Raw genomic sequence first — 115,343 nt, 5'->3', positions numbered from 1 at the left:
TATCTACACCAATCACCGTACCATTGTCCTCAACACCAATGTAAAGAGTGCCGCCTTTGGTGTTAGCAAAGGCAATCACCTCTTTACAAAGATCTGCAACAACCGAAGACTTGAGTTCGATAGTTTCGCTCTCACTAAATGCCATAAGGCACCTCCTGTAGTTTTCTTAATCACCATTATAGTTATAATAGTCATTCTAGTCGCTTTGTATTCGTGTAGTGATTAGAAAAAACAAAAAAGGGTACGAACCCATATTGAGTGGAAGCGTACCCGCGATGATATAACGATGAAATTAGGGTTAATACCTAAAAAATGTGTACAAAATCGATGTTTTTCTTGGTCTGACTAGGGGTTTTAGGGGTTTGCACATGCTTTCACGAACTTTGACCCCGAGGTGCGGGGGCTAGGTTTTATCCGAGCAGGTGCGGTGGGCATAAGAATTCGGAAAACGTCGCTACGTTTTCCGAATTCTTGGGCGGGAGGAAAAACCTAGCCCCCGCACCGACCACTACCGCGCCAGCCCTCACGGGTTCGAATCCCTCAGCTTATAGTTTCAGGGGCCCGGCAAAAGCCGAGCCCCTGAAACTAGTGGAGCTAGCGGGACTCGAACCCGCGACCCTCTGCTTGCAAAGCAGATGCGCTACCAGCTGCGCTATAGCCCCTTTAGAGCAGGAAACCCCCTACAGGTACTTCCATACTCCCGGATCATTGCGAAGGTCATTTGCCGCATTCACCAGCCAGGCGAAAAACACCCCGATAAACAACAGTTTGAAAGTCTTTTTCAAATCTACCTACCTGGCCGATTGCTGGAACAAACTTCCCTTGCAGTGGGCCTAGCTGGGCTCGAACCAGCGACCTCAGTCTTATCAGGACTGCGCTCTAACCAACTGAGCTATAGGCCCATCGTGTCCATCGCGAACACCATTGCAGATTACAACATTCCTAACCTGGCTTTCAAACCCGTCCTAGGTGCGTTCCGTCACGCCGCCCTCGAGATCCCACAGCCAGCGAAGAATACGGTGCTGCTACTCGTCGGTCAGCGCCAGCCTGATCCCACCAACCAATGATGTCACCAAGTTATAGATAAGCGCCCCCACCGTTGAAAACGCGGTCATTAAGATCACGTTCGAGACTGCGATAATAGTGCTCATCGCCATTACCCGCGGCAAGCGCAAATAATCAATAATCGACGCAATCGAACCAGTGGGATCAATATCGTTAATAAAGTTTTCCACCGAACTAAACACGCTCATCGAATTTAGCAGCAGCCAGACCAACAATCCTGCCAGCACCATCGCGATCCCCAGCGCCACCGATAACAGGAAGGACACCTTCATCACCGACCAGGGATCAATCCGGGATACCACCAACGAGATTTGACGCGGCTGATATTCGCCAATCTTCTTTGCCGAGGACGCAGCCGCGGCCTCGGTCTGTCCCGCCTTGTCTGCAGAAGAAGACACTTCCGGAACCTGTGGGATTGCAGAACTGCTACCGCCCTTAGAAGCAGACTTACCAGCGGTCTTTTTGCCCGCTGCCTGAGGCGATTTTCCGGCCTTTTTCACCTGGCTGTCCCCACTATTAGTTTGCGGGTCAGCAGCTTGCGGTATTTCATTCTGCGAAGACTGGTCGGCGCTATTATCTTCGCTAATAGTAGAGGCTTCGCTCTCCCGCGAAACATCATCAACGCTTTGCTCTGAGCGAGCCTTATCTTGATCTTTGCCATCAGTTGTCATTGGTCAGCCTCTCACTAAAGCTCAGTTGTTTCGGTTTCTAACGCGGCCACTTCTTGATCGAGATCCTCATCCGTAGCCTCTGACGATTCATCATCTTCTGATTTCTCATTATTTAACGCCACAGCCAAAACCGCATCCCCCGGGGCCGGACGAGTGAAAATTACTCCCTGGGTGTTACGTCCCGTGCGAGGAACCTCATCCACGCGAGAGCGCTGCACCTTACCAGAATGCATAATCACCATGACTTCATCATCGTCATTAACAATCAAGGCGCCCACTAGGCCGCCCCGCTCAGCCACCAGGTTCGCTACCTTGATCCCGAGGCCGCCGCGACCTTGTACCCGGTATTCCTCTACCGAAGTACGTTTCGCGTATCCACCCTCGGTCACCACCAAAAGGTCACTATCGGGGCGAATAACTGTCATCGCCAACAGGTGATCCCCTTCGCGGAACTTCATTCCCCGCACCCCGGAGGTGGCGCGCCCAGTAGGACGCAAAGCTTCATCACTAGCTAGGAACCGCAGGGATTGTCCCCGGTGCGAAACCAGCAATAGCTCATCGTCACCGTTAACCAGTTCGGCAGAAACTACCTCGTCAGGGGCACCATCTTCCATTTCCCGCAGGTTAATCGCAATCAAACCCCCGGTACGATTGGAATCATATTCGGTAAAACGAGTCTTTTTCACCAGCCCCGACCGGGTAGCCAGCGCCAAATATTCGGCATCATCATAGGAACTGAATGCCAAAACCTGCGCGATTTTTTCTTCCGGCTGGAACGCCAAGAGGTTAGCTACGTGCTGCCCCTTAGAGTCGCGTCCTCCCTCGGGAAGTTCGTAAGCTTTCGCCCGATAAACCCGGCCCTTATTGGTAAAGAACGCCAACCAGTGATGAGTAGTGGTGGTAAAGAAGTGATCCACCACGTCATCTTCGCGCAGCTGCGCACCCTTAATGCCCTTGCCGCCTCGCTTTTGGCTGCGGTATTGATCCAGGCGGGTGCGTTTGACATACCCCGAACGGGTAATAGTGACCACCACGTCCTGTTCCTCAATCAGATCTTCCATCGACATTTCCCCGGCGAACGGCATTATCTTAGTACGCCGCTCATCGCCGTATTTATCGACAATCTCGCCCAGCTCGGTGGAAATAATGCCCCGCTGCCGTTCCGGACGAGCCAAGATATCTTGTAGATCCTTTGCCCGTGCCTCCAACTCGGTGTGTTCATCGAGAATCTTTTGCCGTTCGAGGGCGGCCAGGCGGCGCAGCTGCAAAGCCAAGATGGCATCCGCTTGGACTTCGTCCACCCCCAATAGTTCCATAAGGGCGGTGCGTGCCTCATCAACTGTTGGTGATTGGCGAATAGTAGCAATCACCGCATCCAGCGCGTCCAGCGCCATCAGGTAGCCTTGCAAAATATGGAGGCGATCCTGCGCGCGCTTGAGGCGGAAATTGGTGCGGCGCACGATTACTTCTAGCTGGTGATTAATCCAGTTAGAGATAAACCCATCGATAGACAGCGTCCGCGGAACCCCATCTACCAGCGCCAACATATTGGCGGGGAAGGAATCTTGTAACTGGGTGCGTTTATAGAGGTTATTTAGAACCACTTTAGGAACCGCGTCCCGCTTGAGCACAATCACCAGGCGCTGTCCGGAGCGATCCGAGGATTCATCCCGGATATCTGCGATGCCCTCGATCTGCCCGTCTTTCACCAGTCCGGCGATTTTAGCAGCCAGATTGTCCGGATTGACCTGGTAGGGAAGTTCGGTAACTACCAGGCAAACCCGGGAATTGATTTCCTCTACGTTTACGATTGCCCGCTGTACAATGGAGCCGCGACCGGTACGGTATGCCTGTTCAATCCCTTTCCGTCCCAAAATAGTGGCGCCCGTGGGGAAATCCGGGCCTTTAATCCGCTCGATCAGGGCTTCCATTAGTTCTTCACGCGAAGCCTCCGGGTGCGCTAGCGCCCATTGCACCCCGTCAGCAACTTCCCGCATATTGTGGGGCGGAATCCGGGTAGCCATCCCCACTGCGATCCCCTCTGACCCGTTAAGCAGCAGGTAGGGCAGGCGGGAAGGCAAAACCGTGGGTTCTTGGGTGCGCCCATCATAGTTGTCCATAAAGTCGACAGTGTCTTCATCGATATCGCGCACCATTTCCATCGACAAAGGCGCCATTTTACATTCCGTATAACGCGGAGCTGCTGGCCCCAGGTTACCGGGAGACCCAAAGTTACCTTGACCAGCCACCATCGGGTAACGCATCGACCAAGGCTGCACTAGACGCGCCAAAGCATCATAAACTGCGGCGTCACCGTGAGGGTGGAAATGTCCCATCACGTCACCGACTACGCGCATACATTTCGAAAACCCAGCGTTGGGACGGTATCCACCGTCATACATGGCATACAGAATCCGCCGGTGTACCGGCTTCAAACCATCCCGCACCTCGGGCAGGGCGCGCCCTACGATCACGCTCATTGCATAATCCAGGTAGGAGCGCTGCATCTCGGTTTCTAGGTCAACCTGGTTAATATGACCTTTAGCCTGGAAGAGACCGGAATTATTATTTTCGAGGGCGTCTGAGGAAATGCTGTCCCCACCCCCGAAAGCTGCGCCGGTGTGCTGAGCCTTTTCGGGGGAGTCTGCTTGCTGGTTTTGATCCTGGTTGTCTATATCGCTCATGTTTTGCCCGTTCCTTAAATATCCAAGAATCGTACGTCAGTGGCATTGCGTTGAATGAAAGCTCGCCGCGACTCGACGTCCTCACCCATCAGCATCGAGAAAACTTCATCGGCGCTGGCCGCCTCGGATAAGGTCACCTGTTTAAGCATCCGGTCTTCGGGGTTCATAGTGGTTTCCCACAGTTCCTGGGGATTCATTTCTCCGAGCCCCTTATAACGCTGCACCCCGCCCTCTTTCGGAAGGCGTTTACCATCAGCTTTGCCGTCCTCTAAATATTCGTCGCGTTGGCGATCGGAGAACACAAACTGGTGGGGAGCATTTGACCATTTCAAGCGGTAAAGCGGAGGGCAAGCGATAAACACGTGCCCTTTTTCAATCAGGGGACGCATATAGCGGAACAGCAAAGTCAGCAGCAAAGTAGCGATATGCTGACCGTCCACGTCCGCGTCTGCCATAATCACGATGGCGTTATAGCGCAGCTTGGAGATATCGAAGTCTTCCCCAATGCCGGTACCGAAAGCAGTAATCAAAGACTGAATTTCTTGACTGGAGAGGGCGCGATCTAGCCGCGCTTTTTCTACGTTGAGGATTTTGCCGCGGATCGGCAAAATGGCCTGGTGAGCCGGGTCGCGCCCCTGCACGGCCGAACCACCTGCCGAGTCGCCCTCTACAATGTAGATTTCGCATTGGGAGGCATCGCGGGAAGAACAATCCCGCAGCTTACCGGGCATTGAGACGGATTCGAGGGCGGATTTGCGCCGGGTTGCTTCCCGGGCTTTACGCGCTGCTACCCGCGCGGTGGCCGCCTGCTGTGCTTTAACCAGAATCGCTTTCGCGTCCATGGGATGGGCGTCTAACCAGTCACCCAGTTTGGAATAAACCTGCTGCTGGACGAAAGTACGTGCCTCGGTGTTTCCCAGTTTGGTTTTCGTCTGCCCCTCGAACTGGGGCTCGGTTAGTTTCACCGAGATTACAGCGGTTAAACCTTCGCGAATATCATCACCGGTTAGGTTTTGATCTTTGTCTTTGAGGATGCCTTTATCGCGGGCATATTTATTCATCAAGCTGGTGAGGGCGGAGCGGAAACCTTCCTCGTGGGTGCCGCCCTCGGTGGTGTTAATAGTGTTCGCGTAAGTATGCACGGACTCGGAATAAGCGGTGGTCCATTGCAAGGCGATTTCTAGACTGATCGAGGCGTCTTCATTAACCGACTCAAAATCAATGATGTCAGGGTTGATAACCTCAGATTTCTTGGAGTGGTTGATGAACTCTACATAGTCGCGCAGACCATTCTCGTACATAAACGAAACTTGGCGGAAACCGGGAACCGGATCATCCGCGGTGCCTTGCACATCGCCAGTAACCAGATCGCCAGCATCGGTAGCCTCGGGGCGTTCATCGGTTAGGGTGATGCGTAGCCCCTTGTTCAGGAAGGCCATCTGCTGGAAGCGTTGCCGCAAAATCTCGAAACTAAAAGTAGTGGTCTCAAAGATTTCCGGGTCTGGGTAGAAAGTTTGTTGCGTGCCGGTTTCTTCGGTTTCTTCGCCGCGTTGTAATTCGGTGAGGGGATGCCCCCCGTTACCGAAAGACTGCCGCCAGGCGTAGCCTTGCCGTTTCACCACGGTATCCATCCGGGTTGAAAGCGCGTTTACTACTGATACGCCAACCCCGTGCAGACCGCCGGAGACTGCGTAACCGCCCGAACCGAACTTGCCGCCCGCATGCAGAATAGTCATTACCACTTCGACCGTGGGGCGTTTTTCGGTGGGATGCATATCTACCGGGATTCCGCGGCCGTTATCACTAACCCGCACCCCGCCATCGGCCTGAAGGGCGACCTCAATATGGTCACAATAGCCGGCCAAGGCTTCATCAACCGAGTTATCGACTACCTCGTACACCAAGTGGTGCAGACCGCGCTCCCCGGTTGAACCGATATACATGCCGGGACGCTTACGTACTGCCTCTAGCCCCTCTAAAACTGTGATGTCGTCCGCGCCGTATTCGTGCTGGACTTGTTGGTCACCCAGATCAGCCACCTGCTGGATCTCCTTGATCTAGTTCGCTGGCCCCGAGCCGGATATTTCCAGCCGTTGGGCACCGTCTGCCCCAGGGCATTCACGCCGAAAATCCGGCGCTCACTAGCTCTATTGTACCGTGAAAGCCTCAAGAACCCACATTTTACGGCCTCACCCCACTTTTCGGGGGAAAGTCACTTTTTTACTTTCGGTGCGTCAGGCGCAAATTTTTTCCGAGGGCGTGCAAGGGAGACGGACAGGGATGGGCATTAGTCCGGCATTGTAGAAAAATACCGGGGTACCGCTTGGGGAAAACGCGGATAACGATTGGAAAAAGCGGGTGAAACTCGCAGAACAAATCCGCAAAGTTCCAAAACTAAATAGGTACTATTTCGGATCCATGATCCGGTAGCCGAGCCCGCGCACCGTCACGATAATCTTCGGTGAGTGCGGGTCGTCCTCAATCTTAGAACGCAGTCGTTTAACATGTACGTCTAGGGTCTTGGGGTCACCGAACCAGTTTTCGCCCCACACCCGATCCATAACCTGTCCGCGAGTAAGTACCCTTTCGGGGTTGCGTAAGAAATATTCCAGCAGTTCAAATTCGCGTAGCGGTAGCTCTTTAAGTTCGCCATGTACCCGCACTTCGTGGCGGTCAACATCCATGGTTACCGGGCCGACCTCTAAAACGTTGCCTAGTTCCGGTAGCTCTTGGGTACGGCGCAGTACCGCAGTAATTCGAGCCAAAAGTTCGCGGAATCGATAGGGCTTAGTTACATAGTCGTCCGCGCCCAGCTCCAAACCGATAACCACATCGACCACATCATCTTTCGCGGTAACCATAATGATGGGGGTGTCGTAGTTCTCGCGTACCTGGCGGCAAACTTCCGTACCGGGGATTCCCGGGAGCATCAAATCTAGCAAAATTAGATCTATACTGTTGCCTTTCACCGCTGAAAGCGCCTGATCACCGTCTTCTACCCCAATAACTTCGTAACCTTCCCGTTTGAGGGAATACTCGAGAGGTTTGCGGTAGGCTTCCTCGTCCTCCACTACTAATATGGTGGTCATTTCTATTCCTTTGTCAGAGCTATTTGATCAGTTTGTGTAGTCTGCGGGAAGTGGCGTGGCAAAGTGATGGTGAAAGTAGCGCCCTCGCCTGGTTTAGAGTTCACGTGGATGGAGCCATTAAGATCCGAAACCACGTGTTTGACAATCGAGAGCCCCAACCCGGTTCCGCCAGTAGAACGAGAACGAGCGGGATCTACCCGGTAAAAGCGTTCAAAAATTCGTTTTTGGTCTTCCTCAGAAATCCCGATCCCATTATCAGCAACTTCGATAACCACATTGTCGTTTTCTCGTAAGGTGATATCTACCTGACCTCCGGAATCGGAATATCGAATCGCGTTTTCCAACAGGTTTTGCAGGGCGGAAGTCAGCAGTTCCAAATCGGCATAGACCAAAATATCTTCTCCCTGCGGGAAATGGGTATTCACTGTAATATTTGCGTCTTCCGCGGCGGTAGTCACCTGGTCGAGAGCATCGTTAATAGCTTCGATTGCCAACATGGAACGCGGTTTAGAGGGCAAACGCCCATCTTGCAAGCGCGCTAAGGAAATAATTTCGTACACCAGTTTGGTGAGTCGACGCGATTCTTTAACTAGCTGAGTTGAAAAAGTTTCCACTGCCTGCACATCATCGGCATTGTCGTGGATCGTTTCCGCCAGCAAGGAAATCGCTCCCACCGGGGTTTTTAGTTCATGGGAAGCGTTAACTACGAATTCACGCCGGGTAGCATCAGCTTGGAGGACGCGGGTGCGATCCTCTAGTAACACCAGGGTGTGCCGCAAAGATATGGGAGCCACCCGCACTCTAACTGACCAGGGAACGGCGGCATCTGGATGCACCAGATCGTATTCTTTTTCTACGATTCGTCCTGTAGCACGAGCCTTATCAATCTGCTCTAGCAGCTGCTCATATTCGATTTTCCCATTGTGGAAAAGAGGAATTAGACGCGCCAATTGCGAGCTATAGGCAAACGAATTATCGGGATTAAGTACCACCGAGGCTTCCGGGAGGGCGTCAAGGATCGTAGAGAGATCTTCAACTCTCCAGCCAGAGCCATCCCAATGCTGCTGCTCACTTTGGCTTTCCATAATTCATATATTAAGGGGGCAATATCTGAGAGACTAATTGTGCAGACTGCGTTAACCAAACGTTTACCGTGGGTAACAAGTATTCTACTTCCAGCAGGTAAAAGACATCTTCCTGTTCTATGCCGTTACCCGCGCCCTTGTTTGCAGCCGTCTGCTGGCGCCCGCTAAAACCCACTACTATTCCCTAACCAAAACGCCCCGCAATATAGTTTTCGGTCACCTTTTCATGGGGGGTGAGGAAAACGGATTCGGTCGGTCCGATTTCGACCAGTTTTCCAGGTTTGCGCGGCCCGGCGATATTAAAGAACGCGGTCTGATCCGAGATCCGGGCTGCCTGCTGCATATTGTGAGTAACAATCACAATCGTGTAGGTCTCTTTCAACTGAGCAATCAAATCCTCAATCGCCAAGGTGGAGATGGGATCCAGCGCCGAGCAAGGCTCATCCATCAAGAGCACCTCTGGTTTAACCGCAATCGCCCGCGCGATACACAGCCGTTGCTGCTGGCCACCTGAGAGGGAAGCGCCCGGTTTATCTAGCCGATCCTTAACTTCCTCCCACAGGTTTGCACCCTTAAGGGATTCTTCTACGATCGCCTCGCCCTCGGATTTGCTGATTTTGACCCGATTCAGATGCAAGCCCGCGAGCACATTGTTCTTAATCGACATGGTGGGGAAGGGGTTCGGACGCTGGAACACCATCCCGATCATCCGCCGTACCTCCACCGGGTCGACATCTTTGCCGTAAAGGTTGTCCCCGTTCAGCAGCACTTCCCCTTCGATGCGTCCTCCGGGAGTAACTTCATGCATCCGGTTCAAAGTGCGCAGCACCGTGGATTTACCACACCCAGACGGCCCAATCAGGGAAGTTACCGTTTGGGTTTCAATCGTCATATTTACGTCCTCTACGGCTTTGAAATCTCCGTAGTAAACGTCTAAATGTTTAGTCTCTAAACAGATTGCCATTTTCTTTTCCTATCTGCTTTTGCTTCTTGCAGCCCTGCCCCAGGCGAGGGCGAGTTAACTATTTACCGATCGAGAGTTTTTTGGCTACGAACCTGGCTCCCAGATTCAAAACCAATACCGCGAATACCAGCACCAAGGCCGCACCCCAGGCGCGATCCACATTGATAGTGGGGTTACAGTTCACCGCGTGGGCAGCACACGAAACCGTGGAGGTGTACTGCTGATAGATATAGACCGGCAGAGTTTCCATGCGACCGGAAAACACATTGCTATTGATGGCGTCAAACATGCCCGCAGTAATCAGCAAAGGAGCCGTCTCCCCCACAATACGGGCGATCGCTACCACCACTGAGGTCACCAAACCTGCCGCCGAGGTACGTAGCACAATCGAGACTACGGTGCGCCATTTAGGAACCCCCAAGGCGTAGGATGCTTCCCGCAAATCATTAGGTACCAGTCGTAACATTTCGGCAGATGAGCGCACTACCAGGGGAATCATTAATACCGAGAGGGCAACTGCCCCCATGAGACCGGAGCGGTAGGCTGGGCCAATCACTATGGTGAATAGCGCCGCCGCGAACAGGCCGGCAACAATCGACGGAATACCGGTCATCACATCTACCAGGGTGGTAGTGAGCTTGGCGAACTTGGTGTTACCCGCATATTCGGTCAGGTAGATGGCTACCAGCAACCCCAGGGGAACAGAAATAACCGCTGCTACCAGGGTGATCAGTAAGGTGCCGACCATCGCGTGATAAATCCCGCCAGCCTGCATCCCCCCGTACACGCCTTTCATCGACACGCTCAGGAAGTAGGGGGAAATAATCCCAATGCCCCGGCTGATCAGTTCATATCCGATCGAAACCAAAATCGCGAGCACTAGCAGGCCGCACAGCCACATAGAAGCCCCGATCGCGGTATTGGTGAACCGGCGGCGAAAACTTAGCGCTTTATCACCGCCCAGCCGGGCAGGCTGTACCTTCGTTTTTGACTCTGGGTTTTCTGGTTTTTCCTGATACTTCAGCTTTCGCTCTAGGATTACTGCCTGCAGGGCAGAGGTATTATCCGAGGAAGATAAAGCCGCAAGCTTTTCGTTTTTACCTCGGCTAACTGCTCCGGTGCTGGCGGCATCTTTGCCGATGCCTATAGATTCTTGCTTTAGCTTCAGGTCGCCCTGATTCTGATTTTCTTCCCTCATTTATTTCCCCGCACTTTCTTTACGGGCCACCAACCAACGTGCACCCGAATTGACCAGTAATGTCAGTACGAACAGCACTAGACCGGTGAAGATTAGCGCTGCCGCCATATTGGAATCGGCCTCCGGGAACTGCAGGGCGATATTGGAGGCAATCGTAGAGTGCGCTCCCGCCCGAAACAGCGACCATACGTAGGAGGCACCGGGAGAAAGTACCATCGCCACTGCCATAGTTTCTCCTAGAGCCCGGCCGAGTCCGATCATCGCCGCTGAGACTGTACCGGAACGTCCGAATGGTAAGACCACGGTTTTTATCATTTCCCACTTGGTAGCGCCCAACGCTAGCGCCGCCTCCATTTCCAAACTGGGGGCGCGAGCATAAACCTCTCGGCACAGCGCGGTGATAATCGGAATCACCATAATCGCCAACACTACTGAGGCGGAAAAAACTACTCGTCCAATCGGAGAAACCGGTCCAGAAAACAACGGGAACCAGCCGAAATAGGTGGCGAGAAACTCCATAATCGGCTGCAAGATTGGTAGTAACACCAGTCCGCCCCACAGGCCGTAAACGACTGAAGGGATCGCTACCATTACGTCAACCAATCCGGCGATTATTGCCGAGATTTTCTTAGGAGCATAGAAGTTAATAAATACTGCCAGAGCCATAGAAAGCGGCATCGCAATCGCTAGGGCAACTGCCGCTGCCAGCACGGTTCCAAATAGCTGCGGCGCTACGTACTCCCAGATGCTAACCATTTCGGTACGTCCGCGCATCCGCAGACGCAGATCCGGATTAGAGATTGCTGGCCAGGCTTGCAGCGTTAGGAACATCGCTACCAGGGCTAGGACGGCGGCAATGACTACCGCTGAACCTTTAGTAGCTAGATAAAACAGTCCATCCCAGTTGAAAATTCCCTTTCGGGAGGGAGCTGGTTTCGATTCTTGTGTTTCGGGGAGGGTTTTTGTACTCACGTTTCCTCCAGGTGGTTAAGGCCAGGGGTACCGATATTTCTCCGGTACCCCTGGCCACCATTGCCCAGACTTGGGGGTTTACTTGATTGCGTCGAGAGCGGTAGTGATCTTCTTGGTGATTTCTTCGCCTAGCGGAGCAGACCCAGCTGCCTCGGCAGCTTTTTGCTGTCCCTCAGCGGATACCACATAGTTAACCCAGGCTTTCACCATTTTGGCGGTGTTAGCATCTTTGTACTGCGGGCAAACCGCGTAGTAGGAAACCAGTACCAGCGGGTAGGCTTCGGGATCATCTGGGGTCCGGTTGAGGTTCAAAGCCAGGTCGTTCTTTTCCCGCCCTTCCTCAACCTCGGCACTTTCAACGATCTTGGCAGCTGCTTCGGCAGAGTATTCCACGAAACCGTCTCCGGCCTGGAGCGCGGCAGTTCCAAAGTCACCGGCTTGCGAGGCATCAATATAACCGATCGCGCCTTCAGTTTTCTTCAGGTTATCAACTACTCCAGCAGTTTTATCTCCAGATTCGCCCCCTGCTACCGGCCAATCCTTGGAAGGATCATCCGGCCAAGCGCTAGGAGCTGCCGCGTGCAGGTAATCGGTAAAGTTCTCGGTGGTACCTGATTGGTCAGCGCGGTGAATCGCCACGATCTTGGAGTCAGGAAGTTTCGCATCCGCATTATCTGCGGCGATGGCCGGATCATTCCACTTGGTGATTTCTCCCCGGAAAATCTTGGCGATAGTTTCCGGTTTCATGTTCAGCGTCTTGATTCCCTCCAGGTTGAAAGCAACAACCACTGGAGATACATAAACCGGCAGGTTAATCGCCTTGGAGTCTTTACAAACCGCAGCGGATTTATCGACCTCTTCGCTGGAAAGCGCCTCGTCAGTGCCCGCGAAGGCTACGCCTCCCTGTAGGAAGGTAGTAACCCCCGCTCCGGAACCAGTCGGGTCATAGGTCACTTCCACATTTTTAGCTAGATCCGCAAACCCGGCTTTCCAGGCTTCAACTGCACTTTTTTGGGAGGACGCGCCCGCACCTGCCAGCTTGCCAGAAATATCGGTGCTCTCTACTTTCTGGGTGTTTTCAGCTGTCCCCGTGGCGTTATCAGAGCCACAGGCGGCCAAGCTGGTTGCTGAAAGGGCTAGACCAGCGATAACAGCTAAAGATTTAATGCTCTTACGCATATCTTTCCTTCAATTCTTCTTGATCTTTCATTGACACTTGCAACGTAAAGCAAGAAGTTAACGTCTCTCTGAAGTCAGCGTTAATTTTTGGTGAACATTGTTTCAGGTCCTCGAAACTAAGCAGCTAAAACGGCTCTACCTGTAACAAAGCAGATATCTAGTTGGCCACAGAGGCAACCCACACCAGGGTGTAATAAGGCAAAGTTACGGTTTGCGAAGGGGTTAATGCCAAGTCATCAAATAAATAAGAACGCAGATTAGCCTGCAGATGCCGCTTTCCGTTTATGCTGGCTCGCAGATAGGATGACCGGGTTTTCGCCAAGGTGAACAGGGCAGCTACCGGCAGCGACATCCCCCATTGGAACAGCTGTAACTGCGGTTTTTCGAACCCCTTCCCCAATGGAGGTATCCGGTCAGGATGATGCACATCCCCCGAACGCATCACCCTAGAAAGTCGCTTTACCCAGGGAAAAGACACATTCATTTGGTTATAGATAATAACTAGCCGCCCGCCGGGTTTAAGTACTTTAGCTGCGGCCGTGCAGGCTGCCTCCTTCTCAACCCAGTGCCAACATTGTGCAAAGCACAACGCATCGAAGGTTTCGGGGGCAAATAATTCGGCCACGTCCTCGGCTTTGCCCGCATATAGCGGGATTTGGGGGAGGGATTCGCGGAACATTTCCCGCATAGCTGCCGCGGGCTCTAGAGCGCTAACCGTTACTCCCCGCGCAGCTAACGCCCGCGTAAATTTGCCGCTACCAGCCCCAACGTCAAGTATTGTCGGGTTTTTTAACCCAGAAAGCACCGTGTCTACCGCGAGCGGCGGATAGGTGGGACGGTAGCGTTCGTAATCAGTTCCGGCCAAGGTGTAGGGGTTTCCCCCGCTCGCTGCGGATCCTACCTGCCACCTGTCGGTAACACTTCCGGGAGGCGGACCTAAATCAACCATAGGTATCGCGCGGACCGCGCCCTTTTACCGAACGCGGCCCATATTTCCACGAGGGCGCCTTCGGACCTAGCACAATCAACCGTTTGATCACTACTGCCCCCGCATGATCTTCGATCAGCCCCATTAATTGGGGAGTCAGATTGCGTAGCTCGCTGGCCCAACGGGTAGAGTCGCAACGCAAAATCACGTCTCCATCTTTAATAGATTCAATCTGGGCGTGTTGGGCTACCTGAGGGCCAACGATTTGTTCCCAATCGGCTTTTAGTTTGCCTTCATCAAGTAGCTTCCCGAGCCCAAAATTTCGCACATAAGTTTTCCAAACCGTACCTAAGCTGCGTGGTTCTCGGCGTGACCATCTGCCACCATTTCCTGCTCCCGCAAGTCCGGGAGAGGGCTGCAATTGCGCTAATCCCGGAACCTGCTGGCGGGCGTAGCTGTCATTGATAGCTTTAACTCTTCCTAAAGAAATCTCCCCAAACTCGGTGGCGGATGCGTCCTCGGCCATAGGGGAGGTAGCGAGCCCATCCCAGTTTCTTCTTCCCCGAAAGCGCCGCAGCTCGCTGGCAGACATGCGGATCAAACCCTGCGAAAAGGCATGCTCTTGGGCAGCCCGCAGCATGCGTTGGGTGTAGGTGGGGGTTTCTTGAGGCTGCTCACTCACGAAGCATCCCCCCGGTCGTTTTCCGAGGCCGCATTAGCGCCCTCCTGCTCAGGCCGGCTGGCAGGTTGAATCTGGGTTCCCTGCGCTCCGCGTAAGACATCAAAGAACTGTCCTGCGATTTCGGCAGGCAAGTCCTTGCGGTTGGTAGCGGTAATTAGTACCTGATCAGCGCGATCCATAAAATCTAGGAGGGCGGCTCGTCGGGAAGGGTCTAGCTCCGCGAATACGTCATCCAGAATCAAAATCGGAGTTTCCCCCACCTGCCGTAACAGCTCAAACTGTCCCAGACGTAAAGCCAGGGCAGCGCTCCAGGTTTCCCCGTGGGAAGCAAACCCTTTTACCGGGAGGGCATCCAGCATCACCGCCATATCGTCACGGTGCGCACCTGCCAAATTCACTCCGCGAGTAAGTTCTTCTTCGCGTCGCGCGGCGAAAGTCTCCTGCAAAGCACCAGCTACCGCCTGGGGATCTGCCAGATCAGCGGGCGGATTAAAAGATGGCAGGTAAGAAAGTCCCAAAGTTTGCGAGGAGTTCGCCAAGTGTTCTTCCCCGAGCACCAGCAAATAGGCCTGCGCCGCATAGGGGGCAAGTGCCCGCAAAGCCCTCACTCTCCCCGCGATCAGGCGCGCTCCCACCTGGGATAACTGATTATTCCAAACATCAAGGGTAGACAGCTCTAGCGACAAATCTGCCCCGCGGCGCTTCTTTTTCGCCGCCTGTTTTAACAGGGCGCCGCGCTGGCGCAGAATCTTTTGATGCTGAGTGATCGTACCGGCCTCTACCGGCCATAGTTGCACTAGCAAATCATCCAGGAAACGGCGCCTAGCTGCGGGGTCGCCCTGCAAAATCTCCAAATCTTCCGGAGCGAACATGGTAGTAGGTACCAGACCGCGCACTTGTTTTAAAGGAACCGGGCTGCGGGCTAGGCGCGCCCGATTCGCCCTCCCAGATCCGATCTCCAGGTCAAGCAATACTTCTCGCTCTTGCAAATGAGCTTTCACTCGAATAACTGCCACGGCAGCAGTGCCAGTATCAACGGTATTACCCACCGCGGTATCGAGAAGTTCTAAATCTTCCTCTTTACCGGCCGCAGATTCTGGGCTTTCGCGCTGCGCCAACGCCGCCGACTGGGGGGCAAACCGAACCAGGGCACTATCAGCGCTAGCGCGATGGGAATGGAAGTTAGTTAAATATCCAATCGCCTCTACAAAATTGGTTTTACCTTGCCCATTCGGACCAACCAGGATATTTACCCCCGGCGATAACTCCACCACACACTGATGAAAACTACGGTAATCATCAATAGCAATACGAGAAATATACATAGCCGGGGGTGCGCTCTGCCCTGTCCTTTAGGATGAATAGCGAATCGGCATCAACAGGTAGCGGAAATCTTGGGAGTCATCCCCATCTAGTTCTTCCTGCCCGGTGATTACCGCCGGTTTGGTGGGATGGGTAAAGGACATGCGCACATAGTCGGAATCCAAGGCTCCTAAACCATCCAATAAATACTGGGAGTCAAAGACGATCATCATCGCTTCATCAGCAATAAAGGTGCAGGTCATTTCTTCATGAGCCTGTGCGTCATTACCCTGGCCAGCCTCTAAAGTGAGATTACCGTCCGCAAAATTCATGCGGATCTGGGCGCTGCGATCGGTAACCAAAGAAACGCGCTTGATGGCCTGTTCTAATTCCTCGCGGCGAATAACCGCTTTAATTGGCGCTTCTTTAGGGAAGAGACTGGTCACCGGGGGATAATCACCTTCCGTTAGCTGAGAGGTAATCTTGCGTCCTCCGGCCTCGAGAGCAATAATCGCGCCCCCTTCGGAAGAATTCTCCAGACCTAGGTGAATCTCGCCGGAACCAGACAGCGCTTTGGCCATTTCGGAAAGGATCCGCGACTTCACCAGGGCATCGGCAGAAAAATCGGTTTGTTTCGGTTGCCAATCCATTTGCCGTACTGCCAGGCGGTACCGGTCAGTAGCCATCAAGTTCAGGTGGGAATCTGATAGCTCCATCCGAACAGTTGCCAATAGGGGTAAAGCCTCATCAGACGAGGCCGCGCGGGATACTTGCGCAACCGCCCGGGCAAACTCGCCCGAGTCTACCTCTCCGACCGCTTCGGGGACTTGGGGCAGTGCCGGATAGTCATCGAGGGGCATTACTGCCAGCTGGAAACTGGAAGCGCCGCAAGAAATAATCACTTTACCCCCCTCCATCTCGACAGTTACTGGTTTCTTGGGGAGTTGCTTACAAATGTTCGCCACCATCTTTCCAGAAACCAGAACCTCGCCCTCCGATTCGATGTCGGCCTCAAACTGGTTCCGGGAAGAAACTTCATAGTCGAAGCTGGAGAGAGTTACGATACCGGCCTTGGCGCTCATCCACACCCCACCTAGTACTGCCACTGCTGGACGTGCCGGCAAAGTGCGGGCGGTCCAACTGATCGCGTCCTCGAAAACGTCGCGCTCGACTACGAACTTCATGCGCTGCCCCTTTATCTTCTTGACCATGGTTTATGGCGCGGAATCTGCAAAATTCAGCCAGTAATTGCCGGGCTGAATCATTTGTTCAGTCTCCCATTATATGGTTTCACATCCCGAATAGCACCAAAGTGATCAAAACTGGGGATAACGCGCCGATTCTGGCGCTAGATCAGGATTTTAGCTATAGATTTTCAGCGCTGCCCAGGGGGCGCTTTAAGGGTAAGCGGGGGGCAGCCGCGATCAGTTCGCGAGTGTAATCTTGTTGCGGATCCGAAAATACCCGCTCAACGGAGCCGGCTTCCACGATTTTTCCTGCGCGCATGACCACTACCCGCTGACATAGGTGGCGCACCACCGCCAGATCGTGACTGACAAACAACAAAGTCAAGTTATCCCGCTGGGCGATCTGCATGATCAGGTTCAGTACCTGTGCTCTTACCGAAACGTCTAGTGCCGAGACCGCTTCATCAGCTATTAGCACCTCAGGGCGGGCCACAAGGGCGCGCGCCAAAGCAATCCTTTGACGCTGTCCTCCTGAAAACTGGTGAGGATATTTGAGGGCGTCCTCGCTGTTTAAACCGACTTCGGTCAGCACTTCTTCTAAACGCGCCGAGGTATCGGTAGGCACCCCTTCCCGTCCGCGCACCCAAGGAGAACGCAAGGGTTCGGTAATAATTGTTCCTACCCGCATCCGGGGATCTAGGGAACTGAGCGGGTCTTGAAACACGATCTGTACTCGCGAACGCAGATTTCCTAATTGCTTTTCTTTTAATCCCGTAATCTTTTGCCCCGCGAACCAGATTTGCCCGCTGGTAGGGCGGGAAAGAGCGCATAGCATCCGCACGAGGGTAGATTTTCCGGATCCAGATTCCCCCACGATTCCCAGCCGTTCTCCGGCATGAATTTCCAGGTTCACTCCTGCTACCGCGTTTACCTGGCCATTAGAGCGCGGATAGATTTTCACTAAATCTTGGGCAAGGAAAATCGGTTGCTCACTCATCGCTCCCCCTAAAGAAATCGCTCAGGATCGGCAGACGCTCCCCCGGTTTTACTGCCGCGATATCGGCGGTTGCCAGTAGGCCGCGAGTATAGGGATGTTTAGGTTGTTCAAGCAGTTGCCGCAGGGGGCCGCGTTCTACGATTTGCCCCTGATACATCACCAGCAGATAGTCACAAATCTGGTTAACCACCGCTAAATCATGGCTAATAAACAGACAGGCCGCAGCGCTACCAGATAGTTCTTTATCTAAAAGCCGTAGCACTTTCGCCTGCACAGTCACGTCCAAAGCAGTGGTGGGTTCATCGCAAATCAACAGCTGGGGGGCATTTATCAGCGCCATCGCCATCATGACTCGTTGTCGCTGCCCTCCAGACAGCTGATGAGGGAAAGCATTAGCGCTTTGCTCCGGATCGGGCAGACCCACCCTCTTCAGCATTTTTATTACTTCCTTGCGTTTTCCCTGTTTGCCGCGTTGATGTAGCGCTAAAACCTCAGCCACCTGTTTACCAACCCGCATCGTGGGATCGAGGGCGGTCATGGGTTCTTGAAAAATCATCCCGATTTTCTCGCCCCGCAACTGTGCCAACTGTCTATCAGTCTGCGATAAGAGTTCTTCGCCATCAAGACAAATCGAACCGGAAACTCGCGCTCCCTCATCAAGCAGACCCATAAGAGATAGGGCGGTCACCGATTTACCGGAACCAGATTCTCCAATCAGCCCCACTCGTGCCCCGGGCGGGATTTCAAAACTGATTCCATTTACTGCCTGGCGGTCGCGAAACGACACCTGCAGGTTATTTACTTTTAGTCCCTTCATTGCCGCTCCCGAAGTCGCGGATCCAGTACTTCACGCAGCCCATCCCCTAATAGGTTGAACCCCAGGACAGTCAGGGCGATCCCCAGCGCCGGCCACAGCGCCAACTGCGGGGTAACCAACAGTGATTTTTGGGCTTCAAATAACATTAACCCCCAGGTGGGAGTATCCGGGCGAGTCCCTAACCCCAGATAGGATAGGGCGGCCTCCGCCAAAATCGCGAGGGCGAAACTCACCGAGGCCTGCACGATTATCGTCGGCATAATATTGGGTAAAACATGGGTGATAGTTGAGCGATACCGGGGGGTACCTGCTGCCCTGGCCGCCACCATATAGTCCTGCGACATTACCCCCAAGGTAGCTGCCCGCACGTTACGGGCAAAAGCGGGAATCGAGGCGATCCCGATCGCCACCATGGCGGTCCAAGTAGACCCGGATCCGCGCGCCGCTGCCAACAGAATCGCCAGGAGCAAGGCGGGGAAAGCGTAAAGAATATCGAGGCCGCGTTCAATAATCTTAGCTGGCCAGCCTCCGCGCTGCGCCGCATAAACACCCAGCGGAACCCCGATCAAGGCTCCAATACTGACCGACACTATCCCCACTAATAGACAGATTCCGGCTCCCGAGAGCATCCTGGAAAATACGTCGCGGCCAAAATCATCAGTACCGAAAATATGGGTTGCGGAGGGCGCGCTTAAGCGCTGTTCACTCACTTCCGTAGGATCGAAAGGCAAATAAAGGAAGGACACGATTCCCATCAGCACTATCAGGCTCACGAGGGCGATTCCCATCCACAGGCTGGGGTGGCGGCGCAGCGATATTTTCTGATCGGTCTTCACCGTTCCACCCCCTGCCGGATTCGAGGATCCAGTAACTGGTAAACCATATCTACCAGGGCATTAATTACCAATACTGCCGCTACTAGCAGCATTACCACCGCTTGCACCACGGTTAAATCTCGCTGCCCGACTGCCGCGATCAGATAGGTGCCCAAGCCGGGGATTGCAAACACCTGCTCGACTACAATCGCCCCTACCAGCAGGGTGGATAGTTGCAATCCCAGAACCGTGATTACCTGTAACGATGCGTTCCTCACCCCGTGACGCAGTAATGCTCCCGGAAAACGCCAGCCAATCGCCCTCGCCGTACGGAAATAATCCTGCTTGATTACTTCGATAAAAGCCGAGCGAGTGTAACGGGTTAGTACCGCTCCTTGCACTATCGCTATCGAAAGCGCCGGTAAGCATAAATAGCGTGCCCATTCCAAGGGAGATTCTCGAAACGAAACATAACCGTTAGCTGGTAAAACTTGCAGTTTCACTGCAAAAACTATGGTTAGTAGCATGCCCGCCAAGAAAGCCGGAACCGCCATTCCCAGCTGGCTGAGGGCGGAAACCACGATCCCGCTCTTGCGGTTTCGCCACAGCTCCCCCACCATTCCCAGGGGAATGGCCAGCAGCAATGCCAACAGCATCCCGGCAAAGACCAATGAAAATGTGGCCTCGAGGCGGTGAGGAAGCTGCTCGGAGATTGCCTGCCCCGTGAAAATCGAAGTACCGGGATCTAGGCGAATCATTCCTGATAGCCAGCTAAAATAGCGCAGAATCAGGGGCTGATCTAGTCCCATTGCTGCCCGCAGTTGCGCCACCGACTCCGGGTCGGCATTCGCCCCCAAAATGACACCGGTAACGTCCCCGGGCAGCAGATTTATCAGCAAAAACACCACCACAGAGGCCACTATTAGGCTAACTAATAGGGTCACAATCCGTTTAAGGATGGCTTTTGCTGGCGCTTTCATTTCAGCTTTGGTAGCTAATGGAAGACAAATCGAAGGACAGTCCGGTTACATTCGCGGCCAAACCGGAAATATCTGCCTTGGTAACAATCAGGTTAGGCAATAGCCACAAGAACCCCGCAGCGGCATCGTCAGATAGTACCTTTGCAGCCTGCTTCATGTATTTGACCTGTTCTTCCGGGGAACCTTGATCTGCTTTTTGATACAAATCCCGGAACTGCTCGGAATCGTAATGCCAATAATAGTCAGTGTTGGTGAAGCGGGAAATATCGCGCGGCTCCATATGGGCAACAATAGTCAGGTCGTAGTTAGATTTGACCATCACTTCATCAATCCAACGCGCCGGGAACTCTAGCTGCTCAATCTCCAAGGTAATCCCCACTTTGGAGAGCTGACTCTTGATATGAGTGGCAGCACCCGAAGCATAGGGCAAAGTCGGAATCCGCATTTTTAAGGTGAGCCCGTCTCCATATCCCGCCTCTACCAGTAATTTCTTAGCTTTTTCCCGATCTACCGGGTAGGCAGTCGCCAGATCTTCATACCAGGGATCCGTGGGGGGTACCATCGATCCGATCATCAGACCTTTGCCTGCCCACACGGCGTCCCGCACCGCTTTACGGTCAAGGGCATAGTTTATAGCTTGGCGCACTCGCTTATCTTTGAGGGCTTCGCTCTGCTGGTTCATGCCCATCACTACTTCACCGTTAGTATGTCCCTCTAGCACCTTAAACCGGGAATCACCAGTGAATTTATCGAGAGCCTGGGGGGCAGCCAAGTTAGAAATAATATCGAGCGAGCCAGACAGCATCGCGGTATTCATAGCATTAGGGTCAGAGAAATAACGGAAAGTAGCTCCCTTGACCTTGGGTTTATCTCCCCAATACTTTTGGTTAGTGGCTAACTGGATTTCTTCCCCCTGCCGCCACTCTTTCAAGGTGTAAGGGCCAGAACCAGCTGGTTTAGTAGCTAAGTCTCCCTTATCAAGCGCCTGCGGATCGTAAATAATCCCAGCGGTAGAACTCATGTAATACAGCCACGCATTCGAGGGGTGGGAAAGCTCAAACTGGACTTTGTTTCCCCCGAGATCCTTAACCGCCTTCAGGGCTTCCATCTCTTGTTTGCGCGTGGGGCTAACGGTCTTATCGTTGAGGAGGTAGTTAAAGCTTTTCGCGACTGCTGCCCCATTGACGGGAGCGCCGGAAGCGAACTTCGCGTCCTTCAAAGTAAACGTGTAGGTCTTTCTGTCCGGTGAGACCTCGTAGCTTTTCGCTAACAGCGGCACCAGCTCGCCCTTACCATCTACTCGGAGCAGCGTTTCATACACGTTATAGAGCAGCGCATAGGTAATCGCTGCCGCATCGTTATGCGAGGGATCTAAAGTCGAGGGCGTGGCATGCACCCCGATCGTGAGCACTCGCTCCGATTTATTACTGGAAGAATTAGTGCTGGAACAGCCAGCTAATACCAAACCGGCAACCGCCAGCACGGCCAAAAGACGCTTACGCAAGGATCTCCCCTTTGTCGACAATGGGTCATGATCGCTTCAATCATAGTCGCTAACTCGCTTCACCCGAATTTACCGCCCACTGCCGTGACAAAGGTTAACCCAGTAACTACAGACGAGGTTGCGGGGGAGAAGTTTTTCCTCCGAACAACATCAAAGAAACTGGATTGTTGAGCACATGGGGGCTAGGTTTTTCCTCCCGCCCAAGAATTCGGAAAACGTAGCGACGTTTTCCGAATTCTTATGCCCCCCGCACCCACTCGGATAAAACCTAGCCCCCATGCAACATCAAGTAGTTAGCTTCAAAATCTCAGGTATCCGCAAGGGTCGCGGCCGGTAAAAGATACGAGAGGGACAAGCAAGCCACCAGTATCTTCTTTAGTCGGAAACATAGCTATTAACCGCCTAAGATAACTCCCTATCCTCGCTTTAGCGAGGAAATCGGGGTACCCGGAGTGCTTTTACCGAGCCAGACCCGCAGCGCATGTTAAAACATAATGCGGGTAACTGTGGGGATTATGTTAGTGCCAGTAATCCCTGACGGACTCCTCGTTGTGTTAGTAATCCCTGGCGGGATTACACACAACTTCCTCCTCTTCACTGGTGAAGAAACGAGTTTCTTCACCGTTCATCGTCGTCGTTGTACGCCCGCAGGGGATCGAACCCTGGACCCACGGATTAAAAGTCCGTTGCTCTACCAACTGAGCTACAGGCGCCTGCCTTAAAGGCACGTTTTATTGTACAAGGGCAAAGGGAATTTCCCCAAGTTACATTTTGGTTGCTTCCGTCACTAAAGAACCCGTAAAGTAGTACTCAAATCCCTATATACCAGGCGGAATTGATTATTAGGAAAGGGTTTTTATGTTAACGCCAACTACCTTCGGAACTCCCCTATCAAAATCCTCACTCCGGGTTCTCCTGCTCGGTTCCGGAGAATTAGGTAAAGAATTGGCGATCGCATTTATGCGCCTGGGGGTAGAAGTCCACGCCGCTGACCGCTACCAAAACGCACCGGCGCAGCAGGTGGCGCACTATTCCTACGTCCTCGATATGACCGATGGTAAACAGGTCGATTTCTTGGTGAAAAAGGTGCGTCCTCATTTCATTATTCCGGAAATTGAAGCTATCGCTACCGACACTTTGGAAGAAATAGCCGCTTCTCGCCAGGTCACGGTAATCCCGACTGCTCACGCTACCCGCCTGACTATGGATCGGGAAGGTATCCGCCGCCTCGCTGCGGAAGAACTAGATATCCCTACTTCCCGCTACCTGTTTGCTTCTGGGGAAGAACAGATGCGCCAAGCGGTAGAAAAAATTGACCTGCCCTGCATAGTCAAACCGGTGATGTCATCTTCAGGTAAGGGGCAGAGCCTGCTGAAAACCCCAGAAGATATCATTCCTGCCTGGCATTACGCCCTTGAGGGCGGACGGGGCGCTAGTCAGGGTCGCGTAATCGTAGAAGCGCTAGTAGATTTCGACTATGAAATCACCCTCTTGACGGTGCGTTCGCGTGACGGAAAAACGGGAGAAACCATTACCAGTTTTTGTGAACCGATTGGCCACCTGCAGGTAAATGGGGACTACCACGAGTCTTGGCAGCCAGCTCCCATGGATAGCGCGGTGCTAGAAAAGGCACAAGCTATCGCCGCCAAAGTTACTTCCGCCCTGGGAGGTCGCGGCCTGTTCGGGGTGGAACTGTTTATTTGCGGGGACGAGGTTCTCTTTTCCGAGGTGTCGCCGCGGCCTCACGACACCGGGATGGTGACTATGGCTTCTGGTTACCTGTCAGAATTTGAGCTCCATGCCCGCGCTGTTTTAGGTTTGCCGGTTGATACCCGCCTGCGCACCCCCGCGGCCTCGGCAGTTATTTGTGCGAACCTGCAAACTGAAGGCCCGGTATATCGAGGTTTGGATCAGGCGTTATCAGTGCCAGAAGTGGATTTGCGGCTTTTTGGTAAACCTGAATCCCGGATAGGGCGGAGAATGGGAGTGGCTTTAGCCCGCGGAAATGACATTGCCAAAGCCAGGGAGCGGGCACAGAAAGCCGCCGGATTAATTACGGTAGCTGACGCCTAAAATGGTTGCAAAAACCAATCTCTTAGAAAGGCGTAAGTTTCTATATTTTTAAAAACCTGATTACTACTACTCTTAGCTAGTTGCGGTATTTGCGTGCTGAAAAAACTAATATTTTTACCACTATTACTGCCTGCGAATATTTGCCTAGTAGGCGTTTAACTATCTATAGAAAAGTTTGTTTAATAGCGTTAACATAAAAAGAAATATTCATTTTTCAAAAACGGAAAGGCAAAATCTTGGCCAGGAAAACTAGAATTGTTCTGATTGACGATATCAATGGGGAACTCGGGGATGAAACCATTAAGTTTGGCCTTGACGGTATTGATTACGAGATTGATTTATCTACTGAAAATGCCGCCAGGTTGCGCGAAGTTATGGATCCGTGGATTCAGGCAGGCCGACGGGTAGGAGGACGCCGGATTGCCGGTACTGATACCCGCCGGGTTTCCGATGCCTCCAAGATTCGGGCTTGGGCGCGGGAACAGAATATGGAGGTATCAGAAAAGGGACGCATTTCTGCGAAAGTACGCTCCGCCTACTACCGCACGCACTTAAAATAAAAAAGGGACTTACACCCCGGGCATTTTCACCTAAAGAATGAGACACTGAGGATATGACTTACAAACTTATATTGCTCCGTCATGGGCAAAGCGAATGGAATGCTAAAAATCTTTTCACCGGTTGGGTAGATGTTCCGCTCTCCGATCAAGGTCGTCAGGAGGCCGTCCACGGTGGCGAACTAATGAAGCAAGAAAACATCTTGCCAGATGTTGTTTTCACTTCTTTGCTACGCCGGGCGATTATGACCGCTAACCTGTCGCTAGATGCGGCCGATCGTCACTGGATTCCGGTTAAGCGCAGTTGGCGTTTGAATGAACGCCACTATGGCGCTTTGCAGGGCAAAGACAAGAAAGCTATCCGGGACGAATACGGCGATGAACAGTTCATGTTGTGGCGTCGGTCTTACTCCACTCCGCCTCCGGAAATCGAGCTGGGTTCTGAGTTCTCGCAAGATCAAGATCCGCGCTACTCCGGGGAACCTATTCCGCGTACCGAATGCTTAGAGCAGGTACTGGAACGTTTGCTGCCCTATTGGGAGGAAGCGATTGTCCCTGAACTTAAGAGCGGTAAGACGGTTATGGTGGCAGCACACGGTAACTCTCTGCGTGCCATCGTTAAACATCTTGATCAAATCAGTGACGATGACATTTCTGGTTTGAATATTCCTACCGGGGTTCCCTTGTACTACGAGCTAGACGAGAACCTGCAGCCGGTAAAGAAAGGCGGAACCTACCTGGATCCTGATGCTGAAGCCAAGATTGCGGCAGTAGCCAACCAGGGTAAGTAGTTTTCTTTCCTTGACAGTCCCCGGGGGCGACCTCGGGGACTTTGTCATATTTAGCCCCGGTTGCTCTCGCCTTTGGGAGTGGCCTGGCTGCGTCCTCGGCAAAGGAAAATAGCAGATTCGGCGCTCAGGAGGCGGGCGGGGGTAAAAAGCTAGGAATTGGCGCAACTTTGGCGTATCTCACTACCGTAATAGCGATAAATATGGCAGACTGAGTGCAGGCGCAATCAGCGCTTGTGTCGCAGGTGACACGTGGGGAAGATATTCCCCGCAGTTACAATAGGCACTCCACTCGGATCGTCGGGCACGTACCTGCCCGTGGAGGAGAGATATTAATATGGCAAAAATTGTTTTTGATTCCGTTACTCGGGTTTACCCCGGTTCAGATCATCCGGCTGTAGACAGGTTGAATCTGGAAATAGCTGATGGTGAGTTTCTAGTTTTGGTTGGTCCTTCTGGTTGCGGAAAGTCCACTTCTTTGCGGATGCTTGCTGGCCTAGAGGATGTTAATTCCGGCAAGATTTATATCGGCGATAACGATGTCACCGATATGGCTCCCAAGGATCGCGATATCGCCATGGTTTTCCAGAACTATGCGCTTTACCCGCACATGACCGTGCGTCAAAACATGGGTTTCGCCCTCAAGATCGCGAAGGTTCCGCAAGAGGAAATCGATAAGCGGGTAGAACAGGCTGCCGCGACTCTTGATTTGACCGAATATTTGGATCGTAAACCGAAGGCTCTTTCTGGTGGTCAGCGTCAGCGGGTAGCGATGGGACGCGCGATTGTGCGTAAGCCACAAGTGTTCTTGATGGATGAGCCGCTGTCGAACTTGGATGCGAAGCTGCGTGTGCAGACCCGCACCCAGATTGCTCAGTTGCAGCGCACTTTGGGAGTCACTACCTTGTACGTGACTCACGACCAGACTGAGGCTCTGACTATGGGTGACCGGATCGCGGTTATCGCTGGTGGCGTTTTGCAGCAGGTTGGTACCCCTGAGGAGCTTTACGATCGCCCAGGTAATGCTTTCGTGGCGGCGTTCATTGGTTCACCGGCTATGAATATTGGTACTTTCCGGGTCGAAAACGGGGTGGCAGTTCTTGGTGATGCTCGTATTCCGCTCAGCCAAGCTACGCTAGATGCGCTGACTCCTGAGGATAATGGGGAAATCATTATTGGTTTCCGCCCTGAGGCTTTGGATGTTCAAGCTGACGGTCAAGATTTGGCTCATTGCATTCCGATTAAAGTGACCCATGTGGAAGAACTAGGTTCTGATGCTTACGTTTACGGTACGCTGGCTGGCCATGATTCCAGTCTGCGCACTGATGACAAGCCGCGCCTGGCTCAGGTGACGGTTCGCGTTCCTCCGCGTACCGCTCCTCCGGCAGGTTCGATTATGCCGGTCAGGATTCGCCCTGGTGGTCAGCATAACTTCTCTGCTGCTACTCAGAATCGGTTGCCTGAATAGAGCGATATAGGATTTAGATTCTTCTCATAGCAATGGGGGGCAGGCATTGCGCCTGCCCCCCATTGCTATGTCTCCACTGCTAAGCCTGGTATGTACCTTTGTTTTGGTGATCAGGGGTTAAACCTGTTAACCCGTATTAGCTACCGATTTAGAACTTATGGCTGAATTTATGGGGTCAATGCCCTTTTCGGGCATTGACCCCACCATAGGTTATTTCTGTCAGATTAAGACACGTTTTCTAGCGCGCGTGCTTCGGTTGGCGCCGCCGGGCAACCAGGTAGGCCCCGGCACCCGCGCTGATTGCCGATAGCCCCAAAATGGTGGACAAATCGGCGGCGCCGGTTTGACCCAAGCCGGAACTAGATGCGTTACCCGGTTCCCCTGTGTGCTTGCCGGTAGAAGCGGACCCGGGAGCAATGCAGTCTTGGTAGAGCTTCTCGTAGGTGGCTTTTGTCTGGTCTAGCTGAGTGTTAGCCTGCTGCAAGGCTGCTTCGAATGGCACTAGCGCGGCTTTAGCTTCTTTATAGGCGGCCTCTAACTGCTGTACTTTCTCGGCGGCAGTCTCTGCTGCCTGCGCGGCTTCCCGGTAAGCTTGATATTTTGCGAGGACGTCATCGATTGCCTGCTGGGTTTCGGCACTAACACTGGTAGCTGCCGGTGCACGCAACGCCATTATGCTCAGCGGGGCAGCAGGGGCAGGTGCGCTGCCAGGTTGTTGTCCTACCCAGGTGTCGAGGTCGGGTACTTTCTGTGCGGCTTCGTTGTCTACCGCAGCCTGATCTTTAGCTTTTTGGGCATTATCTTTGGCCGTGTTGGCATTTACTGCTTCTTGATCGGCGGTGTCTTTAGCTTTCTGCGCATCCTCGACTGCTTTCGCTGCGTCATCTGCTTTAGCTTGCGCCTCATCGGCAGCTTTTTGGGCGGCTGCTTTGTCTGCGTAATTTTTAGCTGCCGCGTCGTTTGCCGTCTTGGCGTCCGCTACTTCTTGATCAGCGGTGTCTTTAGTTGCCTTTGCCTCCGTTGCCTTGGTGGTAGCGTCCTCAGCTTTCTGCTGGGCTGCGGTCAGGTTGTTACCTGCTTCGGTTACTGCCGCATCAGCTTTAGCTTTTTCGTCTTTAGCCGCATTCAGAGCGTCTTCTGCCTGCTTTACTGCTTTTTCTGCGTCAGCCAACTGCTTCGTAGCGTCAGCCTTGGTGGCGACTACTGCGTCATAGTTCTCTTTGGCAGCATCCAAAGCTTTTTGCTTTTCGTCCACTGTTTTTTGCGCGTCATCGGCAGCCTTTTGTTTGGCGTTAACGTCCTCTTGTGCCTGGGTGACTGCCTGGTCAGCTGCGTTTTGAGCTTCCTTGGCGTCTTGCAGCGCCTTTTCTTTGTCTGCAACTACATTTTCTTGAGCAGCAGTATCTTCCTTGGCAGTTGTCAAAGCTTCTTCGGCAGTGGGAACCGCAGCATTAGCTTTCTCAAGTGCTGCTTCCGCTTCCTCCAATGCTTTCTGGCAGTCCGCACACTTCTTCGCTTGCTCAGTGGCGTTATCCTTCGCTTTCTGCAAGTTAGTCTCCGCCGTTTTTTGCGCCGCTTGCTTTTCTGCAAGCGTAGCTTGAGCTGTAGCTAATGCTTTTTGTGCGTCTATCGAACCATTGGTTACTGCTTCTTTTAAGGGAAGATAATATGCGTTAAAGCGTGCCTCGTATTCATCAACAGTGAACGATTCTTGACTGGTGCTGTAATCAAAAGTTTGTCCAGCTTCCTCTGTTCCCTGCCATATTTCATCGTCAACAGTGAATGAAATACCGCTAGAGACGTAGGCAAAGCCTGTGTATTTGTATTCAGAATCCATCAAATTGGTGTAGTGTCCAACTTGACCAGCACCGCCGGTTTTATCTTTGTCGTAGTACCCTTTTTCTTTCTTGTACCACTGATTGTAGGGATTCCAGTTAGAACCACCAGCAGTCCACGCAAGGTTTTCGCCCACATTCCCATTTCCGGAATGTCCCCTATCGGCGTTACGTGAGTAATTGGCATTAATTTGCGCAATAGCCATTAACTCATCCGTAATCTTTAACTCGCCCATAGAAGCAAAATTGTTATCACCGGTAGTGCGATATTTATTCCCGTCTCTAATCCACGCAAAAGTCTTGGCTATATTATCCAAGGAAGTTGCATCTCCAGCTTTACCCATTTCCGTATAACTGGTAATTGGCTTACCGCCTATCAGTACATTTGTATGTAGCTGTGCCAAGGCAGCATCAGATCCCATCTTTTCGAAGAAGCCTTGTGAGCCTTGAGCTATCTGCGCTTTAGCCTCGGCTTTGGAGGCCTCTACGGCTTTTTGGGCTTCCTTTACTGCTTTTTGCGCCTCTGCAACTGCGGCATCAGCTTCTTGCTTAGCCTTCTCCGCATCCTTTACCGCGTTATCTGCTTCCGTGCACTTGGGAGTCTGCTCGTCCAGAGCTTTTTGCGCGTTATCTTTATTGGTTTCAGCCTCTTTTTGTGCCTGGACGGCATCGTCATAAGTCTTTTGCGCTACCTGCTGCGCGGATTTCAAATCATCTAGCTTAGTGTTTGCAGCATCAAGGGCATCTTGAGCGTCCGTAACCGCCTTAGCCTTGTCTGCCGCCTCGCCCTTCGCGGCCTCTAGTTTCGTTTTAGCCTCGGACAAAGCGTCATTCACTGGTTTCTGGTCATTGACGGCATTATCGTAATCCTGCTGCGCCTGATCTACCTTTGCTTGTGCGTCTTGCACCGCAGTGTCATTATTCAGAACATCTTTAACGTCTTGCAGTTTCTGCTGCGCGTCAGCTAAAGCCTCTTCTTTATTTTTTACCTCATTCGCAGCGTCTTGAGCTTTTTGCTCTGCGGCTTGCTTGGCGGTTTCCGCTGTCTTAGCATCCTGTTCTGCCTGCTCCGCAGCCTTGGTTGCGGCGTCTAGGTTAGATTTAGCTTCCTCGGCTTCTGCTTGCGCCGCATCCAGAGCCTTTGCGGCCTCATCGGCGGCTTTCTTAGCTTCAGCTACCGCCTCAGCTCCGGGAGCAGCATCCTGAGCCTGCTCATTTTCACGATCTGCTGCCTCTTTATTCGTCTTGGCTTTATTGAGGTTGTCTTCGGCCTGCTTTTGCTTCTGCTTAGCCTGCTCTAAGCCCTTTTGAGCTTTATCCAGATTAGCAACTGCCGCCGCCAGCGCCTGCGCTGCCTCTTCCTGCATCTGCTGATGCGCAACGGTGGCATCATCTCGTTTATGCTGCTGGCCGGCTTGCGCCTTCCGCAACGAATCCTGGGCACCCGCATAAGCCGCGAGAGGCTCCGCGATCTCGGGTTTGGACTGTTCAGCATCCAAATTTGTGGCCGCATCCGCGGCTTGCTGCTGGGCACGCTGATAATCCTTATAGGCTTTATTAACGGCAGCCACGTCAACTCCGACGCGGCACTGCGAAACAGATCCCGGAATATTCAACTTGCCCTGTGGTTCTGCTTGATTAATCCCGAAAGCCGAAGCCGCCGGAGCCACCAGTGCAATCCCAGTGCCTGCTGCAATTGCTACTTTCGCAACTTGTTTGCGTGCCATATGAATCCCCTCTGATTGGTTTAGTATTTCGCTCGAAATAGGTAAAGATTATAGATTCCCTATAATCTTGCCCCCCCCCCGCATAAAAGTCCAGTCCAGAGGGCTTTGAAGTGAAACTATTCCAAATAATGGACGAGTTTTAGGATGCCGCTTTAATCGTTATAGACGTCGCCAGCTGCTGTTTCTCAACCCAAAAAATAATCTGGCTCCTAGACTGGGAACGTCCTAGGAGCCAGATTTTTTCTTTTCAGTTATTGAAGCCAATCAACCAGGTAACGACTGGATTCTTTTTTGAGGAGCCGCGTCCTCGTCCCTAAGGACGCGACCCTCTTTGGGACCGTTAGGTTTAGAAAACGCAAGTTACCCAACGGAGTATGCGGGCAGCTTCAACTCGTAGAGGGAAGCTGACATGAACGAGGTAAGCCAGAACTGCACGGTGGGGCGAATCTGCTTGCCCTTCATATCGGGGGTCAAAGTCAAAGTGTCACCGGTTCCGACCTGCTTACCGTTTTGGTCTTTCCAGATCACGTCACTGAAACGCTCCACCGAATCGGAGTTACCCTGCAAGCTAACCTTCGCGATTAGCTTGTCGCCCTGGCGGATAACCTGATCCTGATCGAATCCGTAGTACTCCAGTTTCAGCGGTTCAGAGATCGAGGTACCTACCGGGTTGGTGACCTTCAAACGGAAGCGTAAGGACTCGGCCTCGGCACGATTAGCAATCGGAGCCGACCGCAGCAGTCCCCACTTGTCTTCGGTGCGAGCACCAGGGGCATAGTCCAGATCGTTGGCAGTTCCATAGAAGCTATGATCAGCAGGAACCCGGAACTTATCTTTCACGTCCTCCCAAGTCTTACCGGCATCTTTGGAGCGCTGCCACTGGTATTTCATACCGGTAGAACCCTGCACGGTGATCTTAGCCGGTTCGGCGTATCCACCCTGGGCTACCCGGGGAGCAGCATTTACCTTGATCTGGGGAGCCATCTCGGAGGAGGAGATCATCGGATCGAACAGTTTCACGGTGTAGGTGTAGGAGGAACGAGTCGCACCCTTTACCCCGGAAACGCTCACTTTGTAGTCGCGCGAACCATCGGTGCCCACCGGAAGATCGGTAATCTTCGGCATCTTGATTAACAAGGTGCTGTAGTAGTTCCAGGTTCCCGGGCCTTTGCCATTGAGCTTGTTGTTCAAAATAGTGGTAGGAACTTCCGCGCCATTCGGACCGGTCACTCGTACCCGGGCACCCGAAAGGTCGGGACGTTGCGACTTGCTTTCGCCGCGGAAGGAGATGCTCCAACGCTCTACATCGTCGCGGTCATCGCGATTAGTGGTCAGCAACTGGTAGGGGAAGTATCCCGCCGAAGGCCAGGTCATAACTTCCGGCTTGTAGGCTGCTTCATTAGTGATTTGCTTGTTATTGAAGTCAGGAGTGCTTACCAGCTGATCTCCGGTGACTACAATTGCGTTGTAACCATTTACGTTTCCGTAAGAAGTAGTGGACAAGGTGGGATCCATCAAAGCAATGCGGTGTCCCAAGCGGTCGTTAGCCCCCACCTTGGTCATCGTAGAACCACCCAGGCTGGAAGGATCAATGAAGTACCACAGAATCTGTTCGGCCGGAGTTTGTCCCGCACTATCGGACAGGTTAGAAATGGCTGCACCCTGTTGACCTTTAAAGCTGAAGCATTTGGAGTCATTTTGTACGGTGTGCGAAAGACGGCCATTGGCAGCCATATTGAGGGCGGCCTGCTGAGTGTAATCTTGCAGCGGAGAAGTAGTATCCATCTTGACCGCTTCAGCTCCGTTGAGGCCGCGGAAGTAGTTAAGGGCGCGAGCTACCGAGTTAGCGGTGGTGGGGTTAACCACGCCGGCGCGGCAGTTTTTGTGATCCGCACCGTTGTTAGGGCTTTCGGGGTAGTCAGTATCGGCAATATCGCTTAGGTAACGGGTACGAACCTCTTCACGGTTGTTGGTGTTGATCGCGTTAGCAGTCACTGCGCTTGAGGCAGCGGAAGAAGTACCGGTAAAGAAAGTAGCCGCATCGGCCAGATTTACGCCGGCAGCGACAACCCCAGCTACTAGAACACCTGCAACTAGAGTCTTGGCGTGTTCTTTCCACGTTTTCATCGTAGATCCCGTTCCTTGCGTTTTCCTCTTATGGAAACCAAATCCTTCGGTTTCCGTGAACGTCCCGATCCTTCGCTCCGTTCATTAACTATTATCCACGAAAACGAACACGAAGAAAGCTGGTAATGTTTGAAAATGAAAGTTTTACACCTGGTAGGTTGCTTTCACGAATACTTACCAACCATAAAGTAGGTTTGACCTGGACTATTAGAATGTTTTCAGGATTTTTTAACGATAGTAGCACCTTGGGTATAAATTGTGAGTTCCCTCACCCCTAATTTTGACCATTTGAATGAGTTAATGCTCAGTTTTATTTAAAACTAGCTTTTGCCTGCATATATAAACTATATATTGCACTTTTCTAATAAAAAAACTATAAAAACCACAAATTTCTTTTCGCACCATTTTTGGAGCTGATTCTTCACTCACCAACCACTGAGTTTTTACTCATCTAGCAAATCCAACAAGCAACACTAGTAATATTTGAGTCTACTCATGTTTGAACAATGTTTATACAACACTTCTCCCGGGTTGTATTGGTTTTCCCTAACGTACGGCCTCATTAACCAGTCAGTCCTCGCGAGCGGCTCCAACAACCAGGCAGAGAAACCTTATTTGTTAGTCTTTCAAGTTTGCGAGATATATATAAGGTATAAAGGTAGATCGTTAACCCAAGGGAAGAGGAAGTCTTGAGCGCTAAGAAACTGGTAATCGTCGAATCTCCAGCTAAGGCTCGCACTATCAGCGGGTACCTGGGCGCTGACTACCAGGTAGAAGCCTCGGTGGGGCATATCCGGGACTTGCCGCAGCCATCTGCCCTACCGGAAAAGCTCAAACAGTCCGGATATAAAAAGTTTGCGGTAGACGTGGACAACAACTTCCAGCCCTACTATGTGGTTAACCCCGACAAGAAAAAAACCGTAGCGGGACTTCGGAAGGAGCTGGCAAAAGCCGAAGAGCTCTACCTCGCCACTGATGAAGACCGCGAGGGCGAGGCTATTGCTTGGCATCTGCTGGAAGTATTAAAACCCAAGGTTCCGGTAAAACGGATGGTATTCCATGAGATTACCCGAGAAGCCATTGATCGCGCCCTGGAAAATACCCGGGATATCGACACTGACCTGGTAGAAGCCCAAGAAACCCGCCGGATTCTAGATCGCCTCTATGGATATGAGGTTTCCCCGATTCTCTGGCGTAAAGTTGCCCGGCACCTGTCAGCTGGACGGGTACAGTCAGTGGCCACTCGCCTGGTAGTGCAGCGCGAACGCGAACGCATCGCCTTCATACCCGCCAACTATTTTGATCTAAACGCCACCTTTAAAGCTGATGGCGGGGACTTTAATGCCCGCGCCTTGGAAATGGATGGAGTGCGTTTTGCCGTTGGACGGGACTTCGATGACCGCGGCCAATTAAAACGCGAAGCCACCGTGATGGATGAAAAGCTGTGGGAAAAACTGGCACAAGCCTTAGGGGAAAAAGCTCACTGCCAGGTGACATCAGTAGAGTCAAAACCCTATACTCGCCGTCCCGCCCCACCTTTTACTACCTCTACCCTGCAGCAAGAGGCAGGAAGAAAACTACGCATGTCTTCGCGGCAAACCATGGCGCTCGCGCAATACCTATACGAAAACGGCTACATCACCTATATGCGTACCGACTCGACCGCGCTTTCTAGCCAAGCCATCTCGGCGGCGCGGCGCCAGGCTACGGATTTATATGGGGCAGACGCTGTCCCCGAAAAACCCCGTTTTTACGCGAAGAAAGCCAAAGGGGCACAAGAAGCGCACGAAGCAATCCGCCCCGCCGGTGATAACTTCCGCACCCCCGATCAGGTGCGCTCCTTGCTCACCGCGCAGCAGGCCGCGCTGTATGAACTAATTTGGAAACGCACCCTGGCCTCGCAAATGAATGATGCCCGCGGAACTACCGATACCGTACGCCTTGGTGCCCAGATCCAACTAGAGGGCGCCCCTCACGAACTGGTGTTCACCGCCTCGGGAACCGTGATTACCTTCCGTGGTTTTCTGGCCGCCTATGAAGAGGGTAAAGATAAATCCCGCTACTCCAGCAGCGACACTTCCACGGCCTTACCCAAGCTCACAGAAGGGCAAGAAGTAGCGTTTAGCGAGGCAGACAAGGAAAAAGCAGCGCACGTAACCAGCCCGCCTCCGCGCTATACCGAAGCCTCACTGGTGAAAACCTTAGAAGAAAACGGAGTAGGGCGCCCCTCTACCTACGCCTCCACAATCGGGGTAATTATTGAGCGCGGGTATGTGCGCCGCGCCGGGCAGGCTCTCATTCCCTCTTGGCAGGCCTTTTCCGTGGTTCGCCTGCTAGAAGAAAACCTCGCATCCCTGGTGGATTATGATTTCACCGCCACCATGGAAGGCGATTTGGATCAGATTGCCGCCGGGGAACGGGACGGCAAAGAACTTTTAGCGCACTTTTATTTTGGAGGCGGCTCGGGAGGAGAGTTCTGGGCTCGCGGCCTCAAAGATACAGTGGAGGGTCTGGGGGATATTGATGCCCGCGCCCTGAACTCGATCGAAGTGCTACCCGGAGTAAACGTGCGGGTAGGACGGTATGGCCCTTATCTAGAGGACGCAGAGGGCAAGCGCGCCTCGGTACCCGAGGAACTAGCGCCTGATGAACTCGACGCCGAAAAGGTAAGAGAACTGTTCACGATTTCAGCCGATACTGGTCGCGAACTAGGTAAAGACCCCGAGAATGGGAACGTTGTTTTAGTAAAGAACGGACGCTACGGCCCCTACTTTACCGAGGTGCTACCCGAGGACGCCCCTAAGGGTACCAAACCCCGCACCGCCTCCCTATTTAAGACTATGTCGATCGAAACTGTTGACCTGGGTGATGCCTTGAAACTGCTTTCGCTGCCGCGAGTAGTGGGGCAGGATCCCGAAAGCGGAGTCGATATTACCGCACAAAACGGCAGGTACGGCCCGTATTTGAAGAAAGGGACGGATTCGCGCTCCCTAGAGACGGAAGACCAGATTTTCTCCATCACTTTGGAGCAGGCTTTAGAGATTTACGCCCAACCCAAAACCCGCAGAGGTCGCACCGCGAAACCACCCCTGAAAGAACTGGGAACTGATCCTAACTCGGGTAAACCGGTAATAATTAAGGACGGGCGTTTTGGCCCCTATATTACGGACGGCACTACCAATGTGACCGTGCCCCGCGCCAGCACTATCGAAGATATTGATGCTGATCAAGCCTATACTTTACTGGCAGAAAAGCGGGCGAAAGGTCCGGCGAAAAAACGGGGAACCCGTAAAACTACTAAGAAGTCCGCCGCGAAAAAAACTGCTACCAAGAAAACCACTACCAAGCGGACAACCGCCAAGAAAGCCACTGCGAAAACTACCAAGAAGTCGGCCGCGAAAAAGTAGGTAGCAGCCCTACCGGTAGCAGCTTAGCGTTCTAGTAGGCGGTAGTTTCACTTCCTAGTAGGAGCTGTGGTCGGCCTGGCGCATAGTGAAACCGCGGCCAGTCTTAGAGTTCCAGCAGTTAACGCCGGTGTATTTACCCACTTCACAGGCATAGTCACCGTTATAGTAGACGGTGCCATAGGTGGCTTGGGTCTGGGGGTCAGCGCCGGAGTCGTAATGGCACTCTTGCGTTACTCCCTCTCCGTCAAGCGCGACTCCCCATAAGCCGTCACAACCCTGTTCCCACTGCCGCTGATCAATCTGGCAAATCACTTGACCTGAGGACATCAAGCAAGCAATATTACCGGTGGGGGTATAAAAACCGCGCTCTAGATAGACCGCTCCGGCGGGGATCGGTTTCCCAGTTTCTATAGGAGTTTCAGTAGTGGTAACCGTGGTTTCCATTACCGTAGCGGTCCGGGTGGTATCACTTTGGGACTCACTGGCGCTCGCTTGCCCTTTATTGTCTCCGCGCGAGGAAACAATCCAGGTACCCACAATCGCCAGCCCGATTAACGCCAACACTAGCAGTACCGTCAATATAATGATCCCCCAGCTGCGGCGGGATTTTTCCGGTTGCGAACTCTCCCCTGCCGGATTTTGGTAGGCCGGGAAAGGAGAATAGGCAGCTGACGGCGGACTCATCACTGGTTGCCGAGGCGGCTCCGGATAGGCGGGATCCGCATATACCGGAGAAGCGTAAGCGGGAGGCATGGCCGCGGGAGCAGCCATTACCGTCGGATAATCCTCAGTCGTTTGCGCAGAAGAGACGGGATTATCTACCGGCAGGCTTCCCAGGCGAGTAACATCATCATTTTCTTCGTCGCTGCCTGGGATTTGGGACGACTGTGCGCTTTCGCTGGGGGTTTCGGGGCTATCTCCCGCTGCCTTGCCGTCCGCGCTGGCCACCGGACTTTCTGCTAGCTCCTCGGTTTTGGCTGCGCCCTCTGCAGCCGCGGCTGCTTCCTCTGCCTGCTCAGTTTCTGCTGCTTGATCAGTGGTTTCTATTTGCTCGGTAGCTTCAGTTTCACTTTCCGGATCAGTAGGGGGAGCAAAGGCTGGGGTTGCAGAGCCTGCGGAGCCGGGTTCCGTCTCTGCCTGGTGACCGTTCGGATCGCTATCTTTTTCTTCGGAAGTAGCCTCCGCAGCCTCCTGACTGCCTTTTGCTAATGCTTCGGTGCCAGAAAGACCGTCTCTGCGCGCGGCTACCACCGCTTTTACCCGGTCATCGCCTACGTTTTCCAACCAATCGAGCAGATCCGGATAGGCATTCGGGTTCGCCGCGACCTCCGCATAAACCTCGGGATGTTGCGCAGATATCGCGAACAGTTCATTGGCGTTAGTATCCGGAGCTAACGCGCGCTCGCGCAATTCTTTTAAATCATCACTATCAGTCATGGCTTACCTTTGAGGTTGGGACAACACTGCTCTTATTCTAACTGGCATTGAACAGCGACGTACAGCGCTTACCTAATAAATCAGTAAACCCTGAAGGCAGTGAAAATCTGGTATACCAGCGATTAGAAGAAAATTACCGCCTCCAAGACGCGGGGAGGACGCTTGGCTGGCCGCGCCGAACGCTAAAAGCTTGAGCACCGGGCGCATTAGGGCAAAAATCAGGCAAAGTCTGCCCGCAGGCAGCAAGCTCAGCTCTAGTAGGTAGAGTGATTAGCTCGGCGCATCGTAAAGCCGTGGCCGGTCTTGGAGTCCCAACAGTTCACCCCGGTATGTTCCCCCACTTCACAGGCGGTATCCGTGGCTCAAATCTGTAAAAACCAGCCTGGCGGGAAACCCTGACCCTCCAGAGTCTATTGATAAAAGTGAAACGAAAGCGCACCTAAGTTATCAGCGTCCTCAAGCAGGACGGAAAGAAAACTCTTCAAATCCCAAAGAATCGATTTCCTTAGCCCAGGTTTTCACTTGGTTATCCCAGCCGCGAGCCTGCGCCTGAAAATCTGGAGAGGCTCCCAACTCGCGTGCCTGCTGTAAGGCAAAGTTTTTTACCCCTCGCGTCGCCAAATCCCGCGCCAACTCCACCACTTTTCCCGGGTGTCCCGGGTACACAGTTAACCGCACCTCGTAGTCAACACTACTGGCCAACACGGCATCTAGGCAGGCGAAAGCCTTATCTGCACCGGATACCCCAGTCACCTGCCGGTAGTCGGCGGGCAAGGCTTTAATATCTAGCCCCACCCAATCGAGCAAACCAGCTGCCAACATTTCTTGCAGACGCGTCGGATAAGCGCCCGCCGCGTGCAACCCCACCTGGAAACCTTGCGATTTCACCCAACGAGCCGCCGGGATTAATGCCGCCTGCGCCAGCGCTTCCCCGCCCGAGAACACCACTCCGTCAAGCAGTCCTTTTCGGCGTCCTAGTAACTCTTCTAGCTCCGCAAACGGCACCGCGCCGGGCACTTTGAAATCTAAGATTTCATAGTTTTGGCAATAGGCGCAGCGCCAAGGACACCCCTGGCAAAACACACTCGCCACGATCTTCCCTGGCCAGTCCACGGTGGAAAACGGGACTAGACCCGCGATGTTAAGCTGCCTGGACTGCCCTAGCAGGCTGGGCTCCCCGTTAACTGCGGAAAAATCAGACACCGGCTAACTCTTGCGAGAAAGTAGTGCGCTCAGCGTACTCGCTCTGCTTACCGGTATTGAAGGAGGTAACGGGACGGAAGTAGCCCATGACCCGCGTCCACACCTCGCAGGGCTGCTCGTGGTTGCCTTCTTGGGCACACTTCGGACAGTCAAAATGTTCACCCGATAAATACCCGTGAACTGGGCAAATCGAGAAGGTGGGGGTAATCGTAATATATGGCAGCTTGAAGTTCGAGAGCGCTCGGTGTACCAGGGTCTTGCAGGATTCCGCGGAGTTCATCGCCTCGCCCATATAAAGGTGCAATACGGTACCACCAGTGTATTTACCTTGCAGTTCCACCTGTTCCTCTAAGGCTTGGAACGCGTCTTGGGTGTAGCCTACCGGCAGCTGCGAAGAGTTTGTGTAGTAGGGTGCATCCTTAGTTCCTGCCTGAATAATCCCGGGGAAGCGTTTAGCGTCCTCTTTGGCAAAACGGTAAGTGGTGCCTTCGGCCGGGGTTGCCTCCAGGTTATAGAGGTGCCCGGTTTCTTCCTGTAGCTGCACCATCCGCTCCCGGATATGATCTAGCAGGTCAGCACACATTTTATGCCCCACTTCACCGGTAATATCTTCCGCGTCATCGGTAAAGTTACGCACCATCTCGTTCATTCCGTTTACCCCAATAGTGGAGAAATGGTTATCGAGAGTGCCCAGGTAACGGCGGGTATAGGGGAACAGACCGGAATCCATATGCCAGGAAATCACTTCCCGTTTTTTCTCGAGGGACTGGCTGGCCAGGTCAATTAGGTGATCCAGCTGGCGGGTGAGCCCTTCTAGATCACCCTTGTAAAGGTAGCCGAGGCGAGCCATATTAATGGTCACTACCCCCAGGGAGCCGGTTTGTTCTGCCGAACCGAACAGCCCGTTGCCTCGTTTTAAGAGTTCCCGTAGGTCTAGCTGCAAACGGCAGCACATGGAGCGAATCATATGGGGATCCAGATCCGAATTTAGGAAGTTCTGGAAATAGGGCAGACCGTATTTAGCGGTCATCGCAAATAGCCGATCGGTGTTGGGGGAGTCCCAATCAAAATCGGGGGTGATGTTATAGGTGGGGATGGGGAAGGTAAATACCCGTCCATCGGCATCCCCGGCGGTCATCACTTCAATGAACGCCCGGTTGATCATCTCCATTTCTGCGGCTAGATCCCCGTAGGTGAAGTCCATTAGTTCATCCCCAATCAAGGGGTTTTCATCTACCAGGTCATCCGGGCAAGTCCAGTCGAACGTGAGGTTAGTGAAGGGGCACTGGCTGCCCCAGCGGCTGGGCACGTTCAGGTTGTAAATCAGTTCCTGCATACACTGGTGAACCTGCTCGTAATCCAGGTTATCTTTGCGAATAAACGGCGCCATATAGGTGTCGAAACTAGAGAAAGCCTGAGCGCCAGCCCACTCGTTTTGCAAAGTTCCCAGGAAGTTTACGATTTGCCCGCAGGCGGAAGAAAAATGGCGAGGCGGATTCGAGGCAATCGCACCCGGAACCCCATTAAAACCTTCCTGCAGCAGCTGCTTTAGAGACCAGCCGGCGCAGTAACCGGCAAACATATCCAGATCGTGAATGTGGTAGTCGCCCTCACGGTGCGCCTGTCCAATTTCGGGAGTGTAGACCTCGTTGAGCCAATAGTTGGCAATCAGTTTGCCCGAAGAGTTAAGGATTAATCCCCCCAATGAATAGCCCTGGTTCGCATTAGCATTTACCCGCCAATCAGCCTTGGATAGATACTCATTTACGGTCTGAGCGGGATCAACCAGGTGTTTCGTTTTCGTTTGGGGTACCATTTTCATCCTCTTCTGGTTCCTTCAAATTCTTCTTGTTTGTCTACGGCTTCGTAGCCACCGCTATCGACTATAGGCACAAGCGGGCGGAAACAGGTAAAGACACACGAGATATAGTAGGTTTCCTAAATACTAACCACTAGATATTGTGTTTGCCCTGATTCTTCTCATATTTGCTGGCGGGGGCGGAAATAACCTCCAGCGCAAACTAATGGGAGCACTCTAAGTCCTAAAACCCTTTGGGGCAAAAGACCTAGGCGGATGCAGAGGGCGATTTTAGGGTGCGCATTCCGGCTCGCGCGACTTCGAAAATAAAAACCCAGCAGGCTCCGGCGAGAGTGAGCACGGTTCCTCCTGCCAGCAAGAGGGCGAGCTGGTGACGCGTGGCCGCGAGTTGGCGCAGGTCACTGCTGGCGCTGCCGGCAGAAAAATAAGGGGCACCGGCCCTTAGTTGAAAATAACAGTAGATGACCATCACTGTCCCTACTACAAAGATAGTCACCGCGAAGAAAGTAACGATCCGTCCTCGCCGCAGAGCCCGTTGCCCCCGCTCTCCCCCCAGCTCCAGAGGCGAAAGCAGCAGAGAAAACACGGCGACTACGCAAATGGCAGCGAAGACGTCAGAGGGGCGATGCCAACGCGCTACGATTACCGCTAAAGCCACTAACCAGAGCACCAGCGCCGATAGATAGGTAGCTACTTCCCGCCAGCGATCAGCCGCTACCATCACCAGCGCTACTGCGGCTGCTCCGGCGGTCGTAGTGTGACCAGAGGGGAAGGAATTCGTCATATAGTAGGTGATTCCTAGCGCAGGCCGGGAAAGCACCAGATGCTTTAGGATCTGGGTGGTGACGGTGGCGGCTCCCACCATCATCAGCATCCGTGCCCCCAGGGCAAAACGTCTTCTTACCAGGGCAACTATCACGGCTGCGGCGATTAGTGGAACTAAAACAAATAAATACCATTCCCGCAGTAACGCTTGATCCCAAGGGGTAAAAGAACTATTGAGGTTCGATAAAGCGAACATGGCGAGCGTATCAGTAGCCTGCCCCGCTCGGGTGCACACAAAAATCAGGTAGCAGGCAACAAATAACACGGCCGCAAATAGCGCTACCGAAAAACGACGCACGTAACCGGCAGTCAGTCCTCTTCTCAGCGCGCTAGTCATGCTTTAACCTTAATTTGTCACCCCTGTGGTTTCCACAACCACCGGGATTTGAAAGCAGGTTCTAATCAGTAGTATTTCCGCGTCAACAAGGGAGATTCCGGTGAGTATCGCTAACCTGGCGGACGGATTGCGTTCCTTTAGCAGCGACCAGTTGCTTTACGAAACCGTATTACCTGCGAGGCGCCCCAGTTTTGCGCCTTGGCCGAGTTGGGTAGGAGAAGATTTACAGGCAGGGCTGAAAGCTGATGGAATTGACCGTCTCTGGGAACATCAAGTTAGCTGCGCAAATGCTTTATATAGCGGCCGGGACGTGATTCTGACTTCCGGAACCGGGTCCGGTAAATCTTTGGCTGCGTGGCTCGCGTTTTTGGCGCGCCGCCATAAGTCCCTGGTGGGCATCCGTCCCACCGCCCTCTACTTAGCTCCTACCAAGGCCTTAGCTCGTGACCAGGCGACAGCTTTGACCCACTGGGCAAACCTGGCCGCACTGGATCTCCAGGTAGCCCCGGTAGATGGCGATAGTCCTGCGGAAGTTAAAAAGTGGGCGCGCGCAGGTGCCGAGGTGGTGCTGACCAACCCCGATTTCCTGCATTACGCATTGCTACCCCATAACGAGCTTTGGCGCCCCTTTTTGCGGGGATTATCGCTGGTGATTGTGGATGAGGCGCACTATTACCGGGGGGTACTGGGGGCAAATGTGGCCTTGATTTTACGCCGCCTGTGTCGCCTGGCTCGTAAATACCAAGCTGAACCGGTCTTTGCTTTACTGTCGGCTACTACCGCTAATCCGGCAGCTCATGGGGCTAACCTGTTGGGACGAGGGCGTCAGCTAGAGGTTATTGACCGCGACACTTCCGCCGGTGGTGCCCGCACGGTTTTCGTCTGGCGCCCGCCGCTAATCGAGGATAGTGACCCCGCTTCCTGGGAAGACGAAAACCCGTGGGAAACCAGTGAGGGGGGCGGCTCGTTTAGCAGCGTCTCGGCAGGACAGCCAAGAGTAACTGGAGAAGCCGCCGACCAGAGTACAGCTGAAGGGGCTGAGGCGGCAGAGGGGCCGCGCTACCCCGCCATTTGGGAAGGCGGACGCCTGCTGGCTCAGCTAGTAAATAGCGGAGGGCGAGTGTTGACCTTTGCGCCCTCGCGGCAGGGAGTAGAAACTATTGCCCAGATCGCCCGGGATCAGCTAAGTACCCGTAACCCGGGGTTAATGTCGCGAGTGGCCGCCTATCGCGGCGGTTACCTGCCCGAAGAGCGCCGAAAGTTAGAAAAAGAGTTACGTACCGGTACGCTACAAGGCCTGTCAGCAACCTCTGCCTTAGAACTGGGAATCGATATTTCCGGACTGGATGCCACCATCACCTGTTCTTGGCCGGGAACCCGCGCCAGTTTCTTTCAGCAACTTGGTCGTTCTGGTCGCTCCGGGCAAGAAGGCTTAGGCATCTTGGTGGTTTCCGATAATCCTTTAGATGATTTTCTAGCTCACCACCCGGAAGAGATTTTTCGCTCCGCCGAGCAAATAGTTTTCGACACCGAAAATCCGTTTGTGCTGGCGCCGCAACTGCTGTGTGCCGCAGCAGAACTTCCTTTAACCAGTGAGGATACTGCTTTATTTGGGGAAGCTAGCACCGAAATCATGTCTCAGTTTCTCCGGCAAGGATTGCTGGTAGATCGACCGGGGGGACTTTGTTTCGATATCACCAAGCGATTTTCGCCCTGGCAGGCAGTAAAGCTTCGCGGAGATAGTGGCCAAGTACAAATTATTGAATCAGAAAGCGCCCAGGTAATTGGCACGGTTGATAGTTCCCGGGCGGACAGCGTGCTGCACCCGGATGCGATTTATGTGCATCAAGGCCGCGTCTGGCAGGTTTCTCGCCGAGATGACGATATCGCGGAGGTGGTTCCCGGTCCGAAGAAGCTACGTACCCGCCCCAACACGGATACCAGTATTTCGATTACCTCAGAAGAAGCCGCCCCGCTGACTCCTTCGCCGGCAGTTAGCTGGCATTACGGGCGGATCGAAGTGCAAACCACGGTTACTTCTTTTGACCTATTGCGCCTGCCGGGTCATGTTTATCAAGCCACTTTCCAATTGGATTGTCCCACCCGAACCTTGCAAACTACCGGCACCTGGTTCACGCTAACAGAAAAGCTGGTTAAACAGCTGCAGCTAAACGAAGAACAGCTATTGGGCGGGGGGTTGCACGCAGCCGAACACGCCCTGATTGCTTTACTTCCCTTGGTGGCTACCTGTGACCGTTGGGATCTGGGGGGATTATCTTTAACCCAGCATCCCCAAACTGGACTGCCCACGGTGTTTATTTACGATGGCATCCCCGGAGGTGCCGGTTTTTCCCGACAAGGTTTTCGCCAGCTAGAAACCTGGCTAGATTTAACCTATCGGCAAGTCACCGCTTGTCCCTGCAAACAGGGGTGTCCGCGCTGTATCCACTCCCCCAAGTGCGGGAATGGAAACGAAATGCTTTCTAAACCTGCCGGCCGGGATCTTTTAGAGTTCTTACTTAGCAGCTTTGGTTCGGCCGGAACTGCCACCTAAACCAGTGTTTTAAGGAGGATTAATGGCGGGACCGGCTCGGGAATGAACTTTAAGCTGCCAGTTGAAAACGGTTTTTATCCGCACCGAAACTTGCACGTCCCTAACGCGCAAAATACAGGAATCTAAGGACACCTCATTTTCTCGGGCAACCTGAGTAGCCACGGCACAAGGAGAGTTCGCGGTGCCATAAAAGTGAGCCTGGGCGGCGGCTAGAGCCGCAAAGTCAGCCCCCGTTTGTGCCTGTGCCTTCGCACTTAAAGCTCCCCCTAATAATCCAATCCCCACCGTCAACGCCACTAACAAACTAATAAAACCCACCGCCCAAATGGTGGCCGACCCCGCCTCCGCCGCTGTGGGGGATAGCTTTGCGCGACTATTCCCAGTTTTCACGGGCCTATTCCCATCGCTAACTCTGGTTCCTTTAGCGTGCTAGCTTTGCAGGTCACCGCGGGTAAAAGTTTTGCTTTCCCCACCAGGTTTTTGCTGGCCGCGGCGCGCACCCATTGTCCACTACTGTCTACGCTGACCTTGATGGTGCCGCCACCTGGCCACGTTTTTCCGATGCTCGCCGCGCGTGCTGCCGTCCGCGCCGCGTCACAAGTTTGCACCTTGGCGGCGCCAGCTGCCCCAGCGCCTAAACCCATCACCGCTACCGCCACCAAGGCAGGCAGGGTCAAAGCAGTTTCGACAGTGGCGTAACCGCCCTGACAATCCCGACGCATTTGCCACAGTCGGCGCAGCCATCTAATAAACTGCGCCGACTGCGGATGTTTCCCAAATATTGTTGTCACTTTAAATCGAAAGTGCTTGTTTAATAATTGCAGTTAACGCGCTTTTTATCCCTCCTCCCTTAATGACCGCCATCAACAGACCAGCGAAGGCGGCTGCCGCTAAAGTACCGATGGCGTATTCGGCGGTGGTCATCCCGTCCTCTTCAGTTCTTAGCCGCGCAATTGCCTGCCGGGTTTGCGCCCAAACCAAGGCGCGCAACGCGAAATCTTTCATCCCTTCCCCTTTCCTGTTCCCCCAGCCGGTTCAGCCCTAGGTAGTATCAGCTTCGCGCAGGCAGAAAATAATGAAAAAAACTAAATAATGTTCTGTGTAAAGGCCGCAATTATCGCCTCTTGGGGACTTGTGGGCGATAATGGGCGCATGAGTGAGCAAGAATCCCGATCCGCTGAAGAACTATTCGCCCAAGCCAAAAAAGCGATCCCCGGGGGAGTTAACTCTCCGGTTCGCGCCTATGGAAGCGTGGGCGGCACTCCGCACTTTATTAAAGAGGCGTTCGGAGCATATATACGAGACGAGGAAGACAACACTTTTGTGGATCTAGTGGGGTCTTGGGGGCCGGCACTACTGGGACATTCTTGCCCCCCAGTAGTACACGCAGTGCAAGAAACTGCCGCTAAAGGCCTTTCCTTTGGTGCCCCCACGGTAGGCGAAACCAAGTTAGCGCAGGCCATCACTGCTCGGATGCCTTCGTGCGAACAGGTACGCATGGTTTCTACTGGCACCGAAGCCACCATGACCGCCATCCGCTTGGCGCGCGGAGTAACCGGACGTGACCTGATCGTAAAATTTGCGGGTTGCTACCACGGTCACTCCGATGGCCTGCTCGCCGCGGCTGGTTCTGGAGTCGCCACTCAAGGCTTACCTGGCTCTGCGGGGGTAACTGCCGCCGTAGCTGCCGAAACTCTGGTGCTTCCCTATAACGATTTTGAGGCTCTTACCGAAACCTTCGAGCGCAAAGGCGAACAGATCGCGGCAGTTATTTGTGAATCCTGCCCCGCCAATATGGGAGTCGTACCGCCACTGCCCGGTTTTAACCAACATATTCGCGCACTTACCAGCAAGTATGGGGCGTTGATGATTACCGATGAGGTGCTAACTGGTTTCCGGGTCGGTCCTTCTGGATACTGGGGATTGCAAAACGATTATTGGGTAGACCTTCCCGCTAAACTTCCCGATTTTTCCGGCGAGGACGAGCTGGCTCGCTGGCAGGCAGGTGAGCTCGAAAAAGCAGAGTTCGTACCGGATCTGTTTACTTTTGGCAAGGTGATTGGCGGGGGTATGCCACTAGCGGCTCTGGGAGGCTCCCGCGAAATCATGGGGCAGCTTTCACCGCTCGGCCCGGTTTACCAGGCAGGCACCCTTTCGGGTAATCCTTTGGCTACTGCTGCCGGACTAAAAACTTTAGAACTTGCAGATCATACAGTCTATGCCCGCACTAGTGCAGTTGCCGATGCCCTCATCGGGGCGATTGAGCAGGAGGCCGAAGAAGCAGGAGTTGCCCTGAAAATCAACCGGGCGGGCAGTTTGTTCTCCGTTTTCTTTGGAGAACTTCCCGCACAAGACGGAGTAACCAATTTCGAACAGGCCAATACGCAAGAAACTTTCCGTTACCGCGCCTTCTTCCACGCAATGGAAGAGGAAAACATTGCCCTGCCACCTTCGGGATTTGAAGCCTGGTTTGTATCTTCGGCTCACGATGATCGGGCAGTAGGACGGATTTTAGAGGCCTTACCTTCCGCGATGCAAGCTGCGGCCGAAGCTGAAAGCAATGATAGTTAAGTTAAAATTGTTTACATTGTTATTCTAATCGAAACCTCATCACCCCAGGACTTTAGTCGCTTTTGATTGAATTCGATTAAAAATCTATCGCTATGCTTTAATGTTGTGATACACTATTAAATGTATTAATAGGTTGGGTAGGAAAGTTCCGATTACTATGAGCATTCTGCGCAAGATCAGCAGTTTTGCCGCCACTATCCTAGTGGCAGCAGCGCCGCTGTGCATTGGCTTCTGCTCTGCTCCCTTCGCGCTTGCCACCCCTTCCGACACGCCGGCCACCAGCACTTCCACTACCAACCCAGCTGGCCGGATCCAGGATCTTAACGACTGGACACAAAAGAATTGCCCTGGTGGGGCCGAGTTTGTTAATGATGTACACGAAAACACCCCGATTTATTTGGGATATGCGGGCGAGAAAACCTACCTGGGATATACCAATACGACCTGGAAGTCTCTGGTCGATCCCAGTAATCAGTTCATTGATGCCGGAACCTTTAAAACTGTAAATGAACAGGGTGAAGAAGTCTCCACTTACAAGCCTAAATTTGGTACCTGCGTGCGGGTTGCTTCCGATACAAACGGGCAGGCTATCGCCCCGGTCTATTATGGAACGCTTTTTACCTCAGATGAGTCCGCCCTGACCTCCTCTGGTTTTAGTGCTAAAACTCAGACCGTTTTCCAGGTAACCAAAGTGGATACTTGGGAACCGGGAACAAGGATAGAATCACGGGCTAGCGAGTCTAGTCACAACTACCAAGAAATGCCCCACTCCGTGGCTAAAAACAGTTCCGACAGCGGCTTTAATAACCGCCTAATAGGCACAGAAGACTGGATTAATCTGCGCTTTAGCCAGTCCGGTTTTTATACCATTCACCTAAAAGCCATCACTACTGACCCGCATAATCCCGATAAGTCTTACCAGACTGAAATGGCCTATACCTTTATCGTTGGGAAGGAAGCCTCGGTTCCTAAAAAGTTACAGGATATTGTTGATGGAAAGGACGGGGAAGGATCTGAAAATCCCCCCACTCCTGATCCGGGAAAAACCACCCCTGGTACTTCCACACCCGGTCACGGAGATCAGGACGGAACCTCAAATCCGGGAACTAGTCCCACCTCGAAACCTACGAACGGGCATAACGGTACGGCACGTAACCCGAACCTGTCTTCTTCTTCGCGACTACAAGCAAGTTCGCAGCTAGTAGGCACTAACTTGTCGCGCACCGGTGGCTCGCTAAGTCGCGCCCAGCTACCGCAACCTCCGGCAAACGCCTTCCCCACCCTGCCCGATCCGGCAACTGGTTCTTCCCAGACAGAAAATGCTGCGGGAACTGATCCGGACTCTAATACTAATCCTGGCTCGGCCGCTGCTAACGGCTCCAATTCTGGCAGCCAGACTGCTAATGACAATCCCTTGAAATTCCAGGCAGATAGTACTTCTACTGATCTGGCTACCAAGCAGTGGATTCGCTCTTCCTCGCTAGCCGTATTTGCCCTAGGTCTGGGAGCTGCCGGGCTAACCGGTATCGGATTACTTATTTTTTCCCGCCTACACCCCTAAATGAAAACATCCTTCCGTAGCCGGGTGCGCGATTACCGGTTGAAAAGAGAAAAAGATCAGCCGCTGGATCAAGCCGTCTACATGACGATAGCTACCGGCAGGTTGGAACCGTTGCTGCGCGCCCTCGCGATCTACCCCGTCTACAGTAGCGGCGAACTCCGCTCGCAAGCAGACTCCCAATTTTTAGTTGCCTACGCTACCCGCCTGCGCTCCCCCGCATCCCCCACAGTTAACGCCGCCCTCTTAACTGAACATCTTGATTCGATCCGCGAGGGCACCGAAGAATCTCAGCCAATAGGTGCCCTCCTTAACCCGGGGGGACAATTTGAGATCACTTTAGAAGCCCATGATCTCCCCCGTTTAGCATCCCTAGTAGCGGGGATTCCTACCGAGGACGCCCTCACCCCGATAGCTTCGGAATCCTTAGATATCACCCCGGCAAATAGCGCACATACCGGGCAACTGGTTGCTTTAACGCCCAACCTCCCGGTACCAACCGGACTCACGCTGCAGGCATTAACCGCCAGCTTTCAGGGATTTAACCCTGGCAGGTGGCCCGTGGTTTTTCTGGTAGACAGCGGGGGAGTTCCCCAAGCGATACCGGCTACCCTGAAAGAACAGCTCACCCGCAAGCTTCCCCAAGCCATCTTGGTAGATCCCGCCGTACCTGATTGGCGGCGCGACCTATTTTGGGGCTACCGGGAATTACTTACCTAATAACTGCCGGCTCAATACCGGCAACGCTTGACCAAATAACGATTTACCTGGGTTTTATGCTGCTCATAGCCGCCAGGAACTGATCATTTTCTGCCCGGCTACCAATAGTTACCCGCACGCCCTCGGGGAAGCCCCGCGTTTGTATCCCCTGGGAAAGCGCTGCCGCCTGAATCTGCTCCCCTACCGACCCGGCAAACCAGATAAAGTTGCCGCCTGCCTGCGGAATTGTCCAACCAAGATTGCGCAATTCACTAAGAAGTCGCTCGCGCTCCTTACAGATCTGCAACACCTGGGAGCGCATAGCCTGATCATCTGCCAGTGCCGCCAGGGCGCACGCTTCCGCCACCGCCGAGAGCCCAAAAGGAGTAGCCACTTTGCGGAGCGCTTCCGCGAGCATAGGGCTAGTTAAACCGTAGCCACAACGCAAGCCAGCCAAACCGTAGGCCTTCGAAAAAGTGCGCAGCACCAGCAGATTAGGAAAGTCCGCGAGTAAAGTCACCCCGTCAACGTGACCGGGGGAAATATCAAACTCGAAATAGGCTTCATCCAAAACCGCCAATACCTGGGCAGGCAACGCCGCCAAAAACTCGCGAACCTGAGTCCCGGTCAAAGAAGGCCCGGTAGGATTATTCGGGCTACACAGGATAACCGCAGCCGTGTTTTCGTCTACGGCACCTAAAATCGCGTCCAGGTCATGGCTACCGTCACTATTAAGCGGGATCTGGCGCAAAGAGGCGCCGGTGATTCCCACTAGAATCGGGTAGGCCTCAAATGAACGCCAGGCATAGACCACGTTATTTCCCGCCTGTGCTACGGCACTTAACGCATTCGCTAGCACCTGAATAGATCCAGGGCCTACCACCACCTGCTCCCGGTTTAACCGGTAATGCGCCGCCAATTTTGCTACCAGATTGCCCCCAATGGCATCCGGGTAGCGGTTAGTGCTGGCCAGAGCCTGCACCCCGGCCTCGACAATCGGCTTTGACGGCGGAAAAGGCAGCTCGTTACTGGATAGTTTTACTACTTTTCCGGCATCGCCTTTGCCGGCAACATAGGCGGGCAGGTCGGAAAGTACCTGCCGTAATCGAACCTGACTCATAACCTAAGTGTGCCTTTTTTCTGCTCGCTGCGCTTTCGGGTTTCAAAATTGTCCGCGGATCGCTATTCTCGCCCTGTCCGAAGGTTTCAAATTTCGCCCGGTCATTCGCTGGAACTTTGCCTCGCCACCTCGTGCCATAATAGAGTTATGCAAACCCTTTTTGATGACTGCTTTAATTTCGCCAAAACCGATATTGCTTTAGGTCCCTTAGATGGGCGCTACCGCGGTCAGGTTAGTGCGCTCACCAACTACCTGTCCGAACCGGCTTTAAACCGCTCCCGATTATTAGTTGAGGTAGAGTGGCTAATTTTCTTGGCAGAAAACCAGGTATTGCAGGGGGTAAGCCCCTTTAACGAGGACGAAAAACGCTATTTGCGCTCGCTGATCACTACTTTCGGCGAAGCTGAAGTGGCGGAGCTTAAACAAATCGAAGCTGAAACTAAACATGATGTGAAAGCTGTGGAATATTTCCTGCAAGCCCGCCTGCGCGGAGCCTCGGAAGTTCTGGGCGACACTTCCCTGCCTAACTACCTGGCGGCGGTACATATTTTTTGTACTTCTGAGGATATTAATAACTTGGCCTATGGAATTGGGATTAAAGCGGCGGTGGAACAGGTGTGGCTACCGCAAGCGCGCCAGCTGGTGGAGCAGCTTTCGCAGTTAGCTCACCAGGCGGCCACGGTTCCCATGCTGGCACATACTCATGGGCAACCGGCCACTCCGGTAACTTTAGGTAAAGAGATGGCAGTGTTTGCCCACCGGTTGCGCCGCCAGCTTTCCCGGATTGAAAAAACTGAATACTTGGGCAAGATTAATGGTGCTACCGGTACTTGGGCGGCACATAAAGTAGCGGTGCCCAGCGCTAACTGGCCACAGTTATCTAAGTCGTTTGTGGAACATCTGGGTCTTTGTTGGAATCCGCTTACTACCCAGATTGAATCGCACGACTGGCAAAGTGAGCTTTATAGCGACTTGGCACGCACTAACCGGATCCTGCATAACCTGGCAACCGATTGCTGGAGTTATATTTCGATGGGTTACTTCCACCAGAACTTGGCGGCTCAAGGCTCCACGGGGTCTTCTACGATGCCGCATAAGGTGAATCCGATTCGCTTTGAAAACGCGGAAGCCAATCTGGAGATCTCTTGTGCGCTGCTAGAAACTTTGGCGCAGACTTTAGTTACTTCGCGCCTGCAGCGTGATTTAACGGATTCTTCTACCCAACGCAATATTGGGGTTGCTATCGGTCACTCCCTGCTCGCCCTATCCAATCTGCAGGGAGGTTTGCGGGGATTAGATGTGGCGAGCCAGGTAATGGCGCGCGACCTTGATCAGAACTGGGAAGTACTGGGCGAGGCCGTACAACAGGTGATGCGGGTTGAAGGACTAGCCGGGACTCCCGGGATGGATAAGCCCTATGAGCGGCTGAAAGAACTGACTCGTGATAGCAAAGTTGATGAGGCAGCGATGAAAGAGTTTCTAACTTCATTAGGACTTTCTGAGGACGCCGAGTCTCGGTTGCTGGCACTCAGCCCCAAAACCTACTTCGGATACGCTAGCGAACTCGCCACCGGGGAAGCATTAAAAAACTAATACTTACCAGGCGGTAAGTATTGAAAAGAAGCTTTTTCGGGGCGAATTCCCAATATTTGAGGTGTCATAATCAGAGCGTTTAACCTGCTACCAGCCATTTATGATGTATATCACCTAAATGAGACAATTATCAGCTGGCAATTTATTAACCAAGCGGTAAGATTAGAACTGGTACCAGATAAATGGAGCGTTCCCAATAGCGGCTCCGCAATAGATGAGGGATTTAATCATGAGGCTTAAGAACTTCGCCAAGACCCTAGTTTCCGGGGTTTGCGCAACGGCATTAATACCTGCCGGTCTCTTAGCGGTCGCGGCGGCCGGTAACCTGGCAGAGGAATCTCCAGCCGGTAACCTTACGGTATCTACCTCGGTGGCCAACACTCCCAAATTCTTAACCGGATGCATTGGCTCAGATCAATTGGGCTATGAAAATGTGCGAATTAATAAACTCCCTGCTGGTAAAGATTGGTTTTTAACTGTTTCCGACTCTGACCAAAACCCGTTTGCCAGTCGCGACAGCTACACAAACCCCAATGCTGGCGGATACATGTATACCTTTGATCCGGCCGCTAACGATAGCTCGCGAGCATTACAAGGCTCGGTAGGGAGCTCGGGTCTCGGTCTGGCCGGCACCTACCACTTTAAGGACTCGGTAAAGGATCTACACCCCTGGGTATTCGTTCAACTTGAGGACGAGATCTACGGAGCTTTGAAAGTCAGCACTGGCTGCGAATACGATTTCAGCACCATTTTAGAAAATAATACTTTTGATAAGTACCTGGAAATCAAAAAGTTCCTAGTGAATCCGCAGGCAGTCAAGCAGGATTGGAATCCGCTATTAACCTTGCACCAGTTCCGCGCCCCGGAAGCAGCCGACTTCAAGGTGCTGGATACTCGCCCGACTCCGCCACCGTCAACTGACCCGGATACGGAACCCAGTCATCCTGATGTCCCCGAAGTTCCTGACACTCCCGAGACTCCTAAACCTACTGAAACTCCCGATAGTTCTGGAGCACCGACAGTAGATCGCCAGGCACCTACGCTTGACGCTGCGTCAAAGAACAAAGGCTCTAAAGAAATTAAGCAAACCACTCCGGCTGCCCCGCCGGCTACTGCGCCTAGTTCATCAGTGCGGCAGGCAGCTCCTCAGGGACAGGCTACAAATCCGGCTCCTGCACAGGCCACTCGGGTACGCACCGTTATCCAAAATCGCGATAATACTCGCACCGTAACCGTTCCCGGTCCGATTCGTTACCGGGAGGCTCCCACAACTTCCTCTAATAACGCAAGTAATAACAACTCTTCTACCACCGCGAACAATTCCGCAAAACCGGCTCAGGAAGGGTCCGGGAATGGGCAGGAAGCAACTGGCAATGGGACCGCCAGTCAAGTTCAGGGAGTAGAAGAACCCAAGGCGGCGCCCTCTGCGCCCGCCGCGGCTAGAGATGCCAATGTGAACCCCAGCGTGGTTGACCGCATGGGCGGACTGGGCACCATTGCCGCGATCGCAGTTCTTGGGTTAATCGGCGCAGGTGGCGCCATAGCCCTGACCAGATCGTTGATGAACGGTTAAGTCCACTGGGAACTGGACTTAACGGTTTCTAGACTGGTCAGGTACGGGGCAGGAGATTCCCTCAATCTCCTGCCCCGTATTGTTATCTCTTGGCGTTGCTAACACTCAGCATTGCAAAGCTGGTACAAGAGATTAAACTTTAGCCTAAGTAGGATTAATAGAGAAGAGGATGCAATATGCGGTTTTTTCCAACAAAACGACCCGAACAAAAAGCCAACGATCGCACTATCGATATTGCGGTCACCGGCATGACCTGCAATAAATGCGTAGAGCATGTCACGGAAGCTTTGGAGAGTTTAGATAACGTCAAACGGGTGTCAGTGTTGCTACGCACGGAGGAACCCAGTCAGGTAACTATCCTTACCGACTACGAGATAGAAGATCAGGTTATCCGGGACACCATCAAAGATGCCGGATACGAAGTGGTGGCTATCGAACGCGATCAGTAAACACCGCAAAAGCTATCTAACTTTTAAGCGCCCAATAGGGCAAACGTTAGCTATTTCCTAGCCCGGTTATCCTATTTGTCGGCAGATTTCTTCTGGGAACGTGCCTTAAAGTAGCTGAACACCATCGGCAGTACCGAGATAGCTACAATCGCAATTGCGATTACCTCAACGTTATTGGCTACCACCGGGATATCTCCCAATAGCACGCCGGCCAGCATAAAAGCTCCGATCCAGAGAGCGGCACCCACCATATTCCAGATTAGGAATAAGCGGTAATTCTGTTTGCCAATCCCGGCAATGATGGGGACAAAGGTACGAACAAATGGTACAAACCGCGCTAATACTAGCGCCACCCCGCCATAGCGACGAAAGAAATCCTCAGATTTGTGCATGTTTTCGGTTGATAAATAGCGGGCATCATCTTTGAAGAGCCGTCGCCCATATTTACGTCCTAACCAGTACCCCACCATATTTCCGCAGATAGCAGCGATAAAAAGTATTAGGAAGGTTAACCATTCCGGCACCCCAGGTATCCGGTTATGCAAAATGCCGAGGGCAAAAATCATCGAGTCACCCGGAAGCACCGGGAATAAGACCCCAGACTCAATGAAAACTATCAGCGCCACCGCAGCCACCATCCAGCCACCAAGTTCCGCTAGCAGGGTGTTGAGCAGAAGATTCGGGTCGGTCAGATAATCCAAAGCTCCCGCGGCTACTACAGACGCAAACATTCGTCCTCCTGAGAATAATTCATACTCCTTTCTCATCCTAGACGAGCGCGCCAAAAAGCGAACATGCTAAAAAGCAGGCTGGGCGCAAGCTCACATCTAGGTATGTACCTTGATTACACATAGAATCAAGACATGAATATTTCGGGAGAGACGGCGAGTCCACTGCTTGATCGACACCTCACCGAAATTGTCGATACTAAGAACTCCCGTTTGCGACGCATCGATGACCTGGCGCGTGCCGGGGTGTACCTAGTGGTGATCGTGTTGGTGGTGCTAATGGCTATCTACGCCCATGCCACTACCCAAGCAGTTGCCCAGGATTTGACCAAAGTATTCGTAAACACCACTTTGGCGCAGATTCTGCTCCTTCCGCTTTCCATGTTGCAAAACCTATTTATCTTGGCAGCCCCGATCGCTTTAATAGCTATGTTGGCGCTGCGTCGCCAATGGGTACGCACTTTTCAAGCAGCTTTTACTGCGGTAATCGGGGGAATGATAGCTTTAGGCGCCTCCGCATTGATTTCCGCTCTTCCCTACGTTTTTTCAAATGCTTTGAAAGTGTGGTCAGTTGAGGGATCAATAGTCGCAATCTCTATTCCCTTTACTTCGGTTGTGGCCATGATGACGGTGGCAGGTGAACGCCGACGTGACCAGTTATTACGAGTGCTGTGGGTAATAACCTGGTTCATTTTAGTCTTAGCGGTCTTACAGGGACGTATGACCTTACCTTCCGCGCTAATCACCGTATTTTTAGGCACTCTAACCGGTTGTCTGGGACGTTACCTCTGGGGGGTACGTAACTACCGCCCGACGGGACGAGCCTTAATTACTGCCCTTATCCAAGTGGGAATAACTCCCCGGATGATTTTACGTCTCGATCCCCCCACGGAAGGTGACCGGCTATGCGTCGAAGAGGTTACTTTCACTACCGAAAGTGGTTCCCTGGTGCTAGTGGGCGAAATGAAAAGGAAACTGCTAGAGGTTGATCCAGTTTTAGAACTATCTACCTTTGCCGGTAGCGATCTTAAATCCTTTACGGAAACGGTAAGACCCGGTGAAAGGGTTTATAGCGTAATTGCTGACAATAACCGTCGATACCGCATGGTAGCAACTGACGGAGACTCCCGTCTTTCTACCTGGATCACTGGAATCTGGACTAATCTGCGTCTACGTTCTTTTTCCAAATCAACCGCTGCCACAGTGCGACAAAACGGGGAATATGCGGCGCTTATGGGAGCGATGACCACCCGAGCACAACTTAATACTCGCCCCTACCACGGCCTGGCTCACTATGGAAGCACCATGCTCAATATTTTCGAGGACGATGTTTCCTTACGCCCCTTTGCTAGCCTCTCTCCCTCTGATATTTCGGAGGAACAGCTACATTCTGCCTGGTCGCAACTGTTAAAAGCTCATCAAAATGGCCTGGCTCACCGTAATATTAATGCGGAAAACTTATGTTTAGGCTCTGATGGATCTTTATACTTTCTAAACTGGTCTGACGGAGAAGTCGCAGCCTCTAAAATGTCGATTCTAATTGACCAGGTACAGTTGCTAGTTCTAACTAGTCTTTACCTCGGAAAGGATCGGGCTGTCGCCGCGATGCGAGCAGTGCTTCCATCTTCCCAAATCGAAGCGATGGTGCCAGTACTACAAACTTTGGCTTTGCCTTCCGCAACTAGACAAAAACTTCGCAAGAACCCGCTACTTTCAACCCTGCGCCAGGAGCTGCTTTCCAAAGCCCAGACGGATCCCGCAACCGTTCCTAGAGCTCAGCTCCGCCGCTTTTCCTACTCCTCTTTGCTATTTACTGCCTTGGGAGTTATGGCAGTACTGATTGTTTTAGGTTCTTTAAACTTCAAAGAAATCTATACCACGATTTCTACCGCCAACGCCTGGTGGATTCTCATTGGCGCTTTCTTTTCTCTGGCTATGAGTAGCGGGCAAGCACTTTCCTTGCAAGCAGTAACCCCGAATCGCTTAGGCTACGGCGAGCTATTCCTACTGCAGTTGGCGGGTTCGGTAACCTCGCTAGTAGTACCCGCGGGGGTAGGAGTAGGCGCCCTTAACCTGCGGTATCTAACCAAGAAAAATATGACCGGCGCCCTCGCCCTCGCTACCGTTTCCTTAATGCAACTGTTCCAGTTCGTAATTACGGTAGCGCTGCTAGCAGTCATGGTGATGTTTACCGGTACCTCTATGAACGTGCGTCTTCCTTCATCGACAGTATTGGCAACTGTCTTGTCAATAGTGGCACTGCTAGTGGCCGGATTTACCCTTCCAAAGGTGCGTAAATGGATCTGGGCCAAAATCCAACCCACCTTTCACCAGGTTTGGCCGCGCCTAATCTGGATTACTTCTAGTCCGCGCAGAATGACTCTAACCACCCTGGGATGTTTAATGCAGACTGGCCTGCAGGTAGCAGCATTTTATTGTGCGCTGGCCGCATTTGGCTACCATTTGCCGATAGCTACCATTACCGTTACATTCCTAGTATCAAACACTTTGGGTTCTATGATTCCCACCCCTGGCGGCCTCGGCCCGGTGGAAGCAGCCCTGACTGGTGGTTTGCAAGTGGCAGGCGTACCGGGTGCAATCGCCCTATCTGGAGCCTTGCTTTATAGGTTACTGACTTTTTGGATGCGTGCCCCGATTGGTTGGCTCGCGATGCGGTACCTGCAGCGACGTGACGTGCTATAACTAACTAGCTCGCTTCGCCTAATCTGCCTTAGGCTAGAGGTGAAGAAAGGTATTAAGTTTATGAGTGACTCCCAAAGCCCGGCGCCTAATAAAAAGAAACCAGTCGTCGTAATGATACTTACGCTGCTGGCTATCTCGTTGCTGGTTTTAGTTTTTTTCATTGCCTACTATCTTGGTTCTAACAATGATAGTGCTGCTAGCCCGAGTCAGACTCCCGTATCTACTCAAAGTGGACAAAGCGCCCAATCGACCGAGCGCCAAAGCGAGCAACTTCCTGAAGGAGTTACTGCCGTCAGCGACGAACAGGCAAAAAAGGTAATTAAATCTTTTTATCGTAACGATGAGGCGGATCCGCGGGCAATCGGTGATCCTAAAGCTCCAGTTACTATGATTCAGTTCTCTGATTTTTCCTGTCCCATGTGTTACCAGTATGAATCAGCTGTTTTTCCGCAGCTGAAACCGTATGTAGACAACGGTACCTTGCGTATCGAGTTCAATAACTTTTCAATTTTCGCCTCGCAATACCATTCTGACCTCGCAGCTGCCGGATCAATCGCAGCAGCTAAGCAAGGGAAGTTTTGGGAGTATGTAGAAGCTGCTACCAAGCTAGCGGCTCAAGATGGTAATGGTCATATCAGCTGGAATAAACAACTGGTTACCCAGGTCGCCCAAGCTAGCGGGGTGAGCAACTTGTCTCGTTTTAACCAAGATCTAGAGGCCGATGACGCCGCGAACACGGTCAAAAAGGAAACTTCGGCCGCCCAAGCAGTAGGACTGGGTGGCACTCCTGCATTTTTCATAAACGACTATGTAATCACCGGTGCTCTGCCCGCCGACAGCTTTATTCAAACTATTGAAATTGCAGCGAAAACGGCTAAAACACGCTAATGTCAATTAACTTTACTATTGCCTACCTAGGGGGGTTAGTTACTTTCCTAGCTCCCTGTGGGGCATTTTTACTTCCCGCCTTTTTTGCCTGTGCTTTCGAGGATCGTTCGCGACTTCTGCAACGAATTTTAGTATTCCTATCTGGTCTAATTATCGCCTTAGTACCTTTAGGGTTTGCTGCTGGAGGACTTGGTGGCTGGTTGCTTTCTAACTCGCATCTGCTCACCCTGATAGTTGGGGTAATAATTACTCTTTTAGGTATCGCTCAAGTATTAGCGCTGCCCTTACCTAAACTGCCTCTTCCCAAGGCTTTAGGAGGCGCAACCCGCCCTAGCGTCATTGGTATTTTTCTTTTTGGTATTTCTTATGGGTTAGCTGGCTCCGGTTGTACCGGCCCTATCTTGGGGGCAGTGCTTTCAGCCGCCACCTTAACCGGTTCTAGTTTGCGCGGCGGCGCGCTGATGTTTTGGTATGCCCTGGGAATGTTCACTCCGGTTGCATTACTTTCCTTAATCTGGGGTTCCTTAACTGCCCGGCAACAGCGTTTATTCCACCCTCGTCCCCTAAAGTTTTTAGGTCGGCAAACCACTTGGGGTTCTTTAATCTCGGGATTGGTGTTTACCCTAGTGGGCGTGCTGCTATTAATCACTGGGGGTACCAATATTAGCTCCCTACTTACTTCCGGCCAGCAGGTAACTTTGGAAACCAAGATTAGTAAGCTAGCGGGGATGCTTCCTGACTTTCTCTTGCCTTTACTTATAGTTTTATTAGTATTATTTTTTGGAATCTTGGTCTGGTATTTACGCAGTCAAAAGCGGGAAAATCCCGAGGATAACGATTCGAAATCCTCTGTCCAGTGAAGGAGTTTTACTCGATTTTTGCGCTTTTTCTGGCTTTAGCTTTGGTCACCTGGCTTCTTCGTGCGAAAATAGCAATTAATCTAGTAAAGGAGACGTAAATGAGCGCGCAAAATCATGGAACCCATCTCGACCTTTGGCAGGATTCCTACGCAGCGCGAGCTCATAACCTCCGCGAATCTGAAATTCGGGCATTGTTTTCCGTGGTTTCCCGTCCCGAGGTGGTGTCTCTAGCGGGAGGGATGCCCAATATTCATGATCTTCCGCTAGCAGAACTAGCTAATAGTGCCCAGCAGTTGGTGCTCGAGCATGGCGAACAGGCGATGCAATATGGTGGCGGTCAAGGGTGGGCGCCTTTGCGTGAATCTATTACCGAAGTTATGGCCGCTGAAGGCATCCATGCCAACCCGGATAACGTGGTGATTACCACCGGATCCCAACAGGCGTTAGACCTGGTCACGCAGCTTTTCATTGAACCAGGAGACGTGATTTTAGCCGAATCGCCTTCTTATGTAGGAGCCTTAGGTGTCTTTAAAGCCTACCAAGCAGATGTTCGCCATATTCCCTTAGATGAAGAAGGTTTGATTCCTGAAGAGTTTGCCCGCACCGTAGAGCAGGTTCGCGCGGAAGGTAAACGGATTAAGTACCTCTATACCATCCCCAATTTCCATAATCCTGCTGGTGTGTCCATGTCCCCTTCCCGGCGGGAACAGCTAATGGAGCTGTGCCGCAAATATGGTGTCTTGGTTTTGGAAGATAACCCCTACGGCCTGCTAGGTTTCGAGGGACAAACCATGACTCCCTTAGTTGAGCTCGCCCCTGACCTTGTAGTTTACTTAGGTTCTTTTTCTAAAATATTTGCTCCCGGTTTTAGGATCGGTTGGGCTTACGCGCCGCCAGCGGTAAGAGACAAACTAGTGGTTGCTTCAGAATCTGCGATTTTATCGCCCTCGATGGTAGGCCAGATGGCTATTCATGCCTACCTGCGTGATTATGATTGGCGCAGACAGATCGATACCTACCGGCAGATGTACCGCGGTCGTCGTGACGCCATGCTTGCAGCCTTACATGATTACCTGCCTGAATGTGCCTGGACAATCCCCGAAGGTGGTTTCTATACCTGGCTCACCCTCCCGGAAGGACTAGATTCCAAAGCTATGCTAAATCGGGCTGTTAGTGAACTGGTTGCCTACACTCCGGGAACTGCTTTTTATGCCTCAGACCAGGGACATCATAATATTCGACTCTCATTTTGTTATCCCACTCCGGAAGAGATTCGCGAGGGCGTGCGCCGGCTAGCGAAGGTGGTTCATCGGGAAATGGAACTGGTTACGCTATTTGCTTCCCAGCAGAAAGGTAAGAGCAATGACTAATGACGCTACCTTAAAAATTGCGATTATTACCGGTGGTCAACTGCATGAACGGGAGGTTTCCCTGCGCTCGGCGAATCGAGTAGCGACCCAATTACGCCGTTTTGGACACGAACTAAAAAGTTTAGAACTTGACCGGGATTTACTTAATTCTTTAAGAGACTTTGATCCCGACGTAGTGTGGCCAATTATTCACGGTCGCGAAGGTGAAGATGGTTCCCTCCAGGACTTATTAGAGTTAAGCGGACTAGCATATGTGGGATCCGGTCCTAAGGGATGCCGGATTTCTCTTTCCAAACCGGTTGCCAAATCGGTAGTCGAAAAAAACGCCCTGCGTACACCAAAATCAGTAGCGCTGCCTCAGATTCTATTTCGCCAGGTAGGCGCAGATACTTTGCTCAAGGAAGTTTCTCAGCGTTTGGGATATCCGCTGATGGTGAAACCTTCTCGAGGTGGCTCCGCTATGGGAATTACCTATGTGGAAGATGAGGGCGGATTGCGGACGGCTATGGTCAATGCGTTTGCCTATGATGATGAGGTACTGATTGAGCGTTTTATTAAGGGACGTGAAATTTCAGTATCGATCGTGGAAGAACAAGGCACTGCCCGGGCGCTTCCGCCGGTGGAAATCCGCACCGATGTGGGTCGCTATGATTTCGATGCCCGATATTTAACTGGCAGGACTGAATTTTTTGCACCGGCTCCTTTAGAAGACGATTTAGATCACTCAGTTAGAGCTTTGGCTTTGGAGTGCCACCGGGTGTTGGAGTTAGAAGATTTTTCGCGGATTGACTTAATTGTTGATGCTGACGGAAATCCTTGGTTCATCGATGCAAATGTGGTTCCGGGGATGACCGATACTTCTTTATGGCCACTAGCAGCCGATGCAGATGGGGGATTTGGGGAATTGGTTAATGCCATTACGCTCCAGGCCACTAACCGGGGGCAACGCAGCTAGCAAAGAAGGAACGCCTGGCTATGGATGCCGGGTGATAGCGATGAAATCTACTTACTGAGTTGTTCGAGTAGGTGGGTCAGGCGTTCCAAATCAGCCTCGTCAGCATATTCAATAACCAGTTTGCTAACTTTCTTTCCGGGTTTAAGGGATACTCGGGTATCTAGAATCTCTGTCCAACGTTCCTGAGTAGCTGCTTGGCTAGGGGAGAGCACCAGCTCGCGACGTTTTCCACTTTTCCGGGTATGTACCGGGGCTCCGCGTACATTTCCCAGAGCCACAATTTCTTCTGTAGAACGTACCGATAGTCCTTCAGCTATGATGCGTTCTGCCAAGTATTCTTGGTCGCCGGGATCAGTGACTGCAAGCAATGCTCGAGCATGACCTGCGGAAAGAACGCCCGCTGCCACCTTAGGTTGCAAGCTGGCTGGCAGTCGCAGCAAGCGTAAAGCATTAGTAATCGCGGGACGCGACTTCGCAACTCGCTTAGATAGCTCTTGTTGGGTGCAGCCAAAATCTTCCATCAATTGCTGATAGGCAGCCGCTTCTTCTAGCGGATTAAGCTGTACTCGATGCAGGTTTTCAATCAGCGCATCCAACAACATTTTATTATCGTTGGTCTCGCGAACAATGGCTGGAATCCGCGTTATCTTGGCTAACTGACACGCACGTAGACGCCGTTCCCCCATTATGAGTTCGTATGCGTTTTTATCGGTAGAATCCGTGCGCACGACAATTGGCTGTAATAAACCCACTTCTTTTATAGAAGCCGCGAGTTCCGCAATTTCGTCCTCATCAAATGTTTGCCGAGGCTGAGAGCGGTTAGGATTGATCTTACTAACCTCAATCAGCTCCAGTTTCGCGCCCGGCACTGGCACTAGCGATGTTTCACGTGAAACATCGCTATTTGCGCGGGGTTGCTTAGACTCAGACCGGTAAACCTTTTTTGTAGATACCGATTTACGGTTTTTCGAATTTTCCTTATTACGAGAGGCCTTTGAGGTTTCACGTGAAACAATTTTTCTGGGTTCCAATAACTCCTTGGCAGACCCGCCCTTAGGAGAATTTCCATGTCCTCCAAAGAAAATATCTGCCGGGCGGGTATTTGCATCTTGGCCTGTTTCTACTCTATTCTCCGTGACCGGATCGGTAGGAATCAGTGCCGACAGTCCTCTCCCCAAATGAGCTCTTTTCGCCATTACGACTTCACCTCACGACTAACTAATTCGTACGCAGCATCTAAATAACATTTTGCACCTTTAGAAGTCGGTTGGTAAGTCAAGATTGATTCTTCGTGAGAAGGCGCTTCTGCTAAGGCAATATTACGAGGAATAATTGTCTGCATAACAATGTCACCATAGTAATCTTTGACTTCTTCTAATACGCCCTTACTCAGTAAGGTATTGGTCGTTACCATCGTGGGTAATATAGCGGTGAAACGTAGGCTGGGATTAAGGCGAATCACCAGCATATCAATAGTTTTCGTCAATTGGGTCAGCCCTTCCAGCGCCAAGTATTCGGCCTGTAGGGGTACCAAAACTTCTTTCGCAGCCACCAGGGCGTTCACAGTCATAATTCCCAAAGATGGGGGAGAATCAATGAAGATGTAATCAAAAGGTTCGCCGCTACTTAGTAGCTCCTCTAGGGCAGCGGCTAAGATCTGTTGAAAATTGGTTCTCTCATTCAGTTCGAGCTCAATTCCGGCCATATTCATAGAAGCCGGCACTACCCAAAGATTAGGGATTTCCGCATTCTGTAACAGGGCTTGGCGCAGGGGTACTCCCTGGGTCATAACCTCGTATAAAGAATTTTGGTCATCTTCGAGGTGGCGAAATCCCAGGGAGGAAGAAGCGTTTCCCTGCTGGTCGGCATCAATTACTAGTACTTTAAGTCCCCCTAAAGCCAAAGCCGCAGCAATATTAACTACCGTGGTGGTTTTACCAACCCCACCCTTTTGGTTCGCAACTGCGATTACTCTGGTACTTTTCGGATGGGGCAAAGGCTCTAGATTAGGTTTAGAGTCAAGGCGTCCTTTTAGGGAAGGCTCTTCATGGGTATCTGCCTGTTCAACCATAGCGGCATCAGCTAAACGATGCTTGCTCATTATGCCTCCAAAATACAAAAATAGGTACCCACTAGAGGTGTTTGGTTGCCATAATAATCCGGGTAATCGACTCATCCATAAGCGACGGCACTTCCTCTATATGGGCACTATCAAATTTAGCTGCTCTCAACTCTGCCGCCGCCGCGGACAACTCTAAGGGAGCACGCTCACCTTTAATCGCTAGCATTCGTCCCCTGGGTGCCACCAGTTTTCCGGAGATACGAATCAGCTTTTTTAAGTTAGCCACCGCTCTCGAGGTAACCGCTGTGAATCTCTGTCCACCGGGGAGATCTTGACTGCGAGAGCGCAGAACCTCCACATTATCCAATCCCAACTCTTTCTTTACTTCCTCCAGCCAAACTACCCGCCTGGCCAAAGGTTCAATCAAGAAAAATTGAAGATCTGGTCGCATTATAGCCAATACTATTCCTGGAAGTCCTGCTCCCGACCCCACATCGGCAACTGTAACGTTACGCCCTAGTGGTAAGAACCTCTCTGCCGCCGCACAATTCAATATATGTCGCGGCCAGATCCGAGGTAACTCCCGCGGTCCAATCAGCCCCCGCAGCTCCCCTTGTTCGGCCAGCATATGAGCATAAGCCTGCATCTTCTCATAGGAAGATGCAAAAAATGCTTCAACCTCAGCTCCGGGTTGAGCTACCTGAAGGTGCAGTTCCGGTTGCATTTCCAAATTCTTAGACACCAATCAGACAATATCTCTTCAGATACCGTCGATATTCAATAAATTATTCTTCTTCTGCTTCCGGACCGGAGTCATCAGGGTAAATAACTACTGCCCGGTTAGGAGCTTGACCTTGCGAACCGGAATACACGCCCTCTTCGGCGGCCACATCGTGACAAACTTTACGCTCGAAAGGATTCATGGGCTCCAGGCGTACCGGCTCACCCGTAGTTTTAGCCTTGGTTATGGCTTCTTGGGCAATAGAACGCAGCTCCGCTTTACGTTCTTGGCGGTACCCAGCGATATCCAGCATTAAGCGGGAATGTTCCCCAGTTTTTTGTGAAACCGCCAGGCGGGTTAAGTCCTGCAGAGACTCTAAAACTTCGCCCTCTTTGCCGACTAAGCGCTTAAGATCATTTAGATCTTGCGCATCAGCCACGATATCCACGCTGGCGCGATCGTGCTCTACATCGATCTCGAGATCTCCACCCAGATCGGCAATATCAAGCAGTTCTTCTAAATAATCAGCGGCAATATCGCCCTCTTCTTCCAATGCGGCAACCCGCTCGGGAGATGCTTCTTCACTCATGGCACCTATTCCTCTCTTAGCTATCTGCAATGATCCTATCGGTTCTTACGCCGATTTGTATTCGCATTATTCTTCCTGCGCGCCTGCCGGCGTTTCGCTTTTTCTTGCTCACTTAAACCCTGGGCTTGCCGCCGCCGTTTAGCCTGGGCATCACGCTGCGCGCGAGTTAATCTTTTTGGTTGCGCCTGGGCATTACGGGTACTTGGTTTAATGGCAGCCTGCTGTTCTTCCGCTTTTTTCTGTAGCGCCGCCATCATCCGAGATTGTTTAACCGGCTTCCTTGGTTTTTCTTCTAACTCAAGATCTTGAGCTTTCTTATGCAGCCGATCTTGAGTTTCCTTGTGTAGCTCCACCCCTTGACGCAATTGCTCCCCATTATCTAATCCTGAGAAGGGATCATCCTTGCCTTTGCGATTAGCTTTAACCTCTAGACGCATACCTTTAGCTACGTCATCACCACTTAAGCCCAACTCCGAAAGCTTCTGGTTATATTCCGTTAGGGTTTCTTCTTTAAACTTGTCATATTTTTCCTGGTGACGCCGCATTTGTGCATCGTGAGCCGGAGAACCAGGGGTGGGTAGATAATGCATAACAAACAGCTGTTGAATAAAGCTGACTACCATGGTTACTACCAGGTAAACCAGTACGCCGATCTGCACAATGAAACCGAACCAGGCGGTCATCAAAGGCATTACGTAGACCATCATCTTCATCATCCGCATTTGTTGCTGATTGGAAGCATTCATATTCCGCCGCATATTGATGAACTGTTGGAAGAACATCAAACCGGCATAAAGCAGTACTGCCACAATGATCAGGATTTTTGTGGTCGTAGGGTTAGAGGCAGTGTTGTTGAAGGTATCAGATAGATAAACCCCAAAAACGGTAGATTTATCCATTTGAGAAGCTAACTTAGAATCAAAACCACCAATATGCGCCCCCGGATTTTTGGCGATCAACGGCATTTGCCAAAGCACCCGATAAAGCGCAGCCAAAATCGGCAATTGAATCAGCAACGGGAAACACGAAGCCATCGGATTAACGCCGTACTCTTTATATAAAGCCATGGTTTCTTGACTCATCTGTTGCTTAGAAACCTGGTCATTGCGACCCTTATATTTTTCTTGGATCGCTTTGATCTGCGGTTGGATCGCACTCATACCCCGCGTAGACTTTATCTGCTTAATAAACAGCGGAATAATCAGTAGCCGCACAAAAATGGTCAGCACCACGATGGAAAGAACCCAAGTAACCCCCGGGCCTTCCGGTAATCCCAGAACGGTTAATCCTTTATGAATCCCAACCAGTACCCAGGCGGTCACCCATTTAAACGGGTATAAAACCGTGTCATACCATCCGCCCGACGTGGGTTGATTGGCTGCCGCTAACAGCTGCGCACTTAGCACCATTTAGTATGCTCCTTTACTTATTATCCCCGAGTAGGCAAGGTGGCGTTATCTATCTTTGCCCAATGTTCTTGAAGTTCCCTTAAAGTCATCTGGTGATAGGGCGCGCTCTTCCAATTACCTTTTTCTGGTGGATAATCCACTCCCCCATTGGAAAAAGGATTACAGCGTACCAGCCTAAATACCGAAAGTAGGCTGCCTTTTATGGCACCGTGCGTTTTTAAAGCCGTGAGCGCGTAGGTGCTGCAAGTGGGATAGTACTTACAACGTGCAGGAAACAGGGGAGAGATATAGCGCCGATAAAGGCGAACTAAAAAAACTAAACCCGCTTGCCCCAGATTTCTGCTCACTTTTTCCCTTTCGCTTGCGCCCTCGCCAAAGCTTGATCCAAAGCCACCCCAAGTTGCGCGTAGGAAGCAGTTTTAGCTTTCCCGAGGGCACGCACCACCGTTTTGCTCCCGCTACCAAAGTTCTGTATCCGGCCGGCACTAAGTGCTCGCAATTGCCGCTTGATGCGGTTCCTATCTACTGCCCGCGGTAGATTTCTTTTTGGTACAACGAAACCGACCAGCGGCTTTGCTGTGCCTAACTGGTCGGATAGGTGGTGCACCACCATTAGTTGATTTCCAGCGCTATTGCCACGCCGAAAAACTTGGGAAAAATCGGCTGATTTTTTCAGGCGATTGGCCTGGGGCAACATGCTTTAGGCCGAAAGATCCTTGCGCCCTTTACGCCGGCGATTAGCGATAATAGCGCGGCCTGCGCGGGTACGCATTCTTGCCCGGAATCCGTGCTTCTTGGCTCGGCGACGGTTATTCGGCTGAAAAGTCCGCTTTGTCACTATAGTTCTCCTGAATGTTATTCACTAACCGGATAAAACTCCGGCATCTTAGTTTCATTTAGCCTGGAATAGACAACATATGCAAGCCTACGCATAGCGCTTTGCCAGGTCAAATAGTTATTGAGTGGTTATGAACACTATTTTGTTCTCAACATATTTAAAGCTGTGGAACTTATAAAAACTACAAAGTTGTAAGATGTGAATTTTTTATTTTTAAAAATTCCGATTTCTCCTAGTTTTTGCACGCCGGACGGGATTCAGAGTTAAAACTACAACTACGTAAGTTATCCACAGTCTTTTCCCCAGATTGGGGATAACCTGTTTTTATCCTAGAATCATTACTATCCCCATCGTTGGGGTGGCCTGTCACATTGCTGTATAGAAATTTTGGAGAAACTGATGTCAAGTTCGCTACAGTCAGTCTGGCAAGACGCGATCCGACAGTTAAAACAAAATCCCCAGGTAGGTCAAGCCGATCTGGCTTTCGTAAGAATGTCAAAACCCTTAACCACCTACGAAAACACCATTATCATTGCCACTCCCAATAACTATTCAAAATCAATTATTGAAACTCGCCTAGCTCCTTTTTTGCGACAATCACTTTCGGCAGCTACCTCTCGCGACGTCATTTTAGCGGTTTCGGTAGATCCCTCTTTGGATACTGGACAGACCGTTAATCCTTCCGAACACCAAACGGTTGCGCCTCTTCCTCAAAAAAGTGAAAGTATTGCTACTAAAACTCCTACCCCTTCTCGGGAAAAAAAGCCTTTTGAAAGCCGTTTGAACTCAAAATATACTTTTGAATCCTTCGTAATTGGCGCTTCCAACCGTTTCGCTCACGCTGCTGCTATCGCAGTCGCCGAAGCTCCTGCCAAAGCCTATAACCCCCTCTTTGTGTACGGTGGTTCCGGTCTGGGTAAAACTCACCTGCTCCACGCCATTGGCAACTATGCGCTGAATCTTTATCCCCATATCAAAGTGCGTTATGTAAACTCTGAGGAGTTCACCAACGACTTCATCAATTCGGTACAAGAAGGCAGTGCCCACGAATTCCAAAGGCGCTACCGTAATATCGATATTTTGATGATTGACGATATTCAGTTCCTACAGGGGAAAGAACAAACTATCGAGGAATTCTTTCATACTTTTAACTCCTTACATAATGACAACAAACAGGTAGTTATTACTTCCGATGTACCTCCTAAGAAACTAGAAGGATTCGAGGAACGACTACGATCTCGTTTTGAGTGGGGACTATTAACTGATGTGCAGCCTCCTGATCTAGAAACTCGCATCGCTATTTTGCGTAACAAAATACGTCAGGAAAAAGTAGAGGCGCCCTCGGAAGTCTTGGCCTATATCGCTTCGCGTTTTACTATCAATATTCGCGAACTGGAAGGTGCCCTGCTTAGGGTTACTGCTTTCGCTTCCCTAACTAAGCAACCCTTGACGCTACAGCTAGCAGAGATGGTGCTTAAAGATATTGTTTCTGACCCTAATGATCAGGAAATCACCCCCGCTCTGATTAAGGCGCAAACAGCTGGATATTTTGAAACCACCGTTAATGACTTATGCTCGCCTTCGCGTTCACGTTCTCTAACCGAGGCACGCCAGATAGCCATGTACTTATGCCGGGAACTTACCGAGCTATCATTACCGCAGATTGGCAAGGAATTCGGAGGGCGTGACCACACTACGGTAATGCACGCGAATAAGAAAATCACCCAACTTATGAAGTCAAAGCCGCAAATTTTTGATCATGTCAATGAATTAACCAACCAAATTCGACAGGCCGCTCGCCACGCAAAGTGACCTAATCAATAAAACCACTGCAACACCCGCTTGTCTAAGGAAATTTTTGACCTATTTTTTACTTTTATTTTTGAATACGCCTACCAGCAAAACTACAAAAATGTAGTTCTCATGACTACAGGTTAAAGCTGGTTTCTCCACACCTGTGCATAAACCTGTGTATATCTGGGGATGGTGGCTAAAATACTGTTTATAAACCGGTCATCATTTGCTCGATATTTTTCTGTCCCCAAAAGCATCCCCAGAAAAATAGCCAGCAATTCACAGGCTTAAAACCCTTATAAACTGCATGTTTAACTGATAATCCCGATAATTCTAGGCAGTGATGACTACTAGAGAGATAAAATAAATTTTAAACAAAGCACCATCACAGCGGCAGAACACCAAATGAGAATTGCCATTACCTTTGAAATCTCAACAGTTCAATCCTTTTCCTAAGCTAACCTGTATTTATGACCGAACAGCACTCATCGCGTGGCAATAACGCTGGAGAACATAAGTTTTCCTCTCGGGCTGAACGCCGCAAACATGAAAAAGAGCAATTTCAGGCACGGGCACAAGCGGGGGATCAACGTATTTTTGCCCCGATTAACCCGAATCAATACCGTAGTTCTTCTAAGCCGGGTGCTAGTACTCCCCGCAAAACACAACATACTCCCTCCAGTGCTAGTAAGTCCCGGAAGGAGCCAAATAAAAAATCCACCGCGCCCTCTTCCCAAACTAAAAACAGAGTTAAAACGCAAGCAGCTGGTAAAGGTACCAACAATAAAAAGCCTAAGGCAGCTGTCGGTAGCAAAACTTTAAAACAAAAGCACCCGAAGGTTAAGAATACATCGGGCCGCAGTAGAGTCGGACTTTGGGTAAAAAGAATCTTGGGATTGCTAACTGGCCTAGTTTTGGTGGCAATTATTGCCGGATGTCTCACTTTTTTAATTGCCTACTATCGCCTGGAAGTACCTGAGGCGCAAAAATTCGCGAATGCCCAGGTAACTACCGTTTACTGGGGCGATACTAACAAGATGATGGGAAAATTTGCCGAACGTAACCGTACCATCGTAGACACTAAGTCTTTTGAAAATTCCTACATTCGTGATGCGGTAGTAGCCAGCGAAGACCGCACTTTTTATGAAAACAGCGGGATTGATATTAAAGGTATTGCCCGCGCCTTGTGGAATAATGTGCGGGGGCGTCCCACCCAGGGCGCTTCTACGCTCACCCAACAATATGTAGAAAACTATTACACCGGGAAAAACACTGGATATACCGGAAAATTTAAAGAAACCATTTTGGCGTTAAAGATAAATCGACAGGTACCTAAAGAGAAAATTCTTAATGACTACTTGAATACCATCTATTTTGGTAGGGGTGCCTATGGGATTGAAGCAGCAGCTAACGCCTACTTTGGTAAGAGTGCTAAAGATTTGAATTTGTCAGAATCAGCGTTACTTGCCGGAATTATTCCCGCCCCTAATGCTTGGGACCCGCTAGTTAGCCCCGAAAAAGCCCAGCAACGTTGGCAGCGGGTATTAAACCTCATGGCTTCCGACAATATGATCAAAAAGAATGAAAAGAATGCCGCAAAATTTCCTCAAGTGCAAAAGAAAAAGCAGGAAGGAACCTATTTTAAGGGCACCACAGGATATCTCCTACAGCATGTACGCCAAGAATTGGTAACGCAAATCGGCTATACCGAAGATGAGATCGATCGAGCGGGGATTCGGATTTATACGACTATTGATCCGGAAAAACAGAAGCTGTTGGAAGAGGCAGTCGCTACCCTCCCGGAGAATAAACCTGAAGGATTAAGGGTGGCAGCCACCTCGATCGATACAGCTACCGGAGCGGTAATCGCTGAATATGGGGGAGCGGATTATCAAAAAGTTCAACGCAACGCGGTGACTCAAGACGTAGCCCAAGCCGGGTCAACCTTTAAACCCTTTGCGCTCCTAGCAGCCCTCGAGCATGGTCATAAACTATCGGAGCAAATTAATGGTTCCGGACCGATGAAAATAGGGGACGATTGGGTAGGTAACTATGGAGGTGCCTCCTACGGTCAAGTAGATCTGATCAGAGCTACAAAATATTCGATTAACACTGCCTATGTCCGGCTTAATAGCGAAATCGGGATGGATGCCACCCGGCAGGTGGCGATTGCGGCTGGATACTCTAAGAACACGGTGGGGTTGGATAAAAATTCAATCGTGGGGGTATTAGGGACTAGTTCTCCCCATAACTTAGAGATCGCGGAAGCTTATACCACTTTCGCTACCGGTGGTATCCGGCGAACAGCCCACATCATTGATAAGGTTACGGATTCGTCTGGCAATATTCTCTACGAAGCTGATACTGCTGGTATCCGCCAGTTTGAAGAAGAAAATATTTCGGAGTTGACCAAAGCATTAGCGGCGGTAACTGAGACGGGAGGCACTGGTGATACTGCCGGAAAACTCGGTCGACCGGTAGCGGCGAAAACGGGATCTTCAAACGATAACCGCTCTGCACAGTTTGTTGGGTATGTACCGCAAATGGTGACCGCAATTTCCATGTATCAGGTAGGAAAAGATGGAGCAGAAGAATCCATTACCCCCTTTGGCGGGGTAAGGGAAGTAACCGGTAGTACTTGGCCTGCTAAATTGTGGTTGGCATATATGAGACCGGCGGTTAAAGGTCTGGAGCCGCAGCCCTTGTTTTCTTCTGAAACCAGCAAATATCGGGTGAGGCCGAAAGAAAAGAATACACCGTATCAGACTGCGGAGGTGCCTTCAGCTCCTCCCCCAGAAACGGTAGGTAATCCGCTCACCGTTCCTAGCAGCTCTTCTCCTGTCAGTTCACCGCCTGAGCAATCCCCGGAGCCTGCGGAATCCTCTTCTCCAGCTGCTCCTCCTAATCCCTAGGTAGGGCGAAGTATCCAGGACTGCTTTAAGTCGCCCTGCTACCCGCTAGGTGAAGATGGGTTTTCTCTGCGACGGTTAAAAAGAGCGTTTCCTAACAATGTTTGATAACGGCTAGAAATAACGCTGGGAACTAAGTTATTCTGTAGTGCGACCTTCGGGTCGTATGCATAAGCCCTCCTGCCGCGGAAGGACCGTGGCCGTTAGACCAAAGGAGGTGGGTTGAGATGCGTAAATATGAGATGATGGTGATCCTGAATCCCGAAATCGACGAACGCACCGTAGCCCCGGCATTGGAGAAACTGCTAAATGTGGTTTCTGCTAATGGGGGAAGCGTAGACGCGACCGATATTTGGGGCAAACGTCGCCTGGCATATCCGATTGAAAAATACTCTGAAGGGATCTATGCGGTCATCGAGATGACCACTGACCCGCAGATTGCTGAGGAGCTAACCCGGCAACTGTCGCTAAACGAATCCGTTTTGCGCACTAAGTTGTTGCGGCGCGATTAAGATCGCGGAGAGGAATAAAAATGGCTGGAGAAACCCAGATAACGGTTATTGGGAATCTGACTGCAGATCCCGAGCTGCGCTATACCGCGCAATCGGTGCCAGTGGCTTCGTTTACCGTGGCCTCCACTCCCAGAACCTATAATCGCGCATCCGGACAGTGGGAAGATGGTACTGCCATGTTTCTGCGTTGTTCAGCGTGGCGGGAAATGGCCGAAAATATCGCTGAATCTTTAACTAAAGGTATGCGAGTGATTGTTCACGGTCGCTTGCAGCAACGTAATTGGGAACGGGATGGACAGAATCGTTCCTCAATAGAGATTCAAGTCGACGAAATCGGTCCGTCCTTGCGTTACGCGCAAGCCCAAGTTACCCGGATTCCGCGCTCAGGTGGAGGCGGATTCAATCAGGGAGGACAGGGCGGATTTGGTGCAGGTGCTTCAGCCGGCAATTTCAATCAAGGTGGGGGATTTAACGGGGGCGCTGCCGCGAACTTGGGAACAGGTTCCATGGCGGCCGCGCAGCCGGCTGGGGATGACAATCCCTGGGCTGCTCCTGCCACCAGCGATAACGGCGAGGACAACGAACCGCCGTTCTAAAGTTTCAGGATAAGACCTTAGGGTCACACCATTAAGGAGTTAATATGGCGAAGAAAGTTCTTCGCGCGAAGCCGATTAAGAAAAAGGCTAACCCGCTACGTAATTTGCCGGTTGAAAAAATCGACTATAAAGATACCCCGTTCTTGCGGAAGTTTATTTCCGATCGCGGAAAGATTCGTTCGCGCCGGGTTACCGGAGTTAGCGTTCAGCAGCAACGCGCCATCGCAAAGGCAGTTAAGAATGCTCGCGAAATGGCGTTGCTTCCCTACACTAGTTCTGGTCGCTGATAGGAGGGTCTAGTCATGGCAACAGCCAAAATTATTTTGAATATGGATGTACCGGGGCTAGGTTCCTCCGGGGACGTAGTAACCGTAGCTCGTGGTTATGCCCGCAACTACCTGGTACCGCGGAAAATGGCGCACCCTTGGACTAAGGGCGCCCAAAAGCAGATCGATGAAATGATTCGGGCACGCCGGCGCCGGGAAATCTCTAACGTAGAGGACGCCCGGGCAGTACGCGATGCTATCGAAGCCCACAATACCGTGGTAGTTTCCAAGCGAGCTGGCCATTCCGGTCGCCTCTTTGGAGCAGTTTCCACCCAAGATGTGGTGGCAGCGGTTAAAGAACAGATCGGGCAGACTGTAGATCGACGCAAAGTTATTATTGAAAAGCCGATCAAAGCGGTTGGAAAATATCAGATTCAAATCAATTTGCATGAAGATATTAGCGCCAAACTGTTTGTAAACGTTGAGGGCGGCAAATAGGTAAGTTTTTACCTGCCAGCACTTAGCTAATAAAAGTAGGGTGAGCAAGAGGTTAATCTTGTTCACCCTACTTTTATCTGTAGATGAACTAAGGGTCTACCCAGCAGTAACCGGCTCCATTTCATCGCATCTAGAGCCAAGCGTCGGTGCGGATACGTAGCCATAGCGAGGCCGCCCTCCCGCCAATAAAAACCAGTCCGTAGATAGCCCATAAACCAGCTAAACCCCAGGCTCCTTCAGGTAGGAGACCAACAAGTAAAACCGCCGGTAGATAGATAGCAAATACTATGGCCATCGCTTTTGCCAGGTATTTAGTATCATCAGCACCGATCAAGTAACCATCGTAAATGTAGGTTAAGGCTGCCAGTGGTTGCATAAAACCCACCACGATAATCCCGGGGACACAAACGGCTAATAGCTCAGGATCGCCCGTAAAAAGGTGTGGTAAAAAGCCAGAGGTGGCGGCAAATACTAGACCAATCAGGGTGCCAAAACCCAGTGCCCAGCGGTTTAACTGGACGATTAGCACCCGGGTTTTTCGCTCCTCGCCCTCACCGAGAGCGTTGGCGAGGAGCGCCTGAGCAGCGATCGCTAATGCATCTAGACCGAATGCCGCTAGGGTCCATAGCGTTTTTAAAATCTGATAACCCGCCAAAGTTACTGCCCCTAAACGAGTCGCCTGCCAAGTGGTGACTACGATAGCCGCCTGCAGAAAAAGAGAGCGGAGAACTAAAGGCAATCCGTGCATCCCAGAACGGAAAATTAGTTGTAAATCAGGACGAGCAGATACTCCCTCCGCGCGCAGTTTTTTAACTACCACTATCCACAGCCATATAGCCATGAAAAACTGGCAAATCGCGGTGCCAGCGCCGGCACCTGCCACCCCGAGAGAGCAGCCGAAAATTAGGAATGCGGAAACCGGTACGTTAAGAATGGCTGCGCTGGTAGTTACGACGAGAGGAGTGCGAGTATCTAATAAGCCCCTCAAAACCCCGTTAGCAGCTAATACAGACAGCATGGCGACGAGTCCGGGAGCAGATACCGTCAAGTAGCGGCGTGCCAAACTCGCCACTTGCGGTTCAGCTTCGAAAAGGCCAATGATTTGCGGGGAAAAAACTATTAAGACTATTGCCAAGGCGGCACCCAAAAGCGCCCCCAACCACATTCCCTGAATACCTAAACGCAGACCTTCAGCGCGTTTACCTGCCCCCATGGCTCTGCCTGTCACCGCCGTAGTGGTGTAGGCGAGGAATACACAGATTCCCACTACCAGGGTAAGTACCGTCGAACCGATAGCGAGTCCGGCTAAATCTGGGGTTCCTACATGCCCGACCAGGATGGAGTCAGCCATCCTGAGCACAGGCTCGGCGATTAAGGATCCGAGGGCAGGTAAAGCCAGAGCCAAAACTTGGCGGTTAAGACTAGTTTTCTTAGGCTTTTCCACGAATCTTCCTCTATTTTCTATACACAATCTGTGAATAACTCTGTTAGTAGTTTCCCAGTTTGTAACTGGTTTATAAACTTGGGGTTACTCACTACCCACATATTCGCCCGCTATTTCCACAGGTTATTAACACTGTCTGCACTAAATTTTAAGAGTTTTCAACAGGGGCTTTTCTGGTTATAGCTGCGGGATGTGGGACAATCAAAGAGTTTTGAAATTCTTTCCAGGAGGTAGCGATGGCAGATTTTGATCGAACGCCTCCGCAAGATATTGCCGCTGAACAATCCGTATTGGGAGCGATGATGCTCTCCAAAGATGCGATTGCGGATGTCACCATGACGATCAGGGGAGAAGACTACTATCGCCCGGTGCATCAGACCATCCACGAAGTAATCTTGGATCTATTCGGTCGCGGGGAACCGGTAGATGCGGTGACCGTAGCTGGGCAATTAAAGCGTCGCGGTGACTTGGAGAGAATCGGGGGCGCCCCCTATTTACATCAACTCATCTCCGGGGTTCCTACCGCCGCAAACGCGGGATATTATGCCCGGATCGTGCGGGAGAGGGCGCAGCTGCGTTCCCTGGTGCAGGCGGGCACCCGGGTGGTGCAACTAGGTTACGCTGACGATGGCGGCGACGTAGATGAGCTGATAAACCAGGCACAAAGTGAAATCTATGCGGTTAGTGAACGCGGCGATAGCGAGGACTACCGCCCGATCACCGAATTTTTAGATGAAACTGTAACTGAACTGCAAGAACTACAAAAAAATGGGGGCATGTCTTCCGGGGTTCCCACCGGTTTTTATCAATTAGACAACCTTACCCATGGCTTGCACCCCGGGCAGTTGATAATCGTGGCCGCTCGCCCGGCAATGGGTAAATCTACCTTGGCTCTGGATTTTTGTAGAAACGCCGCCATTCATCACGAACAGACTTCCGTTATTTTCAGTCTCGAAATGGACGGGACCGAGATTTCCCGGCGCATGATTTCCGCCGAATCAGGGGTGTCAATGTCTCGACTCAGCTCGGGGGATTTAGAGGACGCGGATTGGACAAAAATAGCGCAGGTACTGTCTCGCTGTTCCCAGGCTCCGCTATATATCGATGATTCTCCGAATATGACCATGCCGGAGATACGTTCAAAATGTCGCCGCCTCAAGCAGCAAAATGATTTAAAACTAGTAGTGGTGGACTATCTACAGTTGATGAGTTCCGGCAAGCGGGTAGAGTCGCGGCAACAAGAAGTAGCCGAGTTTTCTCGCTCTTTAAAACTACTAGCTAAAGAACTTGAAATCCCAGTGGTGGCGGTAGCCCAGCTAAACCGTGGCCCCGAACAGAGAATCGAACATAAACCAATGCTTGCTGACCTGCGAGAATCTGGTTCTTTGGAACAAGATGCGGATGTGGTGATGCTGCTAAATCGCCCCGAGGTCTATAATCAGGAAGATCGTCCCGGGGAGGCAGATGTGATTGTTGCTAAACACCGTAACGGTCCGACCGCAACCATTCCCCTAACCTTCCTCGGGCGTTTGTCAAAGTTCGGCAATCCCGCCCGCGAGTAAAGGTTTCTGGGGGTCTCGCCTGCTCGTCCTCGACCCGCCCTAGTGCCCGGGAAGAGGCAGACGGGAGTGGAAAGAGCGTAGCCATTTGGGAGCCCACCAGTTAGCTTTCCCGCAGATCGCCATAATGGCGGGTACCAGTCCCATGCGCACTAAAGTAGCGTCAAGCGCTACCGCCACCGCTAACGTAAATCCGATCTGTTTTATGGCTTGGATACCTCCGGTGGTAAAGCCGAGAAATACCACTAACAAAATTAATGCTGCGGAAGTAATCGTAGAGGCCGAATGGGTGAGTCCTTCCCGCACTGCACGTTTGTTATCTGCGGTTTCATCCCAGATTTCTTTCACCCTGGATACTAAAAACATTTCATAATCCATTGATAAGCCAAAACCGAAGCAGAACACGATTGCTACTACATAAGATTCCACCGCGCCTAGAGAAGTGAAACCTAACAGTTTCTCTCCGTGACCATATTGGAACACCCATACGGCCACCCCTAAGGAAGACATTAAGGAAACCATGTTTAACACCAAGGCTTGTAGCGGTAACAGCAGCGCCCCGGTCATCAGGAACAACATTAAATAGGTAGTTAGGGCGACTGCCAGAAAAACGTAGGGAGCATATTCGTAGAGAGTGTCTTGGAAATCAGTTTGGAGGGCAGCTTCCCCAGTCACCCAAATTTTAAAGGGCGCAGGTAACTGGCGTACCTCTTGCATTTCTTGCTTCACCTGCGCGGCGAAAGCATCTTTTTCTTTAGTGTAAACATCCAGGGAAGCGTACTGTTCGCCGTCAATTATTAGGTCTTCGGCGGGACGAATTCGTTTCACGTGGGATAGCGGTTGCACTTTTTCTTCTGCCCAAGTCTGCAACTTTTGCGGGGTGGTTTTAGCTACCAGACGGATTTGCGGATTAGCCGAGTCAGGGAAACGCTCCCACATATCCCATAAGGCCCCGATTTGCGGGATTGATCGGGGCATAGATTCCACCGCAGAGGAACGCATTTGCATCTGGTAGAGGGGAAGTGACATCACCACTAACACCAGGGTCACCACTACCAGCACTGGCCAGGGACGGCGAGTCACGAAAGTTGATATGGAGCGAAAAACCGGGGAAGGATCGTCTTCGCTGCGCTCGCGGGAACGGCGCAGCAGATGGCGGCGCACCCAGTTCATCCAATGGGAAAAGTTTGAGGGAGAAGCCAGGCTCGGTCCAAACAGCATCATCAGGGCAGGCAAAAACGTCATATTAGAAATCATTGCCAGCATGGTTACTGCTACTCCGCCTATACCCATTAGTCGCAGTAATGGTAACGGGAAGATACACAGCCCCAAGATCGCGAGGGAAACAATTAGAGCCGAAAAGAAAACCGTGGCACCGGCAGTGTCCATAGTTTTATCTAGAGCTTCCAGATAGGGTTTGCGGGCATTAAGGAGTTGGGTGCGGTAATCTTTGCGAGTAGCGATAGAGGTTTTCTGATTGCCTGCCCGGCGCGGAGCAACTAATATTTGAAGCACGCGAGGGTAAAAAATGAAGGTATCTTCCTGGCCATGAAGACCGCGTTTATGCAGTTCATGGCGGTAGCGAGAAACGATTAATAACCCGTAGTCAATCGATAATCCCAGACCGAGGAAAGAAACAATATTGACTACGAATGACTCCACGGTAATCAGATAGGTTAGTGCCAGGATTAGCATTAAGGTGATTCCAATGGCCGCCCCGGCTCCCAGTAGCGGCAGTAAAGCAGCTAGCATTCCCCCGAAAACGATGGCCATGATCAGCAGAGAAATCGGAATCGAGATTCCTTCCCCGCGTAACATATCGGCTTTGACTTGCCCGTTAGCAGCATTTTGCAAACCAATATTATCGACGACATTAACGCTGGCAGTAACGTTAGAACCGGAAAAATAAGCAGGTAGTTCCTCTAAAATCCGGGCTACCTGGTCGCGTGCATCCGGGTCAACTTGGTCATAGCCGCTGGCAGCTAGCTGCACGTTGATCAGGAAAGTTTTCCCGTCCTCAGCAATCATCTGCCCCAGTTCACTGGACTGTATAGTCTCCCAAGCCGGGGGTAGCTGACTGATGAAAGCTTTTTTAACTTCCCTTTCGGCACGCTGTCTGGCTTTTTCTAGTTGCTGGCCGCTGGCGCCCTTAGCTCTTGCGACCTCCTCTGCCTGGGTTCTACCTTGCGCTAAAGCCTGCGCTAATGCTTGATCGATTTGTTCTTGGGCTTTTTTCCCGGCGGGCAGCTGAGGATCAAAGGCGATAAAAGGATCTGCGATCTGTTTTACCTTAGGCACTTTTAACAGATCGGCGTGTAGCGGGCGCAGCATTTTTGCAATCTGATCAGCATGTTTTTCTAAATCCGGTATTTCAACTACTGCCGTTACCGGATAGGTATCGCCTTGGGCTTGCTCATACAGCTTCTTACCCACGGCTGATTCCGAAGCAGGGCTGGAAGGCTGGGGGGTAATTAGCCTTTCAAATAGTGGTTTTCCCCCAAAACCCGAAAATACTGCGACGATCGCGAGAGTTACGGTTAGCAACCAGATAATCACGATGAAGCCGGGGTGTTTTCCCCACCAAAAGTGCTTCATCCGTTTCATAGTTTCAATTGTGAGGGTTCTGGCTCTAAAGTTCAGCCAAATCAGCTGAAGATTTTAAATCGGGAGCTAACTATCTTCGGCACTGGCAGCTGTGTACGGTTTTTGGGTAACTATTGTTTTGATAGTTAGGGAAAGAACTGCCCGCGGCTGGAAAACCCCCTCTAGCTTCGTAAAATACGGACAAATCCCGGTTTTAGGAAGCAAAATCTTCCAACCAGGAAGCTTGCGGTATTCCAAAATCGCTGCCACCTTGTTTTTTGATCTGCTCTATTAGGGAATCACTATCTTTTGCTACCCGCTGCAAACTGGCAGATACCTTACTAGTAGCGGGAGTATCTCTCTCCAGTTTCCAGTATTTTTGGCGAGTTTTTAAAGCTTCCTGATTACAGTAAACCAGTAGGCGAGAAGCTTGGGTTAAAACATCGGTGGTTTCGACTTCCTCACTGGTTTTAATCGTCACTAACGCTAGGTTGTAGTTCACCTGGCAGCCCGCCAATACTGCCTGGGGTTCAGTCATCTTGGTTTCCAGGATGAAGGGCATTTTCTTACTAGCGCGAGATAAGTATTTATTAGCATTTTGTAGGTCGCCGGTGTTTAGATAGGTGGTTCCTAGGTTGTAGTTCACCAGCCACCGATCGGCTAGTAGGCGGGAGTCGGCTTGGCGTAGACGCAGATCTTGCGCCAAGGAAGGATCCCCCTGCCGGTCTGCGCGTACCGCCTGTTGTTCTAGTGCCCAACTGTGGGTTTGTAGCCCCGAAACCACCAGCAGGCAGAGCACGGTTAACGTTACGGGCACTATCCAAAACCGGGATCTGCGAGGAGGTTTGATCACCAGATCTTGGCGGGTATTTAGAGCGTGGGCGTGGAGTTGGCTGCGATAGCTAATCTGGGAAATGGCGGTACTTAAGGCAGCGGTGTCGCTGGGAGAAACTTGGGCGCGTCCTCCCCTGGGAGTTTGTTCGGGGAATTGTTCGGGATGAGACAGCATCGAAACCAGGGCAGCCAGCTCTGGCCAGTCAGTAGCCAGTAGTTGTTGCGGGTGATAGTTACCCCAACCGGCGGTGCGGTAATACTGCTTGCTGAGATTTCCTAGGATTTTTCCGAGGACGACTTGGCGAGCGCTACTATCTAAAGCTAGGTAACGGGGATCAGCCCCCAGAGAATCCAGTCGCTGACGGTAAGTAATAAGTAGGTGGCATAAACTCTCTTGCCGGCGTCCGCTAAAAGTCAGGATCGGGGAGCGGGAAGCACTTTGATAAAAAACCAGGGTCCATACCACCAGCAGCGCGGCCACCACAATCAGGGCGACCGCACCTACCAGCGCCATAAAGGAATGCTCCATTAGGGGCTGAATAGGTAAGTTGACTGTGAAATATGGGAGCATAGACCCCTTTCAATACCTTAGTGATTAAGTGGTGGCTGCGAAGTAGGAGCCGAGTTAGGGGGCATAAATGACTGCGTTGGGGGCACCGGGAACTGCGGGTAGGGTTGGGGTTGTCCGCTTTGACCTGCCGGTGGTACTTGCCCTCCATAGTAGGGCTGCTGGGGGTAGGGGTAGACAGGGTATTGTCCCGGTTGGTAATACCCCGGATACGAGCCCGGCTGCGACTGGTTCTTAAAGGCTGCGGTTAAGTCGGTGACTGGTTTTTTCGCAATGGTCTGGTAGATGGCTAAAATGCAAGCGGCCAGTACTACCGCGGAAAATACCCAAGTTAGGCCGCCGATAATCCAGTAAATCCAACTAACTTTTTCTAGTTGCCCGTTTTCGTTGAAGAGTACTCCATACAAGCTGACTCCGTGGTAGTCCTCATTTAATCCCAAGAAACAACTCGCAGCTGGGGAGGCTAAGCCAATAATGAAATTGGCAAGTCCCAAAGTTCCGCTTATCGCCAAGGCTACAAAGTAGGCTGCACGTGGCTTAATCACCGCACAGGCGACAGCCGCGATCAATAAAATCATGCCCACCGCGTGAACCACCGGGGTAGTGGTGGCTGCCAATAATAAGAACAGACTGATTAGAAGCGCCGGTGCCGGGGTGATAGGTTCACTCGGTTTACTAGCTAGTACCGATCCGGCAATCATCCCCACGAGTAGTACTAGGACGAATAACACTGAGAAAACTAAGAAGGTGGTGGAGAAATAGGATCCGCTTTGAGAAACTGCGAGGACAAAATTAATCAGTAAGCAAGCCCATCCTGCGGTGATTACCCCAGTTGCTACCCAGGCAGTGGCGTAGGTGAAGCCGCCTACTCGCTTGGTGGTTGCCAAGATGAAAGCAACTAGCAGCGCCTGCCCCAAAGTTAAGAACAATAAACCGGTGCATGTGGCCGCAAGTGATTCCCCCCTAGAGACCGCAAGCACGATATATCCCACCAAAACAAAGAACAGCGCACCGGGGATAAACCAAATCCGGTTTCGCTTCACGCTGTTACCCAGCCAAGAAAGATCGGTACCCGCTTGGGGGGCGGGCATGCCTGCTGGATATCCGGCAGGGGAATAGGGATATTGGCCATTAAGTCCATTACCGCCAGGTACGGGGTAGGTTACGGGGGATAACCCCGGTTGCGGATTTCCCTGCGGTAGGTTACTGGGCGGATAGGGATAATTTGGGGACGACATTTTTCTCCCGACTCTCTTAGCAAATCGTTAAATTAACTTCTTTTAAAAAACTACCAGTGCATTCAAGTTTAGGGTCGCGCCCTGGTTCAGGCAATAATAGTCAATGGCTGTCCCGGAAAATACACCTTAGAAACCAGAATGTTTTGGGTGCCCGATAAACCGGGATGTCCAGCATAAAAACCAGTTCCTCTCCACAGCCAGCGGGCTTAATCTACAATGACAACCAAGAATAAATAACAGGAGGAAGCGCCATGACCTATCGGGAGCGACAGGTGCCCAGCGATCAAGAGTTGGAAGCTCTACTCGCTGATACTCGCGCCCTCCTGGCAGAAAAATCCCGGTGGGAAAATGACCAGATAAATCGCGACCTAGACGTGTTAATACACCGGGTACGCGGGGCAAAGCGGGTCTCTTACTCCCAGGTACTGCGCGAACGTGGCCAAAGGTGGCAAGAAAATCTGGAAAAGACTGCCGCTTCCTCTGAGCGCGAAAAGCACCCCCACCTAGACTCACTTGAGACCACCTATCTGGGGCAGGAACAAACCCCGGACAAACTGGCTGATCAGCTAGCCCGCTCAGAAGCTGCGATTAGCACGCAGTCTGAGAAAAGGGAAAGCGAAGATTTAGATAACCCAGAAGATATCCTGGAATCTGTAGAAGGGGAGATTCCTCCAGATTCAGAACATTATTAATCACCATCTAGGAGGCAGGCAAGGATGCTAGTACTAACCCGCAGACGCGGAGAAGAGATCGTGGTCGGAGACCAGGTAGTAATCACCGTGGTGGAGTCGCATAAAGATTCGGTGAGACTGGGGATTAGCGCCCCTAAAGACTTAACTATCCGCCGGGGTGAACTGCTAGAGCAACCCGACAGAGAACGCTTGGGATTGGAAGGATCTGGACCTGAGTCTAAGCAGGCCACGCCGGAAAAATAGTTTTTATCTGCCCCCGCGGCGGGTAACATCCTATTAGCTGGACTTAGAGTGCGCGCCTACTAGGTGCCGCGTAAGCTAAAAATAAGCTATCCACCAGTAAAATAGTGGATAAATATTGGTATTTAAAAAGCCAAAACTATAAGGAGTAACTGTGCGAATTGGAGTTCCCAAAGAGCCCACGCCAGACCAAACCTTGGTCGCCGCCACTCCGGATACGGTAAAAAAACTCATCAAACTGGGATATGAAGTCCTGGTCGAGCAGGGAGCGGGCGAAAAGGCCGCCTACCTGGATGAGCAGTATTCGCAAGCCGGAGCGCAAATCGTGGACACTCAGGCCGCCTGGCAGGCCGATATTGTCACCGTCTTAGATACGCCCCCCACTGACTACCTGAATCTGGTTAAACCCGGAGCGCTCCTAATCGCCCGGATGGCGCCAGGTCGTCACCCTGAGACGGTAGATGCCCTGGTAGAGCGAGGCATTACCGGATTTGCGATGGATACGGTTCCTAGAATCTCTCGGGCGCAGTCCATGGATGTGCTCTCCTCGATGTCGAATGTGTCTGGCTATCGCGCCGTTATCGAGGCCGCAGAAAGTTTCGGCCGCCTCTTTACCGGTCAGGTGACTGCCGCTGGAAAAATCCCGCCCGCCAAGGTCTATGTGATCGGCGTCGGGGTAGCCGGCCTTGCTGCTATTGGCACCGCCAACTCGATGGGAGCCCAGGTTAGCGCCACTGACGTGCGCAGTGAAACTGCCGAGCAAGCAGAATCGGTAGGGGCAACCTTTGTGCCCATTCCGATCGCGCAAGAAAAATCCGATGATGGTTACGCCAAAGAAATGAGCGCGGATCAAGCGGATGCTGCCACCAAGCTCTACACCGAGCAGGCAGCTGCAAATGACATCGTGATCACCACCGCGAATATTCCCGGTCGCCGCTCGCCGCTGTTAATCACCAAAGAGGCAGTAGCGGCCATGGCGCCCGGTTCAGTCATCGTGGATATGGCCGCAGCTGGCGGCGGTAACTGCGAACTGACCCGACCGGGCGAAAAAGTAGTTACCGAAAACGGGGTGACCATTATTGGCTACACCGACCTGGCTGGTAGGTTACCTGGACAGTCCTCACAGCTTTATGGACAAAATATTGTTAACCTGTTTAAGCTGATCACTCCGGAAAAAGACGGCAACTACGTCCTCGATATGGAAGACGAAGTAGTCCGCGGGATTACGGTCGCCAAGGGCGGAGAAAATATGTTCCCCCCGCCCCCTATTCAAGTGCACGCGGCTCCGGCTGCCCCCGCCAAGACGGAATCGGTAGAGGAAGCAGCGGCTAACGCCCGCCAGAAAGCTGAAGAGGCGGCTGCAAAGAAACGTAAACGATTGTTGTGGGCAGCGGTAGGGATAGTTTTAGGGCTGGCCTTGATTGCCGCCACCCCCAAGCCGTTGATCCCTTACTACTTCATTTTGATGCTGGCGATTGTGGTGGGCTTCTATGTGATTACTGCCGTTACCCACTCGCTCCACACTCCGTTAATGAGTGAAACCAACGCCATTTCCGGAATTATTCTAGTGGGCGCAATATTGCAGGTAGGAAGTGCAAAACCAATCGTGTCCGTGCTGAGTTTCTTAGCAATCTTGGTGGCTTCGATCAACATATTTGGCGGCTTCTCGGTAACCCACCGAATGCTGACCATGTTCCGGGGGGAGGAGAAGTAAGAAATGAGTAACCTTCTATCTGCGGCAGCCCCCACCCTGGTTGCCAGTGCGACAACTAGCGAATTTTGGATTAGCCGAGGACAAAACATTGCCTATCTGATTGCGGCACTGTTGTTCATTTTGGCGCTCGCGGGTTTATCAAAAAATGAGACCGCCCTGCGGGGTAACCGTTTCGGGGCAATCGGAATGCTGGTGGCGGTAGTCGCTACTATCGCGGTGGCGCTATATAACGCGGGGGCTCCCGGCTATCAATCAACCTTGGTAACTGCGCTGCTGATTGCAGTAGCGATGATTGCCGGCGCAATTATCGGACTGTGGCGCGCCAAAACTATTCCCATGACCGGCATGCCGGAACTGGTAGCCATGCTACACTCCTTTGTAGGTTTAGCGGCAGTGCTGGTGGGCTTTAATACCTTCATCCATATGCCTTGGGAGTTCAATAAGGCAGGAGCCGATGCGGCGACTGCGATTAATCCGGCCACCCTAGGGTTCCACCTAGGTGAAGTAGGAGTGGGCATCTTTATTGGTGCCGTTACCTTCACCGGCTCTATCGTTGCCTACCTGAAACTGTCGGGGAAGATTAAGGGTGCGCCCCTTACCTTGCCGGGACGTAACTGGCTGAACGCGATCGCCATTATCGTGTCAATCGTGCTCATCGGGGTAATGGTACGGGGTTCACACCTGAGCGCTACCACTATGACCTTGACTTGGATGCAGTGGGTAGCCATCATCGTGATGACCGTGATTGCCCTGGTACTGGGGCTGCACCTGGTGGCCGCGATCGGCGGTGGCGATATGCCAGTCGTGGTTTCGATGCTTAACTCATACTCTGGTTGGGCAGCGGCTGCCGCGGGCTTCATGTTGGGTAACAATATGCTGATTATCGCGGGTGCCCTGGTGGGCTCTTCTGGTGCCTACCTGTCCTACATCATGTGCAAAGCGATGAACCGCTCGTTCGTTTCCGTGATTTTGGGAGGTTTCGGCTCTGACGGCGGACCGGCTAAAGGGGCAGACACCGACTATGGTGACTACACCGAAACCAGTGCGGCCGAGGTCGCGCAGGCGTTAAAGGATGCCTCCAGCGTGATTATTACCCCCGGTTACGGGATGGCGCAGGCGCAAGCCCAATTCCCGGTAGCGGATCTGACTGCCAAGCTGCGCGAGGCGGGAGTAAACGTGCGTTTCGGGATTCACCCGGTAGCGGGACGGATGCCCGGACATATGAACGTGCTGCTGGCAGAAGCTAAAGTACCCTATGATGTGGTGCTAGAAATGGATGAGATTAACGACGACTTCCCCGATACTGATGTAGTTCTGGTGATTGGGGCAAACGATACCGTTAATCCCGATGCCACTAAACCGGGTAGCCCAATTGCGGGAATGCCGGTACTGGAAGTGTGGAAAGCCCGCCAGGTAGTGGTGTTTAAGCGTTCGATGAACCCCGGTTATGCCGGGGTACAAAATCCGCTGTTCTTTAACGACAACACCGATATGCTCTTTGGTGACGCGAAAGCCTCGGTCGAAGAGATCGTGCGCAGCCTGTAACCCGGTTCCTAAAATAGGGTTTCCATACCCGAAAGCCAGGGGCGGGGTCGAAGTAGGTACTTTCTACTTCGACCCCGCCCCGTTTTCACATTTGCAGGTAAGAGCCGGTTAATCCCCCCTGAGATTAACCGGCAAAACCAAAATCAGGAGATAGATTTCTTTTGTAGTGGGATATTCTTCCCGGTCAGCTCGAATTTGAGGTGATCGGATTTAATCTCTACTGCGCTCAGCTGTAGATTGGCGGGCAAGCCTGTGATCGGAATGTTGATCGCGGGTAAAAATTCCGGCAGATTCAGGCGAGCCCGCAGGTAGCGGGGTAGCTCAGTTTTAAGGGCGGTGGGTTTGACTATCAGGGTGGGGGTCAAACCATCTGCCCCGCCAGCTAGAGAGAGCTGTCCCGTAGCTAGGATTTCTTGTCCCCACTTTTGGGTAGTAAAAGCTAGTTTGCCGGCATCCAGTTTTACTTTTACGCCCGGCGCCTTCTTTGCCACTAACTGGGCAAAAGCCTCTTGGCTGAGATTGCCTTCAGCACGCAATTGACCGATTTTATCGATATTTAACCGGCTGGCGGTCAGGTCTAGCTGATCGATCTGGGCGCGAACCGCGGTTATTGGGATGGCGCCACCTTCTGCGGCAACATCTAGGCGAGGAATAGTCACGTCCACCTGGTTAATACTGCCGGCGATCAGAGAAGTTAAGAAAGGTAAGTCATTAACTTCAACGGTGGCATTTTCTGCCCCCCGCTTCTCTAGAACCCCAGTCCCCTCATTTTCTGCCCACCAGCAAGTAACCCGATCCAGCACTCCGAGGAGGAGCACCAGTACGACCACTACTATTAAAAATCGCTTTAGACTTCGCACTTATTCAGTATAAGGCGCACTGCAATGCGCTAAGGAAAACTCCTACCTCTACTAGCACTCGCAAAAGCAGACAGCCTCGGGGAAGCGGGCAGAGACGAAACGCTACTTGTCGATTTCTTGCTGCAGCGGACCTAGGAGTTCCCGCTTGGGATTAGCTCCCAGGATGCCGCGAGTAATCTCGCCGCGGTTGAACACCATAAACATGGGGATAGAGTTAATCCCGTATTTGGCGGCCAACTGGGGGTTTTCATCAATATTGACTTTGACGACTTTAGCTTTCCCGGCAACCTCGGTGGCTACCTCGTCTACTATCGGTCCCATTTGGCGGCAAGGCCCACACCAAGGCGCCCAAAAATCTACCAAAACCGGGGTTTCTGCTTTCAATACTTCCTGGTCAAAGTTATTTTCGGTTACTTCTAACGGTTTACTCATCTCGTATTTTCCTCTCTAAATATGGTAAAAATCAGTTCTTAGTCGGCTAGGGAACGTTCGGCATCCAGGGCGGCTCGGCACCCTGACCCCGCGGCAGTAATCGCTTGGCGATAAGTGTGATCAACCAGGTCTCCGCAGGCGAACACGCCTTTCAGGTTAGTGGCGGTTCCCGGTTCATTAACCCGCACATATCCGGCCTCGTCCAAATCCACTTGCCCGTTTACTAGCTGCGAGCGCGGTTCGTGACCGATCGCCACGAAGACTCCGGTGGCGTCCAAGGTGCTTTCTTTACCGTCTACCGTTGACTTTAAAGTCAACGATTCAACTTTGTTTTCCCCATTAATCTGGGCAACAGTACTGTTCCAAGCGAAATCAATCTTCGGGTTAGCCGCAGCCCGTTCAGCCATAATCTGGGAGGCTCGCAATTGGTCGCGGCGGTGAATCACCGTCACCTTCTTGGCGAATTTGGTTAAGAACAGCGCCTCTTCCATCGCGGAGTCTCCCCCGCCTACCACTGCCAGGTGTTGGTCTTTGAAGAAGAAACCATCACAGGTGGCGCAATAGGAGACTCCTCGTCCCGATAGTTCGACTTCTCCGGGCACGTTAAGTTTGCGGTATTCCGAACCCATAGACAAAATCACGCGGCGCGCCAGATATTCTCCTTCCGAGGTGACTACTTTTTTCTCTTCCCCGGCAAGAGAAACTTCTAGGGCGTCCTCGTAAAGAACCTCGCATCCGAAGCGCTCGGCCTGAGCAAGCATATTCGCCATTAAATCTGGGCCTTGAATCCCCTCGGGAAAACCGGGAAAGTTCTCTACCTCGGTGGTATTCATGAGGGCGCCACCGGCAGTTACTTCCCCGGCGATTAGTAGAGGGTTAAGCCCCGCACGGGCAGTGTAGATCGCTGCCGTGTAGCCGGCCGGTCCGGAACCAATAATGATAATGTCGCGTACCGACATGGAACCTCCTATATCAGGGTCTTAACCGTTATTGTAAAAGCTATTTTCCCAGGTAAAAAGCTCGGCGTGCAACTAGTTAACGCAGTGAGCGAAACCGGACAGGCAGGGCTGACTAGGAAACCGCGATTTCAGAAATGGTTGCCCGGTTATTGCCAGTGTTATCAAGGGGAAGTTCCGGGAACCACAAGATCAGTGCCTGGGTATTAGCTTTAGGGTTAAGTTTTAAGCTAACCGTATCGGAGAAAGTACCAGTAGCTAGGACTTTACCGTCTCGCGGTAGGCCAGACTCCGGTAGAGAACGCACCTCGATTTTTCCGCCTTTGGCATTGGTTTTTAACTTAATCTCCGAAACACTAGCCTGTTCCTTGAAAGTTACTATCACCCCAAAACCGCTGCGATCCCCTAGCTTCGGGTTGCGGAAGAAGCGCGAACGCCACCAAGTATTTTCATCACCATCAATCATGCGGTCAGCGAGTTCAGGATGTTCGGTGTCATTTCCTTCCGCATCGATAGAAGCCACGCCGGCGATTTCGGCAGGTTTAGTTACCGGTGCTGGTTTAGGGGCAACTTTTTGGGTTTGGGTTTGAGAGGTAGTTGGTTTGGCTACCGGCGGGGTGTGACGAGGCCAAAACGCTAACACCATCACCGAAAGAACTAGTACTATTGCCATCCCCACCAGGCTAGAAACAATCAACCGCTGACTGACGTTCACTGGCTCTAAGTCTTTAGGCGATAGCTGGGAAATTCGGTCTTGCCGGTGCTGTTCCCGCTGCCGGCGCCGTTCAGCTTGGCGAGCAGCTTTTTGAGCGTCCTTATTAATTTTTTCTGCTAGTTTCGCTTTCTGTTTGGCTGCTTTTTTCGGATTCTTAGAAAACTTCGGTTTCTTGGGTGAGGATTTTTGAGCACTTTGCTCGGCGCCTAAGCCCAGCTCTCCGGGGGTTTTCATTTTTGAATCTAAAGTAGCTAGCGTAGGTATATGTCCCACCGAGTTCGCTGATTTACCGGAACCTAGGCGACCCAAGAAGTTTGGCGGTTGCGGACGGGATCCCTGACGGGCTTGCTGTGAACTTACCGCTTGCGGCACCCACGCGCCAGCACCTGCCTTTTCTTCCTGCGGGTTAAGGTTCATTTCCTGCATCTCGGTTAGCGGGATTGCCTGGGTCCTTGCAGATTCCTGATAGGGCTGGTTGCGGTGTCCTGGGATTTTAGCTGCGGGAGGTAATACCGGTTTTATAGCCCGAGCAGAAGCAGCAGCCTCCATAGCTAAAGTTTTGTCCCGGGGTTTTTCCTCTAAATTCTTTTCCCCGCCATTGTCGCTGCCAGTAGCAGCGGGGATGGTGTCTGTACTGGAAGTACCCGGCAAGGATACGTCCTCACTATCGCTTCGAGCACTGTCTTCTTGCTCACCGCTAGTTTGGGAAGCGCTCACTTGGGGTGAGGGCGAGCTGTCTTGCTCGCTGGGATCACTGGTTTCTTCCTCGACTGGGAAGATTTCCGCAGTCAAATTATTATCCTCAGGAGTATCCCCATTATCGGAAGCTGCTGGTGCGTCCGCAAACGCTGAAGGATCTTCTGGAGTAGGCGCGCTTACCTGCGGTGACTTTTCCCCGTCAGTTTCTCTTAGATTTTCCCGGTCGGCTAACCAGTTAGCTACCGGGTCTAGTTCGCCCGTTCCCAGTTGCTCCCAGATAGCCTGGCATAGGCGCGGAGAAGGCATCGCTGCCCCCGCCAGGGCAACCGCATCTAAATCCACATCGGTTCCGTGATGGAATTCAGAAGGCGGAAGCAGTTTTTCGCCAGATTTTGCTTTCGAGAACTGGTCACGATTACCGCTAGTCAAGAAATAGAGCAGTTCTAAAACCCGCTGTCCGTCTTTAGTTTGCGCCGCCGTTAAATCAGCGGATGCGTTTTGATCGGCTACGTCTAGGCGAATAATCACTTCTCCGGTAGCTGACACCAAGATATGGGCGGGATCGATAGCCCCATGCGCTAAGCCTGCCTCATGAAGTTGAGATAATCCTGCGCTCACCTGCGAAATCAAAGAGTGGATTACCGGTGCCGGCATACCGGAACCTACAATCTCACTCAGCGGTAGATCCGGGGTGGCCTGCAATAACACCGCATCCACGGGATCAGAGGAAATCCAAATAAAGTCCTGGAAACCTGGAGCCTTAACTTGCTGCAGTTGCGCATAATATTCGCGGGTTTTTTCCCGCATGCCCTGCAGTACCAGCAGCTCGGCAGGTTTACCGGCTTCATCACTAACGACCCAGGCATCCTTTTCCGGCAAGAATTCTCCCGCCAGACGCTGGTTGAGGCTAAGCACCGAAAAGCGTTCCTGACCGGGGAAATGCAAAGTCATACCGGGTTGCAGGTTAACGTAACCGTCGGCGTTATAGCTGATAGCTGTCACCTCGGGTTCAAGATGTTCACTGGCCACTTGATCCTCATCTTCCTTGCTTAATTCATTTTGAGGCTGCACATAGGAATCATTTCCGGTTTCGCTGGGTTGTATTGCCGCCTTAACCTGGGTTTGCGCGGGTTCGTCCTCCCCTAAGGTTGCGAGACTGGGATCATCTTCCCTAGAGTTTATCGCCTCTTGCTCGCTGACGCCCTCTGGGGACTGTGAGTTAGATGTCAGCTGAGCCTCGCTGGGAACATAGGTTAGTATTTGCGGCAGAGGACGCCCTTTGCTCAGCTTGGCCCAGATAGGCGTCGCCAAAAGGGAAAGCGCAGGACAGCGCCAGACTAATAGCAGACCGAGGTACAGCACCGTCATTACTAGGGTTACCACCAGTACCCTGGCCAATGCCCCCATCATATGCATCAGAGCCGAATCGCTGGGGGAACCAGCCAAAGGTCCCCAGTAATGCAAAATCAACCAACCTGCACAGCCGGCACCGAGAGTCGCTAGGATAATAGTCACCAGTGAACGACTCAATTGAGCAGTAAACTTTAAAGGCAGATGTTTCTTGTGCAAATGCCAAATCGTAAGTGCCGATCCCACCAGGTAGGACAGTTGCATACCGGCGGAGGCTCCCATTACCCAATATTTGACTGGTAGCAGCAGCACCGTTAAACCACAAACAATTAGGGTACAAATAGTCATCGGAATTTGTACCAGGAAAGTACTGCGGGCATCGGCAAAAGCCAAAATTAGCCGCTGGGAAAGGTTAAAGAATCCCAGGAAAGGAATCCCCAAAGCCATTACTGCCAACACTTGTGCAAAGGCCTGCACAGAAGCGATCGGGGTAGTAGGCATGATGAACTGCATAATTGGCAGCGCCAAAACCACAATTAGTACCGAACACAGGCAAGTGATTAAAGAAACCCCCTGCTGGGTGTTAAGGAATTGGGTGCGCAGACGAGAGAGCTGTCCGACGGCCACCATGGCGCTCATAGAGGTAAACATGGCGGTAACTACCGAAGTCACAATCATTGATTGCGGAATCATGTATACCGTAAAGGCAGTGTTGTAAGCCGTAGTGGTGGCGATAGTTACCTGATGTTTGGAGGCGTAACCGTTAGCTGCGGCCGCAATATTAGAGATTGCCAAAAAACCTAGTTGGGCTACACACAAAGCTGAAAAAGCCCAGATGGCAGTGCGAGATACTTCTCCTAAGCCATAGCCCCGAATACCCCATACTGGACGCATTTTAAAACCGGTGCGGCGCAGCGGAATCAGTAAAATCAGGGCTTGCACCACGATTCCTAACGTGGAAATACCGGCCAATAAAACAACCGGTTCCCCGGTCCACACGCTGGGGTCTGTAGCCCAATCGGTTTCGGTACCTAGTACCCGCCAGAAAATAAAAATTCCTGCAATCCCCACCACGTTGTTTACTACCGGTGCCCACATATAGGGGCCGAAAGAGCCTTTAGCGTTGAGGAATTGTCCCCACAGGGAATAAAGACCGTAGAAGAACACCTGGGGCAAGGACCAATAAGAAAAAGTAATCGCCAGCTGTTTCCATCCCGGATCCAGTTTCGCCGCAAATAAAGTAACGAATACTGGAGCCAGGGCTACGCATACCAAAGTTAACAGCGCCAGTCCGGTAGTAAATAAGGTAAGCAGCCGATTAATAAACTCATCAGAGTTTTTGCGTTGCAAGGCCCGCACAATCTGGGGAACCAACACCGCGGAAAGAATAGAGGAAGCTAGCAGATTATAAATAATATTGGGAAGGCTATTAGCGGCCTGGAAGGCATCATTAGCACCAATCGAACCGATAAGCGCAATTAGCAGGGCAGCCCGCACAAAACCCAGTAGCCGGGAAACCATGGTTCCAGCTAGCATGATTCCCGAGGCACGAGCCACATTAATTTTCTTGATGCCCTTGATTTCCTGGTCGGCTTTTTCGTCCTCGCTGCTCACTGCCTCCTCCTTCGCTTTATTCTTGTTCCATCCGGGTGCCCCGGCGGAAATTAACAATCAAACCAACTATAAAGATCGCTGCCGCACTAAAGATAAAACCAAGAAAAATCCTATCCTCCCACCCGGTGCGAATCCGCAGGTCAATTTGCTGTTGTTGATCAAGAACTAGATTACCGGTCTGCGGTAAGATCGCTACTTTCACCCGGACGTTACCGTTACGCACCGCAGTAATTGGAATCTTTACGGTTCTTGATCCCTTGGGAGCTAAGCTCACCGCTACTGTGGAGTCGGCTCGCAGACGCGAATCAGTTGGCTGTAGCTTTAAGCGTACGTTCACCTCAACTGGGAGTCGATTTAACACCTTAATCGGGATTTGGGAACTACTGGCAATCAGATTTATTTGGGAAGAAGTCTGAATTTGTACCGCCCGCGCCAAAAGATCTAGCTCACTTCCCGCATTAGTAATCGCCTGGTTACGTTCCGCACTAGTCATTGCTCGGGAAGTGGAAAGCAAAAGCTGCTGATATAGGGGAGCAGTAATGCGCTGGTGATCCGGAGCTATCTGCTCTAAGGACGGCACGACGCGCTCGCGGGCAGTATTTAGCGATTTGGTGGCGCTATGGAAAGAACTCCCGGCGACTCCTAAAGCTCCGGGAGTATCTGGTGCCAGATTCTGGATTTTGGGATTGGTACCTAAAGTTACCGAGGTAGGGTCGGCGCCGAGCGCTTGCGGTAAAGCGGTACCTTTAACCCACGAGTCGCTAAGAATCTTGCTTATGCGCTGTTGGGTTACCGCAGAATCTAGGGCTCCATTAGGTAGAACTGCGTTAATGAGCCGTGGTTGTGAGGGACGTTCGCTGGCGATTGCGGCCAGCATGGCGCGAGCTACCTGGGTATTAGTGAAAGCGTCCTCGGTAGAAGAAGAAGCCAAAAGTGCCGATAAAGTCCCATGATCTGCCAGGAATTGACGGGTTTGATCCCCGGTTTTAGCTTGCCCTAGCAGGTCTGGTTGATAGTTGTAGCCTTGAGTTAGGGGCAGCTGATCTCCGCCGGTAACTAGGACGCAACCCTCGCTCAATCGGTTTTCGGAATTGGTACAGATAGTATCGGTACGGCCAGCCCAGTGGGGATTGGCCAAAAAAATGGTGCTGGGAGCTAGGGTTAGCTCGTTTTCCAGTAATGCTCCCAGTTGCCGGTTTCCTTCCGCGGCTTTAGCCAGCGCATTTTTATCTAATTGCACTAGGTCGGGTGCGCCCCATAAATCAAGTGAGACACTAGCGCCTTTAGCTTGCGCAGCTTTCAGAGCGTCAAGCATGACTGGGTCAAGACTTAAAGGGGCCGGTTTTTCCGGTAAAGGAGCAAAACTACCGGTTAAAAGGGGAGAGTTAGCGTGTAATAGGGCAGGATCAACCACCCAAGTTATTCCGGTAGTTGACAGGTTGCTCAAGAGTTTTGCATTAGCGTCCACGCTTTTCAATGGCTCGGCGACTAGATTAGATGTCTGGGTACTGGCAGTAGCCTCACTGCCTATCCCCTTCCTGGTCAACCATTTGGCGATTTCGGGGGAAGAGGCCGAAAGGGGAGCTATGATCGCCAGGGAACTTTTTGCCGGTGATTCAGTTTCCGGTGCATACAACAGCAGGGAGCGGTCACCTCGGGTATTCTTTCTTTTCACCTTGCTAGCGGAAACGCTAGCTTGAACCCCCAGACTCCCTAAACTGTCTTTATTTAGGGCAGGCAGGGTGCTCGCAGGTATCTCTATTGCAAACTTTACAGTTTTTTTCGCTGGCACCTGTGTTAAGGTTTTACTTTGCTGAAGGCGTAAAACTCCCATCCCCCTATCGGATTCCCCTTTAACCCAGGTGCGAATAGTCTCGGCATCCCCTCCCAATCTGGAAGTAGTGGACACCTGGACTAATACATTATTTACAGGGGCAGCGGTGTGGTTGCTAACGGTTCCGGTCACCGTAACTTTTTCTGGCCGCGCCTGCTCATCCTCTTTATAGGACAGGGTATCGGGGCTAATCGCAGTAATGACCGCAGTCAGCTGCGGTGCTGGCGATTGCGGGGCTGCTTTAGCTACCGGGGGGCTACCGGGATTAAAGGTGCAGCAAAGGGTGAGTAGCACGGTAACTACCACCCCGAACACTCTGCCCCTCAGACGTGAGATAGTCACCCTAGTCCTCTATTTCTAATAGTTCCAGGGCAGTGGCTACCACTTTGCGTTCATTTGGGTAAACCAGCACTTTGGAGACCATATCCAGGGGAACCCAAGCGGCGGCCTCCGCTTCATGGTCAGGATCATTATCGACGGTAATCGTGCCGCCCGTAGCCTCTAAAAGATAATGGTGTACCACTTTATGGATCCGCCTGCCCGCTCCCGCGAACCAATAGTCGATAGAGATCAGAGGGACAATCACTTTTCCTTTGATCCCGGTTTCTTCAAAAATCTCTCTCCGCGCGGCTTCTTGCGCAGTTTCGCCCGGTTCCAAATGACCTTTAGGCAGGCACCATTCGATATCGCCATTGCGGTTACGACGGGCGATTAAAGCCACGAAAGCCTGGCGGTCTTCAACTTTTACCACCAAACCGCCAGCAGAAGTCTCGTCCACAATTGGTAGCGAGGCAGCGCGGCGCGACTTGGCGCGGCGGCGACGACGATACGAATTGCGAACGGACATATCTTTAATGCTACCTTGCGCTCTTAGTAGGGGCTAACAGCTTGCCACTTGGAAGACGGCTAGGCTTTCTGGCAATCTGTAAACAATGAATAAGAATCTAAAGTTAGCTAATGATCCTGCTGGCCTGAACGCTAGCGAGGTACAGTTGCCGGAAAATGCGGCCGCCGCCCTCGCGAATATGCTGCAGGCGCTTTCTAAGCTGCCGGCAGTGATTTTAGAACTTGCGGAACTATTTACCGCCAAAGGCGAAGAACTTTCCCTGGTAGGTGGGCCAGTACGGGACGCGATGTGTGGCCGCAAACCTCACGATTGGGACTTGGCCACTTCAGCGCGTCCAGACGAAACCGAACAGATTTTGAAAGACTGGGCGGGAAACGTGTGGACGATGGGTAAAGAGTTCGGCACTATCGGCGCCCATAAAGCAGGTTTAACCGTAGAAGTAACCACCTATCGCAGCGATAAATATCAAAAAGATAGTCGGAAACCGGCAGTACAGTTTGGGGATACTTTAGAGGGCGACCTGACGCGCCGAGATTTTACAGTTAACGCAATGGCGCTGCGCCTGCCGGATTTAACCTTGGTGGATCCCCACCAAGGAATAGCCGACTTAGTTGCCGGCCAGTTACGCACCCCCGTTTCCCCCGAACAGTCATTCGATGATGACCCCTTGCGAATGATGCGAGCTGCCCGGTTTGCCTCCCAGCTTGACCTGGACGTGACTATGCCGGTGATGGCGGCGATGGAAAATATGGCGAGCCGCCTCGAGATTGTTTCCCCCGAGCGGGTGCGCTCTGAACTGGAAGCCTTGATGGTGGGTAAAAATCCGCGCAAAGGCCTAGAACTAATGGTGTATACCGGGCTGGCGGCGATGGTGCTACCAGAAGTGGCGAATTTGCGCGCCACCGTAGATGAACACGGCCGCCACAAAGATGTCTACGAACACACCTTGACCGTAGTTGACCAGGCAATAGCTTTAGAGACCGGCCCGGAGGGAGAGGTGCCGCGTCCCGATTTCATTTTGCGTTTCGCCGCCCTCCTGCATGACGTGGGCAAACCGGCTACCCGCCGTTTCGAAAAAGATGGGACGGTATCTTTCCATCATCACGAGATCGTGGGAGCGAAACTTACCCGTAAACGGATGCACGCCCTCCACTTTGATAAACAAACTATCAAAGATGTAACCCAGTTAGTTGCTTTGCACCTGCGGTTTCACGGCTATGGGGAGCAGGCTTGGAGTGATTCGGCGGTGCGCCGCTACGTGGCCGATGCTGGGCCGATGCTGACTCGTCTGCATCGTCTGACTCGCGCCGATTGTACGACCCGGAATCGCCGCCGCGCGGCGCGTCTAGAACACGCCTATGATGACCTGGAGAAACGAATCGCGCAGCTGGCCGAAAAAGAGGAGCTGTCGCGGATCCGCCCCGAACTAGATGGGGAAGAAATTATGCAAATCCTGCAGCTAAAGCCGGGTCCTCAGGTGGGGAAAGCTTATAGATATCTGTTGAATTTGCGACTAGAAGAGGGCGAGATTGGCAAAGAGGCGGCGCGTGAGCGGCTGCTGGCCTGGTGGGAAAGCCAGTCTGCTTAAGGAACCTAGAGGTTTCCAGTCGCTTAGATAGGTTTTGTCGAGCTAATGCCCGTTTTATCACCGGAGGCAGAGCGTTATGCTCACCAAGTTCGGTAAGCTAAGCACATGAATGCCGCCACGCCCTATCCAGGTTTCTTTATCTCCTTCGAAGGAGGGGACTATACCGGGAAATCTACTCAGGTGAAACTGTTAATGCAGGCGTTAGCGGCACGCGGGGCAGCTGCGATCGCTACTTTTGAACCGGGCGGCACCTTGTTGGGGCAAAGGTTACGCCGAGAAGTGATGCATGGCGAAGACCTCGACCCCCACACTGAGGCGCTACTTTATGCCGCTGATCGGGCTTGGCATGCGCAGACGATAATCAAACCGAGCCTGCAGGCGGGCGAGGTAGTAGTATCTGATCGTTACTTGGATTCTTCGCTGGCTTATCAGGGAATAGGACGGGGTCTAGGGCTAGAAAAGATTGAGGAAATCTCCCGGTGGGCAACCAATAATCTCCTGCCTGACCTAACGATATTGCTTGATGGTGATCCAGAGGTGCTAGTGGCGCGGCGAACAGAGTGCCCTGACCGGATGGAGTCGGCTGGCCTGGCTTTTCACCAAGCGGTGCGGCAAGCCTTCTTACAGATTGCCGAGCGCGATCGGCAGCGGATAAAGGTGCTAGATGCTACCTGTGGGGTAGAAGAGATTCATCAGCAAGTGTTATCGCTAGTTAGCGCGGCTTTTGCGGCGAGGGCGAAAATGCAGGCTGGCCGTGACCAGCAGCTAACAGAGGCGCTGGTGAAAAAACCCGTTGCCGACCTTGCGCAAGTAACTGAGCCAACAAGCAATCACCAGACCGGGTTGCAGCAGTTATGAGCGTTTGGGATCAGATCGTCGGACAAAAAGCGGCGGTAAAGATTTTTGAGACTGCCGCACACTCCGCGCGTGCCCTCCGGCAGGCAAATGAGGACCAGACAGAGGATTCGGCTTTAACCAGGCAAATGTCACATGCCTGGTTGGTGACCGGTCCTCCCGGTGCGGGGCGGTCGGTAGCGGCGCTCGCTTTCGCGGCCGCTTTGCAATGTGAAGATCCGCAAACCCCGGGGTGCGGACAGTGTCCCGAGTGTAAACGCGTGCTTAAAAATACCCATCCGGACGTGAAAGTGGTGACCACCGAACGCCTCATTATCAAAATGGAGGAGATATCTTCCCTGGTGACCCTGGCACAGCAGGCGCCTGCCGGAGGAAAATGGCGAGTGATACTGATGGAGGACGCCGATCGGATGGTCGAGCGCACCTCCAATCTGTTGCTGAAAGCGATTGAGGAACCGCCCCCGCGTACCGTGTGGCTACTGTGCACTACCCAACCCGGTGATGTGTTACCTACGATTCGTTCGCGCTGCCGCCACGTCAGCCTGGTTACTCCCAGCGTTCAAGAAGTGGCGCAGTTGCTGATTGAAAAACAGGGGATCGCTCCCGAAACTGCCCGCCAGGCAGCGGCGCTGTCTCAATCCCATATTGGGGTGGCGAAATCTTTAGCTCGCGATCCGGAGGAACTGGAGCGGCGCCGAAAAATTTTACTGTCTGCTACCACTACTTCCAGCGTGGGCGAGGCCGCGCTGCTAGCGCAAAAATTGGTGGAGGCAGCGAAAGCGGATGCTAGTAAACGGGCGGAAGAAAAAGACCAGCAGGAACTGACGCAGTTGCGACGCGCTTTGGGATATGACCAGGAGGGGTCGCGACTGCCGCCTGCCCTAAAAGCCCAGGAAACCGCCCTAAAAGCAGATCAAAAACGGCGTTCCACCCGCTATCTGCGTGACAGCCTCGACCGGGTACTGCTGAATCTTCTAGGTTTTTATCGCGATGTTTATCTGCTGCAAAGCGGGGCTAAAGTGCCGCTAATTAATGTTGACCTAACGGAGGCGATTACGAGATTGGCAAAAGGCTCTGAGCCCCAGCGTACCGTACAGCGCATGGACGCGATTCGCACCGCCAGGCGGCGCCTAGCAGCAAATGTGACGCCGCTACTTACGATGGAAGCAATGATGATGGATTTGAGGCAGTAGTTTATGATTAAACACAAACTGTCAATGCTGGTAGCAATGGTTTTTGCCGGTTGCTTGGTGCTGTCAGCCTGTAGCGTTGGCTCCAAATCTGATACCCGGGTGTCCCCTTCCACGTCCTCGGAAACTAATTCTTTAGATGGCGGTGAGGCTGTCATTCCCGCCGGGCTGGAAAGCTACTATCAGCAAAATGTTTCCTGGGTACCCTGCGAGGAAAGCGACTTTAGGGATTATCAATGTGCGCGGGTGAAAGTACCTTTGGACTATAGCGACACCCAGAAGGAAGATATTGAGTTGGCGCTGGCGCGCAGCCGGGCTAGTGGAAAACGCTTAGGGAGCCTGCTGATCAATCCGGGAGGGCCGGGCGGATCGGGAGTAAACCTGTTAAAAAATTCGGAAGATATGTTTTCGAAGCAGGTATTTTCTTCTTTTGACGTGGTCGGGTTTGATCCGCGCGGAGTTTCTCGCTCGCACCCGCTAGAGTGCACCACGGATGCGCAAAAGGATGAGTCCCTAGCTGAAAGCCTCGATCTGGGTACGGCCGCGGGCCGGGAGCGTTCCATTGCCGATATGAAAGAGTTTGCCCAGCGCTGTCAGGAAAAGAACGCCGACTTGGCACGGTATCTAGACACCGTTTCTGCCGCGCGGGATTTAGATATTTTGCGGGCCGTCCTCGGAGATAAGAAACTATCTTACTTGGGCTATTCCTATGGTTCTTTTCTGGGTACTATCTATGCGCAATTATTTCCTAAGAATGTGGGACGCCTGGTATTAGACGGGATTTTGGATGGGTCTTACTCCTATGGGGAGGTTTCGCTGGCGCAAGCCAAAGGTTTCGAGGCGGCGTTTGGTAACTTTGCTGCCTGGTGTGCACGCGAAGGCAAGGATTGTCCCTGGAAAGATACGCAAGCCGGAATAAAACGGTTGCAACGTTTTTTTAAAGCCGCCGATGCCTCGCCGATTCCCACTAATGATTCTGCCCGCCCTCTAAATGGGGCTTTAGCTTTTGGGGCAGCGGTGGGGATGCTCTATTACGAAACTCTGTATCCCTCCCTGCTAGAGGGGCTGCAAGCAGCGTTGAAAGGCGACGGCGCGCCTTTACTGAGAATCTCTGATTTATTTAATCAACGCGGCACAGACGGCAAGTTTGAAAACAATGCTTTAGATGCTTTTATTGCGATTAACGGCGCCGACTACCCGGTGGAAGGTACTCAAAAAGAGTGGGATCAGCGCGGGCAAAAACTGGTGCGGGATTTTCCCTTGATGGGATCTTCCATGGCGTATGGAGAGTATGCGCTCGCGGCCTGGCCGTGGCAGTCTACCGCGAAACGGGAAAAAGTGAAGATTGTGGGAGCGCAACCCATTTTGCTAGTGGGAAATACCAACGACCCGGCCACGCCCTATGAAATGGCGCAATCGGTTCACCGGCAAATCCCTGCCTCGCGGCTACTGACTTGGAAATCCTATTCCCATACGGCTTACGGTTTAGGATCGGAGTGCGTAGCGGAAACGGTAGATAAATACCTGGTAGGGGGAGTTTTACCGGATAGTGATGTTACCTGTGATGATTAAGGTAAAGGGGATAGCCGATGGATAAAACCCGTGATGTGGCTAAGCACCCTGCCTGGCGAATAGGGGCGGATGCGGTTGCCATTTTTACCGGTGGTATGGCGGGAACTTTGGCGCGCTGGGGGCTAGATACCTGGACTTTACCGATTTCAAAAAACTATTTCAGCTGGTCGGCGCTTACTTTAGGGGTGATTTTAGCGAATCTGGTGGGGGCTTTCCTGCTGGGATATGTTAAAACGCGTGCTAATCGGAAAGGGACTGGCCTGCATCGTTTGGGAACTCCGCTAAAACTGGGGATTACCACCGGGTTCTTGGGGGCTTTCACCACCTTCTCGGCTTTTGGAATCGCGGCGGTTAGTGGTGAGAAATCCTCTTTGCATAGTGACTTTTGGGTGCTCGGTAGCAACTTTTACCCTGCCGCAACTTTAGCGATAATTCTGCTGGTAATCGGGGTGGTGCTTGCCGGTCTGGGGTACCGGCTGGCGACCAAAGATTCCCCGGGAGGGCGCGCCAAGAGCGGACGGGGGCAAGAGCGATAATGGGTGTCGGTTTCGCCTTAGCTTTAGGGGCGAGCGGTGGAGTGGGGGCGCTTTGCCGTTGGGGGATCGACGTGACTTGGCTAAAGCTTGAAAAGCGCCACCCGGCTGGAGGGATCGCCCTGGTGAACGTGTTGGCTTGCCTGTTGGGCGGGATGCTGATTGCCGCCGTGAGCAGTGCCGGCCTGCAGGCTGATAGCCGGGTCTATGCCCTGTTAGCTACCGGATTTTTGGGTGGGTTTTCTACTTTCTCTACTTTTGTACTCGATATCTTCTCGGTTACGGAACGGGGAAATTGGCGCCGCGCCTGGGGAGCGTTGCTGCTAGTGTGGGCGCTCTCGCTGCTAGCGGCGGCAGTCGGGCTCGCGTTCGGTAGTTTCCTGTTCTGATTTTTTACTTCCAGATGGGATTTTCTGGTTTCAGGGTTCACTTTAGTGTGACATCCGCCGAAATCTAGGCAGGTGATTTTTAGATTTACCGAGGGTCTGCATACAATATGGGAGTTACGCGGGGTGTGGCGCAGCTTGGTAGCGCGCTTCGTTCGGGACGAAGAGGTCGCAGGTTCAAATCCTGTCACCCCGACGAGCGAGACCGAGAGGGAGAGAAACGAATGTTTTTCTCCCTTTTGTGTTGAGTGAGGATGGGGGTCGTAGGCTATGCGCCGAATATTAGCGCTTTTTGCGCTCTATTTTCATAGCTTATTCAAAGCGTCATAACCCCTGATAAAACCCCAAAAAACAACGAAATTATACACACAATTTGGGTATTAACCCAAAAAAGCTTTATAAAAGGTCTTGACATCTTAAGTGTGAACGTTCACAATAGGAATTGCAGGTTCCGCCTTTACGGATCGGAACTTGAGAAGGCTCACAGTTCAAAGGAGAACGATTATGAAGAAAAGGGCATTACTTATCGCTGCTGCCTTGGCAATCGTCGGCAGCACTACGGCCTGCACAGTCGAGTCTGGAAGCAGCGAAAAAGCTGACACTCAGGTTGCGAGCAAAGCAGATGCCGCCCTCAAGGAAGTAGAGGGCAAAGTGTTCAGTAAAGGGCCGAACGGGGAGACTCCCGTCACGGCTAAGGCTGTTGAACTCACCGATGACGAAATAGCACAGGTTAAAGCAAAGAAGGCCACCGCTGCCCTCGTGATGCACTACGCTGGCAACGACTGGGCTAATGCCCAGATTGCGGGACTTAAAGCCGAATTCGCTCGGCTAGGCGTCGACGTTATCGCGGTCACCGACGCGAACTTTAACCCGGGTCAGCAAGTCTCCAATATCGAGACGGTACTCGCCAAGAACCCCGATATTGTGGTGTCTATTCCCACCGACCCGGTAGCTACCGCTGGCGCATATCGCAAGGTTGCGGAAAGCGGCGCGAAACTCGTGTTCATGGACAACGTTCCCAAGGGATTGAAAGCTGGCGTGGACTACGAATCGGTCGTTAGCGCCGACAACTTTGGTAATGGCGTTGTTTCCGCTCACCTGCTCGCCAAAGCGCTGGCCGGCAAGGGAGAGATCGGAGTCATTTACCACTCCGCAGACTTCTTCGTTACCCGTCAACGTTACGAAGGTTTCACCAAGGTTATCGAAGAGGAATACCCGGATATCAAGATCGTTAAGAAGCAAGGGATCGCCGGCCCCGATTTCGCTGGAGACGCGCAAAAGGTAGCTGACGCGATGATCAGCCAGAACCCCAAGCTAGCGGGTATCTGGGCAGTCTGGGATGTTCCCGCTGAAGGCGTGATGGCTGCAGCCCGCTCCGCAGGTCGTACTGACCTCAAGATCGCTACTGAGGATCTCGGGACAAACGTGGCAATCGCCTTGGCTCAAGATCAGCTTGTAGTCGGTCTCGGTGCCCAGCAACCGTACCAGCAGGGTGTCGCCGAAGCGCGTATCGGTGCCGGGGCTCTGATTGGCAAGAAGGCGCCCTCCTACGTAGCGCTAAATGCTTTGCCGGTCTCGCACGAGAACGTGCTTAAGGCCTGGAAGCAGGTCTATAACTCTGAGCCTCCAGCCGATCTGCAGAAAGCGATGAAGAAGTGACTGCCGCGTCCGACACCAAACGGGAGGTAACCAACCCGAAACCCTTGGTGGCCATGAGAGGGATCGAGAAATCCTTCTCTGGGGTGAAAGTTCTGGACGACGTTGACTTTGAAATCGTCGCTGGTGAGGTTCACGCCCTGGCAGGGGGTAATGGCGCTGGCAAATCGACGTTGATGAAGATTCTCCAGGGCGTGTATTCCCTGGACAAGGGAACCATCGAGATTGCGGGCAAGCGGTGCCACTTCGGAAATATCCACGATGCGAAGCGAGCCGGGCTGGGGATGGTATTCCAAGAGTTTAGCTTGGTGCCTACCCTGACCGTGGCGCAAAACATCTTCCTTAATGGTGAGCCTCGCAGCGGGGGAGTGATCAACGACAAAGAAATGATTCGCCGTTCTCGGGAACTTTTCCAGCGTATGCAGGTCGATATAGATCCCACGGCAAAAATGTCCTCGTTGTCTACGGCCTACTGGCAGTTGACCGAGATCGCGAAGGCTCTGGCCGAGGATGCGCGGGTACTGATCATGGACGAACCGACGGCAGCTCTTGCTCGACAAGAAGCCAAGTCGCTGTTCGAGCTGATCGAACGGCTTACCGCCGAAGGTATCTCCATCGTTTACATCTCCCACCGGATGGAGGAGGTCTACCAAATCGCGGATCGGATTACAATCCTGCGCAATGGTAAACATCTGCTCACATCGCCACTGTCGGAAATCACTCCGGAGGAGATCGTCGAGGGTATTGTCGGTCGTAATGTAGCCATGGCATCTGCTCCCCACCGGGATTGTGCTGAACGTCCGGTTGTGCTCTCGGTAGAGGGTCTGGCCGCCAACAATGGGCTGCATGACGTGTGCTTTGAAGTCCATGAGGGAGAGGTTCTCGGCCTGGCTGGTTTGATGGGCTCCGGTCGTACTGAACTGGCTCGTTCCTTGTTTGGTATCGACCAGGTGACTGCCGGAAGCGTGCGTATCGATGGGAGCGAGGTTAAGATCAGCAAGCCTGGGGATGCACTCTCGCACGGTTTGGTACTGGTTCCTGAGGATCGCCGCCGTCAAGGTCTCGTATTAAGGCACTCGGTCAACAGCAACCTCCAATTGCCGCATCTGGCGGAAAACTCTCGAGTTGGATGGATGAATGATCGCGCCCTCGGCGGACTGGCCAACAAATTGATCGAAGAGTTTCGCATCAAGGTGGCGCGCCCCGAGGCACCCGCCTCGTTACTGTCCGGCGGTAACCAGCAGAAGATCGTGCTTGCCAAGTGGATTAGCCGTAACCCGCGGGTTCTGGTGATGGACGAACCTACTGCCGGTGTTGACATCGGAACCAAATCAGAAATCATCGAGACTATCCGTAACTTTGCGGCCGAAGGCCACGCGGTGATCGTTATTTCTTCTGAATATCCCGAACTACTCGCCATGAGCGATCGCCTGCTCCTGATGCGCGAGTCCACTGTTGAACGCGAACTCACCGCGTCCGAAACTACCGACGAGCAGGCACTAGAACTAGCAGTTCAAGGAGTGAACCATGAGTGATTCAACAGTCCCGGCCAAGGTGGCCAGAAAGCGCTTCAGCTTCGACTGGCGTCGGGATATCATCTATGTCGGTTTCGTAGCCGTCCTGCTTATCTTCTCGGTGCTGCTGCGCGATCAGGGGTTCCTGTCCACAGCCAGCTTCTGGAACATCCTCCGTCAAGCGGCCATCGTCTCGGTGATTGCCGTCGGGATGACACTGGTAATCGCAGCCGCAGAAATTGACTTGTCCGTCGGTTCGGTCGCGGGTCTGGCTTCCGTGGTGACGGCCATGGCACTGTCGCAATATGGGTTAGTGCCCGGCATCCTAGCAGGACTGGCTCTCGGAGCGGTCGTCGGCTGCGTCAACGGAGCTCTAGTGGCCTTTGTCCGAATCCCGTCCTTCTTAGTGACCCTGGCCATGATGGGCATAACCTTCGGTATCGCCCAATGGATTACCGACTCCGCGCCGGTACCTATTCTGGACATGAACTACGTCGCTAACTTCGGTGGCGGGAACATCGGCCCAATCCCCGGCTTGATCATCTGGATGCTGCTCTTCGTCGTGGGTGGTGCGTTAGTGCTCAAGAAAATGCGCTTTGGACGCCAAATCCTGGCGACCGGCGCCAATCCGGTAGCCGCCGAGTACTCCGGTATCAGTACCTCTTGGGTACGTTTCCGGGTAATGCTGATCTGCTCCATGGGAGCAGCCGTGGCCGGCATGCTCTACGCTGGTCGCCTCATGTCTGGTCGTTTCCAGTGGGGCTCCGGTGACGAGATGAACGCTATCGCCGCAGTAATCCTCGGCGGTACCGCACTTGCTGGTGGTCGTGGCTCCGTTGTCGGCACCTTCTTCGGTGCATTACTTATGGCGACGATTAACTATGGCCTCATTTTGGCCGGACTCGATACCTCTCAGCAGCAAATTATCCGGGGCATAATCATCATCCTGGCAGTCGCCCTGGCACGCAAAGACTAGCCGCCTAACAAGCAAGAATACAGAACTCTCCGCAGTAACAGAAGAAAGGAAGAACTATGGAGAAGCAAACAGACAACCGGCCTGTGTCGGTTGGCAAGAGCGCCTTCAAGGTTGATGGCGAGACCGTCTCGCTCTACGGCGGTGCCGTACACTACTGGAGGCTTGACCGGGACAAGTGGGATCAGATCCTTGAATCCGTCAAAGGTATGGGTTTCAATATGATCTCGATCTACATCCCGTGGGAGATCCACGAAGTAGAAAAGGGAGTCTTCGACTTCTCGGGTAACAAGGACATCGACGCCTTCCTGACCCTATGTGAAGAAAAAGATTTCCGGGTAATCGTGCGTCCCGGACCGCAGATCAACTCGGAGTTGACCTGGTTCGGATACCCCAAACGCATACTCGAGAACGAGCGGTTGCAGATGCGCAACGCTAAGGGAGGACGGACCGTCCTGACCCAGGTGCCTAAGCCCATCCCCGCGGTCAACTACGCGGCCGATGAATTCTATGAGGAGACCGCACTCTGGTACGACGCAATCTGTGAGATCCTGGCGCGTCACTGCTACCCCAAGGGCGGCATTGTTGCGGCTCAGGTCGATAACGAGATGGCGTACTTCTTCTGCATCAACGCTTACGCTGCTGACTACTCTGAAGAGTCGTTGGCACAGTACCGCACCTTCTTGCTTGAAAAGTACGGTGACCTGGCCAGCATCAACAAGGCCTACGGCACCTCCTATTCCAGCGAGGGCGAGATTGATGCGCCGCGCCGCTTCGAAGGCAAAGACAAGCATGACATCCCGGTATTGGCTGACTGGATTGAGTACCGCGAGCAGTACCTGATTATTTCGATGGATCGTCTCGCCGACATGATGCGTGAGCGTGGCCTAGATCAGATCGCGCTCTTCCACAACTATCCGCACCCGCTCGGTCCGGGTGGCGCTGCTTCTGGCTTCACCACTCCTTTCAACATCGCCAAGCTGGAAGAGAAGCTTGATTTTGTCGGCTTCGACATTTACTCCCGCAAGGAACTCTACAGCCACGTCAAGACCGTTGGCTCGTATGTGGTGGGAACCAGCCGCTTCCCCTACATTCCGGAGTTCATCGCCGGTGTGTGGCCCTGGTACCTGAACCCGGGCGAGATTTACGACGAGGAATTCGTTACCAAGGCCGCGTTGATGCAGGGCATCAAGGGCTTCAGTCGCTACATGCTGGTTGAGCGCGACCGCTGGCTAGACTCTCCCATCCGTCGCGATGGTCGGGTTCGCGAAGACCACGAGAAGATGTTCAGCAATGCCAACCGGATGCAGTCCGAGAACAGCTTTACCTCCTTGCGTCGTGACGCAAAGGTACTGCTCTTGGCAAACCGCGAATATGATCGGCTCGAGGCGGCCTCGGTGCTGGTCTCCTTCCCCGGTGACTTCTTGGAGACCCCGTCGGGCTTCAGCGAATACGCTAATCCGCTGACTATCAGCGAAGACAATCTGGGCTTCGACGCACCAGTACAGTTGGAGAAGAGTAAGGCCTTCGGCGCATGCTTCGAGGCACTGTCTGCCGGCGGTCATGACTTCGTGATCTCCGATACGGATCTCGATCCTGCGCGCTGGGGCGAACGCAGCATCATCGTGCTGCCGACCCTCGATTACCTGGATGCAAAGATTCAACAGGCTTTGGTGGACTTCGTCGCCGGTGGCGGCTGCGCGGTAGTTGGTCCGAAGCTGCCCGAGCTAGACTCCCTGATGAACCCCTGCACTATCCTCAAGGATGCCGTCGAATCCGGCAAGGGCAAGTGGTTCGTTGTCAAGAGCGGAGATGACGCCGCTAGCATGCTCGATAAGGCTTGCGCTGCTGCCGATGTTGCCGCTGTAAGTAAGAGCGATGCTCGGCTCGACGTGGTGGTACATGTAGACCAATCCGACGATAAGCGTCGCGTGGTTTTCGTTGCCAACCCGACTGCCGAGGCTATCGATACCCGTATCGAACTGCCCTTCGAGATCGAAAAGGCCACAGAACTGTGGTCAGGTCAGCCGGGCACCGTCCAGGGCAGCCAGTTGATGGCTTCTATGCCCGCCTACTCAATCAATGTCTACGACTGCTCACTAAAGAACTGAAAGGAACTGCAATGCTTCACGGTGATGTTTTAATGGCCGATCTGGACGTGGACCAGTGGCGGAATGCGCAGCGCCTGCTGCTACGTTCCGCCAAGGGCGCCCGTAGGATCGTGTGTTTGCTGGAAAAGGGAAAGGTAGTCAAGTGCCGCCACACCGAAGGTAAAGAGGTGGCTCAGGCTCCGACCCAGGTTGATGATCTGCAGGCTGCTGCAGACGCGCTGTACGCCGCCAACCGCGACCAGGTTGATTTCGTCCTGGTGGCAGAGCGCGATGAGATGGACGAGTACTTTGCCGAGTACCAGAATACCTGGAACGCGGACGAGGATCTTGACGTGTACGTCTGCCGCTCTTGGAGCTTACTGCGTGGTCGCTACAAGTCCTCGATTGTGACGGCTCCGGAACCCGCTGACGAAACCCTGGGTCTGCAGTGGAAACTGGGCGCGTCTCACGACGATGTGGTGTCGGCTGCGGAGGCGTTCGTGAGCCCGGACAGCACTGTGGTGCTAGCCGTACACGACAACAACTCCTTGTGGACCAGCCTTATCCTGCGTTTCGATCAGGATCGCAAAGTTATTTCGATTGGTACTGCCGACCCGAGCTTGGTGGATATCAAGGGTGACCGGGCTGCGGTCACGGATCGTTTAGTCTCCTTTGCTAATGGTCGCGAGGGCGACGTTAAGCTCGTGGTGAGCTGTACCCGCGAGGCCGCCGAACAGTTCTTGGCTACCAAGGACAAGGCAGCGGTCGTTTCTAAACTTGGAGATGACTTCAAGGTAGAGCGCATCGGCTAACCGTAATAGATAAAAGATGTGGCCGGGATCCCAGGGACGGGATCCCGGCCACTTTATGTTACGCGTCTAAATACTTCTTTGCCAGGACTTTCACCCACCCCGAATTGGGGACTTCTGCGCTCTTTTGTTCACAGGCACCTAGCTATTGTTTTGCGGGTTATCATCACGAAATCTTCGATCCAGAGGGCGGTGCAGTGCTCTTCCTGATGATGAGATCAGGGGAGATAGTGCGGCGAGCGACGGATTTAGAATCTTGCAGGCTACGCACACACAGGGTTCCCAGCGCCACGAAGTCCTGCCGCACGGTGGTTAGTGGGGGATCGAATTGGGGCGCGAACTCATGGTCGTCGAAACCAATGATGCTGATGTCTTGTGGCACGCGGAGTCCACGCTCATTAAGTGCCCGCATCAAACCGAGTGCCATCAGGTCGGAAGCTACGAATACGGCTGTGGGGCGAGGAATCAAGTCCGCTATGTGGCATCCAGCCTGGTAGCCACTTTCTCCTGACCAGTCACCGATTAGTGCTTCTGGAACGGGTAGATCCTGAGCCAGCAGGGCATCTCGCCAGCCATTGAGTCGAACTTGGCCTTCGAGCCACTCCTGGTTGCCAGCTACGTGGGCAATATTTTGGTGACCGAGTCGTATCAGATGTTTCACGGCTCGCACGGATCCTTCGTATTGATCCTCGGATACGACTACGGCGTGTGTAAGGGGGGCAAGGTCAGCGGCGAGCACGACAATGGGTAGTCCGCTGGCCCAGCCAGAGTTTTCGATAGAGTTCAAAGCGAGTTCGGCTTCCCGAATTAGCGGAGCTATGACGATCAGACCGTCAACGTAGGCATCTCGGAAAGTATCGAGCGTTGACTGGAGGGAACCAAAAGAATCGCGATCATTGACGGACAGGATTACATTTTTTCCGACTTCTCTGGCAGCGATTTCGATACCTCGCAAAGCTCCCATCGGGCCGTAGCGCCAGGATGAGTCAGTAACCACCCCAATGCTGCCGGGTCGATCAGTCTTCAGAGCCGCAGCAGCGACATTACGTCTATAGCCTAGCTCAGCGATAGCGGCGAGTACTCGCTCACGAGTATCCGGATGCACGGCGCCCTGGTCATTAACCACGCGTGAGACGGTCTGATAGGAGCACCCAGCTAGACTGGCAACATCATGTAGAGTTGGGCGTCGCTTGCTAGGTGGAAAAGACATACAAGCAACTCTACTACTAAGCGGTTACCAGACACTTTCATAGGTTGTCTGTTTTTCATCTTGATACCGGTAAATCGTTGGGTTTAAGAACCTGGTATTTTAGCCTAGAGATATCTCCAGGAATTATTTTTAAGATGCTGAGCAGACACAATACGGGATGGATAGTTTCCTATGAGCCAATCTTTAGGCGAAACCCCAATAGAACCGGGAGCGCCTCTGCCGGAAGATAGCCGGCAAGATGCGAAAGTTAACTTCCCGGTCTTTTTGGGGTCCTCAGCGGGAATTCTAGCCATAGCTCTGTGGGCACTGATTTCACCCACTAGCGCCGCTGAAGTGTTGGGAGTTGCGGTCGGGGCGATCTCGAAATGGTTCGGCTGGTTTTATATTGCACTGGCTGCCATCATTCTAGTTTTCGTATTTTTCTTGGGGTTCTCCCGCTATGGGGAAACCCGCCTAGGACCGCCTAACTCGCGTCCCGAATTTTCTACTTTCTCCTGGGCTTCCATGCTGTTTGCTGCCGGGATTGGTACCGATATTTTATTTTTTTCCGTAGCCGGCCCGGTCAGCCAGTATCTGCAGCCGCCCGTGGGTAAAGGGGAAACTATCCAGGCCGCCCGGGAAGCCACGGTTTGGACGCTTTTCCACTACGGCATCACCGGTTGGGGGATGTATGCACTGATGGGGATGGCTTTGGGGTATTTCGCTTATCGCCGGAAGAAACCCTTATCAGTACGCTCTGCCCTCTACCCGATTTTTGGAGACAAACTCAACGGTCCGCTGGGGCATACCGTGGACGGAGCCGCCATCCTGGGTACTATTTTCGGGGTAGCCACCACTCTGGGTATCGGGGTGGTGCAGCTTAATGTGGGGCTTGAAATTCTTTTCGGGATTGAACAGGGGATCCCCGCCCAGGTGGGATTGGTGATCCTCGCGGTAGCCATGGCTACTGTCTCGGCCACCACTGGTATTCATAAAGGAATCCGTTTCCTTAGCCAACTCAACGTGGTATTAGCCCTGTTCCTGGCAGCCTGGGTTTTCATCACCGGGAGAACAGATTTCCTGCTTAACGCCATCGTGATGAATATCGGGGACTTCGTATGGTCATTCCCGCGCCGCGCCCTCGAAACCTTCGCCTTTTCAGACGTAAGTGCCTGGATGTCGGCCTGGACGCTGTTTTTCTGGGCCTGGTGGGTAGCTTGGGCGTCTTTCGTGGGAATGTTCCTAGCGCGGATTTCTAGAGGACGCACCCTGCGAGAATTCGTAGTAGGCACCATGGTGATTCCCTTCTCCTACGTCCTAATGTGGGTAGCTATTTTTGGTAACTCCGCTATCGACTTGATTCGCAGCGGAGATAAATCCTTCGCTGAGGCCACCCTCAAAGCTCCTGAAATGGGTTTTTACCTGCTTTTACAGCACTGTCCGGCGGCGGTATTCATTATGGGGCTAGCCACCTTTGTAGGTCTGCTATTTTACGTAACCTCCGCGGACTCGGGCGCCCTCATCATGGCGAACCTGTCCTCATTTTTGCCAACGGTACGTTCGGATGCCCCCGGATGGCTAAGAATTTTTTGGGCGGGGGTAACCGGGTTACTAACTATCGGCATGTTAATAGTCGGGGGGATACCGGCGCTACAAAACGCCACCATTATTATGGGATTACCGTTCTCGCTCGTAATGATCTTAGTGATGATTGGCCTGGCCAGAGCCTTAAAGCAAGATCGGCGTGCCCGGCAGTTGCGAGCGCATTCGGCTCGTAATATTTTGGCGGGAACTGGGTCTATTGCCGGGCGGCTAGAAACTAATTGGCGAGAACGCCTCTCGAAAACATTCGGGCAAGTAACCCCCGTGGAAGCTCAAGCCTATCTGGATCGGGTTGCCGAACCGGCGCTGCGGGACTTTGCCGCAGAACTAAATAAACAGGGGATTCCTGCCGAGGTCGTCCGGGGAGATAATGATCCCCTCGAGCAAGTAGATCTACAAGCCCGCATCTATGATCGCCTTAAACTAACTGCCTTCAAAGGTTCTGACCAGTTTGTTTACCGGATTCTGGCGGTAGATACCGCGAATACTATCTACGCGGGTTCTGCCCCGACTAGTCCTCGATCTACGCGTCTGGAAGTGCATTTGCCCGATAATGATCAAGATTATGACGTGATGGGCTATTCGCACAGCGCTATTATCCATGATGCCTTGGACCATTTCGACCGTTACCAGGACTATTGGCGGATTAACGACGGATAAAGCGGGAAAAGTTTGTGCTTGGGGTTTTGGCGTTTCCTATTGTCGAGCGGGGTTTTCCGGTAAACTGCAAGTATAGACAGGACTGTGAGTTGGCTATTGTTAGCACAGTAGGCAATAACACTCGCGGATCGGGCGACTTGTTAACCAGGTCAAAAGTTGCAGAGTCGCCAGTAGTGTAGAGAGGAAAATAGATGACTATCCCGGTGCCCCTGTACAGATTACCGGAGGCTATGGCCTGTTTTAACTCGGCTTCTTTGATTACCTTGCCTTACGGTGCACACGTAAAAGTTCATACTGTAGATCCGATCTTAGAGGATGGGCGACTGAGAATCCGCAATGCCCGGGACTCGGCTCTGCGTAACGGAGCCGCCAACCCAAATGTTACGTTGATTTGGCAAAGCCCCTATCCCCACGGTTGGAGCCTGGTAGTTGATGGTCAGGCTTGGGCAAACGGTCCAGATTTAATGATCGAGTACGAGTCGGGGATTCTGCATCGTCCTCAGTACCATAACGACGGACCACAGTGGATGTGGCAAGACGGGGAGTACCCCGCCCAATAGGGTGCTCCGTAGGTATTACCTGCCCGGCACGGATCAAGCGGGAGAATATTTGGCTTCTACTGGCTGAAAAGACCGTAATCGCAGGCTATTTCCCACCACAAATGCCGACGAACAAGCCATAGCGGCTCCCGCCAGCATCGGATTAAGTAATCCCAGAGCTGCCAGCGGTATCGCGGCAACATTGTAGGCGAATGCCCAAAATAGATTACCTTTAATGATTTTTAGAGTGCGACGCGAAAGCCGAATCGCATCAACCGCGGCTAAAAGATCCGGGCGCATCAAAGTAATATCAGCGGCTTCAATTGCCACATCGGTGCCGGAGCCCATCGCGATCCCTAAATCTGCTTGCGTAAGGGCGGCCGCATCATTTACTCCATCACCAATCATCGCTACGGTGGCTCCCCGTCCCTGTTTACGGAAAACTGCCACCACTTTATCTTTTGGCTTTACCTGCGCGATTACCTCGTGAATTCCAACTTGCTGGCCTACGTGGCGGGCTACATTTTCTGTGTCCCCGGTGAGCAACACCGGAGTTAGCCCTAACTCTTTGAAGAGGGCGATTGCCTGGGCACTGGTTTCCTTTACCTGGTCGGCAACCCCCAGAACTCCTTTCACCTGACCATCGAGCGCTACCAGCACCAGAGTTTCGCCGCGCCCCGTGTGTTCGGCGATTACGTTTTCGAAAGTGGAGGAAACTGCGATACCTTGCTCGCTAATAAACTTGCGGTTGCCGGCGACTACCAGTTGTCCAGCAACCGTTCCGCGCACCCCGCCTCCGGGATAGCTTTGGAAATCCACTGGTACCTTATCGCTAGTGAGCCTGATGCCTTTAGAAGCTGCTGCTCGGGTAATCGCTCCGGCGATGGGATGTTCACTGCCGCTTTCAAGGGTAGCGGACGCCTGCAATACTCCCAGATCATCGGGAGGAAAGATGCTTACCAGTTCCATGTTTCCACTGGTAACAGTGCCGGTTTTATCTAGGATAACCGTGTCGACTTGCCGGGTGGATTCCAGTATCTCTGCGCCCTTAATTAGAATCCCCAGCGAAGCCCCGCGGCCGGTTCCTACCAGCAAGGCCGTAGGCGTAGCTAACCCCAGGGCGCAGGGGCAAGCAATAATTAACACCGCAACCGCGCAGGTAAAGGCGGTAACCGGGGTTCCAAATATTAACCAGATCAGCAAAGTAAGCAGTGAAACCGCGAAAACTACCGGCACGAAAACTGCGGAAATCTTATCTGCCAGGCGTTGAATCGGGGCTTTACCTGCCTGTGCCTGCTCCACTAGACGGGTAATTTGAGCCAGTTGCGTCTGGGAACCCACCCGGGTGGCGCGAACTATCAGGCGACCATAGGTGTTGATGGTCGCGCCGGTAACCTGGTCACCGGCTCCCACCTCTACCGGTACTGATTCCCCGGTTAGCAAGGAATTATCGACGGCACTGACCCCGGAAACCACCACTCCATCGGTGGCGATTTTTTCTCCCGGCAAGGCAATGAACTCTTCGCCCTCGGCTAGCTCGTTGATGGGAATCTGCACCTGTTGACCTGCCCGTAGCACGGTTACCTCTTTCACCCCCATTTCGGCGAGGGAACGCAGCGCGTCCCCCGCCCGCACTTTGGCGCGTTTCTCAAAATAGCGTCCGCCCAGAATAAACACCGTTACTCCGGAACAAACTTCTAAATAAATATGGCTGGTGGCATCCCCGGGGCGGGCGAGCAGCTGGAAATCGTGGGTCATTCCCACCTGGCCAGCATCCCCTAAGAAAAGGGCGTATAAAGACCAAATAAAGGCAGCTAGAGTACCCAATGAAATCAGGGTGTCCATAGTGGTAGTGGCGCGGCGGGCATTTACGAAGGCCGCATGGTGGAACGGGTAAGCCCCCCACAGCACCACCGGAATCGTCAGCACTAGGGACACCCACTGCCAATAGGGGAACTGCAAAGGCGGAATCATCGCCAAAGTGATTACCGGAGCCGCCAAAAGGGCGCAAATAATCAGGCGGCGCCGAAGCCCGGTCAGTTCCTCGGCGCTGGTATTCGGGCCTTCTTGCCCGTCCTCGCTCCCGAAATCTCCGTCCGCAAATGCGTTATAACCGGCCTTTTCAACGGTTTTTTTAAAATCTTTCGCGCTGAAATCACCGGTTTGGGAAATAGTGGCTTTCTCAGTCGCATAGTTAACGGACGCGCTTACCCCCGGCATTTTATTGAGGGCTTTTTCGACATGCGTCGCACACGCCGCGCAACTCATGCCCCCGATTATCAGTTCTAGGTTCTGAGAATTATCGATACTACTAGCCAACTGCTACCTCCTGCGCCCTATCCTAACTGCTTCCCCAAGCACCTATTAAGCAACTTTTTCCAGGGCGAAAAGCAAGAAACTGGCAGCACCTTTATGAGTTGGGGCTTTGTAAGAATCCCGGTAAGCGGGCGGGAAAACAGAACTAGCTAAGGAAACTAGCAGAGCCGCTAATCGGACTTGAACCGATGACCTACGCTTTACGAGAGCGTTGCTCTACCAACTGAGCTATAGCGGCAAAATGCCACAGGCACCGTGTCAGTCTATCTAGCCTTCCCCCCGCTTTCCAAACTTTTCGACCAGGTAGAACGGTTATTTTCGCCACGCTCGCTGGCGCAGCCGTTGAAACGGTAGAGTTTAGCGCGCCCTCCGCTAGCCACCTGGGTAAAGTAACCATCCAAAGGAACTTGGTAAAAACCGGGCCAAGAGTAAGAGCGGGGAACTCCCATGTATCTGCTGTCAGGACGGGCATAGAAATGGGTGACTTTCAATTTCTCCAGGGACAGACAAACCTGCCGATCGCGTCCAATATTATTCAGGTGATAAAAGAGACGGGCACGGTCAGGATCGTTGTTGATTTTATTCAGAGAAGAAAAAACAACCTTCCGAT

93 protein-coding genes and 5 tRNA genes (2 of these 98 cut by a window edge) are annotated in these 115,343 nt (G+C 52.4%); 43 read left to right on the top strand and 55 right to left on the bottom strand.

Going from position 1 to position 115,343, the window contains the following annotated elements; translation table 11 throughout:
• From E6072_RS00925 to E6072_RS00915, 3 genes are all read right to left on the bottom strand, one after another.
• Positions 1–145, bottom strand: the start of a protein-coding gene (locus E6072_RS00925) for an RNA-binding domain-containing protein (protein ID WP_278619364.1). It extends 1,157 nt beyond the left edge of the window; 145 of the gene's 1,302 nt are visible here — the first part of the coding sequence; the start codon lies at positions 143–145; its stop codon lies off the left edge, out of view.
• Positions 146–589: 444 nt separating this feature from the next.
• Positions 590–662: transfer RNA gene (locus E6072_RS00920), tRNA-Ala, on the bottom strand.
• 166 nt (positions 663–828) lie between these two features.
• A tRNA-Ile gene (locus E6072_RS00915) sits at positions 829–902 on the bottom strand.
• Between the two features lie 3 nt (positions 903–905).
• On the opposite strand from E6072_RS00915, the gene E6072_RS00910 reads away from it, so the two are divergent.
• On the top strand, positions 906–1,067 hold the full coding sequence (locus E6072_RS00910; RefSeq protein ID WP_278619365.1) for a hypothetical protein: 162 nt from the start codon (positions 906–908) through the stop codon (positions 1,065–1,067).
• On the opposite strand, the gene E6072_RS00905 is transcribed toward E6072_RS00910, so the two are convergent.
• The 19 genes from E6072_RS00905 to E6072_RS00815 all read right to left on the bottom strand — a co-directional run bounded on the left by E6072_RS00905 (position 1,026) and on the right by E6072_RS00815 (position 22,832).
• Complete coding sequence (locus E6072_RS00905) at positions 1,026–1,736, bottom strand: DUF3566 domain-containing protein (RefSeq protein WP_024059567.1); 711 nt, start codon at positions 1,734–1,736, stop codon at positions 1,026–1,028. The genes E6072_RS00910 and E6072_RS00905 overlap by 42 nt on opposite strands.
• Positions 1,737–1,750: 14 nt before the next feature.
• Entirely contained in the window at positions 1,751–4,420 is a 2,670-nt protein-coding gene (gene gyrA / locus E6072_RS00900; RefSeq protein WP_316688775.1) for a DNA gyrase subunit A, read from the bottom strand.
• A gap of 14 nt (positions 4,421–4,434) precedes the next feature.
• Positions 4,435–6,459: a DNA topoisomerase (ATP-hydrolyzing) subunit B gene (gene gyrB, locus E6072_RS00895; RefSeq protein ID WP_024059569.1), complete on the bottom strand. Its 2,025-nt coding sequence runs from the start codon at positions 6,457–6,459 to the stop codon at positions 4,435–4,437.
• A 366-nt stretch (positions 6,460–6,825) separates the two neighbouring features.
• Positions 6,826–7,509: a response regulator transcription factor gene (locus tag E6072_RS00890; RefSeq protein ID WP_238128260.1), complete on the bottom strand. Its 684-nt coding sequence runs from the start codon at positions 7,507–7,509 to the stop codon at positions 6,826–6,828.
• A 2-nt stretch (positions 7,510–7,511) separates the two neighbouring features.
• Positions 7,512–8,594, bottom strand: coding sequence for a cell wall metabolism sensor histidine kinase WalK (locus E6072_RS00885; RefSeq protein ID WP_024059571.1), 1,083 nt, complete (start codon positions 8,592–8,594; stop codon positions 7,512–7,514).
• Positions 8,595–8,778: 184 nt separating this feature from the next.
• Positions 8,779–9,558 (bottom strand): phosphate ABC transporter ATP-binding protein PstB, encoded by a 780-nt coding sequence (gene pstB, locus E6072_RS00880; RefSeq protein WP_024059573.1) that lies wholly within the window; start codon positions 9,556–9,558, stop codon positions 8,779–8,781.
• A gap of 58 nt (positions 9,559–9,616) precedes the next feature.
• Positions 9,617–10,756: a phosphate ABC transporter permease PstA gene (gene pstA / locus E6072_RS00875; RefSeq protein ID WP_278605304.1), complete on the bottom strand. Its 1,140-nt coding sequence runs from the start codon at positions 10,754–10,756 to the stop codon at positions 9,617–9,619.
• The gene (pstC, locus tag E6072_RS00870; protein ID WP_316693137.1) at positions 10,757–11,728 is read right to left on the bottom strand and encodes a phosphate ABC transporter permease subunit PstC; all 972 of its coding nucleotides are present in this window, start codon (positions 11,726–11,728) and stop codon (positions 10,757–10,759) included.
• A gap of 78 nt (positions 11,729–11,806) precedes the next feature.
• On the bottom strand, positions 11,807–12,907 hold the full coding sequence (gene pstS, locus E6072_RS00865; RefSeq protein ID WP_316693135.1) for a phosphate ABC transporter substrate-binding protein PstS: 1,101 nt from the start codon (positions 12,905–12,907) through the stop codon (positions 11,807–11,809).
• 157 nt (positions 12,908–13,064) lie between these two features.
• Positions 13,065–13,856 carry a class I SAM-dependent methyltransferase gene (locus E6072_RS00860; protein ID WP_278605306.1) on the bottom strand — a complete coding sequence of 264 codons (792 nt, stop codon included), beginning with the start codon at positions 13,854–13,856 and terminating at the stop codon, positions 13,065–13,067.
• Positions 13,849–14,517: a DUF721 domain-containing protein gene (locus E6072_RS00855; protein WP_288336237.1), complete on the bottom strand. Its 669-nt coding sequence runs from the start codon at positions 14,515–14,517 to the stop codon at positions 13,849–13,851. Before E6072_RS00855 ends, E6072_RS00860 begins: the two co-directional genes overlap by 8 nt.
• A complete protein-coding gene (recF, locus tag E6072_RS00850) occupies positions 14,514–15,842 on the bottom strand; it encodes a DNA replication/repair protein RecF (RefSeq protein ID WP_316693133.1) in 1,329 nt (442 codons plus the stop codon). The genes E6072_RS00855 and recF overlap by 4 nt, the downstream gene beginning before the upstream one ends.
• Positions 15,843–15,869: 27 nt before the next feature.
• On the bottom strand, positions 15,870–17,003 hold the full coding sequence (dnaN, locus tag E6072_RS00845; RefSeq protein WP_278610080.1) for a DNA polymerase III subunit beta: 1,134 nt from the start codon (positions 17,001–17,003) through the stop codon (positions 15,870–15,872).
• A gap of 181 nt (positions 17,004–17,184) precedes the next feature.
• Positions 17,185–18,003 (bottom strand): ABC transporter ATP-binding protein, encoded by an 819-nt coding sequence (locus E6072_RS00840; RefSeq protein WP_316693131.1) that lies wholly within the window; start codon positions 18,001–18,003, stop codon positions 17,185–17,187.
• A complete protein-coding gene (locus tag E6072_RS00835) occupies positions 17,996–18,820 on the bottom strand; it encodes an ABC transporter ATP-binding protein (protein ID WP_316693130.1) in 825 nt (274 codons plus the stop codon). The genes E6072_RS00840 and E6072_RS00835 overlap by 8 nt, the downstream gene beginning before the upstream one ends.
• Positions 18,817–19,656 carry an ABC transporter permease gene (locus tag E6072_RS00830; RefSeq protein WP_238128264.1) on the bottom strand — a complete coding sequence of 280 codons (840 nt, stop codon included), beginning with the start codon at positions 19,654–19,656 and terminating at the stop codon, positions 18,817–18,819. The genes E6072_RS00835 and E6072_RS00830 overlap by 4 nt, the downstream gene beginning before the upstream one ends.
• Positions 19,653–20,615 (bottom strand): ABC transporter permease, encoded by a 963-nt coding sequence (locus tag E6072_RS00825; protein ID WP_316693128.1) that lies wholly within the window; start codon positions 20,613–20,615, stop codon positions 19,653–19,655. Before E6072_RS00825 ends, E6072_RS00830 begins: the two co-directional genes overlap by 4 nt.
• A gap of 1 nt (position 20,616) precedes the next feature.
• Positions 20,617–22,119 carry an ABC transporter substrate-binding protein gene (locus E6072_RS00820; RefSeq protein ID WP_316693126.1) on the bottom strand — a complete coding sequence of 501 codons (1,503 nt, stop codon included), beginning with the start codon at positions 22,117–22,119 and terminating at the stop codon, positions 20,617–20,619.
• A gap of 640 nt (positions 22,120–22,759) precedes the next feature.
• Positions 22,760–22,832: transfer RNA gene (locus E6072_RS00815), tRNA-Lys, on the bottom strand.
• Positions 22,833–22,977: 145 nt separating this feature from the next.
• Between E6072_RS00815 and purT the strand changes: the two genes are divergently transcribed.
• The 4 genes from purT (at position 22,978) to E6072_RS00795 (ending at position 27,005) form a co-directional block, all read left to right on the top strand.
• Positions 22,978–24,192, top strand: coding sequence for a formate-dependent phosphoribosylglycinamide formyltransferase (gene purT / locus E6072_RS00810; protein WP_316693125.1), 1,215 nt, complete (start codon positions 22,978–22,980; stop codon positions 24,190–24,192).
• 236 nt (positions 24,193–24,428) lie between these two features.
• Complete coding sequence (locus E6072_RS00805; RefSeq protein ID WP_316693124.1) at positions 24,429–24,752, top strand: Lsr2 family protein; 324 nt, start codon at positions 24,429–24,431, stop codon at positions 24,750–24,752.
• Between the two features lie 53 nt (positions 24,753–24,805).
• Positions 24,806–25,540, top strand: a complete 735-nt coding sequence (locus E6072_RS00800; protein ID WP_024059589.1) for a phosphoglyceromutase — start codon at positions 24,806–24,808, stop codon at positions 25,538–25,540.
• Positions 25,541–25,874: 334 nt separating this feature from the next.
• Positions 25,875–27,005, top strand: a complete 1,131-nt coding sequence (locus tag E6072_RS00795; protein WP_316693123.1) for a sn-glycerol-3-phosphate ABC transporter ATP-binding protein UgpC — start codon at positions 25,875–25,877, stop codon at positions 27,003–27,005.
• Between the two features lie 238 nt (positions 27,006–27,243).
• Here the strand turns inward: E6072_RS00795 and E6072_RS00790 are convergent, their stop codons facing one another.
• Both E6072_RS00790 and E6072_RS00785 read right to left on the bottom strand, forming a co-directional pair.
• Positions 27,244–30,567: a CAP domain-containing protein gene (locus E6072_RS00790; protein WP_316693122.1), complete on the bottom strand. Its 3,324-nt coding sequence runs from the start codon at positions 30,565–30,567 to the stop codon at positions 27,244–27,246.
• Positions 30,568–30,927: 360 nt separating this feature from the next.
• Complete coding sequence (locus tag E6072_RS00785; protein WP_316693121.1) at positions 30,928–32,694, bottom strand: hypothetical protein; 1,767 nt, start codon at positions 32,692–32,694, stop codon at positions 30,928–30,930.
• A gap of 689 nt (positions 32,695–33,383) precedes the next feature.
• On the opposite strand from E6072_RS00785, the gene topA reads away from it, so the two are divergent.
• Positions 33,384–36,101, top strand: coding sequence for a type I DNA topoisomerase (gene topA / locus E6072_RS00780; protein WP_316693120.1), 2,718 nt, complete (start codon positions 33,384–33,386; stop codon positions 36,099–36,101).
• Positions 36,102–36,155: 54 nt separating this feature from the next.
• On the opposite strand, the gene E6072_RS00775 is transcribed toward topA, so the two are convergent.
• The 4 genes from E6072_RS00775 to E6072_RS00760 all read right to left on the bottom strand — a co-directional run bounded on the left by E6072_RS00775 (position 36,156) and on the right by E6072_RS00760 (position 41,722).
• On the bottom strand, positions 36,156–37,538 hold the full coding sequence (locus E6072_RS00775; protein WP_316693118.1) for a hypothetical protein: 1,383 nt from the start codon (positions 37,536–37,538) through the stop codon (positions 36,156–36,158).
• A gap of 456 nt (positions 37,539–37,994) precedes the next feature.
• Entirely contained in the window at positions 37,995–38,741 is a 747-nt protein-coding gene (locus E6072_RS00770) for an anaerobic ribonucleoside-triphosphate reductase activating protein (protein WP_316693117.1), read from the bottom strand.
• The gene (locus E6072_RS00765; RefSeq protein WP_399334896.1) at positions 38,734–40,557 is read right to left on the bottom strand and encodes a ribonucleoside triphosphate reductase; all 1,824 of its coding nucleotides are present in this window, start codon (positions 40,555–40,557) and stop codon (positions 38,734–38,736) included. The genes E6072_RS00770 and E6072_RS00765 overlap by 8 nt, the downstream gene beginning before the upstream one ends.
• Positions 40,558–40,807: 250 nt before the next feature.
• Positions 40,808–41,722 (bottom strand): phosphatase PAP2 family protein, encoded by a 915-nt coding sequence (locus E6072_RS00760; RefSeq protein ID WP_316693113.1) that lies wholly within the window; start codon positions 41,720–41,722, stop codon positions 40,808–40,810.
• Between the two features lie 100 nt (positions 41,723–41,822).
• On the opposite strand from E6072_RS00760, the gene E6072_RS00755 reads away from it, so the two are divergent.
• Complete coding sequence (locus E6072_RS00755) at positions 41,823–44,276, top strand: DEAD/DEAH box helicase (RefSeq protein ID WP_316693111.1); 2,454 nt, start codon at positions 41,823–41,825, stop codon at positions 44,274–44,276.
• A 9-nt stretch (positions 44,277–44,285) separates the two neighbouring features.
• Here the strand turns inward: E6072_RS00755 and E6072_RS00750 are convergent, their stop codons facing one another.
• Genes E6072_RS00750 through E6072_RS00740 form a run of 3 tightly spaced genes read right to left on the bottom strand, consistent with a single transcriptional unit; the run spans position 44,286 to position 45,281 of the window.
• Positions 44,286–44,666: an Rv3654c family TadE-like protein gene (locus E6072_RS00750; protein ID WP_316693110.1), complete on the bottom strand. Its 381-nt coding sequence runs from the start codon at positions 44,664–44,666 to the stop codon at positions 44,286–44,288.
• Positions 44,663–45,067 (bottom strand): TadE/TadG family type IV pilus assembly protein, encoded by a 405-nt coding sequence (locus E6072_RS00745; RefSeq protein WP_316693109.1) that lies wholly within the window; start codon positions 45,065–45,067, stop codon positions 44,663–44,665. Before E6072_RS00745 ends, E6072_RS00750 begins: the two co-directional genes overlap by 4 nt.
• A 1-nt stretch (position 45,068) precedes the next feature.
• Positions 45,069–45,281, bottom strand: coding sequence for a DUF4244 domain-containing protein (locus tag E6072_RS00740; protein WP_024059604.1), 213 nt, complete (start codon positions 45,279–45,281; stop codon positions 45,069–45,071).
• A gap of 147 nt (positions 45,282–45,428) precedes the next feature.
• Here E6072_RS00740 and E6072_RS00735 point away from each other — a divergent pair, with 147 nt between their 5' ends.
• From E6072_RS00735 to E6072_RS00725, 3 genes are all read left to right on the top strand, one after another.
• Positions 45,429–46,847, top strand: coding sequence for a glutamate-1-semialdehyde 2,1-aminomutase (locus E6072_RS00735; RefSeq protein WP_316693330.1), 1,419 nt, complete (start codon positions 45,429–45,431; stop codon positions 46,845–46,847).
• Positions 46,848–47,004: 157 nt separating this feature from the next.
• Positions 47,005–48,408: a hypothetical protein gene (locus E6072_RS00730; protein WP_316693108.1), complete on the top strand. Its 1,404-nt coding sequence runs from the start codon at positions 47,005–47,007 to the stop codon at positions 48,406–48,408.
• On the top strand, positions 48,409–49,125 hold the full coding sequence (locus E6072_RS00725; RefSeq protein WP_316693107.1) for a hypothetical protein: 717 nt from the start codon (positions 48,409–48,411) through the stop codon (positions 49,123–49,125).
• 43 nt (positions 49,126–49,168) lie between these two features.
• On the opposite strand, the gene hisC is transcribed toward E6072_RS00725, so the two are convergent.
• Entirely contained in the window at positions 49,169–50,224 is a 1,056-nt protein-coding gene (hisC, locus tag E6072_RS00720) for a histidinol-phosphate transaminase (RefSeq protein WP_316693105.1), read from the bottom strand.
• 147 nt (positions 50,225–50,371) lie between these two features.
• On the opposite strand from hisC, the gene purB reads away from it, so the two are divergent.
• The 3 genes from purB (at position 50,372) to E6072_RS00705 (ending at position 53,839) form a co-directional block, all read left to right on the top strand.
• On the top strand, positions 50,372–51,817 hold the full coding sequence (gene purB, locus E6072_RS00715) for an adenylosuccinate lyase (RefSeq protein WP_316693103.1): 1,446 nt from the start codon (positions 50,372–50,374) through the stop codon (positions 51,815–51,817).
• Between the two features lie 229 nt (positions 51,818–52,046).
• Positions 52,047–53,390 (top strand): hypothetical protein, encoded by a 1,344-nt coding sequence (locus E6072_RS00710; RefSeq protein ID WP_316693102.1) that lies wholly within the window; start codon positions 52,047–52,049, stop codon positions 53,388–53,390.
• Positions 53,391–53,566: 176 nt separating this feature from the next.
• Entirely contained in the window at positions 53,567–53,839 is a 273-nt protein-coding gene (locus E6072_RS00705) for a heavy metal-associated domain-containing protein (RefSeq protein WP_316693100.1), read from the top strand.
• Between the two features lie 71 nt (positions 53,840–53,910).
• Here the strand turns inward: E6072_RS00705 and E6072_RS00700 are convergent, their stop codons facing one another.
• A complete protein-coding gene (locus E6072_RS00700; protein WP_278605330.1) occupies positions 53,911–54,570 on the bottom strand; it encodes a DedA family protein in 660 nt (219 codons plus the stop codon).
• A gap of 132 nt (positions 54,571–54,702) precedes the next feature.
• Between E6072_RS00700 and E6072_RS00695 the strand changes: the two genes are divergently transcribed.
• The 5 genes from E6072_RS00695 to E6072_RS00675 all read left to right on the top strand — a co-directional run bounded on the left by E6072_RS00695 (position 54,703) and on the right by E6072_RS00675 (position 61,343).
• Positions 54,703–57,270, top strand: coding sequence for a lysylphosphatidylglycerol synthase transmembrane domain-containing protein (locus E6072_RS00695; RefSeq protein ID WP_316693097.1), 2,568 nt, complete (start codon positions 54,703–54,705; stop codon positions 57,268–57,270).
• Between the two features lie 60 nt (positions 57,271–57,330).
• Positions 57,331–58,158, top strand: a complete 828-nt coding sequence (locus E6072_RS00690; RefSeq protein WP_316693096.1) for a thioredoxin domain-containing protein — start codon at positions 57,331–57,333, stop codon at positions 58,156–58,158.
• Positions 58,158–59,018 carry a cytochrome c biogenesis CcdA family protein gene (locus E6072_RS00685; RefSeq protein ID WP_316693095.1) on the top strand — a complete coding sequence of 287 codons (861 nt, stop codon included), beginning with the start codon at positions 58,158–58,160 and terminating at the stop codon, positions 59,016–59,018. The genes E6072_RS00690 and E6072_RS00685 overlap by 1 nt, the downstream gene beginning before the upstream one ends.
• A 98-nt stretch (positions 59,019–59,116) precedes the next feature.
• The gene (locus E6072_RS00680) at positions 59,117–60,388 is read left to right on the top strand and encodes a PLP-dependent aminotransferase family protein (RefSeq protein WP_316693094.1); all 1,272 of its coding nucleotides are present in this window, start codon (positions 59,117–59,119) and stop codon (positions 60,386–60,388) included.
• A complete protein-coding gene (locus E6072_RS00675) occupies positions 60,381–61,343 on the top strand; it encodes a D-alanine--D-alanine ligase (protein ID WP_316693093.1) in 963 nt (320 codons plus the stop codon). The genes E6072_RS00680 and E6072_RS00675 overlap by 8 nt, the downstream gene beginning before the upstream one ends.
• A 47-nt stretch (positions 61,344–61,390) precedes the next feature.
• Here E6072_RS00675 and E6072_RS00670 read toward each other — a convergent pair whose 3' ends face one another.
• From E6072_RS00670 to rpmH, 8 genes are read right to left on the bottom strand one after another with little or no spacing between them, the layout of a single operon-like run.
• Positions 61,391–62,539, bottom strand: a complete 1,149-nt coding sequence (locus tag E6072_RS00670; RefSeq protein WP_316693092.1) for a ParB/RepB/Spo0J family partition protein — start codon at positions 62,537–62,539, stop codon at positions 61,391–61,393.
• Positions 62,539–63,444 (bottom strand): ParA family protein, encoded by a 906-nt coding sequence (locus E6072_RS00665; RefSeq protein ID WP_316693091.1) that lies wholly within the window; start codon positions 63,442–63,444, stop codon positions 62,539–62,541. Before E6072_RS00665 ends, E6072_RS00670 begins: the two co-directional genes overlap by 1 nt.
• A gap of 31 nt (positions 63,445–63,475) precedes the next feature.
• Positions 63,476–64,147, bottom strand: coding sequence for a 16S rRNA (guanine(527)-N(7))-methyltransferase RsmG (rsmG, locus tag E6072_RS00660; RefSeq protein WP_316693090.1), 672 nt, complete (start codon positions 64,145–64,147; stop codon positions 63,476–63,478).
• Between the two features lie 43 nt (positions 64,148–64,190).
• Positions 64,191–64,715 carry a R3H domain-containing nucleic acid-binding protein gene (locus tag E6072_RS00655; RefSeq protein ID WP_316693089.1) on the bottom strand — a complete coding sequence of 175 codons (525 nt, stop codon included), beginning with the start codon at positions 64,713–64,715 and terminating at the stop codon, positions 64,191–64,193.
• A 35-nt stretch (positions 64,716–64,750) separates the two neighbouring features.
• Positions 64,751–66,124, bottom strand: a complete 1,374-nt coding sequence (yidC, locus tag E6072_RS00650; RefSeq protein ID WP_316693088.1) for a membrane protein insertase YidC — start codon at positions 66,122–66,124, stop codon at positions 64,751–64,753.
• 20 nt (positions 66,125–66,144) lie between these two features.
• A complete protein-coding gene (gene yidD, locus E6072_RS00645; protein WP_316693087.1) occupies positions 66,145–66,471 on the bottom strand; it encodes a membrane protein insertion efficiency factor YidD in 327 nt (108 codons plus the stop codon).
• The gene (rnpA, locus tag E6072_RS00640) at positions 66,468–66,821 is read right to left on the bottom strand and encodes a ribonuclease P protein component (RefSeq protein WP_316693085.1); all 354 of its coding nucleotides are present in this window, start codon (positions 66,819–66,821) and stop codon (positions 66,468–66,470) included. The genes yidD and rnpA overlap by 4 nt, the downstream gene beginning before the upstream one ends.
• 3 nt (positions 66,822–66,824) lie before the next feature.
• Positions 66,825–66,962: a 50S ribosomal protein L34 gene (rpmH, locus tag E6072_RS00635; RefSeq protein ID WP_081639105.1), complete on the bottom strand. Its 138-nt coding sequence runs from the start codon at positions 66,960–66,962 to the stop codon at positions 66,825–66,827.
• 399 nt (positions 66,963–67,361) lie between these two features.
• On the opposite strand from rpmH, the gene dnaA reads away from it, so the two are divergent.
• From dnaA to rplI, 6 genes are all read left to right on the top strand, one after another.
• Positions 67,362–68,774 carry a chromosomal replication initiator protein DnaA gene (gene dnaA / locus E6072_RS00630; protein WP_316693084.1) on the top strand — a complete coding sequence of 471 codons (1,413 nt, stop codon included), beginning with the start codon at positions 67,362–67,364 and terminating at the stop codon, positions 68,772–68,774.
• Between the two features lie 452 nt (positions 68,775–69,226).
• Positions 69,227–71,668, top strand: a complete 2,442-nt coding sequence (locus E6072_RS00625) for a transglycosylase domain-containing protein (protein ID WP_316693083.1) — start codon at positions 69,227–69,229, stop codon at positions 71,666–71,668.
• Between the two features lie 224 nt (positions 71,669–71,892).
• Positions 71,893–72,177: a 30S ribosomal protein S6 gene (gene rpsF / locus E6072_RS00620; protein WP_316693082.1), complete on the top strand. Its 285-nt coding sequence runs from the start codon at positions 71,893–71,895 to the stop codon at positions 72,175–72,177.
• Between the two features lie 20 nt (positions 72,178–72,197).
• Positions 72,198–72,773: a single-stranded DNA-binding protein gene (locus E6072_RS00615; protein ID WP_316693081.1), complete on the top strand. Its 576-nt coding sequence runs from the start codon at positions 72,198–72,200 to the stop codon at positions 72,771–72,773.
• A 44-nt stretch (positions 72,774–72,817) separates the two neighbouring features.
• Complete coding sequence (gene rpsR / locus E6072_RS00610; protein ID WP_215522237.1) at positions 72,818–73,060, top strand: 30S ribosomal protein S18; 243 nt, start codon at positions 72,818–72,820, stop codon at positions 73,058–73,060.
• A 15-nt stretch (positions 73,061–73,075) separates the two neighbouring features.
• A complete protein-coding gene (gene rplI / locus E6072_RS00605; RefSeq protein WP_238128156.1) occupies positions 73,076–73,537 on the top strand; it encodes a 50S ribosomal protein L9 in 462 nt (153 codons plus the stop codon).
• A gap of 130 nt (positions 73,538–73,667) precedes the next feature.
• Here the strand turns inward: rplI and E6072_RS00600 are convergent, their stop codons facing one another.
• Positions 73,668–74,981 (bottom strand): MATE family efflux transporter, encoded by a 1,314-nt coding sequence (locus tag E6072_RS00600; RefSeq protein ID WP_316693078.1) that lies wholly within the window; start codon positions 74,979–74,981, stop codon positions 73,668–73,670.
• Between the two features lie 236 nt (positions 74,982–75,217).
• Between E6072_RS00600 and dnaB the strand changes: the two genes are divergently transcribed.
• Positions 75,218–76,543 carry a replicative DNA helicase gene (gene dnaB, locus E6072_RS00595; protein ID WP_316693077.1) on the top strand — a complete coding sequence of 442 codons (1,326 nt, stop codon included), beginning with the start codon at positions 75,218–75,220 and terminating at the stop codon, positions 76,541–76,543.
• Between the two features lie 39 nt (positions 76,544–76,582).
• Here the strand turns inward: dnaB and E6072_RS00590 are convergent, their stop codons facing one another.
• The 3 genes from E6072_RS00590 to E6072_RS00580 form a co-directional block, all read right to left on the bottom strand.
• Positions 76,583–79,144 carry an MMPL family transporter gene (locus E6072_RS00590; RefSeq protein WP_316693076.1) on the bottom strand — a complete coding sequence of 854 codons (2,562 nt, stop codon included), beginning with the start codon at positions 79,142–79,144 and terminating at the stop codon, positions 76,583–76,585.
• Between the two features lie 193 nt (positions 79,145–79,337).
• Complete coding sequence (locus E6072_RS00585) at positions 79,338–80,486, bottom strand: hypothetical protein (protein ID WP_316693075.1); 1,149 nt, start codon at positions 80,484–80,486, stop codon at positions 79,338–79,340.
• A 59-nt stretch (positions 80,487–80,545) separates the two neighbouring features.
• Positions 80,546–81,763, bottom strand: a complete 1,218-nt coding sequence (locus E6072_RS00580) for a hypothetical protein (protein WP_316693074.1) — start codon at positions 81,761–81,763, stop codon at positions 80,546–80,548.
• A gap of 251 nt (positions 81,764–82,014) precedes the next feature.
• On the opposite strand from E6072_RS00580, the gene E6072_RS00575 reads away from it, so the two are divergent.
• The 4 genes from E6072_RS00575 (at position 82,015) to pntB (ending at position 85,954) form a co-directional block, all read left to right on the top strand.
• On the top strand, positions 82,015–82,455 hold the full coding sequence (locus tag E6072_RS00575; RefSeq protein ID WP_316693073.1) for a hypothetical protein: 441 nt from the start codon (positions 82,015–82,017) through the stop codon (positions 82,453–82,455).
• A 24-nt stretch (positions 82,456–82,479) separates the two neighbouring features.
• Entirely contained in the window at positions 82,480–82,698 is a 219-nt protein-coding gene (locus E6072_RS00570) for a carbon storage regulator (protein WP_316693071.1), read from the top strand.
• 151 nt (positions 82,699–82,849) lie between these two features.
• Positions 82,850–84,409: a Re/Si-specific NAD(P)(+) transhydrogenase subunit alpha gene (locus E6072_RS00565; protein WP_316693069.1), complete on the top strand. Its 1,560-nt coding sequence runs from the start codon at positions 82,850–82,852 to the stop codon at positions 84,407–84,409.
• A 3-nt stretch (positions 84,410–84,412) separates the two neighbouring features.
• On the top strand, positions 84,413–85,954 hold the full coding sequence (gene pntB, locus E6072_RS00560; RefSeq protein WP_316693067.1) for a Re/Si-specific NAD(P)(+) transhydrogenase subunit beta: 1,542 nt from the start codon (positions 84,413–84,415) through the stop codon (positions 85,952–85,954).
• Positions 85,955–86,097: 143 nt separating this feature from the next.
• Here pntB and E6072_RS00555 read toward each other — a convergent pair whose 3' ends face one another.
• The 6 genes from E6072_RS00555 to E6072_RS00530 all read right to left on the bottom strand — a co-directional run bounded on the left by E6072_RS00555 (position 86,098) and on the right by E6072_RS00530 (position 95,261).
• Complete coding sequence (locus tag E6072_RS00555; protein WP_316693064.1) at positions 86,098–86,814, bottom strand: DUF2993 domain-containing protein; 717 nt, start codon at positions 86,812–86,814, stop codon at positions 86,098–86,100.
• 102 nt (positions 86,815–86,916) lie between these two features.
• Positions 86,917–87,246, bottom strand: a complete 330-nt coding sequence (trxA, locus tag E6072_RS00550; protein ID WP_316693062.1) for a thioredoxin — start codon at positions 87,244–87,246, stop codon at positions 86,917–86,919.
• 38 nt (positions 87,247–87,284) lie between these two features.
• The gene (gene trxB / locus E6072_RS00545) at positions 87,285–88,205 is read right to left on the bottom strand and encodes a thioredoxin-disulfide reductase (RefSeq protein ID WP_316693061.1); all 921 of its coding nucleotides are present in this window, start codon (positions 88,203–88,205) and stop codon (positions 87,285–87,287) included.
• A gap of 112 nt (positions 88,206–88,317) precedes the next feature.
• Positions 88,318–92,580, bottom strand: coding sequence for a lipid II flippase MurJ (locus tag E6072_RS00540; RefSeq protein ID WP_316693059.1), 4,263 nt, complete (start codon positions 92,578–92,580; stop codon positions 88,318–88,320).
• 16 nt (positions 92,581–92,596) lie between these two features.
• Positions 92,597–94,756 carry a DUF6049 family protein gene (locus tag E6072_RS00535; RefSeq protein ID WP_316693057.1) on the bottom strand — a complete coding sequence of 720 codons (2,160 nt, stop codon included), beginning with the start codon at positions 94,754–94,756 and terminating at the stop codon, positions 92,597–92,599.
• Position 94,757: 1 nt separating this feature from the next.
• Positions 94,758–95,261, bottom strand: coding sequence for an NUDIX hydrolase (locus E6072_RS00530; protein ID WP_316693056.1), 504 nt, complete (start codon positions 95,259–95,261; stop codon positions 94,758–94,760).
• A gap of 178 nt (positions 95,262–95,439) precedes the next feature.
• Between E6072_RS00530 and E6072_RS00525 the strand changes: the two genes are divergently transcribed.
• The 12 genes from E6072_RS00525 (at position 95,440) to E6072_RS00470 (ending at position 108,430) form a co-directional block, all read left to right on the top strand.
• The gene (locus E6072_RS00525) at positions 95,440–96,849 is read left to right on the top strand and encodes a CCA tRNA nucleotidyltransferase (protein ID WP_316693328.1); all 1,410 of its coding nucleotides are present in this window, start codon (positions 95,440–95,442) and stop codon (positions 96,847–96,849) included.
• 105 nt (positions 96,850–96,954) lie between these two features.
• A complete protein-coding gene (gene tmk, locus E6072_RS00520; RefSeq protein ID WP_316693055.1) occupies positions 96,955–97,707 on the top strand; it encodes a dTMP kinase in 753 nt (250 codons plus the stop codon).
• Positions 97,704–98,897 (top strand): DNA polymerase III subunit delta', encoded by a 1,194-nt coding sequence (locus tag E6072_RS00515; RefSeq protein WP_316693054.1) that lies wholly within the window; start codon positions 97,704–97,706, stop codon positions 98,895–98,897. Before tmk ends, E6072_RS00515 begins: the two co-directional genes overlap by 4 nt.
• Positions 98,898–98,900: 3 nt before the next feature.
• Positions 98,901–100,466, top strand: coding sequence for an alpha/beta hydrolase (locus E6072_RS00510; RefSeq protein ID WP_316693053.1), 1,566 nt, complete (start codon positions 98,901–98,903; stop codon positions 100,464–100,466).
• A 17-nt stretch (positions 100,467–100,483) separates the two neighbouring features.
• Positions 100,484–101,002, top strand: a complete 519-nt coding sequence (locus E6072_RS00505) for a CrcB family protein (RefSeq protein ID WP_316693052.1) — start codon at positions 100,484–100,486, stop codon at positions 101,000–101,002.
• The gene (locus E6072_RS00500) at positions 101,002–101,388 is read left to right on the top strand and encodes a CrcB family protein (RefSeq protein WP_316693049.1); all 387 of its coding nucleotides are present in this window, start codon (positions 101,002–101,004) and stop codon (positions 101,386–101,388) included. Before E6072_RS00505 ends, E6072_RS00500 begins: the two co-directional genes overlap by 1 nt.
• Positions 101,389–101,507: 119 nt before the next feature.
• Positions 101,508–101,581, top strand: a tRNA-Pro gene (locus E6072_RS00495).
• Positions 101,582–101,889: 308 nt separating this feature from the next.
• Positions 101,890–103,044, top strand: a complete 1,155-nt coding sequence (locus E6072_RS00490) for a substrate-binding domain-containing protein (protein ID WP_316693047.1) — start codon at positions 101,890–101,892, stop codon at positions 103,042–103,044.
• Positions 103,041–104,576 (top strand): sugar ABC transporter ATP-binding protein, encoded by a 1,536-nt coding sequence (locus tag E6072_RS00485; RefSeq protein WP_316693045.1) that lies wholly within the window; start codon positions 103,041–103,043, stop codon positions 104,574–104,576. The genes E6072_RS00490 and E6072_RS00485 overlap by 4 nt, the downstream gene beginning before the upstream one ends.
• Positions 104,569–105,531, top strand: a complete 963-nt coding sequence (locus E6072_RS00480) for an ABC transporter permease (RefSeq protein ID WP_316693044.1) — start codon at positions 104,569–104,571, stop codon at positions 105,529–105,531. The genes E6072_RS00485 and E6072_RS00480 overlap by 8 nt, the downstream gene beginning before the upstream one ends.
• Positions 105,532–105,587: 56 nt before the next feature.
• Positions 105,588–107,639 carry a beta-galactosidase gene (locus tag E6072_RS00475; protein WP_316693042.1) on the top strand — a complete coding sequence of 684 codons (2,052 nt, stop codon included), beginning with the start codon at positions 105,588–105,590 and terminating at the stop codon, positions 107,637–107,639.
• Between the two features lie 11 nt (positions 107,640–107,650).
• Positions 107,651–108,430, top strand: coding sequence for a hypothetical protein (locus E6072_RS00470; RefSeq protein ID WP_316693041.1), 780 nt, complete (start codon positions 107,651–107,653; stop codon positions 108,428–108,430).
• 163 nt (positions 108,431–108,593) lie between these two features.
• Here E6072_RS00470 and E6072_RS00465 read toward each other — a convergent pair whose 3' ends face one another.
• Entirely contained in the window at positions 108,594–109,637 is a 1,044-nt protein-coding gene (locus tag E6072_RS00465) for a LacI family DNA-binding transcriptional regulator (protein WP_316693039.1), read from the bottom strand.
• Positions 109,638–109,808: 171 nt separating this feature from the next.
• Here E6072_RS00465 and betT point away from each other — a divergent pair, with 171 nt between their 5' ends.
• Entirely contained in the window at positions 109,809–111,878 is a 2,070-nt protein-coding gene (gene betT / locus E6072_RS00460) for a choline BCCT transporter BetT (RefSeq protein ID WP_316693037.1), read from the top strand.
• A 191-nt stretch (positions 111,879–112,069) separates the two neighbouring features.
• Complete coding sequence (locus tag E6072_RS00455) at positions 112,070–112,438, top strand: hypothetical protein (protein WP_307737821.1); 369 nt, start codon at positions 112,070–112,072, stop codon at positions 112,436–112,438.
• A gap of 33 nt (positions 112,439–112,471) precedes the next feature.
• Here E6072_RS00455 and E6072_RS00450 read toward each other — a convergent pair whose 3' ends face one another.
• From E6072_RS00450 to E6072_RS00440, 3 genes are all read right to left on the bottom strand, one after another.
• On the bottom strand, positions 112,472–114,736 hold the full coding sequence (locus E6072_RS00450; RefSeq protein WP_316693035.1) for a heavy metal translocating P-type ATPase: 2,265 nt from the start codon (positions 114,734–114,736) through the stop codon (positions 112,472–112,474).
• Positions 114,737–114,898: 162 nt separating this feature from the next.
• Positions 114,899–114,971: transfer RNA gene (locus E6072_RS00445), tRNA-Thr, on the bottom strand.
• 25 nt (positions 114,972–114,996) lie between these two features.
• A protein-coding gene (locus E6072_RS00440) for a DUF6541 family protein (protein WP_316693033.1) crosses the window boundary here: on the bottom strand, positions 114,997–115,343 show its 3' end. 1,762 nt of this gene lie beyond the right edge of the window; the window shows 347 of its 2,109 coding nt (coding positions 1,763–2,109); its start codon lies beyond the right edge, outside the window; it ends in the stop codon at positions 114,997–114,999.

Source organism: Varibaculum cambriense (assembly GCF_032557235.1).
Taxonomy (GTDB): Bacteria; Actinomycetota; Actinomycetes; order Actinomycetales; family Actinomycetaceae; genus Varibaculum; species Varibaculum cambriense_C.
The sequence above is the reverse complement of the archived record's forward strand: the minus strand, read 5'-3'. Positions and strand labels throughout refer to the sequence as shown.

Excerpts from the sequence above, each read along its gene's own strand:
- E6072_RS00675 (WP_316693093.1), top strand. The coding sequence starts at position 60,381 with ATGACTAATGACGCTACCTTAAAAATTGCGATTATTACCGGTGGTCAA.
- E6072_RS00580 (WP_316693074.1), bottom strand. The coding sequence starts at position 81,763 with ATGTCGTCCCCAAATTATCCCTATCCGCCCAGTAACCTACCGCAGGGA.
- E6072_RS00825 (WP_316693128.1), bottom strand. The coding sequence starts at position 20,615 with ATGAAAGCGCCAGCAAAAGCCATCCTTAAACGGATTGTGACCCTATTA.
- gyrA (WP_316688775.1), bottom strand. The coding sequence starts at position 4,420 with ATGAGCGATATAGACAACCAGGATCAAAACCAGCAAGCAGACTCCCCC.
- pntB (WP_316693067.1), top strand. The coding sequence starts at position 84,413 with ATGAGTAACCTTCTATCTGCGGCAGCCCCCACCCTGGTTGCCAGTGCG.
- E6072_RS00680 (WP_316693094.1), top strand. The coding sequence starts at position 59,117 with ATGAGCGCGCAAAATCATGGAACCCATCTCGACCTTTGGCAGGATTCC.
- purT (WP_316693125.1), top strand. The coding sequence starts at position 22,978 with ATGTTAACGCCAACTACCTTCGGAACTCCCCTATCAAAATCCTCACTC.
- recF (WP_316693133.1), bottom strand. The coding sequence starts at position 15,842 with ATGTATATTTCTCGTATTGCTATTGATGATTACCGTAGTTTTCATCAG.
- trxA (WP_316693062.1), bottom strand. The coding sequence starts at position 87,246 with ATGAGTAAACCGTTAGAAGTAACCGAAAATAACTTTGACCAGGAAGTA.
- E6072_RS00730 (WP_316693108.1), top strand. The coding sequence starts at position 47,005 with ATGAGCATTCTGCGCAAGATCAGCAGTTTTGCCGCCACTATCCTAGTG.
- E6072_RS00705 (WP_316693100.1), top strand. The coding sequence starts at position 53,567 with ATGCGGTTTTTTCCAACAAAACGACCCGAACAAAAAGCCAACGATCGC.
- E6072_RS00795 (WP_316693123.1), top strand. The coding sequence starts at position 25,875 with ATGGCAAAAATTGTTTTTGATTCCGTTACTCGGGTTTACCCCGGTTCA.
- E6072_RS00475 (WP_316693042.1), top strand. The coding sequence starts at position 105,588 with ATGGAGAAGCAAACAGACAACCGGCCTGTGTCGGTTGGCAAGAGCGCC.
- E6072_RS00470 (WP_316693041.1), top strand. The coding sequence starts at position 107,651 with ATGCTTCACGGTGATGTTTTAATGGCCGATCTGGACGTGGACCAGTGG.
- hisC (WP_316693105.1), bottom strand. The coding sequence starts at position 50,224 with ATGAGTCAGGTTCGATTACGGCAGGTACTTTCCGACCTGCCCGCCTAT.
- E6072_RS00725 (WP_316693107.1), top strand. The coding sequence starts at position 48,409 with ATGAAAACATCCTTCCGTAGCCGGGTGCGCGATTACCGGTTGAAAAGA.
- E6072_RS00575 (WP_316693073.1), top strand. The coding sequence starts at position 82,015 with ATGACCTATCGGGAGCGACAGGTGCCCAGCGATCAAGAGTTGGAAGCT.
- pstS (WP_316693135.1), bottom strand. The coding sequence starts at position 12,907 with ATGCGTAAGAGCATTAAATCTTTAGCTGTTATCGCTGGTCTAGCCCTT.
- E6072_RS00765 (WP_399334896.1), bottom strand. The coding sequence starts at position 40,557 with ATGGTACCCCAAACGAAAACGAAACACCTGGTTGATCCCGCTCAGACC.
- purB (WP_316693103.1), top strand. The coding sequence starts at position 50,372 with ATGCAAACCCTTTTTGATGACTGCTTTAATTTCGCCAAAACCGATATT.
- E6072_RS00500 (WP_316693049.1), top strand. The coding sequence starts at position 101,002 with ATGGGTGTCGGTTTCGCCTTAGCTTTAGGGGCGAGCGGTGGAGTGGGG.
- E6072_RS00655 (WP_316693089.1), bottom strand. The coding sequence starts at position 64,715 with ATGAGTGAAGAAGCATCTCCCGAGCGGGTTGCCGCATTGGAAGAAGAG.
- rnpA (WP_316693085.1), bottom strand. The coding sequence starts at position 66,821 with ATGTTGCCCCAGGCCAATCGCCTGAAAAAATCAGCCGATTTTTCCCAA.
- betT (WP_316693037.1), top strand. The coding sequence starts at position 109,809 with ATGAGCCAATCTTTAGGCGAAACCCCAATAGAACCGGGAGCGCCTCTG.
- dnaN (WP_278610080.1), bottom strand. The coding sequence starts at position 17,003 with ATGAAGTTCGTAGTCGAGCGCGACGTTTTCGAGGACGCGATCAGTTGG.
- E6072_RS00695 (WP_316693097.1), top strand. The coding sequence starts at position 54,703 with ATGAATATTTCGGGAGAGACGGCGAGTCCACTGCTTGATCGACACCTC.
- E6072_RS00685 (WP_316693095.1), top strand. The coding sequence starts at position 58,158 with ATGTCAATTAACTTTACTATTGCCTACCTAGGGGGGTTAGTTACTTTC.
- yidC (WP_316693088.1), bottom strand. The coding sequence starts at position 66,124 with ATGGTGCTAAGTGCGCAGCTGTTAGCGGCAGCCAATCAACCCACGTCG.
- rpsF (WP_316693082.1), top strand. The coding sequence starts at position 71,893 with ATGCGTAAATATGAGATGATGGTGATCCTGAATCCCGAAATCGACGAA.
- E6072_RS00615 (WP_316693081.1), top strand. The coding sequence starts at position 72,198 with ATGGCTGGAGAAACCCAGATAACGGTTATTGGGAATCTGACTGCAGAT.
- E6072_RS00530 (WP_316693056.1), bottom strand. The coding sequence starts at position 95,261 with ATGTCCGTTCGCAATTCGTATCGTCGTCGCCGCCGCGCCAAGTCGCGC.
- E6072_RS00670 (WP_316693092.1), bottom strand. The coding sequence starts at position 62,539 with ATGGCGAAAAGAGCTCATTTGGGGAGAGGACTGTCGGCACTGATTCCT.
- E6072_RS00455 (WP_307737821.1), top strand. The coding sequence starts at position 112,070 with ATGACTATCCCGGTGCCCCTGTACAGATTACCGGAGGCTATGGCCTGT.
- dnaA (WP_316693084.1), top strand. The coding sequence starts at position 67,362 with ATGTCAAGTTCGCTACAGTCAGTCTGGCAAGACGCGATCCGACAGTTA.
- rpsR (WP_215522237.1), top strand. The coding sequence starts at position 72,818 with ATGGCGAAGAAAGTTCTTCGCGCGAAGCCGATTAAGAAAAAGGCTAAC.
- E6072_RS00585 (WP_316693075.1), bottom strand. The coding sequence starts at position 80,486 with ATGGAGCATTCCTTTATGGCGCTGGTAGGTGCGGTCGCCCTGATTGTG.
- E6072_RS00515 (WP_316693054.1), top strand. The coding sequence starts at position 97,704 with ATGAGCGTTTGGGATCAGATCGTCGGACAAAAAGCGGCGGTAAAGATT.
- E6072_RS00735 (WP_316693330.1), top strand. The coding sequence starts at position 45,429 with ATGAGTGAGCAAGAATCCCGATCCGCTGAAGAACTATTCGCCCAAGCC.
- E6072_RS00490 (WP_316693047.1), top strand. The coding sequence starts at position 101,890 with ATGAAGAAAAGGGCATTACTTATCGCTGCTGCCTTGGCAATCGTCGGC.
- E6072_RS00800 (WP_024059589.1), top strand. The coding sequence starts at position 24,806 with ATGACTTACAAACTTATATTGCTCCGTCATGGGCAAAGCGAATGGAAT.
- E6072_RS00860 (WP_278605306.1), bottom strand. The coding sequence starts at position 13,856 with ATGGTTGATTTAGGTCCGCCTCCCGGAAGTGTTACCGACAGGTGGCAG.
- E6072_RS00590 (WP_316693076.1), bottom strand. The coding sequence starts at position 79,144 with ATGAAACGGATGAAGCACTTTTGGTGGGGAAAACACCCCGGCTTCATC.
- dnaB (WP_316693077.1), top strand. The coding sequence starts at position 75,218 with ATGGCAGATTTTGATCGAACGCCTCCGCAAGATATTGCCGCTGAACAA.
- E6072_RS00710 (WP_316693102.1), top strand. The coding sequence starts at position 52,047 with ATGAGGCTTAAGAACTTCGCCAAGACCCTAGTTTCCGGGGTTTGCGCA.
- E6072_RS00740 (WP_024059604.1), bottom strand. The coding sequence starts at position 45,281 with ATGAAAGATTTCGCGTTGCGCGCCTTGGTTTGGGCGCAAACCCGGCAG.
- E6072_RS00665 (WP_316693091.1), bottom strand. The coding sequence starts at position 63,444 with ATGAGCAAGCATCGTTTAGCTGATGCCGCTATGGTTGAACAGGCAGAT.
- tmk (WP_316693055.1), top strand. The coding sequence starts at position 96,955 with ATGAATGCCGCCACGCCCTATCCAGGTTTCTTTATCTCCTTCGAAGGA.
- pstB (WP_024059573.1), bottom strand. The coding sequence starts at position 9,558 with ATGGCAATCTGTTTAGAGACTAAACATTTAGACGTTTACTACGGAGAT.
- E6072_RS00905 (WP_024059567.1), bottom strand. The coding sequence starts at position 1,736 with ATGACAACTGATGGCAAAGATCAAGATAAGGCTCGCTCAGAGCAAAGC.
- trxB (WP_316693061.1), bottom strand. The coding sequence starts at position 88,205 with ATGTCGGTACGCGACATTATCATTATTGGTTCCGGACCGGCCGGCTAC.
- pstA (WP_278605304.1), bottom strand. The coding sequence starts at position 10,756 with ATGAGGGAAGAAAATCAGAATCAGGGCGACCTGAAGCTAAAGCAAGAA.
- E6072_RS00890 (WP_238128260.1), bottom strand. The coding sequence starts at position 7,509 with ATGACCACCATATTAGTAGTGGAGGACGAGGAAGCCTACCGCAAACCT.
- E6072_RS00760 (WP_316693113.1), bottom strand. The coding sequence starts at position 41,722 with ATGACTAGCGCGCTGAGAAGAGGACTGACTGCCGGTTACGTGCGTCGT.
- E6072_RS00510 (WP_316693053.1), top strand. The coding sequence starts at position 98,901 with ATGATTAAACACAAACTGTCAATGCTGGTAGCAATGGTTTTTGCCGGT.
- rplI (WP_238128156.1), top strand. The coding sequence starts at position 73,076 with ATGGCAACAGCCAAAATTATTTTGAATATGGATGTACCGGGGCTAGGT.
- E6072_RS00785 (WP_316693121.1), bottom strand. The coding sequence starts at position 32,694 with ATGAAAACGTGGAAAGAACACGCCAAGACTCTAGTTGCAGGTGTTCTA.
- E6072_RS00480 (WP_316693044.1), top strand. The coding sequence starts at position 104,569 with ATGAGTGATTCAACAGTCCCGGCCAAGGTGGCCAGAAAGCGCTTCAGC.
- E6072_RS00625 (WP_316693083.1), top strand. The coding sequence starts at position 69,227 with ATGACCGAACAGCACTCATCGCGTGGCAATAACGCTGGAGAACATAAG.
- E6072_RS00505 (WP_316693052.1), top strand. The coding sequence starts at position 100,484 with ATGGATAAAACCCGTGATGTGGCTAAGCACCCTGCCTGGCGAATAGGG.
- E6072_RS00690 (WP_316693096.1), top strand. The coding sequence starts at position 57,331 with ATGAGTGACTCCCAAAGCCCGGCGCCTAATAAAAAGAAACCAGTCGTC.
- E6072_RS00700 (WP_278605330.1), bottom strand. The coding sequence starts at position 54,570 with ATGTTTGCGTCTGTAGTAGCCGCGGGAGCTTTGGATTATCTGACCGAC.
- E6072_RS00465 (WP_316693039.1), bottom strand. The coding sequence starts at position 109,637 with ATGTCTTTTCCACCTAGCAAGCGACGCCCAACTCTACATGATGTTGCC.
- E6072_RS00525 (WP_316693328.1), top strand. The coding sequence starts at position 95,440 with ATGCTGCAGGCGCTTTCTAAGCTGCCGGCAGTGATTTTAGAACTTGCG.
- E6072_RS00790 (WP_316693122.1), bottom strand. The coding sequence starts at position 30,567 with ATGGCACGCAAACAAGTTGCGAAAGTAGCAATTGCAGCAGGCACTGGG.
- E6072_RS00570 (WP_316693071.1), top strand. The coding sequence starts at position 82,480 with ATGCTAGTACTAACCCGCAGACGCGGAGAAGAGATCGTGGTCGGAGAC.
- E6072_RS00775 (WP_316693118.1), bottom strand. The coding sequence starts at position 37,538 with ATGACTGATAGTGATGATTTAAAAGAATTGCGCGAGCGCGCGTTAGCT.
- E6072_RS00835 (WP_316693130.1), bottom strand. The coding sequence starts at position 18,820 with ATGAAGGGACTAAAAGTAAATAACCTGCAGGTGTCGTTTCGCGACCGC.
- E6072_RS00885 (WP_024059571.1), bottom strand. The coding sequence starts at position 8,594 with ATGGAAAGCCAAAGTGAGCAGCAGCATTGGGATGGCTCTGGCTGGAGA.
- E6072_RS00840 (WP_316693131.1), bottom strand. The coding sequence starts at position 18,003 with ATGAGTGAGCAACCGATTTTCCTTGCCCAAGATTTAGTGAAAATCTAT.